This window comes from Streptomyces sp. NPDC004031, from assembly GCF_053604375.1.
Window position 1 is genome coordinate 56,872 of sequence record NZ_JBSGHL010000003.1, and the last position, 112,298, is coordinate 169,169.

Here is a 112,298-nt window from a genome sequence, read left to right on the forward strand (position 1 = left end):
CGCACCGTACTGCGCGATGTCCGCGGCGAGGACGTCGCCGAGCGGGCGGCCCTCGATGTACTCCATGACGATATAGGGGACGACCTGACCGTCGATCGTGTCCTCGCCGGAGTCGAAGACCGAGACGATGTTGGTGTGGTTGAGCTTCGCGACGGACTGCGCCTCGCGGCGGAAGCGTTCGCGGAAGGACTGCTCGTGCCCGAGGTTGGTGTGGAGGGTCTTGACGGCCACCGGCCGGTCCAGCACGGTGTCGTGTGCCAGATGCACGGAGGCCATGCCGCCCTGGCCGAGCAGGTTGCGCAGTACGTAGCGCCCACCGCCCACCGAGCGCCCCGTGTAACCGCCGCCCTGCGTGGCGTCCCCGCTCATCAGTACCGCTACCCCCATGAAGGTCCGACGGGATGACACACGTCCCCGAGCTTGCCCGCTCAGTCTGGCTGATAGCACCGGCACGTCAAGTTCGTTGACCATCTCGTCACCTGATACGCATCGGTCGCATACAGAACGCGGAACTTTCCCGCGTAACGGCGGGTCGGACCGCCGCCGCGGGGTAGACGGCGCCTGAGTGGACCCGCGCGGACCCCTGGCGTGGGCCCCGCACGAATCCCGAGGGGCCGCGGGGCGGCCGGTGCACGGGTGCGCCCGTCCACCGGACACCGGCCGTGGCCGCCGACGGAAAAGCGGTACGGTGGCGCACCAGACCAAGCGAAGGCGAACGACGGCGAGGACTGATGGTCGACCCGAACGAGACGGCCGCGGGCACCGGAGCGTCGGAGACCTCCCTCCAGCAGTGGGGCACGGGCTCCGTTGTCGGCGAGGGCCGCTACCGGCTGACCCGGCGGCTCGGCCGCGGCGGCATGGCCGAGGTCTTCGCGGCCGAGGACGTACGGCTGGGCCGGATCGTCGCCGTCAAGCTGCTGCGCGGCGACCTCGCCGAGGACCCCGTCTCCAAGGCCCGCTTCACGCGCGAGGCGCAGGCCGTCGCGGGCCTGAACCACCACGCCGTCGTCGCCGTCTACGACTCCGGCGAGGACCGCACGCCCAGCGGCACGGCCCCTTACATCGTGATGGAGCTCGTCGAGGGCCACACGATCAAGGACCTGCTCACCAGCGCGACCCCGCCGCCCGTCGACCAGGCGCTGCTCATCGTCTCCGGTGTGCTGGACGCCCTCGCGTACAGCCACCAGCACGGCATCGTGCACCGGGACATCAAGCCCGCCAACGTGATCATCACGACCGGCGGCGCGGTCAAGGTCATGGACTTCGGCATCGCCCGCGCCCTGCACGGCGCCGCGAGCACCATGACGCAGACCGGCATGGTCATGGGCACCCCGCAGTACCTCTCGCCCGAGCAGGCGCTCGGCAAGTCCGTGGACCACCGCAGCGACCTCTACGCCACCGGCTGCCTGCTCTACGAGCTGCTGGCGCTGCGCCCGCCCTTCGTCGGCGAGACCCCGCTCTCCGTGGTCTACCAGCACGTCCAGGACGAGCCGCGGCTTCCCTCGCAGGTCAACGACCGGGTGCCGCCCGAGCTGGACGGCCTGGTGCTGCGCTCGCTGGCCAAGCAGCCGGAGGAGCGCTTCCAGAGCGCCGAGGAGATGCGCGGTGTCGTCGGCTACGCCCACCAGGCCCTCACCCAGCAGGGCGGCTGGACCGGCGGCATGTGGGACACCGGCGCGGTCACCAAGGTCCTCCCGGAGGGCCCCGGCCCCGCCCCCACCCGCCCCGGCGGCGGCTACCACCCGGACGGCCGCAGCGGCAGCACCGCCGAACTGAACGCCCCCCTCGTCCCCGGCGTCGTCGGCGGTACGGGCATGGGTGCGGGTACGCACACGGGTACGGGCGCGGGCTCCGGCGGCAGCGGCGGCTACGACGACGGCCCCGGCGGGAACCGCTGGCTCAAGCCGGTGCTCTTCACGGTGGCCGCGGTGCTGGCCGTGGTCATCGGCGTCGTCCTCGCCACGCACGGCAGCGGCAACGGCGACAACCCGGCGGACAACCAGCAGCCCTCGTCGTCCACGAGCGCGCCCGTCGACCAGCCGAGCGACAACCAGCCCACGGACCAGCAGACCGACGAGCCGAGCGACACCGGCGCGCCGACGGACGACCCGACGAAGCCGACCTGGACGCCGACCACGACGGCCCCGCCCTCGGCCCCGTCGAAGACACCGCCGACCGACGACTCGCCGACGTCGAAGCCGACGCAGACCACGCCGCCGCCGTCCAACTCGACCCCCACGGACAAGCCGACGGACAAGCCCAGCAGTTCCCCCACCGACGACTCGGCCGGCGGCGGCACCGCGGGCAACGGCTCCTCCGCGGGCAACGGCGGCTCCAGCGGCTGACCCCCGCGGGTCCTACCCCGCGAACGCGTCCAGCACCGCCTCGTACTCCCCCGTCCACCACACGGCCAGCGCCGAGGTCGCGGGGAAGAGCGGGTCGGAGCGCAGGTCGCGCTGCTCGTAGCGCCACTGGAGCATCCAGAAGTCGTTGAGCCGCTCCCACCACACCCGGTGGACGGCGGCGGCGACCTCGTCCTCGCCCGCGCCGGAGGCGAGCCGGTACGCCCGCGCGTACGCGCGCACCTTGCGCAGGTCGAGGCGGCCGTCGACGGGGTGCACGAAGAAGATCGCGGCGGCCCGGACGGCTTCCTCGGCGCGCGGCTGGACGCCGAGCCGGTCCCAGTCGACGATCGCGGCGGGCTCGTCACCCCGGTAGAGCAGGTTGAGCGGGTGGAAGTCGCCGTGCACCCACCCCTGGACGCCGCCCTCGGGCGCCGGGGCGGGCGCGGGGTCGGGCGGGCGGCGGTGGGCGTGCCGGCGCAGCAGTTCGCGCCGTTCCAGCAGCCGGTGCTCGGCGAGCCGGTCGAAGGTGTCGTGCGGGCGGTGCGCGCGGGCGAGGGCGAGCAGCCGCTCGATGTCGGCGTAGGTGGCGTCGGGGTCGGCGCTGGGGCGTGGGCCCGCGGCGGGCGGCGGCTGGACGTGGGCCAGCCCGGTGTGGACGAGGCCGAGCAGGATGCCGAGCCGCCGGGACTGGTCGGCGTCCAGGTCGGTGCCCTCGCGGTGGGTGCCGTCGATCCACGGGAAGAGGGCGTAGCCGACGCCGCCGTGCAGGGTGACGGTGTGGCCGTCGGTGGCGCGCAGGGGCGCGGCGGCGGGGAGTCCGAGCCGGGCCAGGCGCCGGGTGGCGCGGTGCTGGCGCACGATGGTCGCGGGGGCGGCGGTGTCCGCGGAGACGTACTGCTTGAGGAAGTAGCGGCCCCTGGTGGTGGTCACCCGCCAGCCGCGGTTGAGCAGTCCCCGGGGGACGGCTTCGCAGGTCAGCGGCTCGCCCGCGTCCTCGTACCGGTGCAGCAGCGCGGACAGCGCAGCCCGCGTGTGCGGCTCCGTTGCCGTGCCCGTCACGAGTGTCAGCGTAGATCAACGGGCGCGGCCGTTCGGGCGAGGTGGCGCCACCACGCCCCGACCTGGTAAGGGCTTCCTTACGCCTTTTGCGCCGCCTTGTGCTCCCGCGCCCGCGCCTCCCGCACGACCCGCACCCCCCGTACGACCCGCGCCGCCCGCGCGACCTGCGCCGTCACCCGGAGCCCGCCCCGCCGACCCCGTCCCGCCGGACGCCGCCCCGCCTCGCGCAGCCCGCCTACGCCGCCCCCGCCCCCTGCGCCCCCCGCTCCCTCCCCAGCTTGTGCAGCAGCTGCGAGACCTGCCGCCGTACCGTCCGCTCGTCGAGGCCGGCCCGCTCGGCGATCTCGCGGTTGGTGAGGCCCTCCCCGATGAGGTCCAGGAACTCCCGTTCGCGCGTCGACAGCCGCCCCGGCCGTTCCGTGGTCTCGCCGCTGCGCCCGCCGCCCTCGCGGAGGCGTTCGAGGACCTCCGCGCCCGCGGCCGGGTCGATGAGGGAGTGGCCCGCGGCGACCTCGCGCACCGCGCTGATCAGGCCGTCGCCGGTGATGACCTTGGGGACGTAGCCGGCGGCGCCGCCCATGACGGCGTCGAAGAGGGCCTCGTCGTCGGCGAAGGACGTGAGCATCAGGCACTTCACGGACTCGTCGTGCGAGCGGATCTCCCGGCAGGCCTCGACGCCGCTGCCGTCCGGCAGCCGTACGTCCAGGACGGCGACGTCCGGATGGGCGTCCGGCACCCGGTCGATCGCCTCGGCGGTGTCGGCGGCCTCGCCGACGACCTCGATCGACGGGTCGCCGGACAGCAGGCGGTTCACCCCGCGCCGGACGACGTCGTGATCGTCCACCACGAATACACGTATATGACCGTCATGCCCTTTTTCGCTCACGCCCCCAGCGTCGCACCCCTCGGCGCCGACCGCCTCCCGCCGACGCGCTCCCTGTCGCCCCTTACGGTTGTCCGCCATTCGAGATACGGTGCGATTGTCCCGGTGGCCTGCGGCAATAAACGATTGCCCGGCCCGAATGCCCGACGCTCGCGCAGTTACTAGGAAATCCAAGCAAAACCGCAGGTCGGACGGCTTAGCGCGAATGCTGGACTTGTGGGTAACGTCTGTCGTGCAGGCCATTCGCCGGGACGCTGTCAGCCCTGGGCTCGGTCATGCCGCACACACCCCGTGCGTCCCGCCGGACCAGGTGTGCCGCCTCCCGTGGACGCGGGAAAGCGGCTCCATCCTGCTCCCCGGCAGATCCCGGGGGCCGGACAGACGGAGGAGCGAACGTGAGCGTGAAGAGCACTGCCGACGGTGGTGCCCCCGCGAAGAGGGGGCGGACGACCCGCGCAGCCGCCGCGAAGCGCCGCAGTGGTGAGCCCGGACTCGTACAGCTGCTGACCCCGCAGGGCGAGCGCGTCGAGCACGACGACTACGCGATCGACCTGTCGCCGGAGGAGCTGCGCGGCCTGTACCGGGACATGGTCCTGACCCGCCGCTTCGACGGTGAGGCGATCACCTTGCAGCGGCAGGGTGAGCTGGGCCTGTGGGCGTCGCTGCTGGGCCAGGAGGCCGCGCAGATCGGCTCCGGCCGGGCGACCCGCCCCGACGACTACGTCTTCCCGACCTACCGCGAGCACGGCGTGGCCTGGACCCGCGACGTCGACCCGCTGAACCTGCTGGGCATGTTCCGCGGCGTGAACAACGGCGGCTGGGACCCCAACGAGAACAACTTCCACCTCTACACGATCGTGATCGGCTCGCAGACGCTGCACGCCGCCGGTTACGCGATGGGTGTGGCAAAGGACGGCGCCGATTCCGCGGTGCTGGCCTATTTCGGCGACGGGGCCTCCAGCCAGGGCGATGTCGCCGAGGCCTTCACCTTCGCGGCCGTCTACAACGCGCCCGTGGTGTTCTTCTGCCAGAACAACCAGTGGGCGATCTCCGAGCCGACCGAGAAGCAGTCCCGGGTGCCGATCTACCAGCGCGCCGCGGGCTACGGCTTCCCCGGTGTGCGGGTGGACGGCAACGACGTGCTGGCGGTGCTCGCCGTCACCCGGGCGGCCCTGGAGCACGCCCGCAGCGGGCAGGGCCCGATGCTGGTGGAGGCCTTCACCTACCGGATGGGCGCGCACACCACGACCGACGACCCGACCCGCTACCGCAGCGACGAGGAGCGCGAGGAGTGGGCGTCGAAGGACCCCATCGCCCGGCTGCGTGTCTACCTCGACCGCGAGGGCCTGGCCGACGAGGAGTTCTACGCCGGGGTGGACGCGGAGAGCGACGCGCTCGCCAAGCGCGTCCGCGAGGGCGTGCGGACCATGCCGAACCCGGGCCCGATGGCCATCTTCGACAACGTCTACGCGGACGGCAGCTCGCTCGTCGACGAGGAGCGCGCGCAGTTCGCCGACTATCTGGCCTCCTTCGAGGACGCCGGCACGACCGCAGGACAGGGGCACTGATCATGACGCAGACGATGGCAGTGGCCAAGGCCCTCAACGAGTCCCTGCGCAAGGCGCTGGACACCGACCCCAAGGTCCTCGTCATGGGCGAGGACGTCGGCCGCCTCGGCGGCGTCTTCCGCATCACCGACGGCCTGTACAAGGACTTCGGCGAGGGCCGGGTCATCGACACCCCGCTCGCCGAGTCGGGCATCGTCGGCACCGCGATCGGCCTGGCGCTGCGCGGCTACCGGCCGGTGGTGGAGATCCAGTTCGACGGCTTCGTCTTCCCCGCCTACGACCAGATCGTCACCCAGCTGGCCAAGATGCACGCCCGCGCGCTCGGCAAGATCAAGCTGCCGGTCGTCATCCGCATCCCCTTCGGGGGCGGCATCGGCGCGGTCGAGCACCACAGCGAGTCGCCCGAGACGCTCTTCGCGCACGTGCCGGGCCTGAAGGTGGTCTCGCCGTCGAACGCCTCGGACGCGTACTGGATGCTCCAGCAGGCCATCGAGTGCGACGACCCGGTGATCTTCTTCGAGCCCAAGCGGCGCTACTGGGACAAGGGCGAGGTCAACACCGAGGCCGTCCCGGCCGGGCTGCACTCGGCGGTCGTCGCGCAGCAGGGCACGGACGCCACGCTCGTCGCGTACGGGCCGATGGTGAAGGTGTGCCTGGAGGCGGCGGCAGCGGCCGCGAACGAGGGCCGTAGCCTGGAGGTCGTGGATCTCCGCTCGCTCTCCCCGATCGACTTCGACACCGTCCAGGCGTCGGTGGAGAAGACCCGGCGGCTGGTCGTGGTCCACGAGGCACCGGTTTTCTACGGCTCGGGCGCGGAGATCGCGGCGCGGATCACCGAGCGCTGCTTCTACCACCTGGAGGCCCCGGTGCTGCGGGTCGGCGGCTTCCACGCCCCCTACCCGCCGGCCCGCCTGGAGGACGAGTACCTCCCCGGCCTGGACCGGGTGCTGGACGCCGTCGACCGCTCGCTGGCGTACTGAGGGAGAGGGTTGTGACTACCGTGACCGCACAGGCGCAGCGCTTCCGTGAGTTCCGGATGCCGGACGTCGGCGAGGGCCTGACCGAGGCGGAGATCCTCAAGTGGTACGTGGCGGTGGGCGACACCGTGCACGACGGCATGGTGATCTGCGAGGTGGAGACGGCGAAGGCGGCCGTCGAACTGCCCATCCCCTACGACGGGGTGGTCAGCGAGATCCGCTTCGACGAGGGCACGACGGTCGACGTCGGCACGCCGATCATCGTGGTGGACGCCGGGGGAGCCGAGGGGGCGGCGGAGCAGGCCGCGCCCGAGACCGTACCGGCGCAGCCCGCGGCGCCCGAGACGGAGCCCGCGGCCGCCGCGGAGCCGCCGGCCGCCAAGCGTGAGGCGGTGCTGGTGGGGTACGGCGTCGCGCCGTCCTCGACGACCCGCCGCCCGCGTAAGCAGCAGCCTCCGGCGGCCCCCGCGTCCGCCCCGCTCAACGGGCACGCGGCGGAAGCCCCGGTGACGGAAGCCCCGGCGGCGGCCCCGGAGGCCCCCGCCGCCTCCGCCGCCCCTGCCGCTCCCGCCGCCCCGGCCGAACGGCCGCTGGCCAAGCCCCCGGTGCGCAAGCTCGCCAAGGAGCTGGGCATCGACCTGGCGACCGTCGTCCCGACCGGCCCGAACGGCGTCGTCACGCGCGAGGACATCCGCGCCGCGGCCGCGCCCCCCGCGCCGCTCCCCTCCGCGCCGCTGACCGCACCCGCGGCCCCGGCGGCGGGGGAGCGCGAGACCCGCACGCCGATCAAGGGCGTGCGCAAGGCCACCGCGCAGGCGATGGTGGCCAGCGCGTTCACCGCCCCGCACGTCACCGAGTTCGTGACCTTCGACATCACCCGGACCATGAAGCTGGTCCAGGAGCTGAAGGAGGACCGGGCCTTCGCGGGCCTCAAGGTGAGCCCGCTGCTGCTGGTGGCGCGGGCGCTGCTGGTCGCGATCCGGCGCAACCCCGCGGTCAACGCGACGTGGGACGAGCAGGCGCAGGAGATCGTCCAGAAGTCCTACGTCAACCTCGGCATCGCCGCGGCCACCCCGCGCGGCCTGATCGTCCCCAACGTCAAGGACGCGCAGGACAAGACGCTGCCGGAACTGGCCGCCGCGCTCGGCGAGCTGGTGGCGACGGCCCGCGACGGGAAGACCGCGCCCGCCGACATGCAGGGCGGCACGGTCACGATCACCAACGTCGGCGTCTTCGGCGTGGACACCGGCACGCCGATCCTCAACCCCGGCGAGTCCGCGATCCTCGCCTTCGGCGCGGTGAAGCTCCAGCCGTGGGTGCACAAGGGCAAGGTCAAGCCGCGGCACGTCACCACGCTCGCGCTGTCCTTCGACCACCGGCTGGTGGACGGCGAGCTGGGCTCGAAGGTGCTCGCGGACGTGGCGGCGATCCTGGAGCAGCCCAAGCGGCTCATCACCTGGGCCTGAGCCCCGGGCCCCCAGGCGCTGTCCCGGGGCGGTGTCCCCGGGCGCTGTCCCCGGGCGCTGTCCCCAGGCGGTGTCCCGCGAAAGGGTGGGGCGGGTGCGGACGTACTGACGTCCGGGCCCGCCCCTTCTGCGTGTTTGCGCCGCTCCACGGGCGAAATGTGCTGCTATCGCCCCATGGTCGTCCACGTCTCCGTCATCGTGCTGCTGCTCATCATCGTCGGGCTGCTCATGCACAACAAGAGCCTCAAGGTCAGCCATGCGATCGTGGCCGGTCTGCTCGGTTTCTGCCTGGCGAGCTCCAGCCTGGCGCCCACGATCCAGTCCACCGTCGCCTCCACCGCGGACCTGGTGAGCACCATCCGCCCCTGAGGGACGGCCACTTGGGATCATCACGGTCATACGATGAACGGATGATCGACACCCAGGATCACCACGCCCACGACGCCGTGTCCCTGCGCCCGATCACCGAGGACGACCTCCCCGTGATCAACGGCCACCTCTCCGACCCCGCCTCCTCCGGCCCCTTCCAGTGGTTCGGCTTCCCCGACCCGCACCGCTGGCGGCGCGACTGGGAGCAGAACGGCATCCTCGGCCCGGACGGCGGCCGCCTCCTCGTCGTGCGCGGCACCGAGTCGCTCGGCTTCGTCTCCTGGCGGAAGATCCCCCGCGGCACGTGCTTCCACTGGAGCATGGGCGTCCTGCTCTGGCCGCACGCCCGCGGCCGCGGCGCCGGCACCGAGGCCCAGCGCCTCCTGGTGCGCTACCTCTTCGACCACACCCTCGCCTTCCGCGTCGAGGCGGACACCGACATCGACAACGTCGCCGAACAGCGCGCCCTGGAGAAGGCCGGCTTCACCCGCGAGGGCGTCATGCGCGCGTCCCACTTCCGCGAGGGCCGCTGGCGCGACAACGTCCTCTACTCGATCCTCCGCGACGAGCTGCCGCCGACGGCCTGACGCGACCTGGCGCGCCCCTTCCCGAGGCGCGAAGGTGCGCTGCCCCCGTCTCCGACGGCGACTGACGTCACGTCACCCCACCCTTACCGGGCGGCGGACGCGGTGGGACGATGCGTCCGGATCCCCGTCTGCGGGGCGGGGGCGTGTCCGGGGGGACGGATGGCGACGGAGGAAGAAGCGGCGGAGCCGGAGGGCGGCTACGAGGTGCGGATGCACTTCGGGTGGGGGATGGCCGCGCGGGTCGCGGCGCTCGTCGCGATCGACTTCGCGGCGGTGCGCAACCCGGTGGACGGGCATGTGACACGCGGTTCCGTGCTGTACGGGTGCGTGCTCGCGGCGTGGGGGCTGTTCTTCCTCGGGCAGCAGTACACGCTCCTCCGGCGCGGCTGCCTGCTGCGGATCGACGCGGCCGGGCTGACCGTCGCCGGGGCGCCGACCGTGCCCTGGCGGGAGCTGCGCAAGGCCGAGGTGCGGCGTGGGGGCGCCTTGGTGTTCTTCTCGTGGTCGTCCTCCGAGAAGCTGCCGCTGCTGCCGGTCGGGCTGCGGCCGGGCCGGGGGGCGGAGCGGCGTCACCGCAAGCGGCTGACGAAGCACTTCGGCTCGTCGATGGTGGTGCCCACGCGCCTGTACGGGGTGCGGCGGGCCGAGGTGGTCGCGGCGGTGCGGCACTACAGCGGGACCGTGCCCGTCTTCGAGTGAGACCGCCTCGCCCCGGGGGGCGGGCCGTCCGTATGACGGACCGCCGTACCGTCCACCCCGCTGTTGTATCTATGATGTGCGCATCATGGATACCGCCACCGCGCCCACAGGCACCCTCGCCGTCAAGTCGCCACCCGCCGCCGAGCGGGTCTACCTGCACGTCAAGGCCGGAGTGCTGGACCGCAGTTACGAGGGCGGGACGCTGCTCACGGAAGGGGATCTCGCCGAGGCCGTGGGGGTGTCGCGCACGCCCGTGCGTGAGGCGCTGCTGCGGCTGGAGGCGGAGGGGCTGCTCAAGCTCTACCCGAAGAAGGGCGCGCTGGTGCTGCCGGTCTCCGCGCAGGAGATCGCCGACGTCGTCGAGACCCGGCTGCTGGTGGAGCAGCACGCGGTGGCCAAGCTGGCGGGCGCGCTGCCCGAGCCGCTCGCGGCCCGGCTGGAGGAACTGCTCGCCGAGCAGCGGCTGCACGCGGCCGCAGGGGACCTCGCGGCCTTCGCCGTCGCCGACCGCTGCTTCCACGCCGAGATCGTCCGCGCGGCCGGCAACCGTATCCTCGCCCAGCTCTACGACCAGTTGCGCGACCGGCAGCTGCGCATGGGCGTGGCCACGATGCACGCCGAGCCGAGCCGGGTCGCCAAGAACATCGAGGAGCACGCCGAGATCCTGGACGCGCTGCGCGGCGCGGGTGTCCGCGAGGCGAAGGCGGCGGTCTCCCGGCACCTGGTCCGCGTCAACACCCTGGCGCGGGGCGAGTCGTGAGCGCCGGTGACGAACGGGCGGGTGCCGGCGGCGCGGCCCGCGCGCTGCCCGGCGATCCGCCGGGCGGGCGGCGCGCGGTGCTGGTGTGGAGCGTCGGCACCCTGGTCTACCTGGTCGCGGTGGTGCACCGCACGAGCCTCGGCGTCGCGGGCATCGACGCCGCCGACCGCTTCCACATCGGCGCCTCCGCCCTGTCCTCCTTCTCGATCCTCCAGGTGCTGGTCTACGCGGGGATGCAGATACCCGTCGGCCTGATGGTGGACCGGCTCGGCACCAAGAAGGTGCTCACGCTCGGCGCGGTGCTCTACACCGTGGGCCAGCTCGCCTTCGGCCTGTCGCACTCCTACGGCATGGCGCTCGCCGCCCGCGCCGTGCTGGGCTGCGGCGACGCGATGACCTTCGTGAGCGTGCTGCGGCTCGGCTCGCGATGGTTCCCGGCCCGCCGCGGTCCGATCATCGCGCAGAGCGCGGCGCTCTTCGGGGTGGCCGGCAACCTCATCTCGACCGTCCTGCTGGCCCGGCTGCTGCACTCCGCGGGCTGGACCCCGACCTTCCTCGGCTCGGCGGTCGCGGGCGCGTTCGTGCTGCTGCTCATGGCGGTCTTCCTCAAGGACCACCCCGAGGGGTACGAGCCCGCGCCCGCCGAGCACGCCGGGGCCGCCTACGTCCGACGGCAGATCGCGGCGGCCTGGGCCGAGCCCGGCACCCGGCTGGGCATGTGGACGCACTTCACGACGCAGTTCCCCGGCATGGTCTTCCTGCTGCTGTGGGGCATGCCCTTCCTCGTCGAGGCGCAGGACCTCTCGCGCGGCGCCGCGGGCGGGCTGCTCACCCTGGTGGTGCTGGCCAACATGGGATTCGGCCTGGTCTTCGGCCAGTTGATCTCCCGTCACCACGGGGCGCGGCTGCCGCTGACGCTCGGCGTCGTCGCGGTGACCGCGGTGACGTGGGCCGGGGTGCTGGCGTGGCCCGGCGGGGACGACCCGATGTGGCTGCTGGTGGCGCTGTGCGTGGTGCTCGGCGCGAGCGGGCCCGCGTCGATGATCGGCTTCGACTTCGCCCGCCCCGCCAACCCGCCCGAGCGCTTCGGCACCGCCTCCGGCATCGTCAACATCGGCGGCTTCGTCGCCTCCATGCTCACCCTGCTGGCGATCGGGGTGCTGCTGGACTCCACCGGCGACAACTACCGCGTCGCCTGGTGCAGCATCTTCGTGATGGAGGCGGTCGGCCTCACGCAGATCCTGCGGCTGCGCCGGGCCAGCGAGCGGCTGGAGCGCGAGCGGATCGCGGTCAGCCGCGTCGAGAGCGTCCACCGCACGCCCGCCGCCGTCCGCGGCGAGTAGCCCGTACGTACGCCGAACGGGTGCGGTCCCCTGTCGGGGAAAGCACCCGTTCGGCGTACGTACGGCGGTTCCGCCGGACGGCTCAGCGCGTCACGGCGATGTGCCGCAGGATCGCGTCGGCGAGGTCCGCGTCGCCCTCGATCTTGACCTGGCCGGCGACCGCGGCCGGCCGGACGCGGCCGGTCAGCAGGCGCAGGAAGGTCTCCCAGTCCAGCACGAAGGTCACCGCGGGGCCCAGCGAGACCGCGGAGTCGATCGTGCCGCGGCCCTCGGCGTTCACCCGGACGGTCCGCATGAACTCCAGCGGCCCGTGCACGTCGAAGACCACCGCGGAGCCCGGCTTCGCGCCCGCGTCGTGCGCGACCAGCTTCGGCAGCGCCCGCAGCACGTTGTCACGCGCCAGCACCGCAGCCGCCGACGCCAGGTTGCCCGGCTTGTCGAGCGCCCGCCGCAGGTCCTGCTCGTGCACCCAGACGTCGAAGACGCGGTTCCACAGCTGCTCCTCCAGCGTCGTCTCACCGCCGCCGATCGCCCGCACCGTGGCGTCGGGCTGCCGCGACTCGTTGCGCAGCTGCCGCGACCTGCGGATGATCGTGTACTCCAGCTCCGACGTCATCTCAGGAGCGGTGTGGTGCCGCCGGATGTCCACCGGCACCTCGGTGTAACGGGCCGTCTCCGAGGTGATGTGCCGCAGGTCGCTGGGAAGGGTGTGGATGGGGCGCGGATCGCCGAGGAGTTCGCACTCGAAGCCGATGAGGTGGGAGACGACGTCGCGCACGGACCAGTACGGGCACTCCGTGGGGCGGTTCCACTCCCCCTCGGCAAGTGGCGACACCAGCTCGTTGACGGATTCGATGGAGTGGGTCCAGGCGTCTATGTACGGCTGGAGCTTGCTGTGGACGGTCACGGGACCCCTCGACGGATCGGTGCGCGGTCGTGGTGGTTGGCGCCTAAGTTACGCTGCGCGCGGGCGCCCACGCAGTGCTTTCGAGTGACGATGGTAGGCCCGGCTTGACGACCCAACGTATGGGCGGTGTCCAGGTGCGCGCAACGCTTGTCCAGATCGACGTCGACCCGGCGGAGACGCCCGCGCGGCGGCGGGAGCGCGCGGCCGCGCTCGTCCGCGCCCAGGCAGGTGCGGATCTTGTCGTCCTGCCCGAATTGTGGCCCGTCGGAGCGTTCGCCTCCGACGACTTCGCGGCGGAGGCGGAGCGGGCGGACGACGGGCCCACCGCCGAGGCGATGAGCGCTGCCGCGCGGGACGCCGGGGTGTGGCTGCACGCCGGGTCGATCGTCGAACGCGACCCCGAGGGACCCCTCTACAACACGGCGCTGCTCTTCTCGCCCGACGGCGAACTCGTCACCACCTACCGCAAGATCCACCGCTTCGGCTTCGACAGCGGCGAGGCCGCGGTGCTCGACGCCGGGCGGACCGTGGTGACGCAGCGTCTGCCGTTCGGCGTCGTCGGGCTCGCCACGTGCTACGACCTGCGCTTCCCCGAGCAGTTCCGGCTGCTCGTGGACGGCGGGGCGGAGCTTGTGGTCCTGTGCGCGGGGTGGCCGGCGCGGCGGCTCGACCACTGGCGCGTGCTGGTGCGGGCGCGGGCGGTGGAGTCGCAGGCGTACGTCCTCGCGTGCGGGACGGCGGGGACGTACGCGGGGGTGGAGCAGGCCGGGCACAGCATGGTCGTCGACCCCTGGGGCGTCGTCCTGGCCGAGGCCGGCCCCGCGGAACAGCTCCTCACCTGCGAACTCGACCCTGCGCGGGTGGCGACCACTCGGCTGGACTTCCCGGTCCTGCGCGACCGCGTGCTTCCCGTTCCGCCGCCGGGCACGCTCTGACCTGCCCCTTGCGGTGGTCGCCGCGACCAGCCACGACGGATCCGCACCCGCCGGCGCGGGGGAAGGGGCACCCCCTGAGGCGTCCGCGGGGGCCAAGGGTGGGAGGTCAGTCCTCCTTCGCCGCGAGGCGGTCCACGCAGACCGCCATCGCGATGAGCAGCGCCGCGTCCGCGTCCGGACGCTCCACGGACACCGTGTACGCGTCCCGCAGGGACAGGAGGCGGCGGGAGACGCGGGCGAGCCGTTCGCCCTCGTACTCGATGTCGTACTCCTTGCCGATGAGGTCCCCGCGGATCTCCAGCTCCTCGCCGGTGGCCAGCTCCGCGCGGTAGACCTCGTGGAGGAAGGCGAGCTTGCGGCGGCGGACGGTGACGAGGATCTCCCCGCCGCGTTCCACGGTCATCGCGTCGCGCAGCGTGAGCAGTTTGCGGTGGATGACGGCGAGCACCTCGCCGTCGGGGTCCTGGAGCTCCAGGGTCTCCCTGACCCGGAGCACCTTGCCGTCGACGTAGAAGGCACGGCGGCCGTCCTCGTCCTCGATCCAGTAGTCCTCGCCGATGGCGAGCAGTTTCTCCCGCACCACGTATTTCATACGGGAATGCCTACCCCGGGAAATGCTGTTGGATGGGGACATGACTGCACGTGCACGCGTCCGGGCGCCCGAGCTGACCGGCAGGGGCGGCTGGCTGAACACCGGTGGGGCCACCGTCTCCCTCGCCGACCTCCGCGGGTCGATCGTGATCCTGGACTTCTGGACCTTCTGCTGTGTGAACTGCCTGCACGTCCTGGACGAGCTGCGGGAGCTGGAGGAGCGGCACCGGGACACCGTGGTGATCGTCGGCGTGCACTCGCCGAAGTTCGTGCACGAGGCGGAGCACGACGCGGTGGTGGACGCGGTGGAGCGCTACGAGGTGCACCACCCGGTGCTGGACGACCCGGAGCTGGCCACCTGGCGGCAGTACGCCGTCCGGGCGTGGCCGACGCTCGTGGTGATCGACCCGGAGGGCTACGTCGTCGCGCAGCACGCGGGCGAGGGGCACGCGCACGCGCTGGAGCGGCTCGTCACGGAGCTGGAGGCCGAGCACGCGGCGAAGGGCACGCTGCGCCGTGGTGACGGCCCGTACGTGCCGCCGGAGCCCGTGGCGACGGATCTGCGCTTCCCCGGCAAGATGCTGGCGCTGCCGGGTTCGGGCCACTACCTGGTGTCGGACTCGACGCGGCACGCCCTGGTGGAGCTGGCCGCGGACGGCGAGAGCGTCGTGCGGCGGATCGGCAGCGGGGTGCGGGGCCTGGCGGACGGGGACGCGGCGACCGCGCGCTTCAGCGAGCCGCAGGGTCTGGCGATGCTGCCGGACGGCAGTGTGGTCGTCGCGGACACCGTCAACCACGCGCTGCGCCGGCTGGACCTGGAGTCCGGTGTGGTGACGACGGTCGCGGGCACGGGCCGCCAGTGGTGGCAGGGCTCGCCCACCGCGGGGCAGGCGCTCCAGGTGGACCTGTCGTCGCCGTGGGACGTCGCGTGGTTCGAGGACCGGGTGTGGATCGCGATGGCGGGCGTGCACCAGCTGTGGACGTACGACCCGGTGACCGAGCGGGTCGAGGTCGCCGCGGGCACCACCAACGAGGGTCTGGTGGACGGCCCGGCGCACGAGGCGTGGTTCGCCCAGCCGTCCGGGCTGACGGTCTCCGGGGAGCGAGGCGAGCGGGGGGCACCCCCGGCCGGAGGCTGGGGGAGGCTGTGGATCGCCGATTCCGAGACCTCCGCGCTGCGGTGGGCCGAGCGCGCCGCCGACGGCGAGGGCTATGTCATCCGTACGGCGGTGGGCACCGGGCTGTTCGACTTCGGCCACCGGGACGGGCCCGCGGGCCAGGCGCTGCTCCAGCACCCGCTGGGCGTGACCGGGCTGCCGGACGGCTCGGTCGCGGTGAGCGACACGTACAACAACGCGCTGCGCCGCTACGACCCGGTCACCGGTGAGGTCAGCACGCTGGCGACCGATCTGCGCGAGCCGTCCGACGCGGCCGTCGTCGCGGGGGACATCGTCGTCGTGGAGTCCGCCCGGCACCGGCTGACCCGGCTGCGGCTGCCCGAGGAGGCGGTACGCGTCGAGGCCGTCGCCCACCGTACGCAGCGGGCCGCGACCGACGTGGCGCCCGGGGCCTTCCGGCTGGACGTCGTCTTCTCGGCGCCCACCGGGCAGAAGCTCGACGAGCGGTACGGCCCCTCGACGCGGCTGCTGGTCAGCGCGACCCCGCCGGAGCTGCTCACGGACGGCGCGGGCAAGGGCACCGACCTCTTCCGCGACCTGGTGCTCGACCCCTCCGTCCCCGAGGGCGTGCTGCACGTCTCGGCGATGGCGGCGTCCTGCGACGACGACCCCGCCAACGAGTACCCGGCGTGCCATGTGCACCAGCAGGACTGGGGTGTCCCGGTGCGGCTGGCCGACACCGGGGACACCCGTCTGGCTCTGGTGCTGGCGGGGCTGGACGAGGGCTGAGCGCCCGGTCCGCGGGCCGGGGTGCCGCCCGCCGTCAGCGCCCGTAGTAGCGCTCTTCGACGACGGGCGGTACGTCGCCCTCACGTGTCGGCGGGAGCTGGCGGCGCTTGAAGATGCTCACGTACGCGGCGAGTCCGATGACGCCCACGGCCATCATGATCAGGCCGACGAGGTCCAGGTTGACGCCCTTGGCGTGCCAGTTCGTCGCGAAGGTGAGGATGCCGCCCGCGGCGATCAGGATGATGCAGCCTCCGATACCCACGGTGTCCGCCTCCAGAGGTGGATTTCGCACGGATTCCTGCTTGCTGTCCTGGTGGATCGCCTGCCCTGCCTCGGGAGTTGCATGCACTGTCTTCAACTTCCTTGTGGAAACGGTCACTTGGGGTGTCACCTCACGGTGGTCCGGTGCGTGAGAAGGGCGGGCGGCGCTTCCTGTCGCCGTCCGGATCGGAGAACTCTTCTATGCGCATGCGGACTTCGGCCTCCGCCGCGGTGGTGGCAGCCGCCGCCCTGATCGCCGCCGGTGCCCTCACCGGCACCGCCTCGGCCGCCCCGCGGCCGGTGGCCGCCGGGAACGGGCCGCTCACCGCCCAGCCCCTGCCGGACGTCAACGGACGGCTGTACGACGTCGTCCAGTCCGGCGCCCACGTCACCCTGGCGGGCGGCGTCGCCCAGGAGGTCGGCGCCGACGGCGACTTCCTGGGGTCGCCCCTGCTGCTCCGCAAGGACGACCGGGACGGCAAGGGCTGGCAGCCGGTGCAGCTGCCCAAGCAGGAACTCGGCGACACCTTCAACGAGATCAACTCGGTCGCCGCCGTGCCCGGCACCGCGGGCCAGGCGTGGGCGGTGGGCCTGGAGCTGCAGACGGCGGACTGCGCCATGCCCGGCCACGAGGCGTGCGGGCCGATCCTCGGCTACCGATTCGACGGCACGTCCTGGACGGTCACACCGGTGCCGGTACCGGCGAACGCGGACGGCGGCGGTCTCAGCCGGGTGGTCGCCAACGGTCCCTCCGACGTGTGGGCGGCCGGCTGGGTGACCATCGTCGACCACGCCGAGCCGAACCCCCCGCCGAAGCCCGGCGGCTGGTACGTCGAGGCGCACGTGGAGGCGCTGGTCGTCCACTGGGACGGCCACGCCTGGACCCGGGTGACCGTGCCCGACCAGCTGTCCTACACCCCGGCGTCGATCGCGGTGTCCGGCAACGACGTCTGGACGGCGGGCTGGATCGGTGAGAACACGCCGGAGATCCAGCACTGGAACGGCCGCAAGTGGACCACCGACAAGCTCCCGGCCTTCGCCGAGGGCGCCGAGCTGTACAACATCGGCGTGGACGCGACCGGTTCGCCCTGGGCGGTCGGCCGCGCCTGGCTGGATGAGAACGACGTGCAGGGCCACGGCCTGCTGCTGCACAAGACCGGCGGCGTGTGGCGCCAGGTCGCGCTGCCGGCCGACGCGGGGCTGCTCACCGAGATCTCCTTCACGCCTGACGGGGTGGCCGTCGCCGGGTCCGACGCCTCGACCGCCCGTGAGGGCTACGTCGCGCAGCTCGACGCCACGGGCTGGCACCGCCTCGCGCTGCCCGCAGCCCCCGAGGGCGGCCTGCTCGCCACGGAGGGCATGACGTACAGCCCGCAGCACGGCCTGACGGTCGTCGGCCACCAGGAGAGCGCGGACGGCCCGCTGGCCGGGGACGTGCTCCCGGAGGTGCTCACCCAGCGCTGAACCCGCGGGACTGGGGCTGTCACCTCGGGGCGGTGCCAGGCGTGAGAGGAGCGGACGGAACCCTCCGTCGTCGCTCGGATCGGAGAACTCGCCTATGCGCATGCGGACTTCAGCCTCCGCCGCCCTGGTGGCAGCCGCCGCCCTGATCGCCACCGGCGGCCTCACCGGCACCGCCACGGCTGCCGGTGGGGGTCCGCTGACCGCCCAGCCCGTGCCGCCCGGCAGCGGATCGCTGTATGACGTCACGCAGGTCGGCGCCCACGTCACCTACGCGGGCGGTCTCAGCCAGCAGGCCGACGGCACGAAGGCCGTCCGCCAGAGCCCGCTGCTGCTCCGCAAGGACGACCGGGACGGCAGGGGCTGGCAGGCGGTGACGCTGCCGTCCGAGGGCGTCGGCGTCAGCCAGAACGAGATCAACTCCGTCGCCGCCGTGCCCGGCGCCGCGGGCCAGGCGTGGGCGGTCGGCCTGGAGGGGCGCAGCACCGCCAACTGCGGCTTCCCGCCCGGCTACGAGGTGTGCGGGCCGATCCTCGCCGACCACTTCGACGGCACCTCCTGGCACGCCGAGCCCGTGCCGACACCGGCGAACTCGGAGGGCGGCGGCCTCACCCAGGTGGTCGCGGCCGGGCCCTCCGACGTGTGGGCGACCGGCTGGCTCCAGATCTTCGACAGCGCGACGCCGACTCCCGGCAAGCCCGGGGGCTGGACCGTCGAGGACCACATGGAGGCGCTGGTCGTCCACTGGGACGGCCACGCCTGGACCCGGGTGACCGTTCCCGACCAGCAGACCTGGCTGCCGAACGCGATCGCGGTGTCCGGGCACGACGTCTACACCGCCGGGTGGGGCGGCGACGACGTGCCGGAGATCCAGCACTGGAACGGCCGCAAGTGGACCACCGAGAAGCTCCCGGACCCGGCGTTCGGCGGTGAGGTCTACGGCCTGAAGGTGGACGCCTCCGGCTCGCTGTGGGCGGTCGGCCGCACGCTGCTGACCGAAAACGACCGGGGCCACGCCCTGCTGATGCGCAAGACCGGCGGCGTGTGGCGCCAGGTCGCGGTGCCGGCGGACGCGGGGCAGCTCAACGACCTCGCCTTCACGCCGGGCGGCGTCACCGTCACCGGCAGCGCGGTCGGCGGCCGGGACGGCTACGTGGCGCAGTCCGACGCCGCGGGCTGGCACCGCCTCGCGCTGCCCGCGGCCCCCGAGGGCGGCCTGCTCACCGCGGACGGCGTGTCGTACAGCCCGCGGCAGGGCCTGACGGTCGTCGGCCACCAGGAGGGCCCGGACGGGCCGTTCGCCGAGGACGCGGCGCCGCTGGTGCTCACCCGGCGCTGACGCCGGTCCCGTGAACGGCGGGCCCGCACCCTCCCCCGGGTGCGGGCCCGCTTCTCTGCGCCTGGGTGCTTCAGGCGCGCAGGAACGCGGTGAGCGCCCCGGCCAGGTACGCCGGGTCGTCGGCGCCGCACAGCTCGCGCGCGGAGTGCATGGAGAGCATCGGCACCCCGACGTCGATCGTGGTGATGCCGTGCCGGGCGGCGGTGATCGGGCCGATCGTCGTCCCGCACGGCATGGCGTTGCTGGACACGAAGTGCTGGAAGGGCACGCCCGCGCTCTCGCACGCGGCGGCGAACAGGCCGCGCCCGGCGCCGTCGGTGGCGTAGCGCTGGTTGACGTTGGACTTCAGGATCGGCCCGCCGTTGGCCCGGGGGTGGTGCGTCGGGTCGTGCCGCTCGGGGTAGTTGGGGTGGACGGCGTGGCCGACGTCGGAGGACACGCACACCGAACCGGCCAGCGCCCGCGCCCGGTCCTCGTAGCCGCCGCCGCGCGCATGCACGGAGCGCTCCAGGACGTTGCCGAGCAGCGGGCCCATGGCGCCGGTGTCGGCCTGGCTGCCGTTCTCCTCGTGGTCGAAGGCGGCGAGCACCGGGATGTGCGTCAGGCCGCCCGCCTCGACGGCGGCCAGCAGCGCGGCGGTGCAGGCGTGCACCGACAGCAGGTTGTCCAGCCGTCCGGAGGCCAGCAGCTCGCGGTCCCGGCCGAGATAGGCGGGCGGCTGCGTGTCGTACGCCATCAGATCCCACCCCGTGACGTCGTCGGCGTCCAGGCCCGCCTCGGCGGCGAGGAAGGCGACGAGATCCCCGTCGCGCGCCTCGCCGAGGCCCCACACCGGCTGGAGGTGGCGCTGCTTGTCCAGCGTCAGCCCGTTGTCGTTGACCCCGCGGTCGAGGTGGATCGCGAGCTGCGCGACCCGCAGCAGCGGCCGGTCGACGTCCACCAGCACCGTCGAGCCGTCGCGCAGCGTGAGCCGCCCGGCGAGGCCCAGGTCGCGGTCCAGCCAGCTGTTGAGCAGCGGACCGCCGTACAGCTCGACGGAGATCTGCCGCCAGCCCGCCGCCCCCATGTCGGGCCGCGGCTTGACCCGCAGGTTCGGCGAGTCGGTGTGCGCCCCGACGATCCGGTACGGCGTCTCGGGCCGCGCCCCCGCGGGCACGTACCACGCCACGATCGCCCCGCCGCGGGCCACGTACTTCCCGCCGGCCTCGCCGTCCCACGCGTCCGTCTCCGCCGCCCGCCGGAAGCCCGCAGCCTCCAGCCGCTCCGCCACGGCGGCGACAGCGTGGTACGGCGTGGGCGCCGCCTTGACGAAGGTGGCCAGGTCATCGGTGTGCGAGCGGTCGAAAACCCGCGGTGCGGAACTCATACCGGCCAGTCTAGAAAACCCGGCCGACAGTCACCCGGGCGGTGACGGGTGACACGGTCGGACGCGCGGTCACATGCGGTCGATCTCGGTGAGGTCGACGCTGACCGGGAAGGGGACGTCGGCCCTGAGCCGGTCGCGGTGGACACCGGTCGGGACGTAACCGAACGTCAGCACGTCCAGCGCGTACGTGTGGACCACCGGCAGGACGTCCGGGCCGGACGTCTCGACCCGCCAGTAGTGCGGGATGCGGGCGCGGGCGTACTTGAACGGCTTGGTCTCGCGGTCGCGCTCCCGGGAGTCGGGGGAGACCACCTCGACGGCGAGCACGACGTCGTCCGACGGGTAGCTGCGCCGCTCCGGCCCGTGGGTGTCGTCGGCCGTGACGACGATCAGATCGGGGACGGGCGCGCTGTGCGGGCTGAGCACCACCGCCGTCTCGCGGCGCACCCGCAGGCCCGGGGGAGCCGCCTCGCGCAGCGTGTGGTGCAGCAGGTCGGTGGTCACCGCGTGGCCCGCCTGCTGGGGCGCGGGCAGCACGAGGCTGCCGTCGATCAGCTCGGCGCGGGAGGGCAGGTCCAGCCGGAGGAAGTCGTCGAGGCGGTAGCCGCCGGGCGGGGGCACGGGCCACGGCGAGCCGTCCGGCTGCCGGGGCCCGTCGGCGGCGGCCCGGGGGCGGGGGGTCGTTGTCCTGGTCACGAATCCGGATTGTGGCCGGGCCGCCCGGCGGCGCCGCACGCAAACGTCCCGCCTTCCCCCGAAAGGTTGAAGGCGGGACGTTTCGGCAGGTCGGAAGGCCGTGGTGCCGCCCGTGGGGCCTTCCGTCAGACGGGGGTCAGAACGCCTCCTCCGGGAGGTCCATGACGTCGAGGGTGACGGTGTCGGCCATCGCGCGCTGGACGGCGACCTGCGGCAGGACGTTCGTCGCGAAGAACTTCGCCGCGGCGACCTTGCCCCGGTAGAAGGGCACGTCCTTGGCGGAGGCGGACGGCAGCTTGTCGAGGGCGACGCCCGCGCCGCGCAGCAGCAGGTAGGCCACGACCACGTCGCCGGAGGCGAGCAGCAGCCGGGTGGTGTTGAGGCCGACCTTGTAGATGTTGCGGACGTCCTGCTCGGTGGCCGCCAGGTCGGTGAGCATCGTGCCGACGATGCCCTCCAGGTCGGCGGCGGCCTTGGCGAGCTGGTCGCGGGCCTCGGCCAGCTCCTCGCCGCCCGCCGCGTCGGCGAGGAACTTCTTGATCTCCTCGCTGAGCGCGGTGAGCGCCTGGCCCTGGTCGCGGACGATCTTGCGGAAGAAGTAGTCCTGGCCCTGGATCGCGGTGGTGCCCTCGTAGAGGGTGTCGATCTTGGCGTCCCGGATGTACTGCTCCAGCGGGTATTCCTGGAGGTAGCCGGAGCCGCCGAAGGTCTGCAGCGACTGCGCGAGCTGCTCGTAGGACTTCTCCGAGCCGTAGCCCTTGACGATGGGCAGCAGCAGGTCGTTGAGGCCGTGCAGACGGCGGGCGTCCTCGCCGGTCTCCTCCGCCACCTGGATCGCGTCCTGGACGGAGGCGGTGTAGAGGACGAGCGCGCGCATGCCCTCGGCGTAGGCCTTCTGCGTCATGAGCGAGCGGCGCACGTCGGGGTGGTGGGTGATGGTGACCTTGGGCGCGGCCTTGTCGGTGAACTGCGCCAGGTCCGGGCCCTGGACGCGCTCCTTGGCGTACTCCAGCGCGTTCAGGTAGCCGGTGGAGAGCGTCGCGATGGCCTTGGTGCCGACCATCATGCGGGCGAACTCGATGATCCGGAACATCTGCCGGATGCCGTCGTGCTTCTCGCCGATCAGCCACCCCTTGGCGGGGTGCCGGTCGCCGAAGGTCATCTCGCACGTGTTGGACGCCTTCAGGCCCATCTTGTGCTCGACGTTGGTGGCGTAGACGCCGTTGCGCTCGCCCAGTTCACCCGTCTCGGGGTCGAACGCGAACTTCGGCACCATGAACAGGGACAGGCCCTTGGTGCCCGGTCCCGCGCCCTCGGGGCGGGCCAGCACGTAGTGGATGATGTTCTCGGCCATGTCGTGCTCGCCCGAGGTGATGAAGCGCTTGACGCCCTCGATGTGCCAGCTGCCGTCGTCCTGCGGGATCGCCTTGGTGCGGCCCGCGCCGACGTCCGAGCCCGCGTCCGGCTCGGTGAGCACCATCGTGGAGCCCCACTGCTTCTCCACCGCGAGCGCGGCGATCTTCTTCTGCTGCTCCGTGCCCTCCTCGTAGAGGATGCCCGCGAAGGCCGGGCCGGAGGAGTACATCCAGATCGCCGGGTTGGAACCGAGGACCAGCTCGGCGTAGGACCAGATCAGGGAGCGCGGCGCGGTGGTGCCGCCGATCTCCTCGGGCAGGCCGAGGCGCCAGTACTCGGCGTCCATGAAGGCCTGGTAGCTCTTCTTGAACGTGTCCGGCACGGGTGCGGTGTTCGTGTCGGGGTCGAAGACCGGGGGGTTGCGGTCGGTGTCCGCGAAGGACTCCGCCAGTTCGTTCTCGGCAAGGCGCGCCAGCTCGGCGAGGATGTCGCGCGCGGTGTCGGCATCCATGTCGGCGAACGGACCCGTGCCGTACAGCTGGTCGCGGCCGAGCACCTCGAAGAGGTTGAACTCGATGTCGCGGAGGTTCGACTTGTAGTGGCCCATGACGTCGGCTCCGTATCGCTGCTGGTGTCACAAAACGTCTCACCCATGATGCTACCCGTCAGTAATAAGGCGCAAGCCCCGCTCCCCGGATGTGACGGGATCGATCCACCACGGCCCGCGCCCGGATCCGGGCCGGGATCCGGGCCCGGGTGCCGCGCAGCGCCGTTACGCTAGGGGCCGTGTACGGCTACGACCAGAGCGCGAATCCGGGCCCCGGGCCGGGTCCCGGCGGACCCGCGCCCATGCCGGGCTATCCCGACCCCGGCGCGCCGATGAACGGCTACGCCGACCCGAACGCCGCGCCCCCCATGGGCGGCGGCTACCCCGAGCCCTCGCCGCCCTCGCTCACCGACGCCGTGCGCGCCTTCACGACCGGCTCCATGGCGGCCGAGGACTTCCAGGCGATCTTCGCCACCTCCCGCGTCTACTGCCCGCGCGGCGACAACCCGGGCTTCCTGGCGCTGCACGACACCCAGCAGCCCGTCATCCCGATGTTCAGCTCGCTCAAGGAGCTGCGCCGCTACGCCGGCAAGGAGTCGAAGTACTTCGTCATCACCGGCGCCGAGGTGCTCGACCTGCTGCCGACCGGCTACGGCTTCGTCCTCGACATCGACGGGCAGCACCGGATGGTCTTCGACGCGAAAGCTGTCGAACAGATGGTCGATTTCACCATGCGCCGGATGTACGGCTGAGGTCCGCCGCTCCTTGAGTCCGTTACGCCCCTTGTGTCCCTTGGGCTCTCGCACCCGATCGGGTGAGGGAATGGTCACGCGTTGCGAGATGTTCAGTGTTCAACTACATTGGAAGCGCATCGTCCCCGAGGAGGTCCCCCCATGCCTGCCGTGACCGTCGAGAACCCGCTGGCCCTGCCGCGGGTCACCGCACCCGCCGAGGCCCACTCCCGCTCCGCCCTCGCCGTGTCCACCGCCCCGAGCGGCCTGGAGGGCGAGGGATTCCCCGTCCGCCGCGCCTTCGCCGGCATCGACTACCGGCACCTCGACCCGTTCATCATGATGGACCAGATGGGTGAGGTGGACTACGCCGCGGGCGAGCCCAAGGGCACCCCCTGGCACCCGCACCGCGGCTTCGAGACCGTCACGTACATCATGGACGGCACCTTCATCCACCAGGACTCCCACGGTGGCGGCGGCACCATCACCAACGGCGACACCCAGTGGATGACCGCGGGCTCCGGCCTGCTCCACATCGAGACCCCGCCGGAGTCCCTCGTCCTCAGCGGCGGCCTCTTCCACGGCCTCCAGCTGTGGGTGAACCTGCCGAAGGCGGACAAGATGATGCCGCCGAAGTACCAGGACCTGCGCGCCTCCGGCCTGAAGCTGCTCACCTCCGGCGACGGCGGCGCCCTCATCCGCCTCATCGCGGGCGACCTCGGCGGCCACGTCGGCCCCGGCGCCACCCACACCCCCATCACCATGGCGCACATCTCCCTCACCCCCGGCGCCGAACTCACCATCCCCTGGCGCGCGGACTTCAACGCCCTCGCCTACGGCCTCGCCGGCTCCGGCTTCGCGGGCCCCGAGGCCCGCCCCTTCGGCATGGGCCAGGCCGTCGTCTTCGGCAAGGGCGACACGTCCGGCTCCGCCTCCGGGGACGCCCTCACCCTGCGGGCCTCCGAGACCCAGGACTCCCGCTCGGCGAACTTCGAGTTCGTCCTGCTCGGCGGCCGCCCCATCCGTGAGCCGATGATGCAGTACGGCCCCTTCGTGATGAACACCCACGCGGAACTGGCCCAGGCCTTCGACGACTTCCAGGCCGGCCGCCTCGGCACGATCCCGGCGGACTCCCCCCTGGGCAAGTAGCCGCCGTCTTTCCGCGGAAGGGCCCGCTCCCCTGACGGGGGGCGGGCCTTCGCCGCGCCCGGCGGCCTCACGTTCAAGTGAACCGCGCCCCCCCGGGCGCGGATGCGCTCATCCGAACGGGTGACTTGTACGCGTGGGATGCGGCTGATTACGTTCAGTTCTCTACCGCCGAAGGCTTTTGGGCGTGTGCGGGACGACACGTCCTGGCCAGGGCCCGGGGGCGAGGAGAGAGGAACGGCTATCGTGGGTCTGGGGATTCCGAGCGTGGGAGGTGCCGTGTCCGTGGACGGGTCCGACGCCGCGAAGCTCGGGTTGCCTGAGCGGCTGAGCTGGGAGGATCTCCAGAAACTTCCCGGGGACGTCGCCGCCGACGTCGAGCTCTGGGACCGGAAGGTGATCTGGAACCGGCGCGGGCCCCTGGAGCACCAGCAGTTCGCCGTACGGATGCGCAACGCCCTGGAAGACGCCGCCCGCCGGGCCATGCGGGGTGGCGGAAATGGCGAGGGGCGGTGCTGGCAGGTCGGGGTCGAGACCAACGTGTTCTTCGCCGCCGACAAGTCCAGCTTCCTCACCCCCGACTTCCTCGTCCGCCGTTGCCTACCCCGCGGGTCCGACACCTTTGCCAGTGACGTGGTCCTCGCGGGGGAGGTGCTGTCGGGCTCCGACACGCCCAAGCGCCGGGCCTGGAAGGCGGACCGGTACGCGGAGGCCGGGATCCCCTGGTACTGGGAGGTGGAACTCGACGCCGACGGCACGTGGGACATCAGCGCGGTGCGCGCGTACGAGCGCACCTCTGCCCCCGTCGCCGACCTCGTCGTCAAGCCGCTGCGCCCGGCCCTCTACGTCCCCGTGGGGGAGTGGGAGCCCACGGGCCCGGGGATCGTCTTCCCCGAGCCCTTCACCCTGGACGTCACCTGGGACGACCTCGCGTTCTGAGCCCCGACCGCAGGGCCGGGCGGGAGTGCGGCAGGATGCCGTCATGCTGCGCGGTGACGGCGAGGCCGAGATACGCAAGCTGATCCGGCGTTACGTCACGCGCGATCAGCGGTACCTCAAGCTCGGTGGGCTCTTCGTCGGTATGGGGGAGCGCGAACGGGCCCGGTTCGCGCGGCGGTTGGGACGGGCGGCGGGGCGGGTCTCGGGCCGTGAGCTGGGGATCCTGCTCGACGGGGGGTGGCGGGAGAGCAGGACGGCGGCGTGGCTCATCGCTGTCGCCGGGAGGAGCGAGTTCCGGGGCCGACTCGGTGAACTGCTCTTCGCCGGTGAGGAATCCCAGGCGGGGGACGACTACTGTGTCGCGCTCGCCAGCTTCGGCACCTCCGCCGACGCGGAACTCCTGGCCGCCTACCTCGACCGCTACCTGCGCCGCCCTGACCTCGACCACGACCAGGCGGCCGCGCTCGGCGCGCTGATGGTGCTGGATGTCAGGCTCGGGGCCGGTCGGGCGGACCGGTTCCTCGTCCCGGACGGCCTCTGGGAGCGGTGGGTCGCCGGGCAGGGCGGTGCGGGATACGGGGCCCCCGACCGGCACCGCGAGGCCGTCGGCCGGTGCTGCGCGCTCGCCGAGGAGAGTGCCGGGCACTGCACGGTGAGGAAGGCCTGAGCCCGGGTGCACATGCCGAGGGCCCCGGCCGGGTTGGTGGGCGGGGTCCTCTTGGGGCGGTGGGGGTCAGTTGGTGATCGTGCCGACCAGGCCGCTGACGTTGAGGAGTTCGTGGCAGCCGGCGGACTGCTTGCCGGTGGCGGGGGTGCCGGGCTTCTGGCAGGTGACCTCGACGGAGACGGACTCGTTCTGGGCGACCTCGATCGGGGTGACCCAGTGGTAGTCCTGGTTGCGGAAGGTCTCCAGGGCGATCGTGGTGATCGTGCGGTCGCCGAAGGTGATGGTGAGGACGCCCTCGTCGCCCTGGAAGTTGGCGACGACGAGGTCGGTGACGCGGAAGACCTGGCCCGCGGGGACCTGGTAGACGCCGGTCTTGGTCTGCCCGGCGGAGGCCTTGACGTCGATGGTCTGGGAGGCCTGCTGGCTGCCCGCGACGCCGGTGCCGCCCGTGCCGCCGCTGGCGCCGCCGGTGCCTCCGGTGCTGGCCTGGGTGCCGGCGCCCTGGCTCGGGGTCGGGGCGGCGCCCGCGTCGCCGGGATTGGGGGCGTTCTGGGAGCCGGTGCTGGGCTGCGGGTGGACGACCTTGTTGGCCGCGGCCTTCGCGGTGCTGCGCACCGTCGGGCGGACCAGCGTGAACCACAGGAGCAGCAGCGCGACGATCGCGGCCAGTACGGCGAGCAGCCAGCGCGGGAAGATCGGGATCTGGACGAACTCGCCGTCCAGCGGCGGCCGCGGGGCCACGCTCTCGTCGGTGACGGGGATCTCCGGGGTGACCGGCTCCATGGCGTACTCGGTCGCCGTCAGCGCGAACGGCCGGGTGACGGCCTTGCCGAACCAGATCGGCCGCCCGGTGCGCACCAGCAGCCGCAGTTCCGCGGATTCGCCGGGCTCCAGGGCCACGCGCGTCGGTGAGAACGCGAACTTCAGCTCGTCGCCCGCCTGGCCCGGCGTGAAGCCCGCCCGCACCGGGGTGTTGCCCTGGTTGCGCACCGCGAGCCGGTAGCGGCCGCGCAGCCAGCCGCGCCGCCGGCGCGGCAGCAGCTCGGTGCGCAGCTCGTGGAACTCGCTGATGTGCACGGTGGTCTCGGGCACCCGTACGGCGTCGGGGTGCTCGGCGGGCAGCACACGTACCGCGAGGGGCACCGCGCCTGCCCGTACCTCCGGGGAACGTGGTGGATCCAGGCGGATGGTCACGGTCTCGGCGGTGCCGGGGTAGAGGGAGACCCGCGCGGGCTCCACGGTCGACCAGGGCGCGCAGTCCCCGACGACCTCCAGGCTGTACGCCTCGACGATGTCGCTGTCGTTGCGGACGGTGAGCGTGGTCGTGGCGGTGCCGCCGGGGGCGACCGCCACTTCCGGAATGTCGAGACCGGACGCACCGGTACCGGAAGAGGCTGCAGAAGGCGTCACGCACGCGAGCGTAGATCCGTGGACGGGGCCGACACGAGGTGTGACGAGGGCAATACAAGGGCAGAGGTAATGCCCGGGAAGTCAGTGCAACTATGTTGTTGTTGAACAGAGTTGTTCCATTAATACGACTGACACGCAGTCGGTCAACGGCCCGTGCGACCCTCGCCCGACGTACTCCTCCGACGCCACTGACCGCCCCTGCGTGCACCCGATGCTTCCGAAAGCCCGTCACCGAACACCTACAGAACTTGCGGAACGCATGACACTCGTGCCATGCGCAGAGGAGAGCCTGAACCATGTCCGTAGTCGCGTCACACGAACCCGCCCCGGCCCGGGTGGCCTCCGCAGCCCCCGGGGTTTTACACGACACGCGTCCGGCCCGGGTGACCGTGGCCGTCCATGCCGCCGACCTCGTCCTTCGCGTCGGCATCGTCCAGCAGCTGCGCCAGCGCCCGGAGATCGAGCTGGTCGACGGCCCGGACGCGGATCAGGCCCAGGTCACGCTCGTGGTCGTGGACGGCGTCGACGACCAGGTCGCCGCGCTGCTGCACCGGCTGCGGCACAACAACGCCACCCGCACCGGGCTGATCGCCGGCAGTCTCGGGCCCGGCGCGCTCCAGCGGGTCATCGAGTGCGGGGTGGCCGCCGTGCTGCGCCGTGCCGAGGCGGACCAGGACCGGCTGCTGCACCTGGTCAAGGCCATCGCCAACGGTGAGGGCGTGCTGCCCGGCGACATGCTGGGCAAGCTCCTCACGCATGTCGCGAGCCTGCACCGCTCGGAGCTGGAGCCGCAGGGCCTGTCCCTGTCCAGCCTGACGACACGTGAGGCGGACATGCTGCGGTTGGTCTCGGAGGGCATGGACACCGCAGAGATAGCCCGGAAGACCGCGTACTCCGAACGCACCGTCAAGAACGTGTTGCACGAGGTCACGACGCGTCTGCAACTGCGCAACCGGGCCCACGCGGTCGGCTACGCGCTGCGCAACGGACTGATCTGACGGCCGCGGGCCGTACCTCGGGGGGAGCCGCGGCTTCCCGAAAGCACATCGCTGCTTCCCCCGGATACGGCCTCCGCGCCCTGCCGCCCGGGGCCGCCGCCCGGCAGGCTGGCAGGGTCGCACCCCGTACGGCCGCGCACGCGCACCCGCGCACGCCGGTACGGCCGCACACGTACGGTCGCGCGCCCGTACACGCACCCGAACGCCGCAGCACCCTGGGAGGGGACCGTGACCGGACCTGCCGACCCCCGCAGGCGCTTTCGCCTGGGAAGAGCCGGGGTGTCGCTGCTGCTGCTGGTCCCGCTGCTCGGGGCCACCGCGGCCGCCGGGGGAAGCGGCGGCGGCAGCTCCGCCACGCCGCGCGCGGCCGCCGCGGCCACCGGCGCGGACGACCGGATCACCTACGCGGGCACCAAGCACCGCAGCCTCGGCCAGGTGACGGCGCAGGACACCAAGAACAGCACCCCGCTGTTCGGCGACGGCCCCACCCACTACGACACCCAGCCGGCGGCGCTCGGCGACCAGCTGGTCTTCGCCAGTCTCCGCGACGAGCCGAAGCCGCAGATCTACCTGCGGTCCGCGGACGGCTCGGTGCTCAAGCTCACCAAGGGCATGGACGCCGCGCACCCGCGGCTCACCCCGGACGGCGGCTCGGTCGTCTTCGACGCCGCGGAACCGGCCGCGGGCGGCGGCACCCAGCGCGACCTGTGGCTCGTCCACACCGACGGCACCGGCCTGACCCGGCTCACCGACACCCCGGACAACGAGGAGAGCCCCACCGTCTCCCCGGACGGCAAGCAGATCGCGTTCTCCTGCGACAACGACCCGCTCACCGGCCCCCAGATCTACGTCCGCGACCTCGACGGCGGCCCGCTCACCCGGATCAGCGACCCCGCCAACGGCCCGGCCACCGAACCGGTGTGGAACCCGGTGGACGACGACGCGCACCGCGACCTCATCGCCTACACCGCCACGATCCCGCCCGACAGCGGCCCGCGTCTGACGGGGGCCAAGGCCGTCGCGGCGGCGGTCGCGAACGGCAGCCCACGGCTGCGGGTGACGGACGGCACGACCGACCAGCCGTTCATGGCGGGCGACTACGCCTCCTGGCGGGCCCACGGGGCATCCTGGCTGCCCGACGGGAACGAGGTGGTCTTCCTCAGCCCCGAGATCACGTGCGACTGCGAGGGCGACTTCGACCATGTCTTCCGCACCACGCTGCACTCCGACGGCCAGCCCTCGCTGGTGCTCACCGAGGACCGCGAGGTCACCTCGCCGACCTGGTCCGGCCCGGTGGACGGCGGCGGCGCGATCGTGGAGCGCGACACCGCGGCCAACCCCTGCATCGTGACCCTCCAGGACGTCCGGATGGACGGCTCCGACCCGCGCGACCTCGGGGTGACGATCCTGGAGGAGGACCCGGCGGCCTGGACGAACACCGATCCGACGAAGAACCCGCTGTTCGTGCCCGCGGCCGGCTACGACCCGTGGAGCGAACGGCAGAACTACACGCCGGACGGCCGCCGGATCGTCGTGACCCGCTTCGAGGACGTCGATCCCGGCAACCCCGACTCCGCGCGCATGGAGCGGATCTGGCTGGTGGACGCGGACGGCACCAACGGTGAGCCCATGCCGCTCGGCGGGCGTAACGCCACCGACTGGGACACCGACCCGACCTTCTCCCCCGACGGCAGCCACATCGCCTTCACCCGCACCTCCCCCGGCGGCGTCCTGGACGCGGCCGGTCCCAGCCAGGTCCTCATCGCCGACGCGAAGTCCGGCGCGATCACCGGGAAGATCACCCCGCCGGCCGGTCAGGTGCAGGGCCACGACGCGCAGCCCACCTGGTCGCCGGACGGCACCGTGCTGGCCTTCACCCGGGACACCGCGGACCAGGGCGGCGGCAAGCACATCTGGACCGCGCCCGTCGCCGACCTCGCCGACCAGCACGACGTGACCTCGGGCAACTGCCCCGCGAACTGCACCGTCATCGACGACAGCCCGGCCTTCTCACCGGACGGCCGCGGCATCGTCTTCAACCGCAAGAACGGCGGCGCGCAGCAGACCGACGAGCACGACGGCCTGATCCAGGTCGCCGCCGACGGCAGCGGCTGCAAGGTGCTGCTGCCGCAGGCCGCGCGCGGCAACGCCTGCACACAGGAGCTGCCCGACACCTCGCAGACCGGCCCCTTCCAGCCGCGGGACGCGGCCTGGACGGCGGACGGCAAGAGCGTCGTCTTCACCTCCCGCGAGGCCGAGGCCCCCAACAGCCCCGAGCACCTGCGGCTGCTGGACGTCGCGACCGGCACCGTCACGGCGCTGACCTCGGAGCTGGCCGGGCGGCAGAAGGAGCCGTCCGTCCAGCAGTCCGTGGACCTCGCGGTGGACGCGCCCGGCACCGTGCCCCCGGTCACCGTGGGCACCCCCACCACCGTCACCGTGAACGTGGTGAACCACGGCCCCGCCGCCTCGCCCGGCACGGTGCTGACGGTCCTGCCGCCCGAGGGCGTCCGGGTCACCGGCATCACCTGGCCCGGCCACACCTGCGAGGCCGCGTCGCTGCAGTGCAACGTCGGCGTCGTGCCGCCGGGCGAGAGCGTGCCGGTGACCGTCACGGTGATCGGGGACGTGCCCGGCGACGCGCCCATCCGCTGGCACGTCACCGGCAGCGTCATCGACCCGCTGCCCGACGACAACGACGGCGACACCGTGGTGCCCGTGCGGGAGGCGCCGCCCACCACGCCGCCGCCCACGACACCCCCGCCCACGACACCGCCGCCGACCACGCCTCCGCCGACGCAGCCGCCCGCCCCGCCCGCGCCCAAGGCCGGGCCCGGTGTGCACGTCACCGCGCAGCCCAACCCGGGCTATGTCGGCGGCAAGGTCGTCGTCAGCTACACCGTGCGCAACGGGCGCAACGCCCTCGCGACCGGCTTGCGGCTGCGGATCGGGCTGCCCGCGGGCCTGCCCAACTCCGGGCCGCCGCCGGGCTGCGACAGCTCGTGGGTCTGCGCGCTGCCGGACCTCAAGCCGGGCCGCAGCGTCGTCGTCACCGTCGTGCTCAGCCCCGACAAGGCGCTCACCGGCACCGTGACCGGCCGTCTCACCACGACCGGCACGGACGCCGACCTGAGCGACAACACCGCCCGGCAGAAGCTGCGGATCCTCCAGCCGGTGATCATCGCGGTGCCGCCGATCGGCAAGCCCGGCTTCGTGACCTCGGTCCGCGGCAAGGACTTCCCGCCCGGCGTCCCGGTACGTTTCACGTGGAACCCCGGCATCACCGCGGCGGCCGCGCCCACCTTCCCCGGCAAGGACGGCACCTTCATCGGCCAGCTGCTCATCCTCACCAAGGACCAGACCGGCCCGCGCACCATCACCGCCACCGGCCCCGGATTCACCTGCGAGCCCATCGACTTCCTGGTGGTCAGCGGCAGCATCCAGCCGCCGGACGAGGTGACCCGCCGGTGATCCACGAAGTCGACGAGGCCCTCGGCCGGCTCATCACCGAATCGGGCCTGGAGGCGTCGGGCGTCGAAGTGGTCTTCGACGCCCCGACGAAGGAATGGGCCGCGCGCCGCGGCGGCCCCACGGTGTGCGTGTTCCTCTACGACATCCGCGAGGACGTCAGCCGCCGCGGCAACGGCGCGGGGGAGATCTACGACGAGGAGGGGCACGTGGTGGGGCGGCGCACCCCGCCGCGCTGGTTCGACCTGACCTACCTCGTCACGGCGTGGGCGACCCGCCCGCAGGACGAGCACATGCTGCTCTCCCAGATCCTCGCGACGCTGACCTCCACCGAGACGCTGCCCGCCCGGCTGCTCGGCGGCTCGCTGGCCGAACTGAACCTCCAGGTCGGCCTGGACACCGCCGGTACGGGCATGGACGCGCCCGCCGCCGCCGACGTCTGGTCGGCCTTCGGCGGCGAACTCAAGGCCTCGGTGTCGGTACGGGTCCGCGCCCCGCTCGCCGGTGTCACCCGGCAGACCGCGCCGCCCGTCACGGAGGGCCTGGTGCTGCGCACGACCGACCCCGTCCACACCGCTGAGGAGACCGACCCCGGCCGCCGGCTGCGCTACCGGGAGGTCAGCGACCCGGGCCCGGACGGCTTCGCGGGCCCGCGCGACCGCGGCGCCCCACCCGCGCGCCGCCGCCGCGGGGAGCGCCAGCCATGAGCACGGTGGCCGCGAACCTCGCGCAGGAGGCACATCCGGAGGGGGCGCCCACCGGGGAGCCGGACTTCGACCTCTGGGAGCGGCTCGCCGTCGTCGAGGGGTGGGTACGGGGAGCCGTCGAACGGCGCCGGGGTGACGACCCGGACCCGGACGACCCCTACCGGGGGCAGTACCTCACGCCCGAGGCCGCGCAGCGCATCCTCGACGGGCCCGGCGGACTCGGCATGCCCGCCGCCGGGAGCTGGCGGCCCGCGCCGGGCACCGTGCTCGACGGGCTCGCCGCCCGCTTCGGGCTCACCGCGCTCGACCTGGACCTGCTGCTCGTCGCCCTCGCCCCCGACCTCGACGCCCGTTTCGAGTCGCTCTACGGCTACCTCAACGACGACCTGACGCGCCGCCGCCCCAGCGTCGGGCTCGCGCTCGAACTGTGCGGCCGCACGGGCATGTCGGCGGACCGCTTCCGGCTCGCCCCCGGCGCGCCGCTCGTCGAGGGCGGCCTGCTGGAGGTCACCGAACCCGAACGGCCCCCGCTCTCCCGGACGCTGACCGTGCCCGACCGGGTGACCGCACACCTGCTGGGCGGCTCCCGCCCCGACACCCGGCTCGCCGCCGTCCTCGGCGAGGCCGCGCCGGACCCGGCGGCCGAGCCCGCGCGGGTCCGGGCGGTGGCCGCCGCGGCGGCCACCGGGACGGGCCTGGTCCACCTGCGCAGCCGTGGCGGCGACGCCGAGGGCCTCGCCGTCGCCGCGCTGCGCGCGGCCGGGCTGCGCCCGCTCGTGCTGGACGCGGCGGCGCTCGCCCCGCGCGCCGCGGAGGTGCCGGACATCGCCCGCGCCGCCGCCCGCGAGGCGCGGCTGACCGGCGCCGGGGCGGTGCTCGGCCCGCTGGAGGCGCTGCCCGACCGGCCCGCCGAACGCGCCCGCGTGCTGGGGGAGTTGTGCGCGGCCCTGCGCGGCATCCCGTTCCTCACGCACGGCGGCTCCGCCTGGGACCCGGCGTGGGCGGCGGACGGCCCCGTCGTCCTGACCGTCCCCGCGCCCTCCCCCGAACGCCAGGCCGCCCGCTGGCGCCACGCCCTGGACGAGGCCGCCCACGCCGTACACCCGCAGGACGAGGCCGTACGCCCCGAGGGCCCAGCCCCGCAGGACGCCGCCGCGCTCGCCGCGGCCGTCGCCGCGCACCGGCTGGACGCGCGGCAGCTGCGCCGGGCGGCCGACGTGGCCGTGCGGACCGCCGCGCTCGCCGGGCGCCCGGTCGCGGCGGACGACCTGCGCACCGCCGTCCGCGCGCAGAACGGCGCGGGCCTGGAGCGGCTGGCCCGCCGGGTGGAGCCGGGTGTCGGCTGGGACGACCTGGTCCTCCCGCCGCCCACCCACCGCAGGCTGCGCGAGCTGGCACTGCGCGCCCGGCACCGCGACCAGGTGCTGGGGCAGTGGGGGATGCGGCCGGGCGGCGGCCGCGGGCGCGGCGTCATCGCGCTCTTCTCCGGCGAGTCCGGCACCGGCAAGACGATGTCCGCCGAGGTGGTGGCCGCCGACCTGGGCATGGACCTCTACGTCGTGGACCTGTCCACCGTCGTCGACAAGTACGTGGGCGAGACCGAGAAGAACCTGGAGCGGATCTTCACCGAGGCCTCCGCCGTCAACGCGGTGCTGCTCTTCGACGAGGCCGACGCGATCTTCGGCAAGCGCTCGGAGGTGAAGGACGCGAGCGACCGGCACGCCAACATCGAGTCCGCGTACCTGCTCCAGCGCATGGAGTCCTTCGACGGCATCGCCGTGCTGACGACCAACCTGCGGGCGAACCTCGACGCGGCCTTCACCCGCCGGATCGACGTCGTCGCCGACTTCCCGATGCCCGACGCCGGGCGCCGCCGGGACCTGTGGGAGCGCTGCCTCGGCGAGCGGCTGCCGCGCGCCGCCGACCTGGACCTGGCCTTCTGCGCCGAGCGCTTCGAGCTGGCGGGCGGCTCCATCCGGGCCTGTGCGGTGACCGCCGCCTACCTCGCGGCGGAGGCGGACGGCCCGCTGACCATGCGCCAGGTGGTGACGTCCATCGCGCAGGAGTACCGCAAGCTCGGCCGCCTGGTCCTGGCGGGCGAGTTCGGCCCCTGGCTCGCGCAGATCACCGACACCTGACGACCGGCCGCGCGCCACCCCCGACAGGTCCGCGTAGGCCGTCCGACCTGCTGCGGCGCGCTCCGCCGCCGGTCGTCCGGCGGGAGTTCCGGAGCGCGCTCGCGGGGTCACGCTGCGGGTCCGCAAAGGGCAGCGGGCCTGCCCCCCGGCAGGTCCGCGGGTCTCTGGCCGATGCAGGTGTCTGCTCCGCAGACTCGGGCTGGAGACAGGTGATCCGCAGCCGGATCCGCAGCCGGTATGGACGCGAAGGAGCGAGTATGGCGACGTACCTCACCCCGGGTGTGTACATGGAGGAGGTGCAGTCCGGGGCGCGGCCGATCGAAGGGGTCGGCACCGCCGTCGCCGCGTTCGTCGGCTTCGCCGAGACCGGACCGTTCCACGCACCGACGCTGGTGACCAGCTGGGACCAGTACAGCCAGCTCTTCGGTGGCTTCACCGAGGGCACGTACCTGGCGCACGCGGTCTACGGCTACTTCGCCAACGGCGGCGGCGCCGCGTACATCGTGCGCATCGGCGGTGCGGCGGGCACGGGCGCGGACAGCGCGCAGAAGGCGGTCGGTTCGGCGGAGCCCGTCGAGCTGGGCGGCTTCACCGTCGTCGCCAAGCCCGGTGCGGCCGGTCTGACGGTCGAGGTCGCGGACGCGGAGGGCGACAGCCCCGCGGAGGACCGCTTCAAGCTGCTGGTCAAGCAGGGCGACAAGGTCGTGGAGACCTTCGACGCCTCGACCCGCAAGAACGTCCGCGCCTACCTGGTGACCCAGGCGCGCGGGTCGAGCTACGTCGAGGTCGCCGAGAAGCGCGGCAGCGCCCAGACCCGCCCGGCCAACGGTGTGACCGCGCTGGCCGACGGCCCGGCCCCGGCGGGCCGCGGCGGCTCCGGCGAGGTGCAGCGGCTCAGCCCGTCGGAGTACGTGGGCGACACCGCGGCCCGTACCGGCTTCGGCGGCCTGGAGACGATCGACGAGATCACCATGGTCGCCGTCCCGGACCTGATGAGCGCCTTCCAGCGCGGCGCGATCGACGCCGAGGGTGTGCGCACCGTGCAGCTCGCCGTCATCGCGCACTGCGAGCAGATGGGCGACCGGGTCGCCGTGCTGGACGCCCCTCCCGGGCTCTCCGCGCAGCAGGTGCGCACCTGGCGCAACGACGAGGCGGGCTACGACTCCCGCTACGCGACGCTCTACTACCCGTGGGTGCGGGTCTTCGACCCGGCGCTCGGCCACAACACCATCGTCCCGCCGAGCGGCCACATCGCCGGTGTGTGGGCGCGCAGCGACGTCGAGCGCGGGGTGCACAAGGCGCCCGCCAACGAGGTCATCCGCGGCGCGGTGGATCTGGAACTGCGGCTCAGCAAGGGCGAGCAGGATCTGCTCAACCCGATCGGCGTCAACTGCGTGCGCGCCTTCCCCGGCCGCGGCATCCGCGTGTGGGGCGCCCGCACCCTCTCCTCCGACCCGGCCTGGCGCTACCTGAACGTGCGCCGGCTGTTCAACTACCTGGAGGAGTCCATCCTGCTGGGCACCCAGTGGGTGGTCTTCGAGCCCAACGACGACCGGCTGTGGTCCAGCATCCGGCGCAACGTCACGGCCTTCCTCACCGAGGAGTGGCGGCGCGGCGCGCTGTTCGGCCGCACCGCCGACGAGGCCTTCTACGTCAAGTGCGACCGCGACAACAACCCGCCGGAGTCGATCGACCAGGGCCGTGTGGTGTGTGAGATCGGCGTCTGCCCGGTCAAGCCCGCGGAGTTCGTGGTCTTCCGGCTGGCGCAGTTCTCCGACAGCACCAGCCTCATCGACGAGTGACCGCGGCGACAGCGACCGCGACAGCGACTGCGACCGCGACAGCGACCGCGAACCAGCGACGTAGCAAGGAAAGGTGACGGAAAGTCATGGCAGAGGGCGACGCGCTTTCCACCCACATCTTCGGCGTGCAGCTCGGCGGCTACCTGGTGGAGTCCGTCCAGGAGATCAGCGGGCTGACCGTCGAGGAGGAGGTCGTCGAGGTCCGGCAGGTCAGCTCCGACGGCAAGCAGATCATCCGCAAGCAGCCCGGTGCCCGGCTGGCCGGTGAGATCACCATCACCCGCGGCATCGACAAGAGCAGCGAATTCACCAAGTGGATCAAGGAGACGCTCAACAAGGGCGCCGTCAACACCGCTCGGCAGAACCTCACGATCGAGATCAAGGACTCCGAGGGCAGCACGGTCCGCCGCATCCAGCTGATGCAGGGCTGGGCGTCCAAGTGGGAGGGCCCGTCCCTCAACGCGGGCCAGTCGTCCGCGGCCACCGAGTCCGTGACCATCGTGTTCGAGGAGATCGTCGTCGAATGAGGCGCCGTACGGTCAGCGCGGGCAGCCTGGAGGAGATCCTCGAGGCGACGGCACCACTCGTCCGCACGCCGGACCAGCAGCCGGAGCAGCCGGGGGCCGCCGCACCGGCAGCCCCCGCCGCCCCGGCGGCGGCCGCCCGGCGGCAGCAGGCGCTGCGCGACGAGTTCGAGTTCGAGCTGCCGCGCGGCTACGTGGACGACGAGGGTGTCGTGCACCGGCACGGCGCCATGCGGCTGGCCACGGCCCGCGACGAGCTGCGCCCGCAGATCGACCTGCGGGTCAAGGAGAACCCGGCGTACCTGAGCGTGGTCCTGCTCAGCCAGGTCATCACCCGGCTGGGCCCGATCACCGATGTGCACGCCGGGATCGTCGAGCGGATGTACGCGACCGACGTCGCCTTCCTCCAGGACTTCTACCGGCGGGTCAACAGCGAGGGCCACACCCGCGCGGCCGTGACCTGCCCGCACTGCGACGGCGGCTTCGAGGTCGATCTCTCGGGCGGGCGCCTGGGGGAATCGTGACGTACGCCCTCCCCCGGCTGCGGGAGGAGATCGCGTACATCGCCTACCACTTCCACTGGGCGCGCGAGGAGATCCTCGACCTCACGCACGACGAGCGGCGCCAGTGGGTGAACGAGATCGCCCGCATCAACACCCGTATGAACGAAGGCGGTTGAGCACATGGCATGGCGGGACAGGCTGCACCGCCGGCCCGCCGGCGGCTCCGCCGGGCCTGCCGCGGAGGGCGCCGACGCGCCGGTCGCTTCCCCCGCGGGCGGTCCCGCCGGGGGCGCCGGTGCGGGCCGTGCCATGCCCCCCGGGTGGGACGGCGGATGGCGGCGGACGTCACCGCCCGAACTGACCGTCGCCCGCTCCGCGTCGGGCGTGAGCGACGGCCTGGTCTTCCGGGGCCGCCTCGCGTCGTGGCAGAACCCGATGTTCGACAGCGGCCTCGGCCACGCGGTCTCCCCGAGCGCTCCCGCGGGCGTGGCGCGCGGGGTGACCCGGCCGCCCGCCCCGGGGCCCGTGCCCGCTCCGCGTGCCGGGCGCGGGGGTCCGCTGCTGCTCAGCGCGGTGGGGGACGGTACGGCGGGGGGCCCGGCCGCGTCAGGTACGGCCGCCTCCCGGCCGCTCGTGCCCGCCGCCGACTCGCCCGCGACGCTCACCGGTCCGGCTCCGGCGGTGCAGCGGGCCACGACCGTTTCCGCTTCCGCTGCCGCGGTGCCGATACCGCTCGTACGGCGGGTCGCCGTGGTGCCGGGCACGGGGGAGGCCCCGCCCGTCGCGGGCCGCGACTCCGCCGGAGGGGCCCGGCGCACCGCCGGGGACGTCCCGGCCGTACGGCCCCGCCCGGTGGGGCCGTCGCCGGTCGTCGCACGCCGCCCGGCCCGTCCGGCGGTACGGCGGCTGAGCGCGCTGCGTCCGCCGGTCGCGCCCGAGGCGGCCCCGGTGCAGCGGGCGGGGGACGCGTCCGGAGCCGTTTCCGTACCGGCGCCGGACGGCCGGGAGCCGCAGGGTGCCGGTACCGCTTCTGCGGCGGTCGGCGGGATGCCGGTGGTGCAGCGGGCGGAGGGGGCTTCCGACGCTGCGGGCTCCGGACCGCAGACGGGCGGCCCGTCCAGCTCGTCCGGGGCTGGGGGCGTGCAGCGGGCGGTGCCGCCGCTCGGAGGGCGTGAACCGCTGGGTGACCTGCCGAACGCGGCGCCGTCCGTGCCTGTGTCCGGGGGCGCGCCCGCGGCCGCCGGGGGGCTCCCGGTGGTGCAGCGCGCGGAAGGCGCTGCGGAGGGCGGCGGCTCCGGGCCGCGCGCCGGGAGCGGTGACGGACGGGACGGTGCCGGGGCCTCCGGGGCTGCGGCGCCCGGAGCCGGAGGTGTGCAGCGGGCGGTGCCGCCGCTCGGCGGACGCGGCCCGCTCGGGCCGCCCATGGCCCAACTCCCCGACACGGTGCGGCCGGTGGACTCCGGCGCGGGCGGCGGCGCGATGCCAATCGTCCAGCGTGCGGAAGCGGCTCCCGGTGGGAGCGGCCCGGCAGGTGGCGGGTCCGGCACGGCGTCCGGTTCCGCGAGCCGTGGTCCGTCCGGCGACCGACCCGGCACCGCGTCTCCCGCGGGCGGCGGCGCGTCCGGTACGGCCCCGGGCGCGCGGACCAACGACGCTCCGGGGGGCGCGGACGCGGTCCATGGAGGGCCTGTGCAGCGGGCGGTTCCGCCGCTCGGCAGCCGGACCCCGCTGGGTGACCTGCCCGACGCGGCGCCGCTGGCGCCCGCGCCCGGGGGCGCGCCCGCGACCGCCGGGGGACTGCCGGTGGTGCAGCGCGCGGAAGGTGCCGCGGACGGCGGCCCCGGCCGGACGGCGGCGGCGGACGGTACGGGGGCGCGGCCCGGAACGGCCACGCCCGGTGACGTGGCCGTGCAGCGTGCCGTGCCGCCGCTCGGCGGACGCAGCCCGCTCGGCCCTCCCCTGACCCAACTCCCGGACAGCGCGCAGCCGGTGGGCCCCGCCGGAGGCATGCCGGTCGTCCAGCGTGCGGAGAACGCCGCGGACGGCACGGGCCCGGCGGCTGGTGGCGGGTCCGGCACCACCGCGCGCGGCGGCGACGCGACCGGCACGGGCGCCCCCGGCAACGGCGACAGCACCGTGCAGCGGGCCGTGCCGCCGCTCGGCGGGCGCACCCCGCTCGGGGCTCCCGTGCCCCGACTCCCGGACAGCGCAGGGCCAACGGCCACGGCACCCAGCGGCGGCCTGCCCGTCGTCCAGCGTGCGGAAGGCACGGCCGAGGCGCCCGCCCCACCCGCCGCCGCCCCGCGTCCCCGGAGCGGTCTGGGCGCCCCCCTCCCCGCGATGCCGGCCACCGCGGAGATCCCCGGCGCGCCCCGTACCGTCCGGCGTGCCCCGGCCGCCCCCGTGCTCGGCCCGACCGACCTGCGGCCCCGTACGCCCGAAGCCCCCGCCGCCCCGGCGCGTCCGGCGAACACCGGGGCATCCGCCGGCCCCGCCGCCCCGCTCGTCCGGCGTCCGGCTCCCACCGGCCCGCCGCCGGTCGTCGTCGCGCGCTCCCTCGCGGCAGGCAGCGGCGGCGCGCACCCGCTGACCCTCTTCCCGGCGCGGGCGCAGACGCGGACGCAGGCCCCGACCGCCGGGCGCGCCCTCCCGCTGCTGACCGGCCGCGGCCTCACCCCCAGCACGCGTGCCCCCGAGGGCGCCGCACCGCCCTCCGCCGCTGCGGCCCCGCCCGTGGTGGCCCCGCGCTGGCCGGGCGCCCCGGGCCCGGGTGTCCCGCAGGTCCAGCGGGCGGAAACGGGCTCGGCCCCGCCGCCGCTGGTCCGGCCCGCGGCGCCGGCCGCTCCCGTACCCTCCGCCGTTCCCGGCGCGCTCGCCTCCGCGGGCGCGCCCCCCGTCGTGCCCCTGGTCCAGCCCCGCCCCACCGCACCCGGCGGGAGCGCGGGCCCTTCCGGCGCCCCGCCCGTCCCCGTCGTCCCGGTCGTCCAGCGCAGCGCCCTGAACGGCGCGGACTTCGGCCTGCCGCCGGGCGTACCGGTCACCCCCGTTCCCAAGCCGCAACGCCAGGCGCAGCCGCAGGCGCAATCGCAGCCGGTCCAGCGCCGTACCGCGGGCCTCACCGCGGCGGGCGGGCAGCCGCAGCAGCAACCACAGGCCCAGCCGCAGGCACACGGCACCGACCCGGCCGAACTGGACGACCTGGCACGGCGGTTGCTCGAACCCGTCTCCCGGCTGCTGCGCACCGAGCTGCGCCGCGGGCGGGACCGTATCGGCCGTCCGCACGACGGCCGCCGCTGAGGGCGGGGAGAGGGAAGAGGGAGTCAGCAACGATGACGGACAGCATCTTCGCCACGAGCGTGTTCTTCCGGCTCGCCATCGGCGGCAACGACCTGGGCGCCTTCCACACGTGCTCCGGCATGGGCGCGCAGGTGGAGATGGAGAGTTACGCCGAGGGCGGCAACAACGGTTTCGCGCACCAGCTGCCGGGCCGGGTGACGTGGTCGAACATCACGCTCACCCGTCCCGTCACCGCCGACACCGCGAAGATCGCCCGCTGGCTGGACGAGACGCTGCGCCGGGTGCAGCCCAAGGACGGCGAGATCGTCGCCCTGCGGCCGGACCTGACGCAGATCATCAGCTGGCAGGTCTTCGGCATCGTGCCGGTGCGCTGGGAGGGGCCGTCGTTCGACCCGTCCAACTCCCAGGCGGCGGTGGAGACGCTGGAGATCGCCCACGAGGGCCTGCGGCCCGGCTGACCGGTCACCGCCCCTGCCGTCCAGCGCACTTGAGAGCCACCCGTCCGGAAAGGAACCCCTCGCATGTCCCCCGCGCTCCGCTCCGGCCGGACCTCGGCTCAGCTCGTCCTCATGGAGCCGCCCGCGACCGTCGGCGCGAAGCCGGGCGGTCAGATCGCCGTGCTCAACCTCCAGTTCAACCCCAACACCCTCCAGTTGCAGAAGACCAACGAGTGGCGGCGGACGCCGTCCCGGATGGCGGAGGAGTCGGCGCTGCCGGAGTTCGTGGGCAGCGGCCCGCGCACGCTGAGCCTGGACGTCTTCCTCGACGCCACCGCCACGCACGACAACTCCGTGGAGCAGGCGGTGGAGAAGCTGCTCAAGGCGTGCGTGCCGACCCCGGCGAGCCTGGGCCGCAAGAAGCCCGCGAGCCCGTGGGTGCGGTTCGAGTGGGGCACGGCCCGCACGACCTCGTTCTACGGCGTCGTCATGAGCGTCGCGGCGACGTACACGCTCTTCGACGTCGACGGCAAGCCGCTGCGGGCGACGTGCGCGCTCGCGATCGAGGAGGCGAGCGTCGACGTGCCGGGCCAGAACCCGACGTCCGGCGCGCGCACCGCCCGCAGCACGCACACCGTCGTCGCGGGCGACACCCTGGCGATGCTCGCGTGGCGGGAGTACGGCGACGCGTCCGCCTGGCGGGAGATCGCCGAGGCCAACGGCATCGACGACCCGATGGCGCTCGCACCCGGCACGGAACTCGTGGTGCCCGCGCTGCGCGGGGCCGGAGCGGAGGGCTGACGCCCGAGCTCCCGCAGTGGTCGGCCGAGGCACGAGGCCGCCCGCGGAGGGAGTGAGCAGGAAGACCGACCACAAGAGAGGAGGAAGAGGCATGAGCGAGCAGGGCGGGCGGTCCTTCGCGGCGGACCCGATCGTGGAGGCGCCCGGCGAACTCCCCAAGATCTGGGCGGCGCAGCTGGTGAGCTGTGTCGTGGACGAGAACGTGGGGCTGCCGGACGCCGCCGTGCTGACCTTCCGCGACCCCGACCACGAATTCCTCGGCAAGACCGGCATCACGATCGGCACCCCGCTGAAGGTGTCGGTCGTGACCGCCTCCGGGCAGGGCCGCGAGCTGCTGTTCAACGGCGAGGTCACCGCGCTGGAGCTGGACCGCGACCGTACCGGCAGCTTCACCGTCGTGCGGGCCTACTCGCGGGCGCACCGCCTGCAACGCGGCCGCCGGGTGGCGGCCTACCGCAACATGTCGGCGTCGGCGATCGTGCGGCAGGTCGCCTCCCGCGCGGGCCTCGCGGTCGGCAAGGTCGAGGCGGCCCCGGTCACGTACAAGCAGCTCTCCCAGGCGAACGTCTCGGACTGGGACTTCCTGCAGTTCCTCGCGCACGAGAGCGGCGCGCTGGTGCGGGTGGACGACAAGGGCGTGCTGCAGTTCACCAAGCCGAAGAACGCCTCCGGCGCGCCCTCGCCCTCGACCTCCGCCGCCCGCAACCCGCTCGTCCTCGAATACGGCCGCAACCTGCTCGCGCTGCGGGCCGCGCTCACGGCCGCGGACGGCGCCGCGCAGGTGGAGGTGCGCGGCTGGGACGTGCGGACGAAGAAGCCGCTGGTCTCGCGGGAGCCGTCGGTCGTGAGCGACAGCGTGCGGCCGGGGCTCAGCCCGTCGCGCGCCTCGTCCGTCTTCGGCACCGCCAAGCTGACCGTCACCGACACCCCGTACGGCACGCTCGCCGAGACCACCGCCGCCGCCGGGGCGGCCGCCGACCAGGTCGCGGCGGGCTTCGCCGAGCTGGAGGCGGTGGCCGAGGGCAACCCGATGCTGCGCGCGGGCGTACCGGTCGCGCTCGGCAACGTCGGGGAGGCCTTCTCCGGGCGCTACACCGCGACCGCGGCCCAGCACGTCCTGGAGCCCGACCGCGGCTACCGCACCACCGTGTGGGTCGGCGCCAGCCCGGACCGCTCGCTGACCGGCCTGGTGACCGGCGCCAACGCCCCCGGCCGCGGCGCCCGCGTCCCGGGCCTGGCCACCGGCGTCGTCACGGACGTGCGCGAGCCGGAGGGCGGGCAGAACGGCGCGGTGCGGCTCACCTTCCCCTGGCTCGACGACACCTACGTCACCGACTGGGTGCGCACCGTGCAGTGGGGCGGCAAGGGCGGCGGCGGAGTGGTCAGCCCCGAGGTCAACGACGAGGTGCTGGTCGGCTTCGAACAGGGCCTGCTGGACCACCCGTTCGTCATCGGCGGCCTCTACAACGGCCAGGACAAGCCCTCCAAGCACGACGTGCCGCTCGTCGACCGCACCAGCGGAAAGCTCAACCGCCGTTCGGTGGTGTCGCGTTCGGGCCACCGGGTGGAACTGCTGGACGCGCCCACGGGCCTGAACGGCGTCCGCCTGCAGACCGGCGACGGGCGCCTCACCGTCTTCCTCGACGACCGCAACAACCGCATCGAGGTCACCGTCACCGCGTCGGCGGGCGGCGCCGCGCTCAGCTCCCTGGTCATGGACCGCAGCGGCATCACGCTGGACGCCAAGCAGGGCACGGTCAACGTGCGCGGACGGCAGGTCAACGTGGACGGCACGGCGGGCGCCCGGGTCAGCGGCGCGTCCGTCAGCGTCAAGGGCACGGCGGACGTCACCGTGGACGGCGGCGCGCTCGGTGTGCTCAAGGCCGCACTTGTCCGGATCAACTGAGGCGCGCCCATGGTGACTTGCTCGTACGCTGACAGGTGCCGGCCACCGGACGGCCCCGGCCGCACCCCCGTACCGGCCCCACCGGGCTCACGACCCCAACCGGCCCCCGGGCCGCAGGACTTCCGCGAGGAGCGACGTATGCCGGCCGCAGCCCGAACCGGTGACCCCACCGACCACGGCGGGGCGATCACCACCCCGCCGCCGCCCGCCGCAGCGACGGTGGCCCGTGTGCTGATCGGCGGCAAGCCCGCCGCCGTCGTGGGCAGCCTGCACGTGTGCGTCGTGCCGCCGCACGCCGCGCTGGGCCCGGCCGACGTCATCCTGCCCAGCCCCACCGCGCTCGCCCGCCCCGTCCTCATCGGCGGGCTGCCCGCCGCGCGGATGGGCGACCGCACGGTGTGCGGCGCGCAGATCATCCTCGGGGCGGTCAACGTGCAGATCGGAGGGGTGTGATGAGCGAGCGCTTCATCGGCCGCGGCTGGGCCTTCCCGCTGCGGGTCGGGCCGACCGGCGGCATCGCCATGGTCGAACGCGAACGGGAGCTGGAGGAGGCGATCCGGCTGGTGCTCGGCACCGCGCCCGGCGAGCGCCCGATGCGCCCCGAATTCGGCTGCGGCATCCACGAGTACGTGTTCGCGCCGGGCGACGGCGCGACCGCCGGGCGGATCGCCCAGCAGGTGCGCGAGGCGCTGGAGCGGTGGGAGCCGCGGATCCAGGTGGACGACGTCGTGATCGCCTTCGACCAGATCGACGCCGGGACGCTCTACATCGACGTCCACTACACCGTCCGCTCCACCAACGACCGGCGCAACCTCGTCTTCCCCTTCTACACGATCCCGTCCGACTCCGCCGAGGACTCCTACGCGGCCCTCCCCGACGTCGTCCCGCTCGGTGAGCGGAGGGCCGGCTGATGCCCCTGCCCGCACCCAACCTGGACGACCGCCGCTTCCAGCAGCTCGTGGACGAGGCCAAGCGCTACGTCCAGCAGCGCGCCCCGGAGTGGACCGACCACAACGTCTCCGACCCCGGCGTCACCCTCATCGAGACGTTCGCCTACCTCGTGGACCAGCTGCTCTACCGGCTCAACCGGGTCCCCGAGAAGAACTACCTCGCCTTCCTCGACCTGCTCGGCATCCGGCTCTTCCCGCCCGCCGCCGCCCGCGCCGACATCGACTTCTGGCTCTCCGCCCCGCAGGACGACACCCTCGTGCTGCCCGCGGGCACCGAGGTCACGACCGTGCGCGGCGAGACCGAGGACGCGGTGGTCTTCACCACCACCGCTGAACTGCGCATCCTCCCCTCGTCGTTGGAGCGGCTCGTCGCCGCCCCGCGCGGCGGCGAGCAGACCGACCGTACCCGCACGCTCGCCGAGGGGCGGGACGTGCCGTGCTTCCAGAGCGCCCCGCAGCCCGGCGACGCGCTGCTCTTCGGCCTGCCCACCGCCGTACCGCGCTGCATCGTCGCCATCCGCCTGGACAGCCGCGTCGAGGGCATCGGCGTCGACCCCCGGCAGCCCCCGCTGGTGTGGGAGGCGTGGGACGGCGCGGCCTGGCAGGAGTGCGAGACCGGCGAGGACACCACCGGCGGGCTCAACCGCCCCGGCGAGATCGTGCTGTACGTGCCCGCCGGGCACACCGCGTCCACCAGCGGCGGCACCCGCGCCGGCTGGCTGCGCTGCCGCGTCACCGAACCCGAACCCGGCCAGCCCTTCTACTCCGAGTCGCCCACCGTGCGCGAGGCCTCCGTCTTCACCATCGGCGGCACCATGCCCGCCGAGCACGCGCAGACCCTCACCGACGTGCCGCTGGGCACCTCCGAAGGCGTTCCCGGGCAGGCCTTCCGGCTCGCCCGCCCGCCCGTGCTGCTCGACGGCGAACCGCCCGTCGTCGAGGTCTCCTCCGCCTCCGACGGCGGCGGCTGGCAGCGCTGGCAGATCGTCGAGAGCTTCGGCCGCTCCGCGCCCGAGGACCCGCACGTCACGCTGGACGCCACCGCGGGCGAATTCGCCTTCCCGCCCGCCGTGCGCGAGGCCGACGGCACCCTGCGGCACTACGGCGCGGTGCCGCCGAAGGGCGCGCAGATCCGCGTCGCCCGCTACCGCACCGGCGGCGGCCCCGCCGGGAACGTCGCCCGCGGCGCCATCTCCGTCCTGCGCAGCTCCGTCCCGTACGTCGCCCGCGTCACCAACCGCGAGGCCGCGCGCGGCGGCGTCGCCGGGGAGACCGTCGACAACGCCAAGATGCGCGCCCCGGACGCGCTGCGCATGCAGGAGCGCGCCGTCACCGCGGAGGACCACGAGATCATCGCCCGCCAGGCCGCGCCCTCCGCCGCCCGCGTCCGCTGCGTGCCCGCCGGCTCCGCGGGCGCCGTACGCGTCCTGGTGGTGCCCGACGCGGTCGCGGACGAGGGCGACGACCGGCTCCGCTTCGAGCAGCTCATCCCCTCCGACCAGGTGCTCGGCGCGATCACCGAGGCCCTCGACGAACGCCGCCTCATCGGCACGAACGTCGCCGTCGAACCCCCCGCCTACCAGGGCGTCACCGTCGTCGCCCGCCTCACCACCGCCCCCGGCGCCGACCCCGACACCGTCCGCGAGGCCGCCCTCGACGCCCTCTACCACTACCTCAACCCCCTCACCGGCGGCCCCGACGGCACCGGCTGGCCCTTCGGCCGCCCCGTCCAGTACGGCGAGATCTTCGGCGTCCTCCAGCGCGCGACCGGCGACGCCGTCGTCCAGGAGATCCGCCTCTTCCCCGCCGACCCCCTCACCGGCCGCCGCGGCGCCCCCACCGACCGCCTCGACGTCACCCCGGACGCGCTCGTCTTCTCCCACCAGCACCAGGTCGCTGTCGCTGCGCCAGACGGGACCCCGGCATGAGCCCCCGCCAGCGCGGGGTGCGCGCCTTTTCCGCCGGGGGCGGTGGGGCGAGGGTGTGTTTGCGCTGGGGGGCACACCAGGGGCGCGGGGAACTGCGCGACCAGCCCACCACCGGCCGGTGGTCCGGAAACGACAGCAACTGCCCCTCCGGGTCGGGATCTTCCCGCGCCCCGGTGGGGGCTGACCGCGCAGTTCTCCCCCAGGGCTTCGCGTGGGAGGTACCCCCACGCGCCCCTGAAAACGCTCGCCCGGCGGGGCACACGCAAGCCCCGGGGGGCGCCCCGCGCGGCAGCGCGAACGGGGAGGTCACCCGATGAGCCGAGCAGCCGTACCCGGCCTGCGGAGCAGGCACCCCATCGGCGAGCAGCTACCCGCGCTGTACGCGGACGACGACCTCGCCCAGCGATTCACCGCCGGGCTCGACGTCGTCCTCGCCCCCGTCTTCGCGACGCTCGACAACCTCCCCGCCTACCTCGACCCGCGCCTCGCGCCGCCCGACTTCCTGGCGTGGCTGGGCTCGTGGGTCGGGGCGGTGGACGACCCGCGGTGTCCGCTGGAGCTGCGCCGCGAGGCGGTCGTCCGCGCCCTGGAGCTGCACCGGCTGCGCGGCACCCGCAAGGGCCTGGTCGAGGCGCTGTGGCTGGTGCTGGGCGTGCACGCCGACGTCAGCGGCGACGGCGGCGCGACCTGGTCCCGTACCCCCGGCGCGGACCTCCCGCCGCAGGACCCGGCGGGCCCGCTCGTCCGGGTGTGGCCGGGCCGCGAGCCGCAGGTGGACGCCGAGCGCGTCCGGGAGACCGTCCGTGCGATGTGCCCGGCGCACACCGCCTGCCGGGTGGAGATCCTGCCCGGCCCGCCGAGCGAAGGGAGGTGACGCCATGCGTGCGTGTCCCGCGTGCGGGGCGTCCAATGCGCCAACGGAGGACTTCTGCGGCACCTGCGGTACGTATCTGGGCTGGTCGCAGAGCCCGGCGCCGTCGTCGTCCGTGTCACCGCCCGCGGCGGAGCCGGAGCCGGAGCCCGTACCGGAGCCGGCACCGGCCCCAGCAGCGGCACCGGCCCCCGCACCCGCACCCGCACCGTCCGACCCGGAGCCCCCGGCGGCGGCGCCCGCCGAGCAGCCCGCTCCCCCCGAAGCTCCCGAGCCCGAGGCCCCCGAACCCCGGGGAGGGCGCCTGCGGCGGGCGGCGCGCGGGGCCTCCGAGGCGGTCTCGTCGGGCGGCGCGGCCCGTGCGGCGCACACCCCCGAGGCGGCGGAGGGCCGCGTGCGGCGTGCGGCGGACGCCCCGGACCGGGCGGAGGGCCGCCTGCGCCGGGCGACGGACGCGGCGACCGACCCCGACGCGTGGGCGGGGCGCCTGCGGCGTGCCGTGCGCGACGGCCTGTCGGGGTCCGGCTCCCACGTATCCGAGTCGCCGCCACCCCCCGCTACCCCGAGCAGTTCGGCCACCACCCCCGCGCCGCGGGCAGATCCGCCCACCGTCCCGCAGGAGTCCGTACCCCCGCAACGTCCCGCGGCGCCCGCGCCCGCACCCGTACCGCCTGCTTCCCCGCAGGACTCCGCACCGCCCCGGCGGCCCGCCGCGCCCGCAGCGCCCGCCGCGGAGGAAGCGCCCGAGGGGGATCCCGCGCCGGTGCGGCCCGTGCTGCCCGGTCGGCCGGTCGCACCGCGCCCGGTGGTGCGGCCGCTGCCGGAGCCGGAGGAGGCCGAGGGGGAGCCCTGCCCCAACTGCGGGACGCTCAACCCGCCGGACCGCCGTTTCTGCCGCCGCTGCGCCACCCCGCTGAACCCCGCGCCCGCGCGCGCGGCCCTCCCCTGGTGGCGGACGATCTGGCCCTTCAGCCGCCGGGTGCGGGCGGGTTCGGGCCGCTTCAAGCGGCTGCTGGTGATCCTCCTGGTGGTGGCCGTCCTCGCGGTGGGCGTGTTCTTCGCCCTGCCCGCCGGACGCGGCCTGTTCGAGGACACGAAGGACAAGCTGGACGGCGCGAAGCCGATCCGCCCGGCGCACGCCACCGCCAGCGCGCAGATCCCCGGCCATCCGGCCGCGAACACCCTGGACGGCCTCAACAACCGCTACTGGGGCGCCCCTTCGGCGGGCGCGACGATCACGTACACCTTCGCGCAGCCCATCCGGCTGGTGGACGTCATCATCACCAACGGCGCCTCCGCGACCCTGAAGGAGTACCAGGCCGAGGGCCGCGCCCTCACGATCGACCTGGACACCACCTCCAGCAAGGGCGAGACCCACCACCAGGAGCTGACCCTCGACGACCGCCCCGGCGACCAGACCTTCACGACCGGCGTCAGCGACGTCACGACCGTCCGCCTCACCCTGCGCGCCCCCGCGGGCCTGACGAAGGGCCACCATCTGGCCCTGGCCGAGGTCGAGTTCTTCCGCCGCGGCTGAACCCCCGTGCTCCGCCGCCGGTTCCGGCGGCGGAGCGCCCCCGCACGTCCCCCGCGGTGGCCGAGAACACCCCCTCCCCGGAGGCCCTCTCCGTACCCTGTGTGACGGGAGAGACACCCGATGCACCTGACCCCGGGGGGGAGTCATATGCGCAGCGTGAACCCGGAAGACCTGGAACGCTTAGCCACACTGCTGGACGGCGCGGATCCGACGAGCCTGAAGAACGCCACGGATTCCGTCTTCCGCAGAGCGGCCACCCTCAACGTCACCTCGAAACTCGCCACCCTGCGCCCCATGGCGTCCTGGGCCACCGAAACCGCCCCCGACCTCCGCCGCCGCGCCGCCCGCACCCGCCTTGCCAACGGCGACCTCTCCGGCGGCCTCCTCTGGGCCGGCTTCACCCCCGACGACCTCACGCACTACCGCGGCACCGCCCTCGACCCCGAAACCGTCCTGATCGCCGACTCCGTGGCCACCAGCGACGATCCCAACGCCTCCCTCTTCCACCGCAAACCCGGCGAAAACCTCGAAACCTACCTCGACCGCCTCCGCGCCACAGCCCTGACCAGCATCCCCGGCCTCCACCCCTTCGAGCCCGCCGTCGAGTACCTGATCGGCGCGTACGGCGACTGGACGTCGGTGGCCGAGTCCGGCGGACACGCGGTCGCGCAGGGGACGGCGCTGGCCAGGGTGCTCGTCCACAACTCGTTTGTGAACGGCTGGGGCAGTTCCTTCAAAACCTGGCTCGCTGCGGGCCTTCGAGGGAGCAGCAATCCGGCCATCTCCCGCATGGGCACATGGCTCAACTCCCTGTCCCCGGAACTCAGGTCGCTGTCAGCCCCGGGCACATGGCTGCCGTCCAAGGTTTTGGGACCGCTCGCACGCATCCCGGGGGCGGGGGACCAAATCTCGGGGTTCGCCAACGCCCGCTACGACCAATTGCGCCGGTTACCGCTCTTCACCGACTCCTTTCGGGGAGTGTCGGTCAACAAGGCCATCAACTTCTTCATCGGCAGCGACAAACTGGCCGGCCAGTACTCGCGGGCGACACACGCGGGGCAAGCCGTCTCCCGGGCCGCCAACGCCCGCCTCCTGAGCGTCCTCACCAACGCCTACGGCGAGACCCGCCTCGTGGCCGCCGCTCCCCGCGTGACGTCCCTGGTGCGCGGCATCAGCATCGCGGCCCGGACCTCGGGCGTACTGCGCGGACTGGGTATCGGCACCAGCGCCGCCGCAACGGTCTTCAGTGGCCTCAACGTCATCTCCGACGGCCTCAACCCGGTCACGGCCTTCAAACGCAAAGGAGCGGGGTACGTCGCCGACGTCGCGGAATTCGGCTTCAACGCGTCGCTCACCGCGGCTCTGGTCTCCCCTTCGCCGTTCTCGTTCGGTGCCGTCGTCGTTTTCGGCTCCGTCTACGGCGGTGCGAAGATCGTCGAACACTGGGACGACATCACCAAGGGCACGGGCAAGGCCGTCGACTGGACGGGCAACACCGCCAAGAAGGCCGGTCATGAGGTCGCCAGTGGAGCGAAGAAGGCGGGCCACGAAGTGGCGAGCGGGGCAAAGAAGGTGGGGAAGGCGCTCAATCCGATGAGCTGGTAGGGGCTCTTCCGGGATGTGCTGCCAACCACCACGGCGTTCCCGGCCGTACGAGAGTGGAGGACATACATGACCGACAGCTTCGACTTCGTGCTGGAGCCCTACGACACCAAGACCGAGCGGGGCGTGACGGGCACGGTGGGCGAGTTCGGCGAGGTGAAGGTCTTCCACGCCCTGAGCCGCAGAACCCGGCCGGGGGAGATTCTCCGTACCGAGGTGGTGAGCGGGCGGCTGCCGGACACGTATCTGTCCGGCGTCGGCATGGGTGGTACGCCGTACCTCAGCAAAAAGGCGACGCTGAGCGTGGGCGGAATTCTCGCGGCGCTCTCCTACAACCCGCTGGGCCTGCGCCGCTCCGCCCGTGCGCTGTTCATCGGTCTGGCGGGCCGCGAGTACGCGTATGCCTCGACGGGTGAGGGTCACGCGGTCGAGCTGCGACGCGGGAACGAGACCCGCGTGAGCTTCGTGGACGGCCCCCATGTCCGTAAGACGAGTGGGCATCGCCGTTTCGGAACCGCGCACGGCCCGGTGGATGCGATGGACATGGCGTTGGCGCTGGTCTTCGAGCGGGTCGACGTCGCCTGGCTGTCCACCGGCGGCATGCTCGCATCAGCGCCGTTCCGGCTCCTCACCCCTCAGAAGGAGGGCGAAGGCTCCTCCTACTGAGGGGGCCTACCTGCCCCACCCTCACTCCGGCGCCGCCGGGCACCGCCCCGTGCACCGTACGAGGTCGCGAGCGACGTACGAGCCGGCGGTGTAGTAGCGCGTCACCTCGTCCGCGGGACGGGCGGCCAGTCGGGCGCGGGCGTGTTCCAGCGGACCCCGACGTTGCGCCGGGCGGCGGCCCGGCACGCCCGCCAGTCCCGGCACCACACGACTTCGGCGGGCCCGTGGTCGGCGTCGATCTCATGCACCAGGTACTCGCACGTCCCCCGCTCGCACCACCCGCACGTACGAGTGGCGCTCATGCGGGGTGCCCGCACCCCGACGTCACGCTCGTGCGACAGCTCTTCCACGCCGGGCCCCTTCCGCCGCGTCCACCGCCTCGCGGGGTGAGAACCGCGGGGACTTCGACGCTACGAGCCGCGCATGTCCCGGGGCGAGCGATGTGCAGCGATGTGCACACAGAGAATCCATCTGGGAAGCTGGCCGAATAGTTTCTTGACCACGTACCCCCGGTGTCGTCAAGGTTGCGCACAACCATGCACCACACCGAGGAGGGAACAGGCCGTGGCCGCCTTACAGTTCATCGGAGTCGACCCCGAGACCGGGCACAGCGGATCGCCCACCGCCTGGGTGCACACCGTCACCCGCGACATCCTTTTCCAGAGCTACATCGCCGACGAGGAAACGCGCCGTGAGTGCGCGGACAACCCCGCGCCGGGCCACGCTCTGGGCATCCCGGCCGGTGAGACGGTCATCCGTATCCCGGCTCATCTGATCCCGCTGCTGAGGGAGGCCTGCGATGCCGCCGAGCGTGGACTTTAGGTCCCTTCTCACCTCCGCGCGCACCTCCGCCTTCCACCTGGAGATGCGCGACCAGTACGCCGTCGGCGACGAGGCAGACGACTACGCACACTGGTTGCGCACCGGTGAGCGGGACGCGGACCCGGCGTCGGACTACTGGGCCCCCTGGGTGGACCTCATCGCGGGGGTGCGCGCTCGCGGTGTCACCGTGCACCGCGCGCGTGTGGTCTCGGAGCCGGTCACCCCGTACATCCGGTACGAGCACGCCGGGACCGCCGTCAACGTTCTCGCGGGCGAAGAGGTACGGTGGCTGCCGCGCCGACAGGCCGCGGATCTGCTCTTGCCGGGCTGCGACCTGTGGATCTTCGACGGTGAGACCGTGCTCTTCAATCACTTCACCGGCGCCGGCGACTGGGCGGATCCGGACATGGAGTTGACCGACGCCCCTGCCGTCGTGAAGCAGTGCGTCAACGCCTTCGACGCCGTGTGGAGCCGGGGCATACCGCACGACCAGTACGAGATCCGCTGACCAGACCACCGGAAGGCCATGCCTGTCTCTCCGTCCTCGGCCGCCCAGGACGCCCGCGAAGACGTCGCGCGACGCCTCCGCGGCCTGCGGCGCGCCGCAGGGCTCACCGTTTCGGAGCTGGCCTCCCGGTGCCAGTGGCACCACTCCAAGACGAGCCGGATCGAGAACGCCCGTACGCCCGCATCCCCTACCGACATCCGGCTGTGGTGCAGAGCCACCGACGCCGGAGAGCAGGCAGCAGACCTGATCGCGGCCTCACTCCACGCCGAGTCGCTGTACACCGAGTGGCGGAGGAAGGCCCGCGAGGGGCTGCGGCAGCTCCAGAGCAGCTACCTCACCCTGTACCGCTCCACCGAGACATTCCGGGTCTACACCAGCACCTTGGTGCCCGGCCTGCTCCAGACCGAGGGATACGCCCGCGCGTTGCTGAGCGCGAACGCGCGCTTCCTCGGCGTCCCCGACGACGCCGAGGAAGCGGCGGCGGCGCGGCTCGAACGCTCCAAGGTCATCCATGAGACCGGGCGCCGATTCGTCCTGATCGTCGAGGAGGCCGCGTTGCGGTATCAGCTCGGAGACGCGGACGCGATGGCTGCTCAGCTCGGATTCCTGCTGACGGCGGGCGCGTTGCCCGCGGTCTCACTCGGCGTCATCCCGATGGGCGTGCCCGGACGACCCATCTGGGCAGCCGAGACCTTCTCGATGTTCGACCAGTCCCTCGTAGCGGTCGAGCTGCTCTCCGCTCAGGTCAACATCACCCAGCCCACTGAAATCGGCCTGTACCTCGACGCGTTCGAGCGACTCCGCACCATGGCTGTGTACGGCGCGGAGGCGCGGGCCCTGATCGTCCGCGCCATCGACGCGCTGCGGTGACGCTGCTTTGGCAGCAGGCGGCACCGGCGACATCGATGGGGCGCCACCTTTCCCGACCGAGCCGTGGTCCACGCAGGACGGCGCCGGTCGACTGTCACCGGAGGCCACGATGTCATCGCAGACTACGCTGCACACCGAATGGCGAGACCAACTGCGCGACGGGCTGCGGCAGCTCCAGACGGGTTCGACGAAGCTGTTCCGCGACACGACCTCCTTCCAGGTCTACTCCTCGTCGCTCGTACCCGGCCTGCTCCAGACCGAGGGATACGCGGCGGCGATCCTTCGGACCGTAGCTCGGTTCCGGCGACTGCCCGTGGACGACAGCGAGGCCGCCGCTCGTGCGCGGGTCGAGCGGTCGCACATCATCCACGAGCCCGGCCGCCGCTTCACCCTCCTGATCGAGGAAGGCGTGCTCCATCACCAGATGGGCGCTGCCGACGTCATGGCCGAGCAGCTGCGGTTCCTGCTCACGGCCGATGACGTGCCCGCGGTCTCGCTGGGGATCATCCCCAAGACGGTCCGTGACCGGATCCAGTGGCCGCGCGAGACCTTCCACGTCTACGACGACCGGCTCGTATCGATCGAGCTGATCAGCGCGCAGGTACAGATCACCCAACCCTCCGAGATCGGCCTGTACGTCGCCGCTTTCCAGGAGCTGGGCCAGATGGCCGTGTACGGGGCAGAGGCGCAGGCCCTGATCGTCCGTGCCATCGGCGACCTGCGATAGGGCGACGCCGAGAAGGCGGTGTCCCGCGTGGCCGCGACGCGGTTCTCGGGATGGGCGCGGCAGCGACGCCCACCAGCCAACACCACGACGTATCGGAGGGCTTGATGTCGTCGAGCAGCGTTCCCGGCTTCGAGCAACTTGTCGCCGCTGCCCGTCTCCCCGTACATCCGGTACGAGCACGCCCTCACCGGTGTCAACGTCGCCGCCGGCGAGCAGGTGCGGTGGTTGCCCCGCAGGCAGGCGTCCAGGCTCGCGCTGCCCGGCAACGACTTCTGGCTCTTCGACGACCGCACCGTCCGGTGGAACCACTTCACCGGCGAGGGAGGCTCGGCGCCGGGCGAGATCACCGACGACCCCGCCGCCGCCCGCCTGTGCGCGGACGCGTTCGAGGCCGTCTGGTCGCGGGCGACCCCGCATGACGCGTACGTGGTCGGCTGGGCGGGCCGAAACGCGCGTCGGCAACCCCCTTGCGTAATGGTCAACAATCCTTGACCATTGCTCGCATGCCTGCCGCTGACGACGATCTCCCCGAGACCTTCCACGTCACCACCGATGAGCAACTGCGCGCCGTCTCCAACCTCACGCGCCACCGGATCATGGCCGTCATCCGCTTCGAGCCCGCGACGATCACGCAGATCGCCGAGCGGGTGGGGCTCGCGAAGGGGAGTTCCAGCTACCACGTGCGGCTGCTCGAACGGGCGGGGCTGGTCAAGGTGGTGCGGACGCGGAAGGTGCGGGGGGTCACCGAGCGGTACTACGCGATGGCCGCGCGGTCGATCGAGTTGCCCGACCCGGGCGAGGGCGGGCCCGACGTGCTGATGCGGCACGCGGTCGCGGACCTGGAGGCGTCCCCCGCGGACGGCGAGCGGTACGTGCGGATGGCGCATCTGCGGCTCACGGACGAGCAGTTCGCGGAGCTGGGGGCGCGGCTGGAGGCGCTCGCGGACGAGTACCGGGCGCTGTCCGACCCCGCGCTGCCGGACACCTCGCTCGTCGTCGCGCTCTTCCACCCGGGCCGCGGGGAGGCGAAGTGAGCAAGACCCGACTGCCCGGCGGGTTCGGCCGGTTGTGGACCGCCCAGACGGTCTCCTCGCTCGGCGACGGCGTCACGCAGGCCGCCCTCCCGCTGCTCGCGCTCGCGCTGACCCGCGACCCGATGGCGCTCGCCGTCGTCACCGCGGCCGGGACGCTCCCGTGGCTGCTCTTCGGTGTGCACGGCGGCGCGCTCGTCGACCGCTGGGACCGCCGCCGCACGATGTGGATCGCCGACGCGGGCCGCGCGCTGCTGCTCGCGATACCGGCGCTGGCCGCCGCGTTGGACGTGCTGAGCATTCCGCTGCTCGCGGCCGTCGCCTTCCTGCTCGGGCTCGGCGGGCTCTTCTTCGACACCGCCGCCACCGCGTACCTGCCGGACCTGCTCCGCCGCGACCCCGCGCTCCTGGAGCGCGCCAACTCCCGCCTGCGTGGCTCCCAGACGGCCATGTCCGGCTTCGCCGGGCCGCCCGCGGGCAGCGCGCTCCTCGCTCTCGGGCGGGCGGTGCCGCTGGTCGCCGACGCGGTGTCCTTCGCGCTGTCCGCGCTGCTCGTACGGTCGCTGCCCGCGACGCCCAGGCCCGCTGCGGAGGCCGGCGAGTCGCTGTTCCGGCAGGCGCGGGCCGGAGCGGCGTACGTCTTCAAGGACCAACTGCTGCTCGGGCTCGCGCTGCGGCCCGCCGTCGGGAACATCGCGTTCCTCGCGGTGGAGACCGTCCTCCCGCTCTTCGCGCACGAACGCCTCGGCATCCACACGTACGGCTACGGCCTGCTCCTCACGGCGGAGGCCACCGGCGGACTGCTCGGCGCGGCCGTCGCCTCCTCCCTCGGCCGCCGCCTCGGCACCGGCACCGCGCTGAGCTGCACGGCCGCGCTCGAAGGCCTCGCCGTCCTGGGCCTCGCCGCCGCGCCCAACGCGTACGCGGCCGGGCTCGCACTCGCCGTCTGCGGCGCGGGCATGGGCGCGACGATGGTGCTCGCGCCCTCTCTGCGGCAGGCGGTCGTCCCGGCCCACCTGATGGGCCGCGTCGCCTCCACCTCCCGCATGCTCGCGATGTGCGCGGCCCCCCTCGGCGCCTTCCTCGGCGGCTGGCTGGCCACGGCGTACGACCTCCGCACACCGCTCTTCGCCGCGTCGGGCCTGCTCCTGACGATGACGGCGATCACGGCCTCCATGACCACCAACCGCCGGGTGGACGCCGCGCTCGCCGCCGCGGTGTGACGGCGCCCGCCGCGGGGGCTGCTACAGCAGGTGGTCGGCCTTGCCGGACTTGATCTCCGCGATGAGCGCGCGGAGCGCTTCGTGGGTGTCGGTGAGGTAGCGGTCCTCGGCTCCGGCGACGGCGATGTACGCGTTGCCGTCCGCGTCGGTGCCTATGCGGAAGCAGTTGCTGGCGTCCTGGCAGAAGGGGGCTTCCCAGGTGATGTCGGGCACGGTCAACACTCCTACAGGTCGTCTGCGATGGCGTGCATCAGGTCGAGGGTTTGCTTCGGCGGGAGCGCGATGCGCTGCATTTCGGCGAGTTGGAGGCCGAACGTGTGGATGTGAGCCTCTGCGTGGAGGAATTCGCCCGCTGTGACGCGGTCGGCCAGGACCGTGTCCAGACGTGGCACCTCCCCGTGCGCGTACAGGATCGACTGGCCCGAGCCGGGGAATGCCCCGGCGGTGAAGGGGATCGCCTGGATCGTGACGTCGGGGCGGGCGGCGGCCTCGGTCAGGTGGGTGAGCTGGGCGCGGAGCACCGCGGGGCCGCCTACCTGGGTGCGCAGCGCGCCCTCGTGGATGACGAGTTCGTAGGGCGGGGCGTCGGGGCGGTCGAGGACCTGGTGGCGTTGGACGCGGTGGGCCACGCGGGCTTCGAACTCGGCGTCCGGCAGGGGCGGGATGGCGGCGCGGAAGAGGGCGCGGGCGTAGGCCTCGGTCTGGAACTGGCCGGGCATGTGGGTGATCGTGCTGACGCGCAGGGCCGTCGCGTGCCACTCCAGTTCGGCGATGTCGAGGAAGGTCGACGGGAGGGTGTCGCGGAAGTCCTCCCACCAGCCCGGGGGCTGGTCGCCGCCGCACATCGCCACGAGGGCGTCGATGAGCGGCCGGTCGGTGCACTCGTAGACGTACGCGATGCGCCGTACGCGTTCCGGGCTGACGCCGTGGCGCCCGGCCTCGGTGCTGGAGATCACCGTGCGCTTGGTGTCCAGCAGGGCGGCGGCCTGTTCGGTGGACAGCCCGGCGTCCTCGCGGAGTTTGCGCAGCTCCGCGCCCAGGCGCTGCTGGCGCGCGCTCGGGTTGCTTCTCGGCGGCATGTGCGTCCTTCCTGGTCCGCGGCCAGTGTGCCGCGTGGTCCGAGCCCGGGTCCAACGGACCGTCAGGGAATCGGTAGCACATGTACTCCCGATGTCCTATCGTGGTGCTTGCGTCACTACGGAGAGCAACGCCGGAAGCGCACCGCGCGAGCATGCCCGTCCGCCCTGGGGCGGGTGTGGTCGCGACCAGGGCGGCATGCCACCGGCGAACCCATCGAAGTCCTCACCCTCGCAACGGAGTTCGCCATGCCCGAGATTCCCGTCGTGCCCGCCCTCTGGCGGTTCCCCGCTCATCCCGCGTCCGTTCCGCGGGCCCGGTGTGCGCTCACCGGCTGGCTGCCGAAGGACGTGCCGGGCGGCGTGCGTGCCGATCTCGCGCTGCTGGCCAGCGAGTTGGTGACCAACGCCGTACGGTACGGGGCCGCCGCGGACGAGTTCGTCGAGCTGGTGGCGTGGCCCGCGGACGGGTACTACTGGGTGGCCGTGTCCGACGCGGGGGACGGGCGGCCCGTCGTGCGGCGGCCGCCGGACGTGGAGCGGGAGTCGGGGCGCGGGCTCGTGCTCGTGGACGCGCTCGCCGCGGCCTGGGGGGTGCGGCCGCGTCCGTATCGGGGGAAGTCCGTCGTCGCGGGGCTGGCTCTGCCCTGAGGCGAGGAACCTGCGCAACACCCCTGAACGTCAAAAATGGCGTTGGCTACCATCAAGGAGTCACCAAGTGCGCCTCATGCGTGCGCCGGTGTGCACGCCGGTCCGCGTCCGACTCGGGGGAAACGGGGAAACGTCACGTGCGCAGTGTGAAGCCGGAGGATCTGGAGCAGCTGGCCACGCTGCTGGACGGGGCGGCGCCCACGAGTCTGAAGAACGCCACCGACTCCGCGTTCCGCCGGGCGGCGACGCTCGGGGTGACGTCCAAGCTGGCCGGGCTGCGGCCCATGGTGGCGTGGGTCAGTGAGACCGCGCCGGATCTGCGCAAGCGGGCCGCGCACGTGCGGATGGACAACGGGGATCTGTCGGGCGGCCTGCTGTGGGCGGGGTTCACGCCGGACGAGCTGAAGAACTACAAGGGCGACGCCCTGAGCCCCGAGGCGCTGCTCATCGCCAACTCGGTGGCGAACAGCAAGGATCCGAAGGCGTCCACCTTCCAGCGCAAGCCGGACGAGTCGCTCAACGACTGGCTGGACCGGCTCAAGGCGACGGCCCTCACGAGTATTCCGGGGCTCCAGCCGTTCGAGCCCGCGGTGCAGTATCTGCTCGGGGCTTACGGGGACTGGAAGTCGGTGACGGACGCCTCCGGGCACGTCGTCGTGCAGGGCACCGCCATGACGAAGGTGCTGCTCGGCAACTCCTTCAAGCAGGGCTGGGGCAAGACCTGGAAGAACTGGGCGGCCCGCGGCATCCAGAAGATCCCCAGCGCGAAGATCCAGGGGTGGGGCCGGGCCCTGGAGACATGGTCGCCCAAGCTGCGTTCGCTGAGCGCCCCCGGCTCCTGGCTGCCCGGCAGGATCAGCGCGGGTCTGCAGCGAATACCCGGCACCAGCGGCTTCATCGGCGACTGGACGGGCAGCGCCTACAACTCCTTCCGCGGCCTGAGCTTCATGAGCCGCCCGCTGGCCGGGGTCACCGCCAACGGCGTCATCGACTTCGTCGTCGGCTCCGACGAACTCGCCAAGCTCTACGGCGGGGTGACGCACGCGGGCCTGCCCGTCGCCCGCGCCGGCAACGCCAACCTCTTCACCGTCGGCAAGAACGCCTTCACCGCCGCCCGGGTCGGTGACGAGGCGATCCCCGCGGCCACCCGGAGCGCCTCGCTGCTCAAGGGCCTGAGCGTGGCGGGCAAGACCTCGGGCGCCCTGCGGGGCCTGGGCATCGCGGGCAGCGCGGCCGGTACGGTCTTCAGCGCCGCCAACGTCATCTCGCAGGGCAACCCGGTCGACGCCTTCAAGCGCAACGGCGCCGGGTACGTCGCGGACGTCGCCGAGGTCGGCTTCAACGCCTCGCTCACCGCCGCGATGATCGCGCCCAACCCCGTCACCTTCGGGCTCGTCGTCGGCACCGGCATCGTGTACGGCGGTGCGAAGATCGTGCAGCACTGGGACGACATCACCAAGGGCACCGGCAAGGCGATCGACTGGGCGGGGAAGACGGCGAGCGACGCCGGGCACAAGATCGCCAGCGGCGCCAAGAGCGTTGCCAGCGGGGCGAAGAACGTCGCGAAGAAACTCAACCCCTTCCATTGGTAGGGCTCTCCGCTCCCGCCCCGGACCGAGAGAGCCCCACCCGCCGAGAACGTCCCGTCAGACGACCTCCCCGACCACGGAAAGCGCATGAGCGACAACGACTTCGGCTTCGAACTGGAACCCTTCGAGGACGACACCCAGCACGGCCTGAGCGGCACGATCGGCGCGTACGGCCTCGTCAGGATCTTCTACGCCAAGCCCGCGAGCTGGCAGTCCGGTGACGTCTTCCGCACCGACCTGGTCGGCGAGCACCTGCCGCCCGCGTCCGTGACCGGCACCGGCATGGGCGGCGAACCGCACCTCGGCAAGAAGGCCGTCCTCACGGTCGGCGGCGTCACCGCCGAGATCGGCTCCAACTCCCTGGGTGTCAGCCGCTCCTCGCGGGCGCTGCGGATCCGGCTCGGCGGGCGCGAGTACACCTACGCCCGCACCGGCCGCTCCGGCGGGCTCGAACTGCGGCGCGGCGAGGACCGGGTGACCCTGACCGACGGCAAGCCGGTCGGCGGCGCGGGCTCGCGGCGGCGCCGCACGGGCCAGGCGCACGGGGGCGTGGACGCCACCGACCTCGCGGTCGCGCTGGTGCTGGAGGAGACGGATACCTCGTCCCTCTCCGTCGGCGGGGCCCTGATGAGCGCGCCCTTCCGCGCGCTCATGAGCCCCGGCGACGGCTGAGGGGCGCGGCCGCTACGGCTGGGCGGGGGTGAAACCGCCGGGCGCGTCCAGCAGGTCCTCGCTGTCGGGCAGCAGGTCGGTCAGCCGCTCCCACACCTCGGCGGCGGTGACGCGCGCGAGGTGCAGCGGGCTGTCCGGGGTGACCTGTCCGGGCAGGATCGGCTCCTCGGGCTGCTCGCGCACCCAGTAGCCGAGCGGCCCGCAGTCCCAGACGGCCAGCGCGCGCAGGCTGGTGGCGGGTTCGCCGTCCTGCCGCCCGCCCCACACGGTGGTGACGCGCCAGGTGCAGTTGAGGGCCGCGACGAGGTCGGCGAAGAGCGACAGCGCGGGTTCGGCGGGCCCGCCCGCCTCGGCGACGGCCTTGCGGGCCAGCTCGGCGCCCTCGGCGATCTCGACGCCCGGTGTCTCGCCGAGCGCGACGAAGGCGGCGTCCAGCACGCCCATGGTGGTCTCGACACGCTCCACGGGCGCCTCGACGGTCTCGCCGGTGCGCAGGTTGACCAGCCGGGCCAGCTCCCACAGCAGCATGCTCGGCTCGGCGGAGACGTACTCCGACTCCTCCTGGCCCGGCCACCCGTCGTGCACGACGACGGCGTCCTGCCCGATGACGATCCCGTGGCTGACGGCCCCGTGCTCGCCGGTCACCTCCACCTGGACCATGACCATCGGGTCGGCGAAGGTGACGACGAGGTCCTTCAGCAGCGGGGACAGCTCGCCCTCCTCGCCGACGAGCCCGATCTGCTGCAACTCCGCGAGCGGCTCGGCGAGTTCGGCGGGCGGTGTCTCCCCGTCCGCGAGGTGGCCGAGGACGGCCACATGCCGGTCCGCCAGCCGGAGCCGGGCACGGGAACTGTCGTAGGACGGCATGGTGAGGTGCTCCCTGTCGCGGTCGGTCGGTGTGCGGCCGTGGTGCGCGTACGCCGGCCGTGCTGTGCGTACGCCCGCCGGCCCCGGGCGGTGTGCTGCGGGTGTCCGCAAGGCCCGCCCTAGTGCTTCTTGTTGAGGTCCTTGGCGTCCTGCTCGCAGGTGTTCGCCTCCGTCCGCAGGTGCTCGGCGACGGTGTGGCAGGTGTTCCGCCAGGTGTTCATCTCACCCCGGGTGCGGTCCGCGTGCGGGCCTTCCCACTTCGTCATCGTCTGCGTCGCGAACGTCCGCGCCTTGTCGGGCAGCGCCTCGATGTCGGCGGCCAGCCCCCGCAACTGCGCGGCCCGCGTGGTCAACTCCTGCGCATCCGGTGAGCCCATCGCGGCTCCCCCTTCCCCCGACGCCCGGAATCCCTCAGCCCATACGATAACCCGCCCGCACAGCCCCTTCCCGGCGATTCGCCCGCCGGCCCGTCCACTGATCCCTCCGCCGGTCCGCCCGTCACCCCGCGACCGCGGCCGGCGGCAGCGTCTCGTACAGCTCGAACCAGGTCGCCTTGCCGTCGCCGCGCGGGTCCACGCCCCAGGCGTCCGCCAGCTCCTCCATGAGCAGCAGGCCGCGGCCGGAGGAGGCCATCTCGCCGGGGGAGCGGCGGTGCGGCATCTCGTCGGAGCGGTCGCCGACGTCGACGTGCAGACGGCGGGTGCCGGGCATGCCGGTGACCTGGGCGAGCAGCACGGCGTCACCGTCGGTGTGGACCAGGACGTTGGTGACGGCCTCCGAGACCAGCAGCACCGCGGACTCCACCTGGTCGGGCGAGGACCAGTCGTGCAGCAGCGCGCGGATGTCGGCGCGCGCGGAGCGGATCCGGCCCGGGTCGTCCTGCGGCACCGTCAGCACCGTGCGGCGCACCGGGACCGCGCAGGTGGGGCCCTCGGGGTCGCGGCGCAGCAGCACCAGCGCGATGTCGTCCTCGCGGCGGTCGGTGAGCGGGCCGGTCGTCTGGTGCGAGGCCGGGCCGTGCACGGCGTCCACCAGGGAGTCGGCGAGGACCTCCAGATCGCCCGCGGGCCCGGCGGTCAGGGCCCGCGACAGCCGCTGCCAGCCGGTGTCCAGGTCGTGGCCGCCGGTCTCGATCAGGCCGTCGGTGCACAGCAGCAGCACCTCGCCGGGCTCCAGGACCATCCGGGTGGTCGGGTAGTCCGCGTCGGGCTCGATGCCCAGCGGCAGGCCCACCGCCGTGCGGCGCACGATCGTGGTGCCGTCGCCGAGCCGTACCGCGGGCTCGGGGTGCCCGGCGCGCACCATCTCCAGGGTGCCGGTGAGGTGGTCCACCTCGGCGTACAGGCAGGTCGCGAAGCGCGCGTCGGCGGACGTGCGGCCGAGCCCGGCGAGGAAGCGCGAGGTGCGGCTGAGGACGGCGTCCGGCCCGTGCCCCTCGGCCGCGTAGGCGCGCAGCGCGATCCGCAGCTGGCCCATGATGCCCGCGGCGCGTACGTCGTGGCCCTGGACGTCGCCGATGACGATCGCGGTACGCCCCGAGGGCAGGTCGATCACGTCGTACCAGTCGCCGCCGACCTGGAGGCCGCCGCCGGTGGGGACGTAGCGGGCGGCCACCGCCATTCCGGTGACGTCGGGCTTGCGGGTGGGCAGCATCGTGCGCTGGAGGCCGTCGCTCAGCGCCCGCTCCGACTCGTGCTGGCCCGCGCGGGCCAGCGCCTGGCCCAGCATCCGGGCGACCGTGGTGAGCACCGCGCGCTCGTCGGGCGTGAACTCCACCGGCTCGCGGAAGGCCGCCATCCACGCCCCGATCGTCGTCCCGGCCACGGTCAGCGGCAGGTAGGACCACGACACACGCCCGTACGGCCGCACCAGCGGCCAGGTGGCGGGGAAGCGCTCGGCGTACGACCGGGGCGTCGGCAGGTAGACCGCCTGGCCGGTGCGGGCGACGACCGCGGCCGGGTAGTCCGCGGACAGCGGCATGTCCAGGATGCTCGGGTCGATGACCTCCTGCCCGTGGTGGCCGATGACCTGGAGGCGGTCGCTGTCCACGCCGAAGACCGCGTGGCCGTCCGGCGAGAAGCCCGGCATGGACAAGGTCGCCGCGACCCGCATGACCTCCTCGGTGGAGTCCGCCTCGGCGAGCGCCCGCCCGGCGTCCAGCAGGAAGGCCTCCCGGGCCCGCCGCCAGTCCCGCGGCGGGCGGCCCGACCGGCTGCCGCCGACCGGCACCTCGTGCAGCGTGCCGCTGATCTGCCCCGGCGGACGCGGCGCGATCCGGGCCCGCAGCGTGCGCCGCACCGCCCCGTCCGGCCCGACGACCCGCACCAGCTGCTCCGCGACCGTGCCCTCGGCCGCGGCCAGCTCCACCTCGGCGGACACCGACACGTAGTCCGCGGCGTGCAGGCAGGCGCGGACCGCGGCCGTACGGTACGACCCGGCGCCGTCCTGCAGCCCGAGCAGGTGCGCGGCCCGCGCGTCCACCGCGATCTGCTCGGTCGCCTCTTCCCACTGCCACACCCCCGACCCCACGGCCGCGAGCACGTCCTCGGTGTGCATTGGCCTATTTTAAGAGGAATGCGGTGGTGTGGGCGAACGTGCCCCTTCTGCGGCCCGGCCGCGGAGCCGCCCGGAGGGGGGATACGGGGATGAGGAGCGCCACCCGCCGCCGGTAGGCTGTGGGGGTTCCCCCACCATCGCGACGACCTGACGACTTGGACGAACCCACGATGCACCGGTACCGGTCACACACCTGCGGAGAGCTGCGCGCCACCGACGTCGACACCGACGTCCGCCTGTCCGGCTGGCTGCACAATCGCCGTGACCTGGGCGGCATCCTCTTCGTCGACCTGCGCGACCACTACGGCTTCACCCAGCTGGTCGCCCGCCCCGGCTCGCCCGCCTACGAGGCGCTGAGCAGCCAGTCCAAGGAGTCCGTGCTGCGCGTGGACGGCCGCGTCGTCGCCCGCTCGGCGGAGAACGTCAACCCGGAGCTGCCCACCGGCGAGGTCGAGGTCGAGGTCGCCTCCCTGGAGGTGCTCGGCGCCGCCGACCAGCTGCCCTTCCCCGTCTTCCCCGAGGACAGCGCCAACGAGGAGATGCGGCTCACCAACCGCTTCCTCGACCTGCGCCGCCAGCGCATGCACCGCAACATCATGCTGCGCACCCAGGTCATCTCCTTCCTGCGCCGCGAGATGACCGCCCTCGGCTTCAACGAGATGGCCACCCCGATCCTGTCCGCCACCTCCCCCGAGGGCGCGCGCGACTTCCTGGTGCCCTCGCGCGTGCACGCCGGCAAGTTCTACGCCCTGCCGCAGGCCCCGCAGCAGTTCAAGCAGCTGCTGATGATCTCCGGCTTCGACCGCTACTTCCAGATCGCGCCCTGCTTCCGCGACGAGGACTCGCGCGCCGACCGCTCGCCCGGCGAGTTCTACCAGCTCGACGTCGAGATGAGCTTCGTCGAGCAGGAGGACGTCTTCGGCGTCATCGAGAAGGTCATGACCGACCTCTTCACCGAGCTCGGCGGCGGCCGCCGCGTCACCTCGCCCTTCCCGCGCATCCCGTTCCGCGAGTCCATGCTCAAGTACGGCAACGACAAGCCGGACCTGCGCACCTCCCTCGAACTCGTCGACGTCTCCCACGTCTTCGCCGGCTCCGGCTTCAAGGCCTTCGCCGGCAAGCACGTCCGCGCCCTGGCCGTGCCGGACACCGCCGACCAGCCCCGCAAGTTCTTCGACCAGCTCGGCGAGTACGCCGTCTCGCTCGGCGCGCAGGGCCTGGCCTGGGTCCGCGTCGGCGAGGACAACGCGCTGACCGGCCCCATCGCGAAGTTCCTCACCGAGGACGACGTCACCGCGCTCGTCGACGCGGTCGGCGCCAAGCCCGGCACCGCGGTCTTCTTCGGCGCGGGCGAGTTCGACGAGGTCTCCAAGATCATGGGCCCGGTCCGGGTCGAGGCCGCCAAGCGCGTCGGCCAGTTCGAGGAGGACGTCTTCCGGTTCTGCTGGATCGTCGACTTCCCGATGTTCGAGCGCAACGAGGACACCGGCGCGATCGAGTTCTCCCACAACCCCTTCTCCATGCCGCAGGGCGGCCTGGAGGCCCTGGAGACCAAGGACCCGCTCGACATCCTCGCCTGGCAGTACGACATCGTCTGCAACGGCATCGAGCTGTCCTCCGGCGCCATCCGCAACCACGAGCCCGCGGTCATGTACAAGGCCTTCGAGATCGCCGGGTACGACCGCGAGACGGTCGAGGCGGAGTTCGGCGGGATGCTGCGCGCGTTCCACTTCGGCGCCCCGCCGCACGGCGGCATCGCGCCGGGCGTCGACCGCATGGTCATGCTGCTCGCGGACGAGCCGAACATCCGCGAGACCATCGCCTTCCCGCTCAACCAGCAGGCGCAGGATCTTCTGATGGGGGCGCCGTCGGAGGTCTCGGAGACCCGCCTCCGCGAACTCCACATCCAGCTCCGCCGGAAGTAGGCGCCTGGGCCCCGCGCGGGGGGGCGTTTGCGCTGCCGCGCCGGGCACCCGTTCCGGGCTGCGCGCGCCGCGCGGGGCACCCGTTTTCGGGCTGCGCGTGCCGCGCCGGGGACCCGTTTTTTAGGGGCGCGGGGAACTGCGCGAGCAACCCACCACCGGCCGGTGGTCCGGTACGAACCGAACTGCCCCTTCGGGTCGGTGACGACCCGCGCCACCGTCGTGGCTGGTCGCGCAGTTCCCCGCGCCCCTGAAGGTTGCCCGGCGGGGCATCCGCAGGCTGAAGAACGGGTGCCCCGCGGCGCAGCCGCAGGTCTGGCGGGACTGGCCTCCGCACGAGGGCAACCCGGGCGCGGGGACGGGGCGTTAGGAGGGTGTGGGGAGGAAGCGGCGTGGGCGAGGGCGGGTTCGAGCAGTTCGTCGCGGCACGCGGCCAACGACTGCTGCGTGTCGCCTGGCTGCTCACCGGCGACGCCCACCTCGCAGAGGACCTGCTGCAGACCGTCCTGGCGAAGGTCTGGCCGAAGTGGCCGCGGATCGCCGACGAGAACCCCGAGGCGTACGTCCGCCAGGCCCTCGTGCACACGCACGCCTCCTGGTGGCGGCGCCGCTGGCGCGGGGAGGTGCCGCACGGCGATGTGCCGGACCGGGCGTCCGCGCCGGACGCGTACGCAGGGGTGGACCTGGAGCAGGCTCTCGCCGCGGCCGTGCGGGCGCTTCCGGTGCGGCAGCGGGCGGTCGTGGTGCTGCGCTACTTCGAGGATCTGAGCGTGACCGAGACCGCGGAGGCGCTGGGGTGTTCGGAGGGCACGGTCAAGAGCCAGGCGTCCAAGGCGCTGCGCACGCTGCGCGGGCTGCTGCCGGAGGCGGCGGTCCTGGCGGAGGGCGGTGAGCGCGGATGAGTGAGCCGGAGCGTACCGGGACGGAGGGCGCGGAGGGCGCGGAAGGCGTGGAGCGGGAGCTGCGTGCCCTGCTGGAGCGCGCGGTGCCGCAGCTGCCCGCGCCCGCGCAACGGCTGGAGCGGATCCGGGAGCGGATCCGGCGGCGGCGCCGCCGGCGTACGGCCGTGGTGACGGGGAGCGCGGTGCTGGCCCTCGCGGCGGCCCTGGTGGCGGTGCCCGGACTGGTGGGGCCGGACGGCGGCGGCCACGCGGCCCCCGCGGTGGTGGGGAGTGCGACCCCGCGGCCCACTACGGCGCTGAGCACGCCGCCGTCCGGCTACCGGCCCGACGGCATGGGCGGTCTGGTGCTGCAGATGCCCCCAAGCAAGGGCTGGCAGACGCTCGCGGACCCCAAGACGGCGAGCCTCTTCCTGGGCACGCAGCGCATGGTGCTGCCGGAGGGCGGCTGCGCGCACGCCCTGGACGGTTTCTGCACTCCGCTGGCGCTGGCGCTGAAGAAGGACGGGGCGCTGGTGATGTTCCGCCGCCAGCCGTCCAAGATGCCGTCGGCCAAGGCCCGCGACTACGAGATCCCGCTCACGGAGGACTCCCCGTACCAGGCGTGCCGTACGGTCGGCGGCACCCGTCAGCTGACCCGCACGATGGTCGCCCCCGACGGCACGATCGTCTGGACGGTGGCCTGTCTGGCCGACCCCTCCCAGACCCGCGTCCAGGAGGCGCGCTACCTCCTGGACTCGGCGGTCTTCGGCTGACGCGGGGCGGGCGCTCCCGCCCTGCGTCAGGCGGCGTCCGGGTCGCCGCCGAAGCGGGTGACGTACGACGCCAGGTCGTCCTCGGTGATCTTCGCGAAGAGCACCGGCGGGACGGTGAAGGGCGTTCCGGCGGGGACCGCGTCGAGGGCGCGGGCCTCCTGCGGGGTGATCCAGCGGGCGTCGTCCGCGGGGAGGGTGAAGGCCGCCCGCATCGCGGCCGCCGAGGCGGGGATGAAGGGCTCGGAGACGACCGCGTAGAGGCGGATGAGGTTCATCGCGGTGCGCAGGGTGAGGGCGGCGCCGTCCGGGTCGGTCTTGATCGCCATCCAGGGGGCCTTCTCCTCCAGGTAGGAGTTGCCCGCGCTCCACAGGGCGCGCAGCGACTGCGCCGCCTTGCGGAACTGGAGGGTGTCGAGGTGGCCCTCGTACTCCGCGAGCAGCGCCGCGACCTGCTCGCCGAGCTTCGCCTCGGCCTCGCCGGCGGCCGCGCCCGCCGGGACCTCGTCCCCGAAGCGCTTGCGCGAGAAGGACAGCACACGGTTGACGAAGTTGCCGAGGGTGTCGGCGAGATCCTTGTTGACGCCCGCGGTGAACAGCTCCCAGGTGAAGGAGGAGTCGTCGGACTCGGGCGCGTTGGCCATCAGGAAGTACCGCCAGTAGTCGGCGGGGAGTACGTCGAGCGCCGCGTCGGTGAAGACGCCGCGGCGCTGCGAGGTGGAGAACTTTCCGCCGTAATACGTCAGCCAGTTGAACGACTTGACGTAGTCCACCATCTTCCAGGGTTCCCTGGTTCCGATCTGGGTCGCGGGGAACATGACCGTGTGGAAGGGGACGTTGTCCTTGGCCATGAACTGCGTGTAGCGCACATCCGCGGCCTCGTACCACCAGGACTGCCAGTCGCGCGTCTCCCCTTCGGGGGCGGCGTCGGACCATTCCTTCGTGGAACCGATGTACTCGATCGGGGCGTCGAACCAAACATAGAAGACTTTGCCGTCGGCGGCCAGCTCCGGCCAGGTGTCGGCGGGCACGGGCACGCCCCAGTCGAGGTCGCGGGTGATCGCGCGGTCGTGCAGGCCCTCGGTGAGCCACTTGCGGGCGATCGAGGACGACAGGGTGGGCCAGTCGGCGCTGTTCGCGTCGAGCCAGGACTCGACCTCGGCGGCGAGCTTGGACTGGAGGAGGAAGAGATGCTTGGTCTCCCTGACCTCCAGCGCGGTGCTTCCGCTGATCGCCGAGCGGGGCTCGATCAGGTCGGTCGGGTCGAGGACGCGGGTGCAGTTCTCGCACTGGTCGCCGCGCGCCTTGTCGTAGCCGCAGTACGGGCAGGTGCCGACGATGTAGCGGTCGGGCAGGAAGCGCTCGTCGGCCAGCGAGTAGACCTGGCGGATGGCGCGCTCCTCGATGAAGCCGTTCTCGTTGAGGCGGCGCGCGAAACGCTGGGTGATCTCGACGTTCTGCGGCGAGGAACTGCGGCCGAAGTAGTCGAACGAGAGCGCGAAGCCGTCGTAGATCGCCTTCTGGGCGTCGTGGGCCTGCGCGCAGAACGCGTCGACCGGGAGTCCGGCCTCCTTGGCGGCGAGCTCCGCCGGGGTGCCGTGCTCGTCGGTGGCGCAGATGTAGAGGACGTCGTGCCCGCGCTGGCGCAGATACCGGGCGTAGACGTCCGCGGGGAGCATGGACCCCACCATGTTGCCCAGGTGCTTGATCCCGTTGATATAGGGCAGGGCTGAGGTGATGAGGTGACGAGCCATTGCAGGCTGCTCCCAATTCGTAGCGTGGAGTGAGGAATTCATCTACGGACCGTCAATCGTATCGGACCGTAGCGGGGGGACCGCCACCGCGTTTCTCATACCGGGCAGGTTCGGGTCAGAGCGGGTACGTGCGTCACGCGCCGTGACTGCACGTGCACTTGCACGTGCAGATGCACGTGCGCCCGCTCCGAGTTATCATCTCCTGTACCACACGGCACTATTGGAGAGTGGCTGATGCGCCGGACGCACAATGGAATGCCCGCCGATGACCTCGCGGGTGTGGTCTGGCAGAAGAGCAGGCACAGCAATGCCAATGGCACGTGTGTGGAGTTCGCCGCACTGCCCGACGGGGACGTGGCCGTACGCAATTCGCGCTTTCCGGACGGCCCCGCGCTGATTTACACCCGCGCCGAGATCGAGTCGATGATCATCGGGGTCAAGGCCGGTGAGTTCGACCACCTCATGCCGGGACCCTGATCTTCCGCCCCTCAGGCCTGCACACGCGGAACGGCCGGGGCGGCGAGGAACAGCGCCCAGACCACTTTTCCGGTACCGCCGAGCGGGTGCCATCCCCATTTCTCGCTGAACGAGTCCACCAGGTGCAGCCCGCGGCCCGTCTCGGCCACGAAATCCGCCTCTTTGGCGACCGGTGCCACCTCGCTGGGATCGCGCACCGCGCAGACCACCCGGCTCGTCCAGCGGGCCAGGCTCAGCCGCACCGGGGTGCCCGGGGCGTCCGGCGGCACCGCGTAGCGCAGCGCGTTGGTGACCAGTTCGGAGGCGACCAGCTCCATGGAATCCAGCAGCGCGGCGAGATCCCAGCGCTGAAGTGTCGTACGCGTGAAGCAGCGCGCCTCGCGCACCGATTCCGGGGTGGCGGGAAGTTCGCACGTGGCGCCGTCACCCGCGGCAAGCCGCTCGGGCGCGAGCACGCCTTGCCATAACGGATAGAGCGCGGGTGCGGTCTCCGCGTTCATACCTGCCCCCGGGGTATCTGCACGGTCACCATGCTCATGGATCGGCACCCGAGGATGCAAGGGCAGCTGCACGTGCATCTGCAAGGAATTGATGCACGTGTCGTTCGAGAGTGACGAGACGGGTACTGCCCGCAAGCCATTAGTGGCAGACTGCTGATGAACCAAGGGCGGAGCGTGACCTATGAGCGCAGGGCAGCCGGGAGGCGGGTCCATCGTGCGACGAATGCTGCTCGGAGCGCAGCTGCGGAGGCTGCGTGAGTCGCGGGGGATCACCAGGGAGGACGCCGGGTACTCGATCAGGGCCTCGGAGTCGAAGATCAGCCGCATGGAGCTGGGAAGAGTCAGCTTCAAGGAGCGGGATGTCGCCGATCTGCTGACGCTGTACGGCGTCACCGAGGAGGATGAGCGGCTCGCCATGCTGGGACTCGTGAGGGAGGCGAACGCGGCCGGCTGGTGGCACGGCTACGGCGAAGTCATGCCGACGTGGTTCCAGACGTACGTAGGCCTGGAGGAGTCCGCCGCGCTGATCCGCACCTTCGAGGTGCAGTTCGTGCACGGTCTTCTGCAGACGGAGGACTACATAAGGCAGGTGATCCGACTCGGTCACCCCGAGGCGGCCGACGCCTGGGTGGAAAGGCGAGTCGGACTGCGCCTGGAGCGGCAGAAGCTGCTCGTCTCCGAGCGGGCCCCGCACTTCGTCGCGGTGATGGACGAGGGCGCGCTGCGCCGCCCGTTCGGCACCCGGCAGGGCATGCGCGACCAGGTCGCGCACATCCTGGAGGCCGCGGACGCGCCCAACGTCGAGGTGCGCGTCCTGCCCTTCGCCATCGGCGGCCACGCCGCGGGCGGCGGCGCCTTCACGCTGCTCAGCTTCCCCGAGTCCGACCTTCCGGACCTGGTGTACCTGGAGCAGCTGACCGGCGCGCTCTACATCGACAAGCACGACGAGGTCGTGGAGTACGACAAGGCCATGACCACGCTGGGCCGTATCGCGCTCAGCCCCGCCGACTCGCTGGACTGGCTCGCCGAACTCCGGCGCGAGCTGTGAGGCGGGTGCTGTGAGGCGGGTCCGGCCCCGGAGGCGCTGACCCCGGGGCCGGAATCGGTCGTTTTGCCCGTTGTTCATCCGTCCGGGTGAACAACGGGCCCGCGCGCCCCGTGCGCCCTCCCCAGCCGCGCCGCCGCCCCGTTACGGTGGCGCGAGTCACGCCAGGGGGACGGGGGACTCGGGTGAACGAACAGGGGCTGCCGCCACAGGGCGGGGAAGGGCTGCCGCCGCCCACCGCGTACGCGCGCTCCTACCGCCTCGCGCGCGCCACCGTCGTGGAACTGGCCGGGGAGATCGACCTCGGCAGCGCCTACTCCGTGCACCCGCACCTGGACGCCGCCGCCTTCGCGCCCGCCCCGCCGCTCGTCGTCTTCGACCTCGGGCCGCTGGAGTTCATCGACTGCTACGGGCTCACCCTGCTCGTCCGCGCCCGCCGCCGGGTGCTCGACCGCGGCGGCCGCACCGCCATGGTGTGCCACCACCGGCAGACCCTGCGGCTGCTCGCGCTCACCGGCCTCGACGCCGTCTTCCACCCCGTCCGCACCCTCGACGAGGCACTGCTCCCCTGAGAGCCCGCTGGGAGTTTCCCGGGGCTCCGCCGAAAGTCCGCCGCGGGCCCGCCCCGTTACTCCACGCTTTACACACGTCACCCAAATGTTGACGCCGTACAGTGTCTGGCTGGGCAAACGCCCTCCCGGCGGCCTGTGACCCGGGTCATACGGCCAAGCCGGATCAACTGGTAGAAGTTGGGGCTTCGTCGTGATGTGTGCGGGTGCCACCGGACCGAAGGTGTAAAGGCAGATGGGCGTTCGTGGGCGGAAGCGGGAGCGCAAGCACAGCCGCAAACGCTGGATCATCGCGATAGTGGTGTCGTTCGTGGTGCTGCTCGTCGGCGGCGCGGGTGCGATCTATCTCAAACTCAACGCGAACATCGACACCTTCGACTCCGCGGGCATCAGCAAGGACCGCCCGGCCGAGACGAAAGCGGACGCCAACGGCGACAAGGCCGTCAACGTCCTGCTCATAGGCTCCGACACCCGCTCCGGTGAGAACGGCAAACTCGGCGGCTCCGGATCCGGCGACATAGGCCGCTCCGACACGACGATCCTGCTGCACGTCTACCCCGACCACAAACACGCGGTCGGCATATCCATACCCCGCGACTCGCTCGTCGAGATACCGCCCTGCCTGCTCCCCGACGGCAAGTGGTCCAAGGACCAGCCGTCCGCGATGTTCAACTCCGCGTTCTCCATGGGCAGCACCGCCAAGGGCAACCCCGCGTGCACCCAGAACACCATCGAGAAGCTGTCCGGGATGCGGGTCGACCACACGATGGTCGTCGACTTCGCCGGTTTCGCGTCCATGACCTCCGCCGTCCACGGCGTCGAGGTCTGCGTCCCGAACAACATCTACCAGGGGGACCTCAACCCCAAGCTCGGCCACAAGGGCAAGGTCGTCCTCAAGGCCGGCATGCAGAACCTCTCCGGCCAGGACGCCCTGGACTACGTCCGCGTCCGGCACGGTGTCGGCGACAACTCCGACGTCGGCCGCATGCTGCGGCAGCAGGCCTTCCTCTCCGCCCTGATCAAGAAGGTCAAGGGCCAGGGCATGAACCCCACGACGCTGCTGCCGCTCGCCGACGCCGCGACCAAGTCCCTCACCGTCGACCCGGGCCTCGGCAGCGCCGCCAAGCTGGTCTCCTTCGGGGTGTCCCTCAAGGGCATCGACCTGAACAACATCCAGTTCATCACCGCCCCCTGGAAGTACGCGGGCGCCCGTATCGACCTGGTCCACCCCGACGTCGACGACCTCTTCGCCGCCCTGCGCGCCGACCAGACCCTCGACGGCGTCAACGCCTCCGGCAAGACCACCCCCAGCGCCTCCGCCACCCCGTCCCCCAGCGCCACGGTCGACGGCACCGGCATCGACGTCTCCGTCTACAACGGCACCCTCACCACGGGCCTGGCCGGCAAGGGCGGCGACCTGCTGAAGGCGCACGGCTTCACGGTCCTCGACACCACCAACGCCAAGTCCCGTGACCACGCCGTCACCCGCATCGAGTACGGCACCGCGGACGAGGCCCAGGCCAAGACCGTCGCCAAGCTCTTCCCCGGCGCCCAGCTCGTCCCCCTGAACACCAGCGGCATCAACGTCGTCCTCGGCTCCGACTACGCCGCCGTCGCCGCCAAGACCCCCACCTCCTCGACCCCCACCCCCCTCCCGACGAGCATCAGCAAGGCGGCCCGCTCGGCGGACGCGGATCCGTGCAGCAAGCTCTCCTACGGCTGAGGCCGCCCCTCCGGCACGTCGCGTAGGCCGTAGTACGCCCGCAGGGCCGCCTCGCCGCCGGAGCCGGTGGCGGCCATGATGCGCTGGAAGCGGGCGGAACGCAGGTCTCCGGCGGTGAGGACGCGGGGGTGCTGCTGTTCGGGCGGGCAGTAGCCGGACGCGTCCCGTACGAGGTCACCCGGCGGGGCCGAGGGGGCGCTGCCCAGGTTCGCGTACACCGCACGGGCCGTCCGCGACCCCGACCGCCCCTCCCGGTCGACCCACTCGACGGTGAACGTGGCGCCGTCGCCTCCGCTCACCCACGCGCCGGCGACCGGCACCAGAGTGACCCGGCGGTCGGCCCGCACCTCGTCCGCCTTGTAGTCGTCCTCCGCCGGGTGAAGGACCACCACGGCCGCGTCGAGCGACGGGTGGGAGCGCAGAAACGTACCCAGCGGCCGGTCGGCGCCGAGCACGAGAACCGACCCGCCCGCCGTATCGGGCGCCCCGGCCCCCCAGAGCGTGGCCAGCTCGATGCCCGAGCCCACCGTCAGCCACGGAGCCGCCGCCAACGGCCCCACCCCGGTCGCAACGACCGCGTACGGCGCTTCGACGGTACGCCCGCTGTCCGTCGTGACGACCACGCCGTCCCCGTACGCCCGCACGCCAGTTACCCGCACCCCGAGCTCCACCTCGCACAGCCCCGCACGCGCCACGTCCCCCGCGACGGCGGCAGCCAGCTCCGGCCCACTGGTGTGGCCACCCACGACATTGCCCACCGCGGCGATGTGCCGCAGCTTGCCGCACAACACCTCCGCCTCGATCAGCACCGACCGCACCCCGACACTCGCGCCCATCACCGCCGCCGCACACCCGGCGGGCCCGCCCCCGACGATGACCAGATCCGTACTCTCCGCCATACCGCTATTCCAGCACCGGCGCGTGCGCCGTCGGCGGAAGCCGAGCGAGCAGATCCCGGGTGGTGATCAGTCGCCCCGACCCGACGAGCCACCGGGCGACCGCCCGCCCCCGCGGCGAACCCGCCGTTCAGGCCGTCTTCAGGCGGGCCACCTGGCGGGCCCGGTCGTGCACCTGGCGGGCGCCGGGGTGGGTGAGGTAGGGGCGGAGGGACGTCCGCAGGGTGGCGAAGTGCTCGTCGGCGCGGGACGAGGACAGGTGCTCGTAGTCGTCGAGGAACGCCTGCCACGTCGCGCAGGCGGCTTCGAGGTGCCCGACCTCCAGCTGTCGCTGGGCGAGCAGGCCGTTGGCGTGGGCGCGGCCCTGCTTCTCCACCGGCGGGCGGACGCGGTTGGACTCCCGCAGGGACGTGATCGAGCCGTGGACGTCACCGAGGGCGTAGCGGACGCCGGAGACGTGGAAGAGGTACGCGGCCCGGTCGTAGCCGCCGATCGCGTCCCGGCGGTCGTCCGCCTTCGCGAGGGCCGCCTCCGTCTCGGCGAGCCGGGTGAACGCGAGCCGCTTGTCACCCACCAGCGCGGCGCCCTGAGCCTGCTGCCCGGCGAGGAACGCCCGCAGGCGCGGCCCGGCCTTGGGCGCGGCCTCGGCGGCGGCGTCCGCGAGCGCCAGCGCTTTCCCGGCGTGCTTGAGGTTGGCCGCCTGGAGGGCCATGCCGCGCAGCGTCCGGCAGTACGTGACGTGGTCCTCCCCGGCGGCGGCGAGCTTCAGCGCGTGCAGGTAGTACCGCTGCCCCAGCCCGTGCGCCCGCTCGTACATCGCCATCCACCCGGTGAGGTAGACCAGGTCGGACACCGCCGACAGCAGGTCCTTCCGCACCTCGTCCGAAGCCTGCGCGTGCAGATACGGCCCGACGGTGTTGACGAGGAAGGCCGCGGCCATGGGCCTGGCGTGCCCGCCCCCCAGCTCGTCGAGGATGTCCGCGATGCGCTCGGTCATCGTGCGGACGGTGCCCACCTCCCCCGCCCCGATCCTGGCGGTTCGCCCAGCGGCACCGGCCTTCGTCCGGCCCACCAGCTCCGCATATGCGGGTACGGGCAGCGCGGCGGCGTAAAGACTCGCGGCGAGAACCTTCCGGCGGGACGGGTCCATGTCTTCCCTCCCCATGCTGACGAGGTCTTCCACCATGCCAGGTTCGCCGCCGCTCTCCCGGCCCGTCAACGGCGGAAATCCGGCCTCGGCCGGGGTGACGGGCCTGCCCAACCGCCGTGCGACAGCTTCGAGAACAAGCGGGCGCGCGCTCTCCTTGGGCAGGTGCCCGTCCAGCCGTTCACTTCCTGGGCCAGTTGGCGCAGCGTCCAGCCGGTCTCGCGGTACAGCCGGCGTCAGACCCTCGTTCGGCTGCCGGCCGCTCATGGGCTCGCTCGCCATGCGGCTTAACGCTCTTAAAAGGCGCCTGCGTCCCAACGGTACCGCGGTACGTAGCGCGCCGGTTGCCTAGAGCGAGACAGACCCCCGCGACCGTGCGACCGGCGCGGGGGCCACCGGTGAACCACCTCTCGTCGTCGTGAAGTCGTGGCCGCATGGCCCTCGTTCGGTGGGCCGGGCGCGGCGTCTGTTGGTGCGCTCTCTCGGGGACTGGGGACTTGCGCATCTGTCGGGCGCGGCCGAGCTGGTTGTCTCCGAGCTGGTCACGAACAGCGTCCGTCATGCGCGCGACCCGCGCGGACATGTGATCCGTACGCAGTTCGAGCGGTTGGGGCGAGGGGTGCGCATCGAGGTGCACGACGCCGGCGAGTCCAAGCCCGAGCAGCGGGACGTGTCCGGCGAGGAGGAGTCGGGGCGCGGGCTGGCGCTGGTGGACGCGATCACCGGTGGGCGGTGGGGGGTGAGCGATCGGGAGGGCGTCGGGAAGATGGTCTGGGCCTTGTGCACGGACGACGGCCCCGCCTGCGGTCCGGCGTAGGGCGCGTTCGTCGGGCTGGGCCATGGTGCGTGGTGACCTGAAGACGTCTGCCCCCTCCGTTCCGGCGGAGGGGGCAGACGTCTTACGGGCGCGCGGGGGTGGGGTCAGGTTGCCGAGGGGGTGGGGCGGGAGGGGAGGAGGGCCTTGCAGGTTTCGTAGGCCTTGGCGATTTTGGGGTCGGACGTGTTGAGGGCGTTGAACATGCCGCCGCCGCGGCGGCCGGAGGCGTTGGGGGAGGCGGTGGAGGTGGGGAGGGTGACGCCGTGGTCCTTCAGGCAGCTCGTGAAGGCGGCGAAGGCGCTGGAGTCGGCGCCGCCGCCGTTGCCGCGGTTGAACTGGGGGCGCAGGGACTCGCAGGCCTGCATGGCCTTCTGGGTCTTGGGGTCGGCGGACGCGCCGCCGAAGCCGGGGAAGCCGCCGCGGAAGCCCTTGCCGTCGGTGGGGCGGCCGGAGGGCATGCCGCTCGGGCGGCCGGAGGGGCGGGCGCCGGGGGAGAAGCTGGGGAGCTGGACGCCGTTCTTCGCGAGGCAGTCGCGGTACGCGGCCATGTCCGCGGCCCCCGACGCGGTGGCGGACGCCGACGTCCCGGTGGAGGACTTCGCGTCGGAGGACGAGCCCGAGCCCCCGCCGGAGGAGCACGCGGCGAGCAGCAGCGCTCCCGAGGCGAGGACGGCGACCGAGGCGCCGGCCCGCAGTGCGGTGGTGGGGGTCCAGGTCATGGCCGGTCTCCTCGGGAGCGGAGGGCAGGGGGAGCCGCCCCGTACGCGCGCGCGGCGGCAGCCCATGACTGAACCGCACGCACGTAGGCGCCGCCCGACCGCGGCCTGTGAGTTCCCGGGGAGCAGAACCGTACGGAGGGGACGAGACGGGCACGGCTGCACCCGACATGCGGCTTATCGACCTACAAGAGGCTTTTGGGCTCCCAGGGAACTCCCAGGCTCCTCCCAGGGCATCAAAGGAGTGTCCCGCCAGGATGCGGGCCATGAAGGTGCTCCCACGGCGGCGCAGGGCCGCCCTGATCAACTCGGTGCTCGGCGTGGTCGTCCTCGCGGGCGCCGGCGGCGCCTACGCGGCCGTCCACGACGACGGCGCCAAGTCCACCGGCAGTGGCACCGCGCGGGTGGCGACGGTCTCCAGGGGATCGGTCTCCGCCACGGTGTCCGGCTCCGGCTCCCTTGTCTCGCCCAGTGACGCGGGCCTGAACTTCACCACGGGCGGCACGCTCACCGAGGTGAAGGTCAAGCCGGGCGACAAGGTCAAGAAGGGCCAGGTGCTGGCCAAGGTCGACGCGACGGACGCGAAGGCGACCCTCCAGCAGGACCAGGCGACGCTCGACGCCGCCGAGGCCAACCTCACGAAGGTCGAGGCCGGTGAGCTGCCCGCCTCGTCCTCCTCCGGCAGCAACTCCGACAGCAACTCCGGGCGCAGCGGCGGGCAGTCCTCGCCCACCCCCTCGCCGACGCCGACGGTCGATCCCGTGCAGCTCGCGCAGGCGCAGGCCCAGCTCACGCAGGCGCAGAACGCCGTGGACGCCGCCCAGCGCGCGGTCGACGGGACCACGCTCAAGGCCCCGGTCGCCGGTACGGTCGCCTCGGTCGACGGCGAGAAGGGCGACACCGTCTCCGGCACGTCCGGCAGCGGCTCGGGCAACGGAGGCAGCGGCGGCAGCTCCGGCAGCTCCAGCACCGGGAGCAGCAGCAGCTCCTCCAGCTCGCTCAGCGGCTTCATCGTGCTGACGAACCCGGCGAACATGCAGGTCACCGCGAACTTCTCGGAGGCCGACTCGCTCAAGATCAAGGCCGGTCAGGCCGCGACCGTGACCCTCAACGCGCAGTCCGGCACCGTGCTGGACGCCAAGGTGCTGTCCATCAGCTCGCTCCCGGCGAGCAGCAGTTCGGGATCCGGGGCGGGTTCGTCCGGCAGCGCCGTGCAGTATCCGGCGGTGCTCCAGATCACCAGTGACACGTCCGCGCTGCGGACGGGGCTGAGCGCCAGCATCCAGGTCACGACGGCGACCGTGTCCGACACGCTCACCGTGCCGACCGCGGCGGTGTCCGGCACGGGCACCAACCGCACCGTGCTGCTCGTCAACAAGGACGGCTCCACCACCCGCACGTCCGTGACCGTGGGCGTCGAGGGCGATTCGACGGACCAGATCACCGCGGGCCTGACGGAGGGCCAGCAGGTGCAGATCCCGACGGTCGCCTCGACCGGCAGCAGCGGCTTCCCGAGCGGCGCCTTCCCCGGCGGCCTCGGCAACCTCGGCGGCGGCAACCGCTTCGGCGGCGCGGGCGGCGGCGGTGGCTTCCGGCAGGGCGCGGGTGGCCGCTGATGAGGTTCGGCCTGGGCGGCGGCGCCCACCGCAGAGGGGGCGCGGCGCCGCCCGAGGCGGCGCCGGAGGAGGAGAGCCCGTGGGGCCCGCCCCCGGTCATCGAGGTGCGGTCGCTGCGCAAGACGTACGGCAGCGGTGACGCGACCGTGCGCGCGCTCGGCGGCCCGCCCGACGCGGTGACCGGCGAGGAGCCCGGTGTGGACCTGGTCGTCGAACAGGGCGACATGGTCGCGGTGATGGGCAGCTCCGGCTCCGGCAAGTCCACGCTCATGAACATCCTGGGCTGCCTGGACGTGCCGACCGCCGGACGGTACCTGCTGGACGGCATCGACGTCGGCGGTCTCGACGAGCACCAGCTCTCGCTCGTCCGCAACCGCAAGATCGGCTTCGTCTTCCAGTCGTTCAACCTGGTGCCGCGCACCCCCGCGCTCGCGCAGGTCGAACTCCCCCTCGCCTACGCCGGGGTGAAGACCGCCGAGCGGCGCCGCCGGGCGATGGCGGCGCTGGAGCTGGTCGGCCTCGCCGACCGGATGGACCACCGGCCCAACGAGCTGTCCGGCGGCCAGCAGCAGCGCGTGGCCGTGGCCCGCGCGCTGGTTACGGCGCCCGCGATGCTGCTGGCCGACGAGCCGACCGGCAACCTGGACAGCCACAGCACGGAGGAAGTGCTCTCGATCGTGGACCGGCTCAACGCGTCGGGGCGCACCGTCGTCCTGATCACCCACGAGGACGAGGTCGCCCGGCACGCCAAGCGCGTCGTGCGGCTGGTGGACGGGCAGATCGTCGCCGACGTCCGGCAGGCGCCCGTCGAGGGCCCGCCGCCCGCGCTGCGCGACGCGGCGCTCTTCGCGAGCAGCGCCCCGCAGACGGGCAGCGCCCCCCGGACCGTTCCGCAGGCGCTCGCCGGACCGGCGGGGGGTGCGCGGTGAACCCCCTGGAGACGCTGCGCTTCGCGGTCGGCGGCCTGGCCGCCAACAAGGTGCGCTCGGCGCTGACGATGCTGGGCGTGCTGATCGGCGTGGCCGCCGTCATCATCCTGCTGGCGGTCGGCAACGGCTCCTCGCAGTCCGTCAAGGACAGCATCGAGAAGCTCGGCACCAACTCGCTGACCATCACCTCCGGTACGGGCTTCGGCGGCGGCCGTGGCGCGTCCTCCTCGTCCGGCACCAAGCCGCTGACCGTGGACGACGCACGGGCGCTCGCCGACACCACGTCCGCGCCGCACGTGAAGTCGGTGGCGCCGGAGGTCACGACGTCCCAGACGGCGGTGTACGACGGCACGTCGCACACGGTCGGCCAGGTCGTCGGCACCTACCCGGCGTACTTCGAGGCGTCCAACAGCAAGGTGGACAAGGGCGACTACTTCTCCGCCGACGACGTCCTCAACACCCGCAAGGTCGCCGTCATCGGCTCGACGACCGCGACCGACCTGTTCGGCACGGCGAACCCCGTCGGCAAGAAGGTCGTCATCGGCGGCACCCCCTTCACGGTGGTCGGTGTGCTGGCCACCAAGGGCGGCACCGGCTTCCAGGACCCGGACGACACGGTGATCGCCCCGCTGCCGACCGTGCAGAACGCCTTCACCGGCTTCGGCTCGGTCAACCAGATCCTGGTCGAGGCGACCTCCTCGGGCGCCACCACCGACGCGCAGAGCGAGATCACCACCGTGCTGATGGCACAGCACGGGCTCAAGGACGCCAGTTCGCTGGACTTCCAGGTCAGCAGCCAGCAGTCGCTGCTGGACACGCAGTCCGACACCAACAAGACCTTCACGGTGCTGCTCGGCGCGGTGGCCGCGATCTCACTGCTGGTCGGCGGGATCGGCATCACCAACATCATGCTGGTGACGGTGACCGAGCGGACCCGGGAGATCGGCATCCGCAAGGCGATCGGCGCGCCCCGCGGGGTGATCCTCGGGCAGTTCCTGGCGGAGTCCACGCTGCTGTCGCTCATCGGCGGCGGGCTCGGGGTGGTCGGCGGGCTCATCGGCTCGCACTTCACGATCGTCGGGATCAAACCGGTGATCATCCCGGAGTCGGTGTGGGGCGCCTTCGCCATCGCCGTGGCCATCGGCCTGTTCTTCGGCGGCTACCCCGCCAACCGGGCCGCGGGCCTGCGCCCCATCGAGGCCCTGCGGCACGAGTGACATCACGATGACGACGATCAGACACGAGGAACGAGAGGAAGGGGCCGCCATGGCGCGACGCCGCTCCGAGCTGGTCAAGGCGGACGACTCCGACACGGAGCTGCTGCCGCTCGTCCCGGAGGAGCACACCGGCGCCGTGGTGGTCCAGCGCGGCTCCGAGGTGATCGAGGGCGGCGGGCTGCCCGCGGTGCGGCCCGAGGACATCCTCGCCGAGCAGCCGGACGCCCGCGACATCTCGGCGGAGCTGGCCGCGCCGCCGCGCCGCGCGCTGCCCTGGCTGACGCTCGCCCTGTCGGCGTGCATCGTCGCGGCGGGCGCCTTCATCGGCGGCGTGTACGTCGAGAAGCACCACGCGAAGGGCTCGTCGTCCGGCAACCCCTTCGCCGCCGCGGGCAACGCGCGCAGCGGCGCGGGCGCCACGGCCGGCACCGGCGGCCGCGGCTTCGGCTTCGGCGGTACGGGCACGAGTGCCGGTACGGGGACGGGTACGGGCCAGGGCGCGGGCGGCGGGCTGACCTTCGGCACGGTCAAGCTCGTCGACGGCGACACGATCTACCTCACCGACGCGCAGGGCAACACCGTCAAGGTCACCACCAGCGGCTCGACGAAGGTCACGGAGTCCAAGGAGGGCAAGGTCTCCGACCTCAAGGCCGGGCAGACGGTGACCGTCCGCGGCACCACCGACTCCTCCGGCAACCTCTCCGCGACCACCGTCACCGAGGGCGCGACCCTGCCGACCGGTTTCGGCGGCGGCTTCGGCTTCGGCGGCGGCGGAGGCGCGGGCGGTGGAGCGGGCGGCGCCACCGGCGGCACGGGCGGCGGCAACTGACCGGAGGCGTTCACAGCTCCGGGACGTACGGTGGCGCGGCCGACACCAGGCCGCGCCACCGTACGGCCGTCCCGGCCGCCTCGGCCGCCCGACCGCCCCACCGCCCCACCGTTCTTCCGTTTGACCGGACCGGCAGGACACCGACTCCGAAGGTCCAGGAGGCCGCACCATGGACACGCCCGAGGCCAGGCTCCTCGTCGTCGACGACGAACCGAACATCCGGGAGCTGCTGTCCGCGTCGCTGCGCTTCGTCGGCTTCCACGTCGACTCCGCGGCCACCGGCACGGAGGCGCTCGCGGCCGTCGCGCGGCAGCGGCCCGACCTCGTCGTCCTCGACGTGATGCTGCCCGACATGGACGGCTTCGCCGTCGTCGGGCGGCTGCGCGAGGAGGCCGGGCGGCACGGCAGGGCGGCCGCCGACGACCACATCCCCGTGCTCTTCCTCACCGCGCGGGACGGCGTCGAGGACAAGATCAGCGGTCTGACGGCGGGCGGCGACGACTACGTGACCAAGCCCTTCAGCCTGGAGGAGCTGATCGCCCGCATCCGCGCCATCCTGCGCCGCACCGGCGGCCCCACCGACGACGGCCGGCTCGTCGCGGGTGACCTGGAGCTGGACACGGTCGGCCACCAGGTGACCCGCGCGGGCCGCGCGGTGTCGCTGTCGCCGACCGAGTTCAAGCTGCTGGCCTACCTGATGGCGAACGCCGACCGGGTCGTCTCCAAGATCCAGATCCTCGACCACGTGTGGGCGTACGACTTCGGCGGCGACCTCAGCATCGTCGAGTCGTACATCTCGTACGTGCGGCGCAAGGTCGACGCGGGCACGGACGGCGCGGTCAAGCTCATCCACACCGTGCGCGGGGTCGGCTACGTGCTGCGCCGCCCGCCGCAGCCGCAGCACTGACATGGGCACCCGGCTGACGCGATGGCGCCCCTCCGCGCTGTCGCTGCGCTCCCGGCTGGTGCTGCTGTCGCTCGTCCTCGTGCTGCTGGGCCTCGCGGTGAGCGACACCGTGGTGCTCGGCTCGGTGCGCGGGCGGCTGGTGCAGCGCGTCGACCAGCAGCTGGAGCGGTACGGCGGCCCGCTCGCGCAGCGGCTCGGCACGGAGGGCGTCCCGGAGCCGCGCACCATCCGGCCCGGCAACCGGCCGTGGCTGCCGAGCCAGTTCGTGGTGGCCTTCGCGTCGGCGGACGGCCATATCTCCGACCAGTTCCGGCTGCCCGTCGCCGCGGGCGACCCGCGCCCGCTGTGGCCGCGGCTGGACGCCGACACCCTCGCCGGGCGGCTCGGCAAGCCCTTCGACGTCGCCAGCGACCACGGCGGCGGGCGCTGGCGGGTGCTCATCATGCCGGTCACGGCGACCGCGTCCGCGGCGGGCCGCACCCCGCCCGCGGGTGTCGTCGTCGCGGCCTCGCTGGACGACGTGTCGAGCACGACCTCCCGGCTGAGCACCGCCTTCTGGCTCATCGGCGCGGTGGTCGCCGCGCTGCTCGGGGTGGCGGGCTGGTTCGCCGTAAGGGCCGGGCTGCGGCCGCTGCGGCGCATCGAGGCGACGGCGGTGGAGATCGCCGAGGGCCGCCCGCTGTCGCACCGCATGCCCGCGGCCTCCCCGCACACCGAGGCGGGCCGCCTGGCCTCCGCCCTCAACGGCATGCTGGCGCAGATCGAGTCGGCCTTCGCGGCGCGCGCGGAGTCCGAGGAGCAGATGCGCCGCTTCGTCGCCGACGCCAGCCACGAGCTGCGCACCCCGCTCGCGGGCATCCGCGGCTTCGCCGAGCTGTACCGGATGGGGGCGCTGCCCGACGAGGCGGACGTCAGACGGACCATGGCCCGTATCGAGAGCGAGGCCGTACGCCTCGGCGGGCTCGTCGAGGACCTGCTCACGCTCGTGCGCACCGAGGAGCTGCGGCCCGTCCAGCTCGCCCCGATGGACCTGCGCACCCTCGCGGTGGACGCGCTGCACGACACGACCGCGCTGGACCCGGCCCGCAAGGTCGCCCTGACCGGCCCCGGCGGCGAGGGCGCGCCCGCCGCCGCGCCCGTGCTCGGGGACGAGGCCCGGCTGCGGCAGGTCGTCGCCAACCTCGTCGGCAACGCGGTGGCCCACACCCCGCCGGGGTCGCCCGTCCGGATCGGCGTCGGCACGCAGGACGGCTACGGGGTGCTGGAGGTCGCCGACACCGGGCCGGGCCTGGCGCAGGCGCAGGCCGCCCGCGTCTTCGAGCGTTTCTACCGCACCGACGCCTCCCGGACGAGGGCGGGCGGCGGCGGCGCGGGCCTGGGCCTTTCCATCGTCGCCGCGCTGGTCGCCGCGCACGCGGGCCATGTCGAGCTGGACACCGCGCCGGGCCGCGGCGCGACCTTCCGCGTCCGGCTGCCGCTCGCGCCCGTCAGCCCTGCCGGACGCCCAGCGTGAGCAGCAGGTTGGCGTATGTGCGGCGGTCGCCGGTGGCGACGACGAGGGCCGTGTCGGGGGCGCGCGCGGCGTCGTAGAAGGCGAACCGGTCGAGCGTGTCCAGCGCCGGGAGCTGCGGGAGCGCGGCGCGGAACTCGGCGAAGACCTCCGGCTCCGGGGTGCCCTCGGGCGGCGTCATGACGGTCGCGGCCTCGATCGGGGCCGCGTCCGCGAGCGCGGCCAGCACCTCGGTGACCAGCAGCCGGTCGGGCGCGAGGTTGAGGTAGACGCGTTCGGCGGCGGGGTGGGCGCCGGTGGTGTGCGGGTAGTGGCCGTCGCTGATCAGGATCCGGGAGCCGTGCCCCGCGGACGCCAGGGCGGCCAGAATCGTCGGGTGGGTGAGCTGGTAGCGCAGCATGCGGGGACTTTCCTGGTGGGGTGCGGGGCGCCGGTGCACGGGAGACATCGGATCTCTCCCGTCGTCACGGCGACCCTAACCGCGCGGCAAAACGATCAGCAAGACCCGCTCAAGAGGTGTGTGCCACCCTCCAGCCGCGCGGCCCGGCCAGTGCGCCGAGCGCCATCCGACGAACAGGGGGCACATCCGTGGAGATTTCCCGGAGATCACTCATCCGGCAGGGCGGCACCGCCGCGGCCGGCGCAGGCGCGGTCTGGCTGGGCGGTCCGCTCGCGGGGCTCGCCCCCGACGCGGCCGCGGCCACCGCCGAACCCGACGGCTCCCCGGCGTTAGCCGAGGGCTCCCCGCGCCCGGTCACCGTCACCTCCGCCACCAACGCCTCCGCCGTGCTCACGCCGGACGGCCGCACGATCGTCCTCGACCTGCTCAACATGCTGTGGACGCTCCCCGCGGCGGGCGGCGAGGCCCGCCGCCTGACCGGCATCGACACCGAGGCCAGCGAGCCCGACGTCTCCCCGGACGGCCGCCACCTGGTCTACCAGTCCTACGCCGAGGCCAACTTCCAGCTGTGGCTCGCCCGTATCGACGGCACCGGTGCCCGCCGCCTCACCGAGGGCGCCCTCGACCACCGCGAGCCGCGCTTCTCCCCGGACGGCACCCGCGTCGCGTACACCGCCGAGACGGACGGCCACTACGTCGTCCACGTCCTCGACCTGCACACCGGCGAGGCCCGCCGCTGGACCACCGGCACCGACGTCACCGTCCAGGAGGCGCAGCCGTCGTGGCGCCCGGACGGCCGGGCCCTGGTCTTCACCGCGGGCACCGCCGACGCCCCGCGGTCCGTCGTCCAGGTCGACGCCGACGGGGTGCGCACCACGCTGGTCACCGTGCCGGAGGGCCAGGTCGCGGGCCCGTCCTTCTCCCCGGACGGCACGAAGCTCGCGTACGTCCACCTCACGTCGTCCGCCGCCCGGCTCGTCGTGGACGGTACGGCGGTCTCCGCCGAGGGCGAGGAGGTCTTCCCGTTCGCCGCGCGCTGGACGGGTGCGGACGCGGTGCTCTACACCGCGGACGGCCGGATCCGCCGCCGTACGCTCGGCGCGGCGGCCGCCGTGCGGGACGTGCCGTTCGCCGCCCACCTCACCGTGCCGCGCGTCCCCGAGCGGCCGTCGCCGCGCGACTTCGACTCCACCGCGCCGCGCGAGGTCAAGGGCGTCATCGGCCCGTGCCTGGCGCCGGACGGCGGCCGAATCGCCTTCGCCGCGCTCGGCGACATCTGGGTCGGCCGGATCGGCTCGGCGCCGCGGGCCGTCGTCTCGGACGGCGCGGTCAACACCGATCCGGCCTGGCACCCGGACGGCACCTCGCTGGTGCACGTCAGCGACCGCGGCGGCAACGCGGCCGACCTGTGGCTGCACGACCTCACCACCGGCGCGAACCGGCAGCTCACCGACCTCCAGGGGTATCTGTCCGCGCCCGTCTTCAGCCCCGACGGCGCCACGGTCGCCTTCCTCTACTGGTCGAGCATCCTGATGACGGTGGACGTCGCGACCGGCGCCGTCCGCAACGTCACCGGCCCGCTCAGCGGCTTCGGCAAGCCCACGTACACCGCGGACGGCCGCAAGCTGTCGGTCGTCTCGCTCGTGCCCGCGACCGCCCGCTACCGCGAGGGCGCCAACCGCGTCCTGACCGTCGACCTCGCGAGCGGCGAGGTCGTCTACGACGACCCGGTGCCGGGCGCGTGCCTGTCCAACCGGATCGACGCCGGGCCCGTCCACTCCCCGGACGGCACCCGTACCGCGTACGTCGTCGGCGGCACCCTGCACGTCAGCGCCCTCGACGCCGCCGGGCGCCCCACCGGCCCCGCGCGCGAGCTGAACGGCGAGACCGCGGACGCGCCCGGCTGGAGCGCCGACTCGCGCTCCCTGGTCTACCTGCGCGACGGCACGATCCGGCTCGCCGACGCGCGCACCGGCCGTGCCACGACCGTCCCGACGAAGCTGACATGGCGCCAGGCCCGCCCGTCCGGCCGCACCGTCGTCCAGGTCGGGGCGCTGTGGGACGGCACCTCGCCGTCGCTGCGGCACGACGTGGACGTGGTCGTGGACGGCAACCGCGTCGCCGAGGTCGTCCGGCGCGGCGCCGTCACCGGCCACCGCACCGTCGACGCGCGCGAACTGACCGCGATGCCCGGCCTCGTCGCCCTGCACGAGCACGCGCCCTGGCAGCGCGCCGAGACCCTCAAGCTGTGGCTGGCCTTCGGCGTCACGACCCTGCGCTCCCCGGGCGGCGCGCACTACGTCTCCGTCGAGACCAAGGAGGCCGTCGACTCCGGCCGCCGCGTCGGCCCCCGCCTGTTCGCCGCGGGCGACGCCCTGGAGGGCAACCGCCTCTACTACGGCGTCGGCCGCCCCACCACCAGCCAGGAGGAGGTCGAACGCGAGGTCGCCAAGGCCGAGGCCCTCGGCCACGACCTGCTCAAGGCGTACGTCCGGCTGCCGTACGCGCTGCACCGCGCCGCCGTCCGCTCCGTCCACCGCCTCGGCCTGCCCGCCACCTCCCACTACCTCTTCGGCCCGCTCACCTTCGGCGCGGACGGCGCCGAACACCTCGGCGGCACCAGCCGCTACGGCCGCCGCCAGAAGGAGACCTTCCTCGGCCACACCCACGAGGACGTCACCGAACCGCTCGTCGCCTCCGGCATGTCCTTCACCCCGACCATGGGCCTGTCCGGCGCGGGCCTGGCCACCACCCGCGCGGGCCTCTTCCGCTACGCCGAGTGGGCCGTCGGCGACCCGCGCCTCACCTCGCTCATGAACACCCTCGAATACGCCGACTTCAGCGGGGCCGTCGCCGCCGCCCAGGCGACCGAGCCCGTCGACGAGATCGCCTTCACCTCCCACCACGGCGCCACCGTCGCCGCCCTGCTGGCCCGCGGCGCCCAGGTCGGCGTCGGCACCGACAGCCCCCTCGTCCCCGCGGCCATCTACTACCACCTCAACCTCCAGACGATGGTCCGCTACGGCGCCACCCCCTACCAGGCACTCCGCGCCGCCACCGTCACCGCCGCCCGCACCCTCGGCATGACCCCCCACCTCGGCACGGTCGAACCCGGCAAACTCGCCGACCTCTCCCTCGTCGCCGGCGACCCCCTGACCGACATCCAGGCCGCGGCCGCCGTCCACCACGTGATGACGGCGGGAGTCCTCCACTCCGTCGACTCCCTGACCTCGACCCCACCCCGCCCGGCCCCCGCCACCCCCCTCCGCACCGAGGACGTCCCCCAGACCCCGGCCCAGAAGGCCTACTGGTGGCACCGACCGGAACACCGCCACGACGGCTGCTGCTGAGGCCCCGCCGGGCCTCCCTGTGCGGGGGAGGCCCGGCTCTCCCTGGGCCGCCGCGAGGCGAGGAAGTCCCGCCCTTGCACGTAGCCCACTGGGACACAGTGTGCTACGGTCGTGAAATGAAGACCATTACTCAGCGCGAGTTCCGCAACAACTCCGCAGCAGTCATGGACGCGGTCGAGGCGGGCGAGACGTACCACATCACGCGTAACGGGACCGAGGTCGCCGAGCTGCGTCCGCTGGTCCGGCGGCGACGGCCGAGCGCGGAGGACCTGGTGGCGCGGCATCGGGGGCTGCCGCAGGTCGACTACGAGCAGATGCGTCAGGAAGCGGAAGGGTTCTTCGGCACTGCCGACCGCGTGGGCGACAACGATCAGGACCCCTGGGAGCGTACTCGTGGCTGAGCGCCACCAGTCCGGTGTCCTGGACACCTGCACCTATATCGACCTGGGCCTCCTCGATGCCTCGGACCTTCCCCACGCGCCGGAACTGACGGCCGTCACGCTGGCCGAACTCCAGCAAGGCGTGGCCATGGCGAAGGATCCCGCGACCCGAGCGGCCCGGATGGAAAAGCTCGGTGCGGCCGTCGCGGATTTCGACCCGCTGCCCTTCGACGGCGACGCGGCCGCCCGCTACGGGACCCTCGTCGCGCTCACCCTCGCGTCCGGCCGGGACCCCCGGCCCCGCAGGCTGGACCTGATGATCGCCGCCATCGCCTCCGTGCGAGGGCTCCCCCTCTTCACACGCAACGCCGACGACTTCAAGGGCCTGGAGCAGGCGCTGGACGTCGTGCCACTCTGACCTTCCGGGGCGCCCGCGCCGGCCCCCGCGGCATTGCTCGCGGGCCCCGGCGGCTGTCAGCGGCGGTGGCCGGCCCGGAGCCAGGTGATGTCGATCGCGGCTATGCCGCCCCAGATCCAGTAGACGGCACCGCCGCCGTCCGGTGCGAAGGCCGTCGCCAGGGAGCCGAGCGCGACCGTGCCCAGCACGACCCGGGCGCCGTGTGCCCCGGTCAGGGCGGTACGCAGCGGGCCGGGCTCGCTCAGGCGGTCGGACAGGTAGGCGTCGAAGGCCTCCGCCACCTGGTCGTCGATCTCGTCCCGCAGCCGGGCGTCCAGCGCGTCAGACATGGGTCCCCCGCATCCCGCGGCGCCGGTGGCGCCTCCTGACCACCGTAGGCATTGCAGAGATATTCTGCAAACAACTTCTGCGATGATTGCAGAGAAGCTCTGCACTATGCTGGCGGCCATGGGCGAGCGTCCCAAGCGCAGAGTGCTCACCGGCCCGGACCTCAAAGCCTTCTACAAGGCGCTGTCCAACCCGGTGCGCCGCGACATCCTGAGCTACCTCGGCGAGCACGGCGAGGCGAACTCCACCAGCGTCGCCAAGGCCCTCGGCGAATCCACCGGCACCACCAGCTACCACCTGCGCAAGCTCGCCGACCTCAAGCTGATCGCCGAGGTCGACGAACGCGCCAACGGGCGCGAGCGCTGGTGGAGGTCGCTGATGACCAACATCCACACCCCGCCCGGCCTGCACCTGGCCGAGGACGAGCGCGAGGCCGCCGTGAAACTCGGCGCCCTCAAGATGACGCACGACCTGAGCCTGGTCGTGAAGGCCTACGCCGGATACGACACCGGGGCAGGCTGGAATCAGATCCATCGCGCGGGCCTGCGCATGACGAAGGAACAGGTGGCCTCCTTCACCGAGGAGTACCAGTCCCTGCTGCACAAGTACGCCACCGCGCCCGGCGAACACCCGCCGGACGCCCGCCAGATGGCCGTCCGCCTGGTGATGCTCCCGGACGACGGCACGAGGCCGGAACTGCCTCCGGCGGACGAAGCGCCCGACGACGACGGCCCGCCCGGACGGCCCGCGCCCGACGAATTCTGACAGCGGCCCGGAGGCCGCGCTGGCGCCCGGCCCCGCTTTCCGGAAGGCTGACGCGCATGGCATCCGTGGTGCAGAACGTGGCGATCGACTGTGCGGACGCGTACGCGCTGGCGCGCTTCTGGAGCGAGGTGACGGGCCGCCCGCTGGACGCCGACGCCCGCCCCGGCGACGAGGAGACCCGCGTTCTCCTGGCGGAGGGCCCGGCCCTCTACTTCAACCAGGTGCCCGAGCCGAAGACCGCCAAGAACCGCCTCCACCTGTGCCTGCGCCCCGAGACCACCCGCGAGGAAGAGGTCACCCGCCTGCTCACCCTCGGCGCCACCCTGGTCGCCGACCGCCGCGAGCCCGACGGCACGGGCTGGGCGGTCCTGGCGGACCCGGAGGGCAACGAGTTCTGCGTGCTGCGCAGCGCGTCGGACCGGGCGGCCACCGGGTCGTGACGGGCGCGGCGCCGGGCACTGTGGTTCGCCGGGTTGGAGGGTTGGGGGGCGCGTTCACCCTCGGCGCGAACGGTGCTTCCGGGGTGTCGCCCGGGGAAATGAGATTGCCGCCGAACCAGAGCAGTTGTCGGCTGGGCACCATGGCTGAACTGCGTACCGACCGCCTCGTCCTGCGCCGCTGGCGAGCCGCTGTGTCCGAACGTGCTGTACCGCATCACCCGGAACGCGAGGACCTGACGTTCTTCGCCGAGGCCGCTCGATCCAGTGCCGTGTCAGGCAACGTCTGCCTCGTAGTGGGGGAAGCGATTCACGCTGTGGGTCTGCCTGGGTCTGCGAGAATCGGCGGATGCTGAACATCGGAACGATCGTGATGGGGGCCACCGATGTACGGCGGGCCGCGGAGTTCTGGAGCCGGGCACTGGGCTACGTCCCTCGCGATGGTGAGGTGAAGGATGACTGGGTGGTGCTGGTGCCGGCCGACGGCTCCGGCGCCGCGCTGGCTCTCGACCTCAGTACGACGCCCGTGCAGGAACACCCGAGAGTCCACCTCGACCTTTATGCCGGCGACGCCGCCGATCAGGAAGCCGAAGTGGCACGACTGATCTCCCTGGGCGCCGAACGCGTCGACTGGGACTCCTATCCGGACGACGCCGACTTTGTCGTGCTCGCCGATCCGGAGGGCAACCGCTTCTGCGTCATCGACACCAGTCGCGGCTGACACCCACGGTGCTCAGGTGGCGGAGCGGGTGCGAGTGCGTGAGATCGACGATGACGAAGGCAGACGGCTGCTTCGGATCATCCGCCGGGGCACCGGGCCGGTGGTGACCTGGCGGCGGGCCCAAATGGTCCCGCTGTCCGCGCAGGGCATGCCGGTGGCGAAGATCGCCGAGGTGTCGTTCACCGGCGACGACCGGGTCCGGGACGCACGGGTCGAGCACCTCTACGCGATCGCCGACGGCGAGGCGATACCCGAGGACGACAAGCCCGAAGTGGTCTTCTGTGCGGACGAGTTCGGGCCGCTCAACCTGATGCCCCACCCCGGACGCCAGTGGGCCGAGCGCGGTGGCCACCCGCCCGAGATTGGTGCGGCACTAGCCGCGGGGACGGGGGCGCCCGGCCCGGGGATGCGGGCTGCGACCTCTATTCCACGGCCTCCGTCTCCGCCTTCTCCGCCGCCTGCGCCAGCCGCTCGAACGTCCCAGTGAGCACCGCCCGGCGCTCCTCCTTGTACCCGGGCTTCGGGCCCAGCCCGTCGATCGACCCCTCCCACACCGCCAGGAACGCCCCCTGCCAGCCCCGTATCGTCGCCGCGGGTGGAAGCGTCACGCCCACCCAGTCCTGGCGCTTCAGCAGAAGCAGCAGCTCCAGGTTGCAGGGCACGGCGACCCCCCAGTACTCGTCCGGCTCCAGCTCCACCGGATCGCCGTCCATCGCCCGCGCCACCTCGGCCACCAGCCGCTCGGCCAACTCCCCGAGATGATCCGCCGCCGTGTCACTGTCGAAGTTCCCCGCACCCCAGGTCCCCACGTCTCCGCCTCCGCTCGGTGCCCTCGCCGCTGCTGCTGCCTGCCATCACAGCAGGGGGGACTGACAACGGCATGCTGTGTACGTGGCGGGTCGGGCCCCTGCTCTGCCTCTAGCGTGGTGACGGTCAATCACTCCGCACGGGAGGTGCAGCAGAACATGGACGACACGACGGCCCAGGACGTCGATCGGGAGTTGGTCGAGGCGGCGACGCGGGTCGCACGGGAGCGGTGCCGGGGGGACAACCACACCGTCGCCGCCGCGGGGCGGGGCGCGGACGGGCGGATCGTCACCGCCGTGAACGCCTACCACTTCACCGGCGGCCCCTGCGCCGAGCTGGTGCTCATCGGGGCGGCGGCCACGCAGGGGGTGTACGAGCTGGAGACGGTCGTCGCCGTGGGGGACCGCGAGCGCGGCGTCATCCCGCCGTGCGGCCGGTGCCGCCAGGTGATGCTGGACTACTTCCCCGGCGTGCGCGTCATCGTCGGGACCGGCGAGGCGCTGCGGGCGGTACCGATCGCCGAACTGCTGCCGGAGACGTACGTCTGGGCGGACCACCAGCTCGACACGGACTAGCGTTCCGCCCGCACGCCGGGAGAGCGCGCGGGCGGAACGACGGTCACCCGGGCAGACGCGGGGGAGTCTCGGGGGCGCATTCGGCCCAGACGATCTTGCCGATGCCGGCGCGGTCCCCGGCGCCCCACCGCCCACCGGTGAGCGTGTCCACGAGGGCCAGTCCGCGGCCGGAGTCGGCTTCGGCTCCGGGCACGCGGAGTTGCGGCCGGGTGGGGTCGGCGTCGTGGACCTCGATACGGAGCGAGCCGTCCGGCAGGCACGTGAACCGGGTCTCGACGAGGCTGTCCTCGCCGGCGGCGGCGTGCCGCAGCGCGTTCGTGACCAGCTCGGAGAGGACCAGTTCGGCGGTGTCGGCCAGCCCGGTCATCCCCCGCCGTGCCAGATGGCGCCGCAGCAACCGCCGGGCCGTACCGACGTACACGGGCTCACCGGGCCACCGGTACACCACCTCGGTCGGGCTCTCGGAGACGGTCACGGGGAGGCCCCGCAAGAGCGGTGGACCGCCGGTCCCGTACCAGGCGATCTCGCGGGCCAGCGCGCCGCCCGCCTCGGCCGAGGGGCCAGGAACAGCCGGGCCGTACCCGTGAAGACGCGCGCGCAGGCCACCGGCCACCCGCACCGTGTCCCGCAGCGCGTGCAGCAGATGCGGGACCATCCCGGTCAGGTCCGCGCCCGGGGTCCTGTCCGTCCACGCCGAGTCCGCGTCGCGCAACGTCCTCTCGGCCATGGCGAGCTGTGTCCATTCCAGGCCGTCCGCCAGACCCGACATGAACGAGTCGCCCCGGTCGGTGCTCAGGTAGGAGCGGCGTTCGCCGTCGCCTGGCCAGGGCAGCAGCCGCATCACCTCCGGCCCGGCCCCGGCAGGGCGGACGCGTCCGGTCCGTGGCGGGTCGCAAGGACGTGGTACCGCCGGAGTGGTGCCTCCGGGCTCCTCATGGATACTGCTCATGACTGCTCGCTCCGTTCGAGTGGTCCACGCCCCGGGCCGTCGCAAGCGGCGCCGGGGTCCGGTCTGCACGGCACGAATGCCGTGTCCACGAGCTTCGAGCGGCCGGACGCCGGAAGGAACAGCGGGCGGGCAACCCCGCAAGCCCCAACGGGGTACCCCGTTGATGTTCCTTCGGGGAACCCCGATCCCCGTCCGGGAGCTACGCTGGAATGGATCACTGGCCTTCCCGCAAGGTGACCCATGGACGAACGCGAAATCCGGCGCACCGGCTATCCGCTCACAATCCCCGAGGCGCTGTTGCAGAGCGAGGCCATGCGACGGGCCTGCGCCGCGCGGAACTTCCAGGAGATCTTCCGCCTGGTCAACAGGCGTACGGGCTCCAGCCACGCGGTGATCGCTGCCGCGGTGGGGAAGATGACCAGCACCCGCGTCAGCGACATCATCCGGGGTGTACGCGGTATTCGCGGACGCGAGGTGATCGAGCGTGTCGCCGACGGTTTCGGTATCCCCGGTGAATTGCTGGGCGTGGCCCCGCGCCCCTGGGAGGGTTCCCCGGGGCGGCAAACCGTCCATGAATTGGCGCCGTACGCTGCTTCCGGGCCGGAGGCCCGGAACCCGGATTCCCATTCCGGTCGGGAGGAATCGCTGTCCGGCCCGCCGGAATCGTTCTTCGTCTCCGTGCTGATCGACGGCAGAAGGCAGGTGGCCTCGGTGAACAGACGGGAACTGACGGCTGCCCTCGCCGGGGCCGCGCTGCCGAACGGGGACGTGAGAGGAATCCCCGCGGGGACCGTGCCCTCACCGGTCGCTCCTCCGCGTCCGGCCCCACCGCCGGACGACGCGCACATGGAAGCGGCGACGGAGCATCTGCGCGAGATGTGGCACTCACTCGTGCGCGCCGACAACCTCTTCGGTCCTCGGCACGCCTTGGCCGCAGTGCGGCAGCAACTGCACCTTCTCGACCACCTCCTCAAGCAGGCGAGGGGTGAGCAGCGAGCCGAACTCCTGCGTCTTGCAGCCCGGTACGCGGAGTCGGCGGCCTGGCTCCACGAGGACTCGGCGGATCTGCCGAACGCCTCGGCGTGGACCGGACAAGCGATGGAGTGGGCGACCGAGTCGGGTGACCAGGCCATGGTTGCCTGGACGCTCTTCCGGAAGAGCCAGCAGGCGACGACGCGGGGGAACGCCACTCAGACCGTCGGCTTCGCGCAGGCGGTCCTGCGGAACGAACCGGTACTCACACCCTCCATGCGCGCCTCGGCCCTGCAACAGGAGGCTCGCGGCCACGCGTTGGACGGGGACGAGCGTGCTTGTCACAGTCGGCTGGACGAGGCACACACCTATGCCGCGTCAAGGACAACGAAGGGGGACGCGCGCTCCGGACACGGCGACTTCTGCACGTCGGGGTACATCGAGGTCCAGCGCGCGAACTGCTGGCTCGAACTGGGCCGACCGGATCTCGCGGTGCCCGTCTTCGAGCGGACGCTGGACGACATTCCGGACGCCTATCAGCGCGACAAGGGATTCGCGCAGGCCCGGCTGGCAAAGGCATACGCCGAAGTCGGGCGCTACGAGGAATCTGCGGCGAGTGCCGCGACCGCCCTCGCGGTGGCCCGCACTTCGGGATCGCTGCGCACCATGCATGAAACGGTGGCAGCCGTGAACATGCTGGGTGTCGCGCACACCTCCCCCGCGGTGACCATGCTCTTCGACACCATCAGTGACGAGCCGGAGTTCTGAGATGCCGAGTGCGCACGAAGTCCTGGCCATGCGCCGCGCCATTGCCATCTCCGCCCAGGGGCTGGGCTCCACGAGCCCGAATCCCCCCGTCGGATGCGTCGTGCTCGACGCGCAGGGCCGGACCGTCGGCGAGGGGTACCACCTGCGGAAGGGCGAGCCCCACGCCGAGGTGAACGCGCTGGCCGCTGCCGGGAGGGCGGCGGAAGGCGGGACCGCGGTCGTCACGCTGGAGCCGTGCAACCACTACGGGCGGACGCCGCCCTGCCGGGAGGCCCTGCTCGCGGCGCGGGTGGCGCGGGTGCTGATCGCGGTGATGGACCCGACCTCCCGGGGCGAAGGCGGCGCGGCCGTACTCCGCGAGGCGGGGGTGGAGGTCGAACAGGACGTCCTCGCGGACGAAGCGCTGGTGGTGCTCGGCCCCTGGCTGTCCGCAACGACGGGCGGCCGCCCGTTCGTCACCTGGGTGCACGGGGCCGCGGCGGTCGACAGCGTCGCCGTGGATGCCGAAGTGGCCGCCCTCCGGGGCGCGTACGACCTCGTGGTGACCCCGGACGGGACGATCGAGGAGGGCCGCCCGGGAAGTCACGGGAGGGAGGTGTTCACCGTGCCCGACGTCGGTACTCCCTTCGGCCCGGTGGAGGGGTTCCTCGCCGCGGGCGCGCGAACCGTCCTCGTCGCGGGGCGTTCCCCTGCGGCGTCCGCTCTGCTCACTTCCTGCCCGCCGGACCAGGTGATCGTTTTCCTGCCCGGCACCGCCGCGTCCTCCCCGGGCCAGGGGCCCGTCCTCCCCGAGGGCTACCGGCTCACCGGCGCCGCGCCCGCGGGCGACTGCGTCCGGGTGACCGGCCGTCGGGCGTGAAAGAGAGGGCTTGCCCTCAAGCGCACTCCAAGGTGTTGGCTGGCGTCCATGAGATACACGCAGCTGGGGCGGACGGGGCTACGGGTCGGGCGGCTCGTGCTGGGGACCATGAACTTCGGGGGGCTGACGGACGAGGCGACCTCGCACGCGCTCATGGACACCGCTCTCGACGCGGGGGTGAACCTGTTCGACACCGCGAACATCTACGGGGCCGACGGGCACAAGGGGCTCACCGAGGAGATCCTCGGGGGGTGGTTCGCGCAGGGCGGCGGGCGGCGGGACAAGGTCGTGCTCGCGACCAAGCTGTACGGGAACATGACGAACGACGGCACGCCGTGGAACGTCCAGTCGTGGCCCAACCACGACCGGCTCTCGGCGCTGAACATCCGGCGGGCGGTGGACGCGAGTCTCGCGCGGCTCGGGACGGACCACATCGACGTCTACCAGATCCACCACATCGACCGGGCGACGCCGTGGGAGGAGATCTGGCAGGCCATGGACGTGCTGGTGGCGCAGGGGAAGATCCTCTACGTCGGGTCCAGCAACGTCGCCGGGTGGCACATCGCGCAGGCCAACGAGACCGCGCGGGCGCGCGGGTCGTACGGGCTGGTCAGCGAGCAGTGCTTCTACAACCTCGCGCAGCGCACCGCGGAGATGGACGTCATCCCGGCGGCGCAGGCGTACGGGCTCGGGGTCATCCCGTGGTCGCCGCTCAACCAGGGGCTGCTGGGCGGCGCGCTGCGCAAGGAGCGGGAGGGCGGCGGATCGCGGACGTCGGGCGGGCGGTCCGCGGCGGGCCTGGCCGATCCGGCGGTACGGGAGCAGGTCCGGCGCTACGAGGAGCTGTGCGCGCGGGACGGGCTGGAGCCCGGTGAGGTCGCCCTCGCGTGGCTGCTCACCCGGCCGGGCGTGACGGGGCCGATCGTCGGCCCGCGCACCGCCGAGCAGCTCGACTCGGCCCTGCGGGCGCTGGACCTCGACCTCGGCGCCGACTTCCTCGCCGAGCTGGACGTGATCTTCCCCGGGCCGGGCCCGTCGCCGGAGGCCTTCGCCTGGTAGGCGCGCGGGTACGGGAGGAGCGGGGCCGCCGGATTTCCGTCCGGCGGCCCCGCTGCCCGTCGGCGGCCGGACGTCGAGAGCCCAGAGCGGGGCATTCCGCGGAGCCGGGCCGGGGCCGGGACCGTCAGCTTGCCGCCTTCGCGGCGGACCCCCGTATCTCCAGCTCGTCCAGCAGCGTCGCGGTGGCCGCCGCGACCGCCTCCACGGCCGCGTCGAACGCCTCGCGGTTGTGCTTCGCGGGCGCGCGGAAGCCGGAGATCTTGCGGACGTACTGGAGCGCGGCGGCCCGGATGTCCTCGTCGTGGACCTCGGGCGTCATCGGGGGACGCAGGGTCTTGATGCTTCGGCACATGTCTCCAGTGTGCCGCGGGGGTACGACAACGGGCCCGGCCCCGCGCGGCGGGGTGCGGACGGACGTACGAGCGGCGAGCGCGTGTCCGGCGGGCGGGCGCACGGACGGGTGAGCGTCCCCCGTCCCGCGAACGGTTTCGCTCCGGCCCCTTGGCGCACAGGCGCCCCGGTGCTTCAATGCCATGCAGTGGTTAGGAAGCTTTCCTAACCACCAGCGCCACACCCCCGCACGTCCACGCAGTCACGCACGCCCCACCCCCGCCCGAGGCCGCCCCCACCGCATCCTCGCGGTGCCACGGCGGCCGGAAACGGAGACGCACGTGCACACCTCCCCCCACCCGACCCACCCGACCCACCCGACCCACGCCACCCGCCGCCGGGTCGCCCTGCTCGCCGCGACTGCCCTGCTCGCGGCGGGCGGCACCTCCCTCGCGCTGGCCGGCCCCGGCGCCGCGGCCACGCCCGCCGTCACCGCCGCCCCGCACGCGACCGGTGCCGGGCTCGCCGACGCGCACAAGAAGGAGATGGCGATGGAGCTGGTCTCCTCCGCCGAGAACTCCACCCTGGACTGGAAGTCCCAGTACAAGTACATCGAGGACATCGGCGACGGCCGCGGCTACACCGCCGGCATCATCGGCTTCTGCTCCGGCACCGGCGACATGCTCGAACTCGTCCAGCACTACACGGACATGGAGCCGAACAACGTCCTGGCCAAGTACCTGCCCGCGCTGGAGGACGTCAACGGCTCGGACTCCCACGCGGGCCTCGGCTCGGCCTTCGTGAGCGCGTGGAAGACCGCCGCCAAGGACACCGTCTTCCAGCAGGCCCAGAACGACGAGCGCGACGACGTCTACTTCAACCCCGCCGTGAACCAGGGCAAGGCGGACGGCATCGGCACGCTCGGCCAGTTCATCTACTACGACGCGATCGTGATGCACGGCCCCGGCGACGACCCGGTCAGCTTCGGCGGCATCCGCAAGACCGCGATGAAGAAGGCCAAGACCCCCGCGCAGGGCGGCGACGAGACCGCCTATCTCAACGCCTTCCTCGACGCCCGCAAGGCGGCGATGAAGACGGAGGACGCGCACGACGACACCAGCCGCGTCGACACCGAGCAGCGCCCCTTCCTCCAGGCCGGCAACCTCAACCTGGACCCGCCGCTGCACTGGAAGACCTACGGCGACTCCTACCAGATCCTCACCCTCCCCTGAGGATCCGCGTGACCCGCGGCCCGGACGCTCCCACCATCCAGCGTCCGGGCCGCGACCATGTCCCGGCGGACCGCCCCGCGTCAGGGGGGCTGACCCCCGCCCGCAGCAGGGGGGCAGCCGGGTGGGACGCGGGCCGGTCCGCTGCTGGGATGGAGGGGAAGGAGCGCGACGGAACGGGGGAAGGGCATGCCGGTGTTCGGGACGCGGAGATGGGTACGGGGGGCGGCCGCGCTGGGCGGCGCCGTCATGGTGCTGCTGGCCGCCGCGCCGGGGGAGGCGGCGCCGGGAGCGCGGAGCGCGTTGCAGCAGGAGGTGGACGCGGTGCGGGCCACCGGAGTCGTGGGGGTCGGCGCCGAAGTCCTCACCCCGCAGGGGGATGTCAGCGCGCGGGCGGGGACGGCGACGGCGGGGACGGGCCGGGCGATGCCCGCGGACGGCCGGTTCAGGATCGGCAGCGCCACCAAGACGTTCACCGCCGCCGTCGTGCTCCAGCTCGTCGGCGAGGGGAGGCTCTCCCTCGACGACACCGTCGAGAAGTGGCTCCCCGGCGTCGTCCGGGGCAACGGCAACGACGGACGGGCCATCACCGTACGGCAGTTGCTCCAGCACACCAGCCATGTGCCGGACGTCGCACCGCTGATACCGGCGCTGAACACCGCCGAGGGCTATGCCGCCGAGCGCTACCGGGCCTACACGCCCGAGCAGTTGGTGGCGCTCGCGATGACGCAGCCGCGGGTGCCCGGCGACGGGTGGACGTACTCCAACACCAACTACACGCTCGCCGCGATGGTCATCGGCAAGGTCACCGGGCGCAGTTGGGCGCAGGAGGTCACCGACCGGATCATCCGGCCGCTGGGGCTGCGGGACACCAGCGCGCCGGGCGCCTCCCCGTACGTCACCGGGCCGCACGCGGACGCCTACGCCACCTTCAACGGCACCAGCGCCCCCACCGACGTCACCGTGCTGGACCCGAGCATGGCCGTCGGGTCGGGCGCGCTGATCAGCAGCACGCACGACCTCGCGCGCTTCTACACCGCCCTGCTCGGCGGCCGGCTGCTCGCGCCCGCGCAGCTCGCGGAGATGACGTCCACCGTGCCCGCGCCCGACCTCCAGGTGGACTACGGGCTGGGCCTCGGCCGCATCCCGCTGTCCTGCGGCGGCAGTTACTACGCGCATCCCGGGGAGCTGCTCGGCTACCACACCTGGGGCGGTGTCACCGCGGACGGGACGCGCAGCGCGGTGGTGTACGCGACCAGCGACGGCGGACCGGACACCCAGGCGGCCATGAGCGACCTGGTGGACCGGGAACTCTGCGGGGTGCGCTGAGCGTCAACCGGGGGTGAACGATCTCACCCTGCGCACCATCAGCGGCGCCGACGAACTCGGCCTCTTCACCCGGCTGCCCTACGCCCTGAACGCCGAGCTGGCCGCCGACCTCGCGGCCGGGCGGCGGCGGCCGGAGTGGATGTGGGTCGCCCTGCGGGACGGCGAGGTCGTCGCGCGGGTGGCGTGGTGGGCGCGGGCGGCGGGGGACGCGCCGATGTTCCTGGACATCCTTGACCTCGCCGAGGGGGAGGACGCCGGGACCGCGGTGCGGCTGCTGGAGACGGCCGGGGCGGCCGTGCTGCCGGAGGGGACGCGGCGCCCGGGGTACACGCGCTTCGTGCCGCCGGACTGGCGGGAGGACGCGGCCGTCCGGGAGGGCGTCGAGCAGCGGATGCGGGTGGTCGAGCGGACCGGCGGGCGGCTGTTCGTCGAACGGCTGCGGCTGGAGTGGCGGCGCGGGACGTCCGTCCCGGAGCCGTCCGGCCGCCTCGCCTTCCGCGAGGTGCGGGACCGGGCCGAACTCGTCGGCCTCATGACGCAGGTGCTCGACGGGACGCTGGACGCGCACAGCCGCGACGACCTGACCCGGATGACGGCGGAGCGGGCCGCGGAGCAGCAGTACGAGGAGGAGCTGGAGCGGTACGCGTCGCCGCGCGCGTGGTGGCGGGTCGCGACGCTGCCGGGGAGCGGTGAGCCGGTCGGCTTCGTGATCCCGGCCCGCAACGCGTACAACCCGATCATCGCGTACATCGGGGTGCTCCCCGCGCACCGCGGCAACGGCTACATCGACGACGTCCTCGCCGAGGGCACCCGTGTCCTGGTCGCGCAGGGCGAGCAGGACGTCCCGCGGATCCGCGCGTCCACCGACGTCGGGAACGTCCCCATGGCGCAGGCCTTCGCCCGCGCCGGATACGTCAATTTCGAACGCCAGATCGACATGACCTGGGCCTGACCGGTACGGACGGGTCTCACGCGATCGTCTGCCGCGACACCTGCGTCCCGTCCACCACATAGACCAGGGCCACCCGCTGCCCCGGGGTGAGCGTGCCCGCGACCGCGGTCGGCGGGATGTGGGCGCGCAGCAGGAAGTCGTGCGAGTCCAGCAGCGTCATCCCGGGGATCGCCCGCAGCAGCGCCGAGACGGGCACCGTCGCGGCGTCCTCGTCCCCGGAGGCGGCGCGGCGCAGTACGCGGAAGAGCCCCACCGCCCCCTCGGCGGCCACCTCGCTGAGCACCAGGGCCTGCCGGTGCGCGGCGTCCGGGTTGAGCGCGATCCCGTCGCCGGCCGCGACCCCCTCGCCCGCCGCGGCTTCGGCGTCCGCGCCGCGGTACTGCTCGTCCAGCGGATCCCGCACCGGCCCGCGCCTGCTTCCGAACGGCACCATCACCTGCACCTCCGTCCGTTTGGGGGCCTTCGCACCAGTACGAGCCTACGCCCGGCCCAACCTGCCGCAAACTGCTGCCAGGGCCCCCGCGGAACCGCTCCCGGGCCGTGCCCGCAAGCCCTACCGTGGTTCCCGGGTCTCACGGCGACTCGGGGGGAGGGCCGCGACCGTGCCCGTCACGCAACCGACGGTAATGCCGAAGTACCGCACCGACCTCGTCACCCGGCGGCTGTGCGCCACCGTCCACCTGGATCACGCGTTCGCCCGCTACGTGCTGCTCACTCTCGCCGAGGACGGTCTGGAGGCGGTCGGGCTGCCCTTCGGGGTGAACGTCGTCGCGCTCGTGCGGCACGCCCGGGTGGCCTCCCGTCGCCGGGAGCGGCGCGACGTCCTGCTCGCGGCGCTGGTCGCGCTCCAGCTGGCAGGGCTGCTGCTCGTCGTCCAGGGGCTGAGCGCGGGGCGGGCCGGGACGGCGACGCTCGGCGGCGCGCTGGCGGTGGGGGCGCTGCCCGCCGGATGGACGGTCGTCTTCACGGCAGCCCGCCGCGGCCGGGCCGCCGCACTGCGGCTGGGGCGCGGCGAGACGTCCGCGATGGATCTCGCGCCGCCCGCCGATCCGGCGCTGGAGCAGTCGCTGACCCTCCTGCGGCGGGCCAACTTCGTGCCGTACCACTCCACGGAGAACCGGCACCGGCCCTTCGTCGGCAGCGGCTGGCTGGTGCAGAAGTCGGTGTGGCCGCCGATCGATGTCGGGAAGCCCGCCGAGGACGAGCACGGCAAGCCGCGGACGATCGTCCCCTTCGACGCCTCCGACCTGCACCACTACCTCGCCGTGCACATGCCGCGCATCACCGGCCTGGACACGCTCAAGGCACGCAACCGGCTCTACGGCCCGGGGCTGCACGTGGCCTCCATGGGCCCGGAGGTGCTGCCCGACCCCGCGGGCCGCCCGCTGCCGGTGGTCCCCGTGGCGCTGGTCAAGACCGCGGCCGCGCATCCCCAGGCGCGTATGGAGACGTACCTGTGCCTGCGCAACTCCGGGGAAGGCGGCTTCGTGGTGCTCAGCATGCACCTCCAGGCCCATCTGAACGGCCCGCGGCTCGACTGGGAGCTCGGCGCGTACGTGCTGCCGCCGCTCGGAGCGCGCTACGACGCGGTGGACCACCTGCCCTACCGCCCGCTGGGGCTGTGGTGGGACACGGTACGGCTGGCGAAGCGGGGCTTCCGCCGCACCTTCTACGGCGGTCCGGGCCGCGTCCTGTCCCGGGCGTGGGACCGCGGCGCGCGGAAGCGGGAGCTGGAGAGGTTCCGCCGCGACATCGCCAAGGGCCGGATCACCTACGACTACGGGGCGCACTCCTCCCTGCGCGAATACGTCGCCGACTGGGACCGCATGGGCTACAACGAGGTGCGTGACGCGCGGAAGTTCTTCCAGCGGTTGCAGCAGGGGGTGCTGCTGGCGACGGAGAAGTTCCTGGAGGCGCACCACGTCGACACGTCGGACTTCCGGCTGACACAGGCGCAGATCAGCAATGTCACGATCAACGGGCCGATTCTCGGTCCGAGCCAGTTCGGCTGGGGCAACACCCAGAACAACTTCCCGCCCGGGGGACCGGGCGTGCCGGGTACGCCGCAGGGCGGGGCAGGCATGCCGGGCGGCGGGCAGCAGCCGGCCGGCAGCGGCGCCGGAAGCGGAAACTGAGAGGCGGGCGGCACATGGGCGACATGAACATCAACGGGCCGATCATCGGGCCCAGCCAGTTCGGCGAGAACAACACGCAGTACAACGTGGCGGGGCAGGCCGCCTCCGCGGCGGCGGCGCTCGCCCTCGCCGACGCGCTGGTCGGCCAGCTCGGCCGGACCCCGCCCGCTGAGGCGGTCGCGGTCCGGGCGGAGCTGGCCAGGGCGGCGGAATCCGGCGGCGAACCGGATCACCAGCGTGTCCGGGCGTGGCTGGCGACCCTCGCGGCAGCCGTCGGTACGGGCAGCGGCGCCCTGGCCCTCGTCGAGCAGCTGCGGCAGGTCGTCGGCTGACTGCCTGGGCCCCTGCCCCCGGGGCCGACGGACCGCCGCGGTTCAGGCCGGCTGGACCACCGCCTCGGCGCCGCCGAGGTCGATCGACAGTCCCTCCCGCAGGGCGATCGTGCGGCCGGGCTCCACGTCCTGGCTGCTGCCGTCCGGGCGCCGGGCCCGCCACGCCTCACCTGTGCGATTGGTCAGGCCGAAGACGCCGGGCCGCTTGGGGTTCTCGGTGAGGGCGGCGATCACCGCGGACTCCGAGTAGTCGTGGCTCCACGTCTCCGCCTCCAGGTGGTGGGCGTACAGCCGGGCGTCCTTGCCGAGCCGCACCGTCCGTACCGTCCGCGGCTGAGCGGTGGTGACCAGCAGACGGGGCGGCAGCACGATCCGTTTCCCGCAGCTCCAGCAGGTGCCCGCGGCCGTGGCGTCGGGTTCGGTCATGTTCTGCCGCCCGCAGCCCGCGCAGGCGACGATGGTGTCCCGGACCCTGCTCAGCGCGTCGCGCCACTGCGATTCGCGCACCCGCCGGACGGGGTCGCCCAGTCCCTGCGTGAAGCTCTGCAGGAACAGCTGCCGCAGCGAGTCCGGGGCGACGCCCCAGGTGGCGATGACGGTGGACTGCTCCACCGGATCCGGCCGGTTGGAGGTGTCGGCGGCGTCGAAGACGAAGACGGGCTGGGTGCCGAACAGCCGCCGTTCGGCTGCCTCGTCCAGGCAGCGGATCTGCAGCTCCTGGACCCCCTTGAGCGGGTGGTGGTTCATCAGCAGCATGAACAGCAGCACGGCGAGCGAGTGCAGGTCGGTCTGGGTGCTGGGCATCGCCTCGGCGTCGCCGCGCACCAGCTCGGGAGCCATGAACTCCATCGTGCCGGTGATGCCGGCGACGCTGCCCTCGGCGACCGCGTTGTCGTTGTCGCACACCAGGATGTCGCCGGCGGCGGGGTCGAAGAAGATGTTGCCCCAGGAGATGTCGCGGTAGGCGATACCGCGCGAGTGCAGGGCGGCGTACGCCTCGACCGTGTGCACCGCGGCTGTCACGAGTGCCCGCGGGGTGGTGCGGATCTGGCGGCGGAAGAGGTCGGGCAGACCGCGGAAGCGTTCGGGGCGCAGCGGCATGAGGTAACCGAAGGCGCTGCCCGCGCCCTGGACGAGTTCCTGCGGCCACAGGAAGCGGTCGTCCCGCACGTCGCGGGCCACGAGATCCTCCACGATCGCCCGCTGCGCGCCGGTGGCCAGCCCCGGGTAGTACCACTTCAATGCCCGGTCGCCGGACGGTGTGGACACCCGGTAGACCTCTCCCTGGCCCCCGGAGCCCAGCATCTCCCGCACCGACACCGCGAGCCCCGACTCGGCCCGCAGCGCGGCCCCGGACGCCAGCATGCCGTTGCTCATTCTTCCTCCGCGGGTCTGTCGTGGTGCGGTACGCGGCCGGCCGGTGCGCGGTCGGCCGGTGGGTCGTCAGGCGGTACGTCGCCGGGCGCTGTGCGGTTGTGCGGTACGTCGTCGGGCGGTGTGTCGTCGGGCGGCGCCCAGGCCGCGACCAGCGTCGTGTCGTCACCGGAGAACTTCGCGGCCTGCGCCAGCCAGCCCGGGAGGTCCGCGTCGACCGCCGCGGCGCCGCGGTCGAGCAGCCGCTCGTGTGTTCCGTGGACGAAGTCGACGTAGCCCTGATGGTCCAGGAAGCTCTTCGAGAGCCCGTCCGTGGACAGCACGACCAGCGACGGTGCCGAGCCGGGCGCGGCCACCGGGGCCCAGTGCACCCGCACCAGGTCCCAGGCCTCGCGGCTGCACAACGAGTCGGTCTCGTCGCCGAGTTCGGGTCCGGCGGGCCGCAGCGGCAGACGTACGGTGCCGTCCGCGTCGACGATCGCCAGCTCCCCGTCGCCGAGCTGCCATCCGACGACCAGCGACTCGGTGATGACGACGCCCATGAGCGTGCTGCCGTACGGGACCAGGTCGCCGCGGGCTGCCGGTTCCGGACCGGCGGGCGGGCCGTCGTCCCGCCGGCGTACCCGGTCGGAGTGCCGCAGCACCTCGTCGCGCCAGGCGCGGACGATTTCGCGTGGCACCCGCTCCTCGGCGTCGGCCTTGAGGCGGGCCAGCGGGATGCCGCCGGTGGCCCGGAGGGCGAAGTCCCGGCCGAGCCGCAGAAAGGTCTCGACGGCGTAGCGGGCCCCGGTGTGGCTGCGGAAGTGCTCGGCGGAGCCGTGCCCGTCCGCGGCCGCCAGGACCAGGGCGGAGGGGTCGTGACGGGTGGCCGAGAAGTCCTGGTAGAGCTTCTTGTGCGGGCCCACCGCGAACCTGTTGAGCAGCAGCCAGCGCGCGCCGGGTCCCGTGAGGGCGGGAACGCCCGGGTCCGTGTCCGTGCCCGTCCCGGTGTCCGGGGCCGTCCCGGTGTCCGGGGCCGGCCCGGGGGGCGGTTCCGTCGGAGGGTGGTGCGTCACCACACGTCGTCGTCATCGTCGTCGTCGGACATCGGGGGCACGTGCGCTCCCTGGCCGAGGACTTTGGTGGACGCGTCCGCGGTCGGGATGGACGCGGCCTTGACGGCGACCGTGGAGGCCCAGCGGATCGCCCCGGCAAGGGCCTTGGGGCTCTTGGCGTCGAGCGGTTCCAGCTCCGGGTTGGCCAGGAACGCCTTGAGCATCGGGCGGTCGGCGTCGTCGCCGATGGCGATGGCCACCCTCACCGCGCGCTTGCCCCACGGCGTGTCGTCGATCGCCTTGAGCCCGGCCCGCCAGTCGTCGGTGGGCTGGCCGTCCGAGACCAGCGCGAGGACGGGCTTGAGCGCGCGCTGCGGCATCGGCGGCATCTCCAGCTCACGCGCGACCACCTGGAGGGCGGCGCCCAGGCTGGTGCCGCCCTCGGGGCGTACGTCCTGCCAGACGAACCGCTCCACCGGCACCGGGTCGCCCTGCATCCAGCGGGCGGTGCTGGAGAAGGCGAGGGTGCGCACCAGCAGCGACGCGGCGGGGTTGTCGAGGGCGACCGCCCGCATCTCCGGTATCGCCTCGCGGATGGCGAAGTTCAGCGCCGCCATCTTGCCGTTCACGGCCATCGAGTAGGAGCAGTCCAGGATCCAGAAGAAGTGGACCGGACGGCTCTGCATCGGGCCGCCGGGGATGTCGCTCATGCGCATACCTCTTGCTGTCGGGCCAGGTGGGATCGGGTGGGGCGGGCAGTGGTGCGGGGGCGGTACGGGTGCGATCCGGCCGGGCGGCCGCGGACGGGCACCGGCGGGAGACAGGCCGAGCTCACCTGAAGAACAGTGCGGCCGCGGCGAGCAGCGGTACCGCGGTGATGGCGGCGAGCGAGAACAGGCCGACCACGACGCGCCGTTGCCTGACCACATGGATCGGAACCCGTGCCACGGACCCTCCCCCGGTTGCGGCAGCGACAGCCTGTCGAACCCCACCGACTCTACTGGCGCCCGGCGGTGTCGGCAGGGTCTTTCGGCGGTGCGAACCGTAGTCCCGTGCCGCGCAGCAGCCACAGTGCCGGTTCGGCGGCGGCCGCGCGCTGCCGCGGCAGCGCACCCGGGCCCGTCGCCTCACGTGCGCTCAGCACCCAGAAGCGGTTGCGGCCGTACTCGTTCCGCACGGCCTGCACCAGGTTGCGCAGGCCGACCGCCGCCAGCCACTGCGCCGCGTCGTCACCGACGTCGGGCAGTTGCGGCACCTTCGACAGCGCGTCCCGCTTGGTGGTCACCACAGCCACCGGAGTGCGCGACCGGGGCCGGGACATCGTGCCGAACTCCGCGCTCACCCGTGCGTAGGTGTCCATCGGGCTCTCGCTGGACGGGGCGGCGTCCGCTGCGGGCGCCAGGTCGGCGGCGGACAGGCCGAGTTCCCGTCTGAGCTGCGGCGCGGCCAGCACGTCCACCACCAGCACCAGGGCGTCGGCATGCGCGAGGTAGTGCTGCTCGCGGACCCGCTCCTCGGAGGCGAGCGTCTCGCCCATCGGATCGTAGAGGTAGAGCAGTCGGCGCTGCCACCTCGTTCCGACGTGCAGCATCACCGCGCGCGGCAGCCGCGCCTGCGTCATGTGCGCCCAGCCGCCCGCGGCCACCTGCGCGGCGAGCCGGTCGAAGTCGTCACGGTCGCCGGGCAGGGCGAAGGACGCGCGCAGCCGCCCGGCGTCGGCCAGGGCGCGCAGCCCGGACACCATCGCGAGCAGCAGCATGGTCTTGCCCGACGAGGTGCCGCCCAGCAGCGGTACGTGCACCAGCCGGGCAGACCCGAGGCCGTCCGGCAGCGGGCGGTGACAACCGCCGCACTCCGCGGCGAGCCGCTGCCGGCCGCCCAGGAAGCTCGTCGGCAGCGGGGTGCCGCACTCGCACACCCGGCGCAGCGCCCCGTAGCGGCCCGGCCGCAGCCGGTGGTGCGCGATCTGGCAGCCGGGGCAGTGGTAGACGGGCAGGTCGATGCGCTGGTAGCAGCCGGGGTAAGGGCAGCGCATCGCGATCCGCCGCACCCGCAGCCGTGCCGCGTCGAGGGCGCGGACGCCGAGTGTGACCCCGCCGAGCGCGGCCACGACGACGGCGAGCAGCAGCACGAACGTCAGCAGCGCGGCCGCCGCGGCCGCGGCCGCCAGCAGCGCTCCCGCGAGGACGCCCAGGGCGGCGCCCACCCCGAAGAAACGGGCGGCGATCAGCCTGGGCAGGGTGCGGGGGCGGCCGTCGGGCCGGTGGAAATCCTTCAGCAGCCCCGGCAGCCGACCCGTCAGCCAGCGTGCGTACAGCAGCCGCCAGGCCGCGCCCGCACCGCCGGCCGTGCCCCGTGCCCCGTCCGTCCACACCTGGCGGTACCAGTACGAGACGTAAGCCCGTTCGCCGCCGCCGGGCGGCCGCAGGTGCGGGTCGGCCGCGCCGAAGCGCATCGGGCCGAACCCACGGACGGCGCCCCGGGCGAAGGCCCAGTAGCCCGTGCCGGCGACCGCCGTCAGCGACCATGCGACGACCGGGGCCTCCAGCAGCACCGCGACCAGCGGCAGTCCCGTGAGGGCGTTCAGCACCCGAATCCTCCCTTTCCGGACCCGGGTGTCATCGGGTGTGTCCGTCCGCGCCGCGGCCGGGTCCCGGCGGGTCGTCGGGGGGATCGGGCGGCGCGGGGCGGCGCGGGGACAGGACGGACCAGGGGCCGCGCCGGGTGTCGGCGGCGGTGTCCCTGCGGCGGTTCCAGCGTCGTGAGAGGCCGGGCCGCTGCCATGCGTGCCACGCGTCGGACCAGGCGGCGCCGATCTGCGCCAGCTGCCCCTCCACCTGGCGCAACGTGTCCTCCGGCAGCCGTCGCACGGCGGGCCGCAGCACCTCCTCCAGCATTCTGTGCCGGGCCTCGTCCCAGCCGCGCCCCTCGGCGGGGTGCAGGCTCCAGGCGATGAAGCGGGCCGCGAGCTGACGCGGGTCGCCAGCGGAGCGCCCCGAGCGGATCGGCTCCGCGCACTCCCGGAGGTAGCGGCGCAGCAGGACCCCGTCCCCGGCGCGCACCAGCGCGGACTGCTCGTCGGTCAGGACGAGCCGGGACACCGTCACCCGCCCGGTGCCGCCCGCCGCGCCCGTACCGGCCAGCACGCATCCGGCGAGGGCGGAGGCGAGCCGGTCGAGGACCGGCTCCTCCAGTGGCTCCGCGTCCGGCAGCCGTGCGACCACCCGGGCGGCGAAGCCGGGCGCGGCGGCGCCCTCGCGGATCACCTCCGAGAGCTCCAGCAGGCCCAGTGCCGCTGTCTCCCGGGGCCCGGCGGCGCCGGGCGGAAGCCAGTCCAGCAGGGCCCGTGCGAGCGCGGGGGCCTCGGCGTCGTCCGCGGGGGCGCCGAGCGCCACCTGCAGTAGAGGGGCGACGAGCCCGCCCGCCGCCAGCAGGTCCGGCGCCGTCTCGGTGACGACCAGGCATGCGTCGGCAGTGGCCGGTCCGCGGTCCGGCCAGGCGAGCAGGAAGGCGGTCCGCAGCAGCTCCGGCTGGCCTGTCGGTACGCACTCCCGGACGAGCCGGTGCCACAGCGTGATGCCGCCCGCGTCCCGGTGACCGGCACGGTCGGCCTCGGCGGCCATCGCCAGCTGCGGGAAGTCGGCGAGGTCGGTGCCGTCCCATGAACGCACCAGTCGGCGCGCCGCGGCGCCGGCCCGGAGCGGATCGTCACCGCCCGCGATGTCCGCGAGCCGGTCGAGCAGCGCCGTCCGCAGTCCGGCGTGCTCCGGGGCGGCGAGCGCGACGGCCACGTCGTCGGCGGTGGGGCCGGCGGCGGGACCGCCGGTGGCCGCGGGCACCTGGCCGGGCGCGAGCACATGATCGGCGAGCCGCGCGGACAGCACCGGCAGGGCGGTGCCGCTGTCGACGCCGAGCGTTCCGGCGATCCGCAGCAGTGCCACCAGCCGGGCGGGCGGTACGGCTGGATCGCCGAGCGCCGCTGTCAGCTCGGGCCCGAGCAGCGCGCCCAGTTCCCGCCGTGCCGACGCGGTGAGCGGTGCCCGCTCCGGCCCTGAGGGCGCGGCCGCCGTGCCGCCCCGCACGGCCCGTACCGTCAGTTCCCGTGCGAGCGGCTCGTAGGCCTCGGGCGCCCAGCGCGCGGCGAGGGCGTCCAGCAGTTCGGCGAGAGCGGCCGCCTCGTCCGCGTCCACCGGGTGGTCCCCGTCCCCGGCGCGGTCGTACGCGGCGGTGGACGCCTCCTCCGGGGCCGCGCGGCCGGCCTCGTGCGGGGGCGGTGCCGTCAGAGTGCTGAGGAAGGTGTACCAGGACTCCGGGCTGCCCTCGTGGACGTGGGAGAGGGCCCAGCGGGCGGCGGCGCTGCGGGCGGTGAGGGGGAGGGGGATCCCGGCGGTGACGGCGCGGGCTGCCAGGGGGGCGGCCGCGAAGGGGGGCTCCGCGGGGTCGGCGGTCAGGAAGAGGTCGGGGCGGCCCGCGAGCCAGACGCGGGCGGCTGCCTGGGCCCAGGGACCGGTTGCGGCGAGCGGGCTGGACGGGCCGCCGGCGCAGTGGTGGACGCGGTACTGGTGGGTCAGCTCCGCCTGGGTGAAGGCGAAGTCGGCGTCCGGCAGCAGTCCGACGATCTGCTGGTCGGCGAGGTACGGGCGGCGCGTGTACGTGGTGAAGGTCAGACCGCGGGCGAGCGGGCGCGGCAGCGCGGCGCAGGCGAGGGCGACCCAGCGGGCCACGTTCTCGGCGTCCTCCTCGACAAGCAGTACCGGCGCCCCGGGCTCGTCGGCGAACAGCGCGCGGACGTCCGCGAGGAAGGGGGCGAGCCGTTCGGCCCGGGAGCGTGCGAAGGCGGTGAGTACGGTCCGCCCGAAGCGGTTGCCGCCGCGCAGCGCGGGCAGCGAGGCGTGCTCGGCCTCCGCGGGGGTGCCGGAGCGCCAGTCGGGGGATTGCCACGTCTCGATCGGCAGCAGACCGCCGGGCAGCGTGTCGTCCGGCGGGAGCAGGACGGCGTGGGCGTGGAAGTTGCCGTAGCGGCCGCTGTAGTCGGCCCCGGTGTAGACGGTGCGGCCGAGCAGCCCGGTGCCGTCCGGGAGCCGGCGCAGGCCGAACGCCACCGGGAAGGCGGCCAGTTCGGCCCCGGTGGGCCGCGCGGGGGCGGTGGGCGGCGGTTCGTAGCCGAGCAGTGGTTCGGCCTGCCGCAGTGTGCCGGGGTCCACGCCGGGGCTGACCGCGGTGAAGCGGAATCCGGAGCCGCCGGCCGCGCCCTCGGCGGCGGCGGAGGTGTAGTGCAGCTGCGGCAGCGCGCCTGCCGTGTCCGCGGTCGGGTCCACCGGACTCATCTCCCTTTCCCCAGGGCGCGCAGCGGCGGGCCTCCGCGCCGGTCGAGCAGCCACAGCAACGGGTCCTCGACGCGCCGGGGGCGCAGGCCGCTGCTGGGCGCGTCGCCGGGGCTGCCCGGGTCCGGGGAGTCGCCCAAGGCGGTGAGCGCGAAGAGCGCGAAGTTTGCGAAGTCCCGTTCCAGCTGGCGCAGCAGCACCCCGC

The 112,298-nt window shown here is 73.2% G+C and carries 107 protein-coding genes and 2 pseudogenes (2 of these 109 only partly in view); 76 read left to right on the forward strand and 33 right to left on the reverse strand.

Features of this window, described 5'->3' with window-relative positions:
• Positions 1–369, reverse strand: partial view of a protein kinase domain-containing protein gene (locus ACWERV_RS02450; RefSeq protein ID WP_452927706.1) — the beginning only. It extends 1,347 nt beyond the left edge of the window; the window shows 369 of its 1,716 coding nt (coding positions 1–369); its start codon is at positions 367–369; its stop codon lies off the left edge, out of view.
• Positions 370–731: 362 nt separating this feature from the next.
• On the opposite strand from ACWERV_RS02450, the gene ACWERV_RS02455 reads away from it, so the two are divergent.
• Positions 732–2,345, forward strand: coding sequence for a protein kinase domain-containing protein (locus ACWERV_RS02455; RefSeq protein WP_452927708.1), 1,614 nt, complete (start codon positions 732–734; stop codon positions 2,343–2,345).
• A 12-nt stretch (positions 2,346–2,357) separates the two neighbouring features.
• On the opposite strand, the gene ACWERV_RS02460 is transcribed toward ACWERV_RS02455, so the two are convergent.
• Together ACWERV_RS02460 and ACWERV_RS02465 are read right to left on the reverse strand one after the other, a co-directional pair.
• Positions 2,358–3,413: a phosphotransferase gene (locus ACWERV_RS02460; protein ID WP_452928060.1), complete on the reverse strand. Its 1,056-nt coding sequence runs from the start codon at positions 3,411–3,413 to the stop codon at positions 2,358–2,360.
• A gap of 226 nt (positions 3,414–3,639) precedes the next feature.
• The gene (locus ACWERV_RS02465; RefSeq protein ID WP_452927710.1) at positions 3,640–4,251 is read right to left on the reverse strand and encodes a response regulator; all 612 of its coding nucleotides are present in this window, start codon (positions 4,249–4,251) and stop codon (positions 3,640–3,642) included.
• A gap of 431 nt (positions 4,252–4,682) precedes the next feature.
• Here ACWERV_RS02465 and pdhA point away from each other — a divergent pair, with 431 nt between their 5' ends.
• The 8 genes from pdhA (at position 4,683) to ACWERV_RS02505 (ending at position 12,056) form a co-directional block, all read left to right on the forward strand.
• Positions 4,683–5,855: a pyruvate dehydrogenase (acetyl-transferring) E1 component subunit alpha gene (pdhA, locus tag ACWERV_RS02470; protein ID WP_398174962.1), complete on the forward strand. Its 1,173-nt coding sequence runs from the start codon at positions 4,683–4,685 to the stop codon at positions 5,853–5,855.
• Between the two features lie 2 nt (positions 5,856–5,857).
• Positions 5,858–6,835: an alpha-ketoacid dehydrogenase subunit beta gene (locus ACWERV_RS02475; RefSeq protein ID WP_398174959.1), complete on the forward strand. Its 978-nt coding sequence runs from the start codon at positions 5,858–5,860 to the stop codon at positions 6,833–6,835.
• Between the two features lie 11 nt (positions 6,836–6,846).
• A complete protein-coding gene (locus ACWERV_RS02480; protein ID WP_452927713.1) occupies positions 6,847–8,298 on the forward strand; it encodes a dihydrolipoamide acetyltransferase family protein in 1,452 nt (483 codons plus the stop codon).
• Between the two features lie 174 nt (positions 8,299–8,472).
• Positions 8,473–8,667, forward strand: a complete 195-nt coding sequence (locus tag ACWERV_RS02485; RefSeq protein WP_452927715.1) for a hypothetical protein — start codon at positions 8,473–8,475, stop codon at positions 8,665–8,667.
• 41 nt (positions 8,668–8,708) lie between these two features.
• A complete protein-coding gene (locus tag ACWERV_RS02490) occupies positions 8,709–9,254 on the forward strand; it encodes a GNAT family N-acetyltransferase (protein WP_452927718.1) in 546 nt (181 codons plus the stop codon).
• 159 nt (positions 9,255–9,413) lie between these two features.
• Positions 9,414–9,953 (forward strand): hypothetical protein, encoded by a 540-nt coding sequence (locus ACWERV_RS02495; protein ID WP_452927720.1) that lies wholly within the window; start codon positions 9,414–9,416, stop codon positions 9,951–9,953.
• Positions 9,954–10,038: 85 nt separating this feature from the next.
• On the forward strand, positions 10,039–10,713 hold the full coding sequence (locus ACWERV_RS02500; protein WP_398174942.1) for a GntR family transcriptional regulator: 675 nt from the start codon (positions 10,039–10,041) through the stop codon (positions 10,711–10,713).
• Entirely contained in the window at positions 10,710–12,056 is a 1,347-nt protein-coding gene (locus ACWERV_RS02505) for an MFS transporter (RefSeq protein ID WP_452927723.1), read from the forward strand. The genes ACWERV_RS02500 and ACWERV_RS02505 overlap by 4 nt, the downstream gene beginning before the upstream one ends.
• Positions 12,057–12,138: 82 nt before the next feature.
• On the opposite strand, the gene ACWERV_RS02510 is transcribed toward ACWERV_RS02505, so the two are convergent.
• Positions 12,139–12,963: a maleylpyruvate isomerase family mycothiol-dependent enzyme gene (locus tag ACWERV_RS02510; RefSeq protein WP_452927726.1), complete on the reverse strand. Its 825-nt coding sequence runs from the start codon at positions 12,961–12,963 to the stop codon at positions 12,139–12,141.
• 134 nt (positions 12,964–13,097) lie between these two features.
• Here ACWERV_RS02510 and ACWERV_RS02515 point away from each other — a divergent pair, with 134 nt between their 5' ends.
• Entirely contained in the window at positions 13,098–13,898 is an 801-nt protein-coding gene (locus ACWERV_RS02515; RefSeq protein WP_452928063.1) for a carbon-nitrogen family hydrolase, read from the forward strand.
• A 106-nt stretch (positions 13,899–14,004) separates the two neighbouring features.
• On the opposite strand, the gene ACWERV_RS02520 is transcribed toward ACWERV_RS02515, so the two are convergent.
• Positions 14,005–14,490, reverse strand: coding sequence for an LURP-one-related/scramblase family protein (locus ACWERV_RS02520; protein WP_452927728.1), 486 nt, complete (start codon positions 14,488–14,490; stop codon positions 14,005–14,007).
• A gap of 40 nt (positions 14,491–14,530) precedes the next feature.
• Between ACWERV_RS02520 and ACWERV_RS02525 the strand changes: the two genes are divergently transcribed.
• On the forward strand, positions 14,531–16,396 hold the full coding sequence (locus ACWERV_RS02525) for an NHL domain-containing thioredoxin family protein (protein ID WP_452927731.1): 1,866 nt from the start codon (positions 14,531–14,533) through the stop codon (positions 16,394–16,396).
• 34 nt (positions 16,397–16,430) lie between these two features.
• On the opposite strand, the gene ACWERV_RS02530 is transcribed toward ACWERV_RS02525, so the two are convergent.
• Entirely contained in the window at positions 16,431–16,658 is a 228-nt protein-coding gene (locus ACWERV_RS02530) for a hypothetical protein (protein WP_398176026.1), read from the reverse strand.
• A 206-nt stretch (positions 16,659–16,864) separates the two neighbouring features.
• Between ACWERV_RS02530 and ACWERV_RS02535 the strand changes: the two genes are divergently transcribed.
• Together ACWERV_RS02535 and ACWERV_RS02540 are read left to right on the forward strand one after the other, a co-directional pair.
• Positions 16,865–18,121 carry a hypothetical protein gene (locus tag ACWERV_RS02535; RefSeq protein ID WP_452927733.1) on the forward strand — a complete coding sequence of 419 codons (1,257 nt, stop codon included), beginning with the start codon at positions 16,865–16,867 and terminating at the stop codon, positions 18,119–18,121.
• A 100-nt stretch (positions 18,122–18,221) separates the two neighbouring features.
• Entirely contained in the window at positions 18,222–19,457 is a 1,236-nt protein-coding gene (locus tag ACWERV_RS02540) for a hypothetical protein (RefSeq protein WP_452927736.1), read from the forward strand.
• A gap of 70 nt (positions 19,458–19,527) precedes the next feature.
• On the opposite strand, the gene ACWERV_RS02545 is transcribed toward ACWERV_RS02540, so the two are convergent.
• The 3 genes from ACWERV_RS02545 to ACWERV_RS02555 all read right to left on the reverse strand — a co-directional run bounded on the left by ACWERV_RS02545 (position 19,528) and on the right by ACWERV_RS02555 (position 23,482).
• Complete coding sequence (locus ACWERV_RS02545) at positions 19,528–20,823, reverse strand: M18 family aminopeptidase (protein WP_452927738.1); 1,296 nt, start codon at positions 20,821–20,823, stop codon at positions 19,528–19,530.
• Between the two features lie 69 nt (positions 20,824–20,892).
• Positions 20,893–21,519: a Uma2 family endonuclease gene (locus ACWERV_RS02550; protein ID WP_452927741.1), complete on the reverse strand. Its 627-nt coding sequence runs from the start codon at positions 21,517–21,519 to the stop codon at positions 20,893–20,895.
• A 136-nt stretch (positions 21,520–21,655) separates the two neighbouring features.
• Positions 21,656–23,482, reverse strand: coding sequence for an acyl-CoA dehydrogenase (locus ACWERV_RS02555; protein WP_452927744.1), 1,827 nt, complete (start codon positions 23,480–23,482; stop codon positions 21,656–21,658).
• A 179-nt stretch (positions 23,483–23,661) separates the two neighbouring features.
• On the opposite strand from ACWERV_RS02555, the gene ACWERV_RS02560 reads away from it, so the two are divergent.
• The 4 genes from ACWERV_RS02560 (at position 23,662) to ACWERV_RS02575 (ending at position 26,905) form a co-directional block, all read left to right on the forward strand.
• Positions 23,662–24,174: an SseB family protein gene (locus ACWERV_RS02560; protein WP_398174912.1), complete on the forward strand. Its 513-nt coding sequence runs from the start codon at positions 23,662–23,664 to the stop codon at positions 24,172–24,174.
• 141 nt (positions 24,175–24,315) lie between these two features.
• Positions 24,316–25,302, forward strand: a complete 987-nt coding sequence (locus ACWERV_RS02565; protein ID WP_398174909.1) for a pirin family protein — start codon at positions 24,316–24,318, stop codon at positions 25,300–25,302.
• A gap of 282 nt (positions 25,303–25,584) precedes the next feature.
• A complete protein-coding gene (locus tag ACWERV_RS02570) occupies positions 25,585–26,238 on the forward strand; it encodes a Uma2 family endonuclease (RefSeq protein ID WP_452927747.1) in 654 nt (217 codons plus the stop codon).
• A gap of 43 nt (positions 26,239–26,281) precedes the next feature.
• A complete protein-coding gene (locus tag ACWERV_RS02575) occupies positions 26,282–26,905 on the forward strand; it encodes a DUF6000 family protein (protein WP_452927750.1) in 624 nt (207 codons plus the stop codon).
• Between the two features lie 66 nt (positions 26,906–26,971).
• Here the strand turns inward: ACWERV_RS02575 and ACWERV_RS02580 are convergent, their stop codons facing one another.
• On the reverse strand, positions 26,972–28,315 hold the full coding sequence (locus ACWERV_RS02580) for a COG1470 family protein (RefSeq protein WP_452927752.1): 1,344 nt from the start codon (positions 28,313–28,315) through the stop codon (positions 26,972–26,974).
• Between the two features lie 296 nt (positions 28,316–28,611).
• On the opposite strand from ACWERV_RS02580, the gene ACWERV_RS02585 reads away from it, so the two are divergent.
• The 19 genes from ACWERV_RS02585 (at position 28,612) to ACWERV_RS02675 (ending at position 52,450) form a co-directional block, all read left to right on the forward strand.
• Positions 28,612–29,313: a LuxR C-terminal-related transcriptional regulator gene (locus ACWERV_RS02585; RefSeq protein ID WP_452927754.1), complete on the forward strand. Its 702-nt coding sequence runs from the start codon at positions 28,612–28,614 to the stop codon at positions 29,311–29,313.
• Positions 29,314–29,598: 285 nt separating this feature from the next.
• Positions 29,599–32,784 carry a hypothetical protein gene (locus ACWERV_RS02590; protein ID WP_452928066.1) on the forward strand — a complete coding sequence of 1,062 codons (3,186 nt, stop codon included), beginning with the start codon at positions 29,599–29,601 and terminating at the stop codon, positions 32,782–32,784.
• Positions 32,781–33,488, forward strand: a complete 708-nt coding sequence (locus ACWERV_RS02595; protein ID WP_452927757.1) for a DUF4255 domain-containing protein — start codon at positions 32,781–32,783, stop codon at positions 33,486–33,488. The genes ACWERV_RS02590 and ACWERV_RS02595 overlap by 4 nt, the downstream gene beginning before the upstream one ends.
• The gene (locus ACWERV_RS02600) at positions 33,485–35,626 is read left to right on the forward strand and encodes an ATP-binding protein (protein WP_452927759.1); all 2,142 of its coding nucleotides are present in this window, start codon (positions 33,485–33,487) and stop codon (positions 35,624–35,626) included. Before ACWERV_RS02595 ends, ACWERV_RS02600 begins: the two co-directional genes overlap by 4 nt.
• 257 nt (positions 35,627–35,883) lie before the next feature.
• Positions 35,884–37,428, forward strand: coding sequence for a phage tail sheath family protein (locus ACWERV_RS02605; protein ID WP_452927762.1), 1,545 nt, complete (start codon positions 35,884–35,886; stop codon positions 37,426–37,428).
• 86 nt (positions 37,429–37,514) lie between these two features.
• Positions 37,515–37,955: a phage tail protein gene (locus ACWERV_RS02610; RefSeq protein WP_031512817.1), complete on the forward strand. Its 441-nt coding sequence runs from the start codon at positions 37,515–37,517 to the stop codon at positions 37,953–37,955.
• Entirely contained in the window at positions 37,952–38,476 is a 525-nt protein-coding gene (locus ACWERV_RS02615; RefSeq protein WP_452927766.1) for a hypothetical protein, read from the forward strand. The genes ACWERV_RS02610 and ACWERV_RS02615 overlap by 4 nt, the downstream gene beginning before the upstream one ends.
• Positions 38,473–38,631, forward strand: coding sequence for a DUF6760 family protein (locus tag ACWERV_RS02620; RefSeq protein ID WP_199923323.1), 159 nt, complete (start codon positions 38,473–38,475; stop codon positions 38,629–38,631). Before ACWERV_RS02615 ends, ACWERV_RS02620 begins: the two co-directional genes overlap by 4 nt.
• A 4-nt stretch (positions 38,632–38,635) precedes the next feature.
• On the forward strand, positions 38,636–41,752 hold the full coding sequence (locus ACWERV_RS02625; protein ID WP_452927769.1) for a hypothetical protein: 3,117 nt from the start codon (positions 38,636–38,638) through the stop codon (positions 41,750–41,752).
• A gap of 32 nt (positions 41,753–41,784) precedes the next feature.
• Complete coding sequence (locus ACWERV_RS02630) at positions 41,785–42,210, forward strand: phage tail protein (protein WP_398174877.1); 426 nt, start codon at positions 41,785–41,787, stop codon at positions 42,208–42,210.
• Between the two features lie 63 nt (positions 42,211–42,273).
• The gene (locus ACWERV_RS02635) at positions 42,274–42,990 is read left to right on the forward strand and encodes a CIS tube protein (protein WP_452927771.1); all 717 of its coding nucleotides are present in this window, start codon (positions 42,274–42,276) and stop codon (positions 42,988–42,990) included.
• Positions 42,991–43,081: 91 nt separating this feature from the next.
• Positions 43,082–44,896, forward strand: a complete 1,815-nt coding sequence (locus ACWERV_RS02640) for a VgrG-related protein (RefSeq protein ID WP_452927773.1) — start codon at positions 43,082–43,084, stop codon at positions 44,894–44,896.
• 138 nt (positions 44,897–45,034) lie between these two features.
• Positions 45,035–45,349 carry a PAAR domain-containing protein gene (locus tag ACWERV_RS02645; protein WP_398174868.1) on the forward strand — a complete coding sequence of 105 codons (315 nt, stop codon included), beginning with the start codon at positions 45,035–45,037 and terminating at the stop codon, positions 45,347–45,349.
• Positions 45,349–45,807, forward strand: a complete 459-nt coding sequence (locus ACWERV_RS02650; RefSeq protein ID WP_398174865.1) for a GPW/gp25 family protein — start codon at positions 45,349–45,351, stop codon at positions 45,805–45,807. Before ACWERV_RS02645 ends, ACWERV_RS02650 begins: the two co-directional genes overlap by 1 nt.
• On the forward strand, positions 45,807–47,774 hold the full coding sequence (locus tag ACWERV_RS02655; RefSeq protein WP_452927776.1) for a putative baseplate assembly protein: 1,968 nt from the start codon (positions 45,807–45,809) through the stop codon (positions 47,772–47,774). The genes ACWERV_RS02650 and ACWERV_RS02655 overlap by 1 nt, the downstream gene beginning before the upstream one ends.
• Before the next feature lie 313 nt (positions 47,775–48,087).
• On the forward strand, positions 48,088–48,648 hold the full coding sequence (locus tag ACWERV_RS02660; protein ID WP_452927779.1) for a phage tail protein: 561 nt from the start codon (positions 48,088–48,090) through the stop codon (positions 48,646–48,648).
• A 391-nt stretch (positions 48,649–49,039) separates the two neighbouring features.
• The gene (locus ACWERV_RS02665; protein ID WP_452927782.1) at positions 49,040–50,182 is read left to right on the forward strand and encodes an NADase-type glycan-binding domain-containing protein; all 1,143 of its coding nucleotides are present in this window, start codon (positions 49,040–49,042) and stop codon (positions 50,180–50,182) included.
• Between the two features lie 147 nt (positions 50,183–50,329).
• The gene (locus tag ACWERV_RS02670; protein ID WP_452927785.1) at positions 50,330–51,787 is read left to right on the forward strand and encodes a PE-PGRS family protein; all 1,458 of its coding nucleotides are present in this window, start codon (positions 50,330–50,332) and stop codon (positions 51,785–51,787) included.
• 66 nt (positions 51,788–51,853) lie between these two features.
• On the forward strand, positions 51,854–52,450 hold the full coding sequence (locus ACWERV_RS02675) for a hypothetical protein (protein WP_452927787.1): 597 nt from the start codon (positions 51,854–51,856) through the stop codon (positions 52,448–52,450).
• A gap of 101 nt (positions 52,451–52,551) precedes the next feature.
• On the opposite strand, the gene ACWERV_RS02680 is transcribed toward ACWERV_RS02675, so the two are convergent.
• Entirely contained in the window at positions 52,552–52,800 is a 249-nt protein-coding gene (locus tag ACWERV_RS02680; RefSeq protein WP_452927790.1) for a hypothetical protein, read from the reverse strand.
• A gap of 214 nt (positions 52,801–53,014) precedes the next feature.
• On the opposite strand from ACWERV_RS02680, the gene ACWERV_RS02685 reads away from it, so the two are divergent.
• The 7 genes and pseudogenes from ACWERV_RS02685 to ACWERV_RS02715 all read left to right on the forward strand — a co-directional run bounded on the left by ACWERV_RS02685 (position 53,015) and on the right by ACWERV_RS02715 (position 57,631).
• Positions 53,015–53,272 carry a hypothetical protein gene (locus ACWERV_RS02685; RefSeq protein ID WP_043182500.1) on the forward strand — a complete coding sequence of 86 codons (258 nt, stop codon included), beginning with the start codon at positions 53,015–53,017 and terminating at the stop codon, positions 53,270–53,272.
• On the forward strand, positions 53,250–53,780 hold the full coding sequence (locus ACWERV_RS02690) for a DUF6879 family protein (protein WP_452927794.1): 531 nt from the start codon (positions 53,250–53,252) through the stop codon (positions 53,778–53,780). The genes ACWERV_RS02685 and ACWERV_RS02690 overlap by 23 nt, the downstream gene beginning before the upstream one ends.
• An 18-nt stretch (positions 53,781–53,798) precedes the next feature.
• Positions 53,799–54,650, forward strand: a complete 852-nt coding sequence (locus tag ACWERV_RS02695) for a DUF5753 domain-containing protein (protein WP_452927796.1) — start codon at positions 53,799–53,801, stop codon at positions 54,648–54,650.
• 109 nt (positions 54,651–54,759) lie between these two features.
• On the forward strand, positions 54,760–55,377 hold the full coding sequence (locus tag ACWERV_RS02700; RefSeq protein ID WP_452927799.1) for a DUF5753 domain-containing protein: 618 nt from the start codon (positions 54,760–54,762) through the stop codon (positions 55,375–55,377).
• A gap of 150 nt (positions 55,378–55,527) precedes the next feature.
• Positions 55,528–55,869 (forward strand): annotated as a pseudogene (locus tag ACWERV_RS02705) (DUF6879 family protein); the annotation flags it as partial.
• An 11-nt stretch (positions 55,870–55,880) separates the two neighbouring features.
• Complete coding sequence (locus ACWERV_RS02710; RefSeq protein WP_452927802.1) at positions 55,881–56,411, forward strand: ArsR/SmtB family transcription factor; 531 nt, start codon at positions 55,881–55,883, stop codon at positions 56,409–56,411.
• An 11-nt stretch (positions 56,412–56,422) separates the two neighbouring features.
• The gene (locus ACWERV_RS02715) at positions 56,423–57,631 is read left to right on the forward strand and encodes an MFS transporter (RefSeq protein WP_452928068.1); all 1,209 of its coding nucleotides are present in this window, start codon (positions 56,423–56,425) and stop codon (positions 57,629–57,631) included.
• 21 nt (positions 57,632–57,652) lie between these two features.
• Here ACWERV_RS02715 and ACWERV_RS02720 read toward each other — a convergent pair whose 3' ends face one another.
• Positions 57,653–57,844, reverse strand: a complete 192-nt coding sequence (locus tag ACWERV_RS02720) for a hypothetical protein (RefSeq protein WP_452927805.1) — start codon at positions 57,842–57,844, stop codon at positions 57,653–57,655.
• Positions 57,845–57,855: 11 nt separating this feature from the next.
• Positions 57,856–58,710, reverse strand: coding sequence for a helix-turn-helix domain-containing protein (locus ACWERV_RS02725; protein WP_452927807.1), 855 nt, complete (start codon positions 58,708–58,710; stop codon positions 57,856–57,858).
• A gap of 246 nt (positions 58,711–58,956) precedes the next feature.
• Between ACWERV_RS02725 and ACWERV_RS02730 the strand changes: the two genes are divergently transcribed.
• The 3 genes from ACWERV_RS02730 to ACWERV_RS02740 all read left to right on the forward strand — a co-directional run bounded on the left by ACWERV_RS02730 (position 58,957) and on the right by ACWERV_RS02740 (position 61,619).
• Entirely contained in the window at positions 58,957–59,358 is a 402-nt protein-coding gene (locus ACWERV_RS02730; protein ID WP_398174819.1) for an ATP-binding protein, read from the forward strand.
• A gap of 137 nt (positions 59,359–59,495) precedes the next feature.
• Positions 59,496–60,950, forward strand: a complete 1,455-nt coding sequence (locus tag ACWERV_RS02735; protein WP_452927810.1) for a PE-PGRS family protein — start codon at positions 59,496–59,498, stop codon at positions 60,948–60,950.
• Positions 60,951–61,034: 84 nt separating this feature from the next.
• Complete coding sequence (locus ACWERV_RS02740; RefSeq protein ID WP_398174813.1) at positions 61,035–61,619, forward strand: hypothetical protein; 585 nt, start codon at positions 61,035–61,037, stop codon at positions 61,617–61,619.
• Between the two features lie 12 nt (positions 61,620–61,631).
• On the opposite strand, the gene ACWERV_RS02745 is transcribed toward ACWERV_RS02740, so the two are convergent.
• From ACWERV_RS02745 to ACWERV_RS02755, 3 genes are all read right to left on the reverse strand, one after another.
• On the reverse strand, positions 61,632–62,486 hold the full coding sequence (locus ACWERV_RS02745; RefSeq protein ID WP_452927812.1) for a hypothetical protein: 855 nt from the start codon (positions 62,484–62,486) through the stop codon (positions 61,632–61,634).
• 119 nt (positions 62,487–62,605) lie between these two features.
• Positions 62,606–62,863, reverse strand: a complete 258-nt coding sequence (locus ACWERV_RS02750) for a hypothetical protein (protein WP_031522061.1) — start codon at positions 62,861–62,863, stop codon at positions 62,606–62,608.
• A 121-nt stretch (positions 62,864–62,984) separates the two neighbouring features.
• Entirely contained in the window at positions 62,985–65,042 is a 2,058-nt protein-coding gene (locus tag ACWERV_RS02755; RefSeq protein WP_452927814.1) for an ATP-binding SpoIIE family protein phosphatase, read from the reverse strand.
• Between the two features lie 170 nt (positions 65,043–65,212).
• On the opposite strand from ACWERV_RS02755, the gene aspS reads away from it, so the two are divergent.
• The 3 genes from aspS (at position 65,213) to ACWERV_RS02770 (ending at position 68,618) form a co-directional block, all read left to right on the forward strand.
• On the forward strand, positions 65,213–66,967 hold the full coding sequence (gene aspS / locus ACWERV_RS02760; RefSeq protein ID WP_398174800.1) for an aspartate--tRNA ligase: 1,755 nt from the start codon (positions 65,213–65,215) through the stop codon (positions 66,965–66,967).
• Between the two features lie 389 nt (positions 66,968–67,356).
• Complete coding sequence (locus ACWERV_RS02765) at positions 67,357–67,866, forward strand: SigE family RNA polymerase sigma factor (RefSeq protein ID WP_398174797.1); 510 nt, start codon at positions 67,357–67,359, stop codon at positions 67,864–67,866.
• Positions 67,863–68,618: a hypothetical protein gene (locus ACWERV_RS02770; protein WP_452927817.1), complete on the forward strand. Its 756-nt coding sequence runs from the start codon at positions 67,863–67,865 to the stop codon at positions 68,616–68,618. The genes ACWERV_RS02765 and ACWERV_RS02770 overlap by 4 nt, the downstream gene beginning before the upstream one ends.
• 26 nt (positions 68,619–68,644) lie before the next feature.
• Here the strand turns inward: ACWERV_RS02770 and metG are convergent, their stop codons facing one another.
• Positions 68,645–70,369: a methionine--tRNA ligase gene (gene metG, locus ACWERV_RS02775; protein ID WP_452927820.1), complete on the reverse strand. Its 1,725-nt coding sequence runs from the start codon at positions 70,367–70,369 to the stop codon at positions 68,645–68,647.
• 234 nt (positions 70,370–70,603) lie between these two features.
• On the opposite strand from metG, the gene ACWERV_RS02780 reads away from it, so the two are divergent.
• Complete coding sequence (locus ACWERV_RS02780; RefSeq protein ID WP_031522044.1) at positions 70,604–70,846, forward strand: DUF397 domain-containing protein; 243 nt, start codon at positions 70,604–70,606, stop codon at positions 70,844–70,846.
• An 11-nt stretch (positions 70,847–70,857) separates the two neighbouring features.
• Here ACWERV_RS02780 and ACWERV_RS02785 read toward each other — a convergent pair whose 3' ends face one another.
• The gene (locus tag ACWERV_RS02785; RefSeq protein WP_452927823.1) at positions 70,858–71,346 is read right to left on the reverse strand and encodes an ATP-binding protein; all 489 of its coding nucleotides are present in this window, start codon (positions 71,344–71,346) and stop codon (positions 70,858–70,860) included.
• Between the two features lie 181 nt (positions 71,347–71,527).
• On the opposite strand from ACWERV_RS02785, the gene ACWERV_RS02790 reads away from it, so the two are divergent.
• The 3 genes from ACWERV_RS02790 (at position 71,528) to ACWERV_RS02800 (ending at position 74,683) form a co-directional block, all read left to right on the forward strand.
• Positions 71,528–72,394: a helix-turn-helix domain-containing protein gene (locus ACWERV_RS02790; protein ID WP_398174784.1), complete on the forward strand. Its 867-nt coding sequence runs from the start codon at positions 71,528–71,530 to the stop codon at positions 72,392–72,394.
• A 182-nt stretch (positions 72,395–72,576) separates the two neighbouring features.
• Complete coding sequence (locus ACWERV_RS02795; protein WP_452927827.1) at positions 72,577–72,963, forward strand: anti-sigma factor antagonist; 387 nt, start codon at positions 72,577–72,579, stop codon at positions 72,961–72,963.
• Positions 72,964–73,195: 232 nt separating this feature from the next.
• The gene (locus ACWERV_RS02800; protein WP_452927830.1) at positions 73,196–74,683 is read left to right on the forward strand and encodes an LCP family protein; all 1,488 of its coding nucleotides are present in this window, start codon (positions 73,196–73,198) and stop codon (positions 74,681–74,683) included.
• Here ACWERV_RS02800 and ACWERV_RS02805 read toward each other — a convergent pair.
• Both ACWERV_RS02805 and ACWERV_RS02810 read right to left on the reverse strand, forming a co-directional pair.
• Positions 74,674–75,582 carry an FAD-dependent oxidoreductase gene (locus ACWERV_RS02805; protein WP_452927833.1) on the reverse strand — a complete coding sequence of 303 codons (909 nt, stop codon included), beginning with the start codon at positions 75,580–75,582 and terminating at the stop codon, positions 74,674–74,676. The two genes, ACWERV_RS02800 and ACWERV_RS02805, sit on opposite strands and share 10 nt — an antisense overlap.
• 127 nt (positions 75,583–75,709) lie before the next feature.
• Positions 75,710–76,729, reverse strand: coding sequence for a hypothetical protein (locus ACWERV_RS02810; protein WP_452927836.1), 1,020 nt, complete (start codon positions 76,727–76,729; stop codon positions 75,710–75,712).
• Between the two features lie 445 nt (positions 76,730–77,174).
• On the opposite strand from ACWERV_RS02810, the gene ACWERV_RS02815 reads away from it, so the two are divergent.
• Entirely contained in the window at positions 77,175–77,543 is a 369-nt protein-coding gene (locus ACWERV_RS02815; RefSeq protein WP_452928072.1) for an ATP-binding protein, read from the forward strand.
• Positions 77,544–77,647: 104 nt separating this feature from the next.
• On the opposite strand, the gene ACWERV_RS02820 is transcribed toward ACWERV_RS02815, so the two are convergent.
• On the reverse strand, positions 77,648–78,262 hold the full coding sequence (locus ACWERV_RS02820; RefSeq protein WP_398174769.1) for a macro domain-containing protein: 615 nt from the start codon (positions 78,260–78,262) through the stop codon (positions 77,648–77,650).
• Between the two features lie 263 nt (positions 78,263–78,525).
• Here ACWERV_RS02820 and ACWERV_RS02825 point away from each other — a divergent pair, with 263 nt between their 5' ends.
• The 6 genes from ACWERV_RS02825 to ACWERV_RS02850 all read left to right on the forward strand — a co-directional run bounded on the left by ACWERV_RS02825 (position 78,526) and on the right by ACWERV_RS02850 (position 85,270).
• Positions 78,526–79,875, forward strand: a complete 1,350-nt coding sequence (locus ACWERV_RS02825; protein ID WP_452927839.1) for an efflux RND transporter periplasmic adaptor subunit — start codon at positions 78,526–78,528, stop codon at positions 79,873–79,875.
• Positions 79,875–80,804: an ABC transporter ATP-binding protein gene (locus ACWERV_RS02830; protein WP_452927842.1), complete on the forward strand. Its 930-nt coding sequence runs from the start codon at positions 79,875–79,877 to the stop codon at positions 80,802–80,804. The genes ACWERV_RS02825 and ACWERV_RS02830 overlap by 1 nt, the downstream gene beginning before the upstream one ends.
• Positions 80,801–82,021, forward strand: coding sequence for an ABC transporter permease (locus ACWERV_RS02835; RefSeq protein ID WP_452927845.1), 1,221 nt, complete (start codon positions 80,801–80,803; stop codon positions 82,019–82,021). Before ACWERV_RS02830 ends, ACWERV_RS02835 begins: the two co-directional genes overlap by 4 nt.
• 49 nt (positions 82,022–82,070) lie before the next feature.
• Positions 82,071–82,850, forward strand: a complete 780-nt coding sequence (locus ACWERV_RS02840) for a hypothetical protein (protein ID WP_452927848.1) — start codon at positions 82,071–82,073, stop codon at positions 82,848–82,850.
• A 169-nt stretch (positions 82,851–83,019) separates the two neighbouring features.
• The gene (locus tag ACWERV_RS02845) at positions 83,020–83,757 is read left to right on the forward strand and encodes a response regulator transcription factor (protein WP_398174754.1); all 738 of its coding nucleotides are present in this window, start codon (positions 83,020–83,022) and stop codon (positions 83,755–83,757) included.
• Position 83,758: 1 nt separating this feature from the next.
• On the forward strand, positions 83,759–85,270 hold the full coding sequence (locus ACWERV_RS02850; protein WP_452927852.1) for a sensor histidine kinase: 1,512 nt from the start codon (positions 83,759–83,761) through the stop codon (positions 85,268–85,270).
• Here the strand turns inward: ACWERV_RS02850 and ACWERV_RS02855 are convergent.
• Positions 85,245–85,667, reverse strand: a complete 423-nt coding sequence (locus tag ACWERV_RS02855; RefSeq protein WP_452927855.1) for an RbsD/FucU family protein — start codon at positions 85,665–85,667, stop codon at positions 85,245–85,247. The two genes, ACWERV_RS02850 and ACWERV_RS02855, sit on opposite strands and share 26 nt — an antisense overlap.
• A 188-nt stretch (positions 85,668–85,855) precedes the next feature.
• Here ACWERV_RS02855 and ACWERV_RS02860 point away from each other — a divergent pair, with 188 nt between their 5' ends.
• The 3 genes from ACWERV_RS02860 (at position 85,856) to ACWERV_RS02870 (ending at position 89,815) form a co-directional block, all read left to right on the forward strand.
• Positions 85,856–89,017, forward strand: a complete 3,162-nt coding sequence (locus ACWERV_RS02860) for an amidohydrolase family protein (RefSeq protein WP_452927858.1) — start codon at positions 85,856–85,858, stop codon at positions 89,015–89,017.
• 116 nt (positions 89,018–89,133) lie between these two features.
• Complete coding sequence (locus tag ACWERV_RS02865; protein WP_452927861.1) at positions 89,134–89,418, forward strand: type II toxin-antitoxin system Phd/YefM family antitoxin; 285 nt, start codon at positions 89,134–89,136, stop codon at positions 89,416–89,418.
• Complete coding sequence (locus ACWERV_RS02870) at positions 89,411–89,815, forward strand: type II toxin-antitoxin system VapC family toxin (protein WP_452927864.1); 405 nt, start codon at positions 89,411–89,413, stop codon at positions 89,813–89,815. The genes ACWERV_RS02865 and ACWERV_RS02870 overlap by 8 nt, the downstream gene beginning before the upstream one ends.
• Before the next feature lie 56 nt (positions 89,816–89,871).
• Here ACWERV_RS02870 and ACWERV_RS02875 read toward each other — a convergent pair whose 3' ends face one another.
• The gene (locus tag ACWERV_RS02875) at positions 89,872–90,144 is read right to left on the reverse strand and encodes a hypothetical protein (RefSeq protein ID WP_452927867.1); all 273 of its coding nucleotides are present in this window, start codon (positions 90,142–90,144) and stop codon (positions 89,872–89,874) included.
• A 118-nt stretch (positions 90,145–90,262) separates the two neighbouring features.
• On the opposite strand from ACWERV_RS02875, the gene ACWERV_RS02880 reads away from it, so the two are divergent.
• The 4 genes and pseudogenes from ACWERV_RS02880 to ACWERV_RS02895 all read left to right on the forward strand — a co-directional run.
• Positions 90,263–90,907 carry an ArsR/SmtB family transcription factor gene (locus ACWERV_RS02880; RefSeq protein WP_452927870.1) on the forward strand — a complete coding sequence of 215 codons (645 nt, stop codon included), beginning with the start codon at positions 90,263–90,265 and terminating at the stop codon, positions 90,905–90,907.
• A gap of 56 nt (positions 90,908–90,963) precedes the next feature.
• On the forward strand, positions 90,964–91,347 hold the full coding sequence (locus ACWERV_RS02885) for a VOC family protein (RefSeq protein ID WP_452927873.1): 384 nt from the start codon (positions 90,964–90,966) through the stop codon (positions 91,345–91,347).
• Between the two features lie 346 nt (positions 91,348–91,693).
• A complete protein-coding gene (locus tag ACWERV_RS02890; RefSeq protein WP_452927877.1) occupies positions 91,694–92,065 on the forward strand; it encodes a VOC family protein in 372 nt (123 codons plus the stop codon).
• Positions 92,066–92,081: 16 nt separating this feature from the next.
• A pseudogene (locus ACWERV_RS02895) lies at positions 92,082–92,414 on the forward strand (IS630 family transposase); the annotation flags it as partial.
• 73 nt (positions 92,415–92,487) lie between these two features.
• On the opposite strand, the gene ACWERV_RS02900 reads toward ACWERV_RS02895, so the two are convergent.
• Positions 92,488–92,874, reverse strand: a complete 387-nt coding sequence (locus ACWERV_RS02900) for a DUF4259 domain-containing protein (RefSeq protein WP_452927880.1) — start codon at positions 92,872–92,874, stop codon at positions 92,488–92,490.
• Positions 92,875–93,030: 156 nt separating this feature from the next.
• Between ACWERV_RS02900 and ACWERV_RS02905 the strand changes: the two genes are divergently transcribed.
• Positions 93,031–93,447, forward strand: coding sequence for a cytidine deaminase (locus ACWERV_RS02905; protein ID WP_452927883.1), 417 nt, complete (start codon positions 93,031–93,033; stop codon positions 93,445–93,447).
• Between the two features lie 43 nt (positions 93,448–93,490).
• Here the strand turns inward: ACWERV_RS02905 and ACWERV_RS02910 are convergent, their stop codons facing one another.
• Positions 93,491–94,396: an ATP-binding protein gene (locus tag ACWERV_RS02910; RefSeq protein WP_452927887.1), complete on the reverse strand. Its 906-nt coding sequence runs from the start codon at positions 94,394–94,396 to the stop codon at positions 93,491–93,493.
• Between the two features lie 240 nt (positions 94,397–94,636).
• Between ACWERV_RS02910 and ACWERV_RS02915 the strand changes: the two genes are divergently transcribed.
• From ACWERV_RS02915 to ACWERV_RS02925, 3 genes are read left to right on the forward strand one after another with little or no spacing between them, the layout of a single operon-like run.
• Positions 94,637–96,136, forward strand: coding sequence for a hypothetical protein (locus ACWERV_RS02915; RefSeq protein WP_452927890.1), 1,500 nt, complete (start codon positions 94,637–94,639; stop codon positions 96,134–96,136).
• A 1-nt stretch (position 96,137) separates the two neighbouring features.
• The gene (ribD, locus tag ACWERV_RS02920; RefSeq protein ID WP_452927893.1) at positions 96,138–96,995 is read left to right on the forward strand and encodes a bifunctional diaminohydroxyphosphoribosylaminopyrimidine deaminase/5-amino-6-(5-phosphoribosylamino)uracil reductase RibD; all 858 of its coding nucleotides are present in this window, start codon (positions 96,138–96,140) and stop codon (positions 96,993–96,995) included.
• 48 nt (positions 96,996–97,043) lie between these two features.
• On the forward strand, positions 97,044–98,054 hold the full coding sequence (locus ACWERV_RS02925; protein ID WP_452927896.1) for an aldo/keto reductase: 1,011 nt from the start codon (positions 97,044–97,046) through the stop codon (positions 98,052–98,054).
• Positions 98,055–98,178: 124 nt separating this feature from the next.
• Here the strand turns inward: ACWERV_RS02925 and ACWERV_RS02930 are convergent, their stop codons facing one another.
• Positions 98,179–98,406 carry a DUF2277 domain-containing protein gene (locus ACWERV_RS02930; protein WP_398174698.1) on the reverse strand — a complete coding sequence of 76 codons (228 nt, stop codon included), beginning with the start codon at positions 98,404–98,406 and terminating at the stop codon, positions 98,179–98,181.
• A gap of 319 nt (positions 98,407–98,725) precedes the next feature.
• Between ACWERV_RS02930 and ACWERV_RS02935 the strand changes: the two genes are divergently transcribed.
• From ACWERV_RS02935 to ACWERV_RS02945, 3 genes are all read left to right on the forward strand, one after another.
• A complete protein-coding gene (locus ACWERV_RS02935; protein ID WP_452927898.1) occupies positions 98,726–99,616 on the forward strand; it encodes a chitosanase in 891 nt (296 codons plus the stop codon).
• Between the two features lie 186 nt (positions 99,617–99,802).
• Positions 99,803–100,942, forward strand: a complete 1,140-nt coding sequence (locus ACWERV_RS02940) for a serine hydrolase domain-containing protein (RefSeq protein WP_452927901.1) — start codon at positions 99,803–99,805, stop codon at positions 100,940–100,942.
• A 13-nt stretch (positions 100,943–100,955) separates the two neighbouring features.
• The gene (locus ACWERV_RS02945; protein WP_452927904.1) at positions 100,956–101,894 is read left to right on the forward strand and encodes a GNAT family N-acetyltransferase; all 939 of its coding nucleotides are present in this window, start codon (positions 100,956–100,958) and stop codon (positions 101,892–101,894) included.
• A 16-nt stretch (positions 101,895–101,910) separates the two neighbouring features.
• Here ACWERV_RS02945 and ACWERV_RS02950 read toward each other — a convergent pair whose 3' ends face one another.
• A complete protein-coding gene (locus tag ACWERV_RS02950) occupies positions 101,911–102,327 on the reverse strand; it encodes a hypothetical protein (RefSeq protein WP_452927907.1) in 417 nt (138 codons plus the stop codon).
• A gap of 169 nt (positions 102,328–102,496) precedes the next feature.
• Between ACWERV_RS02950 and ACWERV_RS02955 the strand changes: the two genes are divergently transcribed.
• Positions 102,497–104,029, forward strand: a complete 1,533-nt coding sequence (locus ACWERV_RS02955) for a hypothetical protein (protein WP_452927910.1) — start codon at positions 102,497–102,499, stop codon at positions 104,027–104,029.
• A gap of 14 nt (positions 104,030–104,043) precedes the next feature.
• Positions 104,044–104,361, forward strand: a complete 318-nt coding sequence (locus ACWERV_RS02960) for a hypothetical protein (protein WP_452927913.1) — start codon at positions 104,044–104,046, stop codon at positions 104,359–104,361.
• Between the two features lie 42 nt (positions 104,362–104,403).
• Here the strand turns inward: ACWERV_RS02960 and ACWERV_RS02965 are convergent, their stop codons facing one another.
• From ACWERV_RS02965 to ACWERV_RS02990, 6 genes are all read right to left on the reverse strand, one after another.
• The gene (locus ACWERV_RS02965; protein WP_452927915.1) at positions 104,404–105,738 is read right to left on the reverse strand and encodes a protein kinase domain-containing protein; all 1,335 of its coding nucleotides are present in this window, start codon (positions 105,736–105,738) and stop codon (positions 104,404–104,406) included.
• On the reverse strand, positions 105,735–106,790 hold the full coding sequence (locus ACWERV_RS02970; RefSeq protein ID WP_452927918.1) for a PP2C family serine/threonine-protein phosphatase: 1,056 nt from the start codon (positions 106,788–106,790) through the stop codon (positions 105,735–105,737). Before ACWERV_RS02970 ends, ACWERV_RS02965 begins: the two co-directional genes overlap by 4 nt.
• Positions 106,787–107,455: a vWA domain-containing protein gene (locus ACWERV_RS02975; protein WP_452928074.1), complete on the reverse strand. Its 669-nt coding sequence runs from the start codon at positions 107,453–107,455 to the stop codon at positions 106,787–106,789. The genes ACWERV_RS02970 and ACWERV_RS02975 overlap by 4 nt, the downstream gene beginning before the upstream one ends.
• A 311-nt stretch (positions 107,456–107,766) precedes the next feature.
• A complete protein-coding gene (locus ACWERV_RS02980) occupies positions 107,767–109,359 on the reverse strand; it encodes a TRAFAC clade GTPase domain-containing protein (RefSeq protein WP_452927921.1) in 1,593 nt (530 codons plus the stop codon).
• A gap of 28 nt (positions 109,360–109,387) precedes the next feature.
• Complete coding sequence (locus tag ACWERV_RS02985) at positions 109,388–112,087, reverse strand: GTPase-associated protein 1-related protein (protein WP_452927924.1); 2,700 nt, start codon at positions 112,085–112,087, stop codon at positions 109,388–109,390.
• Between the two features lie 5 nt (positions 112,088–112,092).
• Positions 112,093–112,298: the 3' portion of a TRAFAC clade GTPase domain-containing protein gene (locus ACWERV_RS02990; RefSeq protein ID WP_452927926.1), read on the reverse strand. The gene runs 1,015 nt beyond the window's last position; 206 of the gene's 1,221 nt are visible here — the last part of the coding sequence; its start codon lies off the right edge, out of view; it ends in the stop codon at positions 112,093–112,095.

Bases quoted from the DNA above. Each gene is read 5' to 3' on its own strand.
- ACWERV_RS02535 (WP_452927733.1), top strand. From the start codon at position 16,865: ATGCGGACTTCGGCCTCCGCCGCGGTGGTGGCAGCCGCCGCCCTGATC.
- ACWERV_RS02525 (WP_452927731.1), top strand. From the start codon at position 14,531: ATGACTGCACGTGCACGCGTCCGGGCGCCCGAGCTGACCGGCAGGGGC.
- ACWERV_RS02750 (WP_031522061.1), bottom strand. From the start codon at position 62,863: ATGGGCTCACCGGATGCGCAGGAGTTGACCACGCGGGCCGCGCAGTTG.
- ACWERV_RS02785 (WP_452927823.1), bottom strand. From the start codon at position 71,346: ATGAACGCGGAGACCGCACCCGCGCTCTATCCGTTATGGCAAGGCGTG.
- ACWERV_RS02635 (WP_452927771.1), top strand. From the start codon at position 42,274: ATGTCCCCCGCGCTCCGCTCCGGCCGGACCTCGGCTCAGCTCGTCCTC.
- ACWERV_RS02495 (WP_452927720.1), top strand. From the start codon at position 9,414: ATGGCGACGGAGGAAGAAGCGGCGGAGCCGGAGGGCGGCTACGAGGTG.
- ACWERV_RS02555 (WP_452927744.1), bottom strand. From the start codon at position 23,482: ATGGGCCACTACAAGTCGAACCTCCGCGACATCGAGTTCAACCTCTTC.
- ACWERV_RS02545 (WP_452927738.1), bottom strand. From the start codon at position 20,823: ATGAGTTCCGCACCGCGGGTTTTCGACCGCTCGCACACCGATGACCTG.
- ACWERV_RS02455 (WP_452927708.1), top strand. From the start codon at position 732: ATGGTCGACCCGAACGAGACGGCCGCGGGCACCGGAGCGTCGGAGACC.
- ACWERV_RS02890 (WP_452927877.1), top strand. From the start codon at position 91,694: ATGCTGAACATCGGAACGATCGTGATGGGGGCCACCGATGTACGGCGG.
- ACWERV_RS02605 (WP_452927762.1), top strand. From the start codon at position 35,884: ATGGCGACGTACCTCACCCCGGGTGTGTACATGGAGGAGGTGCAGTCC.
- ACWERV_RS02645 (WP_398174868.1), top strand. From the start codon at position 45,035: ATGCCGGCCGCAGCCCGAACCGGTGACCCCACCGACCACGGCGGGGCG.
- ACWERV_RS02490 (WP_452927718.1), top strand. From the start codon at position 8,709: ATGATCGACACCCAGGATCACCACGCCCACGACGCCGTGTCCCTGCGC.
- ACWERV_RS02615 (WP_452927766.1), top strand. From the start codon at position 37,952: ATGAGGCGCCGTACGGTCAGCGCGGGCAGCCTGGAGGAGATCCTCGAG.
- ACWERV_RS02575 (WP_452927750.1), top strand. From the start codon at position 26,282: ATGCTGCGCGGTGACGGCGAGGCCGAGATACGCAAGCTGATCCGGCGT.
- aspS (WP_398174800.1), top strand. From the start codon at position 65,213: ATGCACCGGTACCGGTCACACACCTGCGGAGAGCTGCGCGCCACCGAC.
- ACWERV_RS02690 (WP_452927794.1), top strand. From the start codon at position 53,250: ATGCCGCCGAGCGTGGACTTTAGGTCCCTTCTCACCTCCGCGCGCACC.
- ACWERV_RS02585 (WP_452927754.1), top strand. From the start codon at position 28,612: ATGTCCGTAGTCGCGTCACACGAACCCGCCCCGGCCCGGGTGGCCTCC.
- ACWERV_RS02500 (WP_398174942.1), top strand. From the start codon at position 10,039: ATGGATACCGCCACCGCGCCCACAGGCACCCTCGCCGTCAAGTCGCCA.
- ACWERV_RS02940 (WP_452927901.1), top strand. From the start codon at position 99,803: ATGCCGGTGTTCGGGACGCGGAGATGGGTACGGGGGGCGGCCGCGCTG.
- ACWERV_RS02805 (WP_452927833.1), bottom strand. From the start codon at position 75,582: ATGGCGGAGAGTACGGATCTGGTCATCGTCGGGGGCGGGCCCGCCGGG.
- ACWERV_RS02650 (WP_398174865.1), top strand. From the start codon at position 45,349: ATGAGCGAGCGCTTCATCGGCCGCGGCTGGGCCTTCCCGCTGCGGGTC.
- ACWERV_RS02950 (WP_452927907.1), bottom strand. From the start codon at position 102,327: ATGGTGCCGTTCGGAAGCAGGCGCGGGCCGGTGCGGGATCCGCTGGAC.
- ACWERV_RS02915 (WP_452927890.1), top strand. From the start codon at position 94,637: ATGGACGAACGCGAAATCCGGCGCACCGGCTATCCGCTCACAATCCCC.
- ACWERV_RS02475 (WP_398174959.1), top strand. From the start codon at position 5,858: ATGACGCAGACGATGGCAGTGGCCAAGGCCCTCAACGAGTCCCTGCGC.
- ACWERV_RS02755 (WP_452927814.1), bottom strand. From the start codon at position 65,042: ATGCACACCGAGGACGTGCTCGCGGCCGTGGGGTCGGGGGTGTGGCAG.
- ACWERV_RS02905 (WP_452927883.1), top strand. From the start codon at position 93,031: ATGGACGACACGACGGCCCAGGACGTCGATCGGGAGTTGGTCGAGGCG.
- ACWERV_RS02855 (WP_452927855.1), bottom strand. From the start codon at position 85,667: ATGCTGCGCTACCAGCTCACCCACCCGACGATTCTGGCCGCCCTGGCG.
- ACWERV_RS02850 (WP_452927852.1), top strand. From the start codon at position 83,759: ATGGGCACCCGGCTGACGCGATGGCGCCCCTCCGCGCTGTCGCTGCGC.
- ACWERV_RS02695 (WP_452927796.1), top strand. From the start codon at position 53,799: ATGCCTGTCTCTCCGTCCTCGGCCGCCCAGGACGCCCGCGAAGACGTC.
- ACWERV_RS02965 (WP_452927915.1), bottom strand. From the start codon at position 105,738: ATGAGCAACGGCATGCTGGCGTCCGGGGCCGCGCTGCGGGCCGAGTCG.
- ACWERV_RS02975 (WP_452928074.1), bottom strand. From the start codon at position 107,455: ATGCAGAGCCGTCCGGTCCACTTCTTCTGGATCCTGGACTGCTCCTAC.
- ACWERV_RS02670 (WP_452927785.1), top strand. From the start codon at position 50,330: ATGCGCAGCGTGAACCCGGAAGACCTGGAACGCTTAGCCACACTGCTG.
- ACWERV_RS02845 (WP_398174754.1), top strand. From the start codon at position 83,020: ATGGACACGCCCGAGGCCAGGCTCCTCGTCGTCGACGACGAACCGAAC.
- ACWERV_RS02745 (WP_452927812.1), bottom strand. From the start codon at position 62,486: ATGCCGTCCTACGACAGTTCCCGTGCCCGGCTCCGGCTGGCGGACCGG.
- ACWERV_RS02865 (WP_452927861.1), top strand. From the start codon at position 89,134: ATGAAGACCATTACTCAGCGCGAGTTCCGCAACAACTCCGCAGCAGTC.
- ACWERV_RS02640 (WP_452927773.1), top strand. From the start codon at position 43,082: ATGAGCGAGCAGGGCGGGCGGTCCTTCGCGGCGGACCCGATCGTGGAG.
- ACWERV_RS02930 (WP_398174698.1), bottom strand. From the start codon at position 98,406: ATGTGCCGAAGCATCAAGACCCTGCGTCCCCCGATGACGCCCGAGGTC.
- ACWERV_RS02610 (WP_031512817.1), top strand. From the start codon at position 37,515: ATGGCAGAGGGCGACGCGCTTTCCACCCACATCTTCGGCGTGCAGCTC.
- ACWERV_RS02960 (WP_452927913.1), top strand. From the start codon at position 104,044: ATGGGCGACATGAACATCAACGGGCCGATCATCGGGCCCAGCCAGTTC.
- ACWERV_RS02565 (WP_398174909.1), top strand. From the start codon at position 24,316: ATGCCTGCCGTGACCGTCGAGAACCCGCTGGCCCTGCCGCGGGTCACC.
- ACWERV_RS02625 (WP_452927769.1), top strand. From the start codon at position 38,636: ATGGCATGGCGGGACAGGCTGCACCGCCGGCCCGCCGGCGGCTCCGCC.
- ACWERV_RS02630 (WP_398174877.1), top strand. From the start codon at position 41,785: ATGACGGACAGCATCTTCGCCACGAGCGTGTTCTTCCGGCTCGCCATC.
- ACWERV_RS02885 (WP_452927873.1), top strand. From the start codon at position 90,964: ATGGCATCCGTGGTGCAGAACGTGGCGATCGACTGTGCGGACGCGTAC.
- ACWERV_RS02830 (WP_452927842.1), top strand. From the start codon at position 79,875: ATGAGGTTCGGCCTGGGCGGCGGCGCCCACCGCAGAGGGGGCGCGGCG.
- ACWERV_RS02710 (WP_452927802.1), top strand. From the start codon at position 55,881: ATGCCTGCCGCTGACGACGATCTCCCCGAGACCTTCCACGTCACCACC.
- ACWERV_RS02730 (WP_398174819.1), top strand. From the start codon at position 58,957: ATGCCCGAGATTCCCGTCGTGCCCGCCCTCTGGCGGTTCCCCGCTCAT.
- ACWERV_RS02655 (WP_452927776.1), top strand. From the start codon at position 45,807: ATGCCCCTGCCCGCACCCAACCTGGACGACCGCCGCTTCCAGCAGCTC.
- ACWERV_RS02825 (WP_452927839.1), top strand. From the start codon at position 78,526: ATGAAGGTGCTCCCACGGCGGCGCAGGGCCGCCCTGATCAACTCGGTG.
- ACWERV_RS02770 (WP_452927817.1), top strand. From the start codon at position 67,863: ATGAGTGAGCCGGAGCGTACCGGGACGGAGGGCGCGGAGGGCGCGGAA.
- ACWERV_RS02800 (WP_452927830.1), top strand. From the start codon at position 73,196: ATGGGCGTTCGTGGGCGGAAGCGGGAGCGCAAGCACAGCCGCAAACGC.
- ACWERV_RS02700 (WP_452927799.1), top strand. From the start codon at position 54,760: ATGTCATCGCAGACTACGCTGCACACCGAATGGCGAGACCAACTGCGC.
- ACWERV_RS02840 (WP_452927848.1), top strand. From the start codon at position 82,071: ATGGCGCGACGCCGCTCCGAGCTGGTCAAGGCGGACGACTCCGACACG.
- ACWERV_RS02520 (WP_452927728.1), bottom strand. From the start codon at position 14,490: ATGAAATACGTGGTGCGGGAGAAACTGCTCGCCATCGGCGAGGACTAC.
- ACWERV_RS02540 (WP_452927736.1), top strand. From the start codon at position 18,222: ATGCGGACTTCAGCCTCCGCCGCCCTGGTGGCAGCCGCCGCCCTGATC.
- ACWERV_RS02820 (WP_398174769.1), bottom strand. From the start codon at position 78,262: ATGACCTGGACCCCCACCACCGCACTGCGGGCCGGCGCCTCGGTCGCC.
- ACWERV_RS02810 (WP_452927836.1), bottom strand. From the start codon at position 76,729: ATGGACCCGTCCCGCCGGAAGGTTCTCGCCGCGAGTCTTTACGCCGCC.
- ACWERV_RS02660 (WP_452927779.1), top strand. From the start codon at position 48,088: ATGAGCCGAGCAGCCGTACCCGGCCTGCGGAGCAGGCACCCCATCGGC.
- ACWERV_RS02600 (WP_452927759.1), top strand. From the start codon at position 33,485: ATGAGCACGGTGGCCGCGAACCTCGCGCAGGAGGCACATCCGGAGGGG.
- ACWERV_RS02675 (WP_452927787.1), top strand. From the start codon at position 51,854: ATGACCGACAGCTTCGACTTCGTGCTGGAGCCCTACGACACCAAGACC.
- ACWERV_RS02740 (WP_398174813.1), top strand. From the start codon at position 61,035: ATGAGCGACAACGACTTCGGCTTCGAACTGGAACCCTTCGAGGACGAC.
- ACWERV_RS02790 (WP_398174784.1), top strand. From the start codon at position 71,528: ATGAGCGCAGGGCAGCCGGGAGGCGGGTCCATCGTGCGACGAATGCTG.
- ACWERV_RS02875 (WP_452927867.1), bottom strand. From the start codon at position 90,144: ATGTCTGACGCGCTGGACGCCCGGCTGCGGGACGAGATCGACGACCAG.
- metG (WP_452927820.1), bottom strand. From the start codon at position 70,369: ATGGCTCGTCACCTCATCACCTCAGCCCTGCCCTATATCAACGGGATC.
- ACWERV_RS02725 (WP_452927807.1), bottom strand. From the start codon at position 58,710: ATGCCGCCGAGAAGCAACCCGAGCGCGCGCCAGCAGCGCCTGGGCGCG.
- ACWERV_RS02925 (WP_452927896.1), top strand. From the start codon at position 97,044: ATGAGATACACGCAGCTGGGGCGGACGGGGCTACGGGTCGGGCGGCTC.
- ACWERV_RS02780 (WP_031522044.1), top strand. From the start codon at position 70,604: ATGCGCCGGACGCACAATGGAATGCCCGCCGATGACCTCGCGGGTGTG.
- ACWERV_RS02485 (WP_452927715.1), top strand. From the start codon at position 8,473: ATGGTCGTCCACGTCTCCGTCATCGTGCTGCTGCTCATCATCGTCGGG.
- ribD (WP_452927893.1), top strand. From the start codon at position 96,138: ATGCCGAGTGCGCACGAAGTCCTGGCCATGCGCCGCGCCATTGCCATC.
- ACWERV_RS02910 (WP_452927887.1), bottom strand. From the start codon at position 94,396: ATGAGCAGTATCCATGAGGAGCCCGGAGGCACCACTCCGGCGGTACCA.
- ACWERV_RS02880 (WP_452927870.1), top strand. From the start codon at position 90,263: ATGGGCGAGCGTCCCAAGCGCAGAGTGCTCACCGGCCCGGACCTCAAA.